The organism is Pandoraea commovens (genome assembly GCF_024704525.1).
GTDB lineage: Bacteria > Pseudomonadota > Gammaproteobacteria > Burkholderiales > Burkholderiaceae > Pandoraea > Pandoraea commovens.
This window is the reverse complement of sequence record NZ_CP102780.1, coordinates 2,987,652-3,102,994: the sequence shown is the minus strand read 5'-3', so window position 1 is coordinate 3,102,994 and position 115,343 is coordinate 2,987,652. Positions and strand designations below refer to the sequence as shown.

At 62.6% G+C, this 115,343-nt stretch carries 96 protein-coding genes and 1 pseudogene (2 of these 97 cut by a window edge); 64 read left to right on the top strand and 33 right to left on the bottom strand.

What is annotated here, in order from left to right; translation table 11 throughout:
- Window positions 1–1,081, top strand: the 3' portion of a protein-coding gene (locus tag NTU39_RS26915; protein WP_174984213.1) for a methyl-accepting chemotaxis protein. Its footprint begins 458 nt before the window's first position; the window shows 1,081 of its 1,539 coding nt (coding positions 459–1,539); the start codon falls outside the window, past its left edge; it ends in the stop codon at window positions 1,079–1,081.
- Window positions 1,082–1,087: 6 nt separating this feature from the next.
- Here the strand turns inward: NTU39_RS26915 and NTU39_RS14230 are convergent, their stop codons facing one another.
- On the bottom strand, window positions 1,088–1,705 hold the full coding sequence (locus tag NTU39_RS14230) for a nitroreductase family protein (protein ID WP_150662716.1): 618 nt from the start codon (window positions 1,703–1,705) through the stop codon (window positions 1,088–1,090).
- A gap of 266 nt (window positions 1,706–1,971) precedes the next feature.
- On the opposite strand from NTU39_RS14230, the gene NTU39_RS14225 reads away from it, so the two are divergent.
- From NTU39_RS14225 to NTU39_RS14215, 3 genes are all read left to right on the top strand, one after another.
- Window positions 1,972–2,139 carry a hypothetical protein gene (locus NTU39_RS14225; RefSeq protein ID WP_174984112.1) on the top strand — a complete coding sequence of 56 codons (168 nt, stop codon included), beginning with the start codon at window positions 1,972–1,974 and terminating at the stop codon, window positions 2,137–2,139.
- 18 nt (window positions 2,140–2,157) lie between these two features.
- Window positions 2,158–2,757, top strand: coding sequence for a hypothetical protein (locus NTU39_RS14220; RefSeq protein WP_257957894.1), 600 nt, complete (start codon window positions 2,158–2,160; stop codon window positions 2,755–2,757).
- 128 nt (window positions 2,758–2,885) lie between these two features.
- Window positions 2,886–3,278: a carboxymuconolactone decarboxylase family protein gene (locus NTU39_RS14215; protein WP_150662714.1), complete on the top strand. Its 393-nt coding sequence runs from the start codon at window positions 2,886–2,888 to the stop codon at window positions 3,276–3,278.
- Between the two features lie 46 nt (window positions 3,279–3,324).
- Here the strand turns inward: NTU39_RS14215 and NTU39_RS14210 are convergent, their stop codons facing one another.
- Window positions 3,325–4,572, bottom strand: a complete 1,248-nt coding sequence (locus tag NTU39_RS14210) for an NADH:flavin oxidoreductase/NADH oxidase family protein (protein WP_257960087.1) — start codon at window positions 4,570–4,572, stop codon at window positions 3,325–3,327.
- A gap of 92 nt (window positions 4,573–4,664) precedes the next feature.
- Here NTU39_RS14210 and NTU39_RS14205 point away from each other — a divergent pair, with 92 nt between their 5' ends.
- The gene (locus NTU39_RS14205) at window positions 4,665–5,120 is read left to right on the top strand and encodes a MerR family transcriptional regulator (protein ID WP_257957893.1); all 456 of its coding nucleotides are present in this window, start codon (window positions 4,665–4,667) and stop codon (window positions 5,118–5,120) included.
- Between the two features lie 22 nt (window positions 5,121–5,142).
- Here the strand turns inward: NTU39_RS14205 and NTU39_RS14200 are convergent, their stop codons facing one another.
- The 3 genes from NTU39_RS14200 to NTU39_RS14190 are packed head-to-tail and all read right to left on the bottom strand — an operon-like array spanning window position 5,143 to window position 8,606.
- Entirely contained in the window at window positions 5,143–5,967 is an 825-nt protein-coding gene (locus NTU39_RS14200; RefSeq protein WP_150662712.1) for an HpcH/HpaI aldolase/citrate lyase family protein, read from the bottom strand.
- 3 nt (window positions 5,968–5,970) lie between these two features.
- The gene (locus tag NTU39_RS14195) at window positions 5,971–7,158 is read right to left on the bottom strand and encodes a CaiB/BaiF CoA transferase family protein (protein WP_150662711.1); all 1,188 of its coding nucleotides are present in this window, start codon (window positions 7,156–7,158) and stop codon (window positions 5,971–5,973) included.
- Window positions 7,159–7,208: 50 nt separating this feature from the next.
- Window positions 7,209–8,606 carry a 2-hydroxycarboxylate transporter family protein gene (locus NTU39_RS14190; protein ID WP_246184389.1) on the bottom strand — a complete coding sequence of 466 codons (1,398 nt, stop codon included), beginning with the start codon at window positions 8,604–8,606 and terminating at the stop codon, window positions 7,209–7,211.
- A 248-nt stretch (window positions 8,607–8,854) separates the two neighbouring features.
- Between NTU39_RS14190 and NTU39_RS14185 the strand changes: the two genes are divergently transcribed.
- Window positions 8,855–9,832, top strand: a complete 978-nt coding sequence (locus tag NTU39_RS14185) for a LysR substrate-binding domain-containing protein (protein ID WP_257957892.1) — start codon at window positions 8,855–8,857, stop codon at window positions 9,830–9,832.
- 31 nt (window positions 9,833–9,863) lie between these two features.
- On the opposite strand, the gene NTU39_RS14180 is transcribed toward NTU39_RS14185, so the two are convergent.
- Window positions 9,864–10,295 (bottom strand): carboxymuconolactone decarboxylase family protein, encoded by a 432-nt coding sequence (locus tag NTU39_RS14180; RefSeq protein ID WP_150662709.1) that lies wholly within the window; start codon window positions 10,293–10,295, stop codon window positions 9,864–9,866.
- Window positions 10,296–10,443: 148 nt separating this feature from the next.
- Here NTU39_RS14180 and pdxR point away from each other — a divergent pair, with 148 nt between their 5' ends.
- Complete coding sequence (gene pdxR / locus NTU39_RS14175; RefSeq protein WP_150662708.1) at window positions 10,444–11,889, top strand: MocR-like pyridoxine biosynthesis transcription factor PdxR; 1,446 nt, start codon at window positions 10,444–10,446, stop codon at window positions 11,887–11,889.
- A 192-nt stretch (window positions 11,890–12,081) separates the two neighbouring features.
- Window positions 12,082–13,023: a serine O-acetyltransferase EpsC gene (gene epsC / locus NTU39_RS14170; RefSeq protein ID WP_150662707.1), complete on the top strand. Its 942-nt coding sequence runs from the start codon at window positions 12,082–12,084 to the stop codon at window positions 13,021–13,023.
- Window positions 13,024–13,041: 18 nt separating this feature from the next.
- Here the strand turns inward: epsC and NTU39_RS14165 are convergent, their stop codons facing one another.
- Window positions 13,042–14,064, bottom strand: a complete 1,023-nt coding sequence (locus NTU39_RS14165; RefSeq protein WP_257957891.1) for a MerR family transcriptional regulator — start codon at window positions 14,062–14,064, stop codon at window positions 13,042–13,044.
- A 218-nt stretch (window positions 14,065–14,282) separates the two neighbouring features.
- On the opposite strand from NTU39_RS14165, the gene NTU39_RS14160 reads away from it, so the two are divergent.
- A complete protein-coding gene (locus tag NTU39_RS14160) occupies window positions 14,283–16,958 on the top strand; it encodes a penicillin acylase family protein (protein WP_150662705.1) in 2,676 nt (891 codons plus the stop codon).
- A 14-nt stretch (window positions 16,959–16,972) separates the two neighbouring features.
- Here NTU39_RS14160 and chrA read toward each other — a convergent pair whose 3' ends face one another.
- On the bottom strand, window positions 16,973–18,247 hold the full coding sequence (gene chrA / locus NTU39_RS14155; protein ID WP_373275405.1) for a chromate efflux transporter: 1,275 nt from the start codon (window positions 18,245–18,247) through the stop codon (window positions 16,973–16,975).
- A gap of 368 nt (window positions 18,248–18,615) precedes the next feature.
- Here chrA and NTU39_RS14150 point away from each other — a divergent pair, with 368 nt between their 5' ends.
- The 8 genes and pseudogenes from NTU39_RS14150 to NTU39_RS14115 all read left to right on the top strand — a co-directional run bounded on the left by NTU39_RS14150 (window position 18,616) and on the right by NTU39_RS14115 (window position 32,967).
- Complete coding sequence (locus tag NTU39_RS14150; RefSeq protein ID WP_257957889.1) at window positions 18,616–21,786, top strand: deaminase domain-containing protein; 3,171 nt, start codon at window positions 18,616–18,618, stop codon at window positions 21,784–21,786.
- A 96-nt stretch (window positions 21,787–21,882) separates the two neighbouring features.
- Entirely contained in the window at window positions 21,883–23,622 is a 1,740-nt protein-coding gene (locus NTU39_RS14145) for an ABC transporter ATP-binding protein (RefSeq protein WP_150662703.1), read from the top strand.
- Window positions 23,623–24,112: 490 nt separating this feature from the next.
- Window positions 24,113–27,874 (top strand): annotated as a pseudogene (locus NTU39_RS14140) (nitrate reductase subunit alpha).
- Entirely contained in the window at window positions 27,871–29,397 is a 1,527-nt protein-coding gene (gene narH, locus NTU39_RS14135) for a nitrate reductase subunit beta (protein WP_257957887.1), read from the top strand. The pseudogene NTU39_RS14140 and the gene narH overlap by 4 nt, the downstream one beginning before the upstream one ends.
- Window position 29,398: 1 nt before the next feature.
- Window positions 29,399–30,139 (top strand): nitrate reductase molybdenum cofactor assembly chaperone, encoded by a 741-nt coding sequence (narJ, locus tag NTU39_RS14130; protein WP_257957885.1) that lies wholly within the window; start codon window positions 29,399–29,401, stop codon window positions 30,137–30,139.
- Window positions 30,140–30,163: 24 nt separating this feature from the next.
- Window positions 30,164–30,847, top strand: a complete 684-nt coding sequence (gene narI, locus NTU39_RS14125) for a respiratory nitrate reductase subunit gamma (RefSeq protein WP_257957884.1) — start codon at window positions 30,164–30,166, stop codon at window positions 30,845–30,847.
- Window positions 30,848–30,884: 37 nt separating this feature from the next.
- Entirely contained in the window at window positions 30,885–31,688 is an 804-nt protein-coding gene (locus NTU39_RS14120) for a peptidylprolyl isomerase (RefSeq protein WP_150662698.1), read from the top strand.
- 10 nt (window positions 31,689–31,698) lie between these two features.
- Complete coding sequence (locus NTU39_RS14115) at window positions 31,699–32,967, top strand: MFS transporter (RefSeq protein ID WP_150662697.1); 1,269 nt, start codon at window positions 31,699–31,701, stop codon at window positions 32,965–32,967.
- On the opposite strand, the gene NTU39_RS14110 is transcribed toward NTU39_RS14115, so the two are convergent.
- A complete protein-coding gene (locus NTU39_RS14110) occupies window positions 32,945–33,649 on the bottom strand; it encodes a cupin domain-containing protein (protein ID WP_257957883.1) in 705 nt (234 codons plus the stop codon). The genes NTU39_RS14115 and NTU39_RS14110 overlap by 23 nt on opposite strands.
- A gap of 2 nt (window positions 33,650–33,651) precedes the next feature.
- Complete coding sequence (locus NTU39_RS14105; RefSeq protein ID WP_150662695.1) at window positions 33,652–34,860, bottom strand: MFS transporter; 1,209 nt, start codon at window positions 34,858–34,860, stop codon at window positions 33,652–33,654.
- Between the two features lie 553 nt (window positions 34,861–35,413).
- Here NTU39_RS14105 and NTU39_RS14100 point away from each other — a divergent pair.
- The 19 genes from NTU39_RS14100 to NTU39_RS14010 all read left to right on the top strand — a co-directional run bounded on the left by NTU39_RS14100 (window position 35,414) and on the right by NTU39_RS14010 (window position 62,092).
- A complete protein-coding gene (locus NTU39_RS14100) occupies window positions 35,414–35,989 on the top strand; it encodes a Pvc16 family protein (RefSeq protein WP_257957881.1) in 576 nt (191 codons plus the stop codon).
- Between the two features lie 14 nt (window positions 35,990–36,003).
- Window positions 36,004–36,945: a hypothetical protein gene (locus NTU39_RS14095; protein WP_257957880.1), complete on the top strand. Its 942-nt coding sequence runs from the start codon at window positions 36,004–36,006 to the stop codon at window positions 36,943–36,945.
- A gap of 22 nt (window positions 36,946–36,967) precedes the next feature.
- On the top strand, window positions 36,968–38,728 hold the full coding sequence (locus NTU39_RS14090; RefSeq protein WP_150662692.1) for a phage tail sheath family protein: 1,761 nt from the start codon (window positions 36,968–36,970) through the stop codon (window positions 38,726–38,728).
- A gap of 134 nt (window positions 38,729–38,862) precedes the next feature.
- Window positions 38,863–39,321: a phage tail protein gene (locus NTU39_RS14085; protein ID WP_039398341.1), complete on the top strand. Its 459-nt coding sequence runs from the start codon at window positions 38,863–38,865 to the stop codon at window positions 39,319–39,321.
- A gap of 116 nt (window positions 39,322–39,437) precedes the next feature.
- The gene (locus NTU39_RS14080) at window positions 39,438–39,902 is read left to right on the top strand and encodes a phage tail protein (RefSeq protein WP_150662691.1); all 465 of its coding nucleotides are present in this window, start codon (window positions 39,438–39,440) and stop codon (window positions 39,900–39,902) included.
- Window positions 39,903–39,933: 31 nt separating this feature from the next.
- The gene (locus NTU39_RS14075) at window positions 39,934–40,128 is read left to right on the top strand and encodes a DUF5908 family protein (RefSeq protein WP_150662690.1); all 195 of its coding nucleotides are present in this window, start codon (window positions 39,934–39,936) and stop codon (window positions 40,126–40,128) included.
- 3 nt (window positions 40,129–40,131) lie between these two features.
- Window positions 40,132–40,815 (top strand): CIS tube protein, encoded by a 684-nt coding sequence (locus tag NTU39_RS14070; protein WP_150574167.1) that lies wholly within the window; start codon window positions 40,132–40,134, stop codon window positions 40,813–40,815.
- A gap of 4 nt (window positions 40,816–40,819) precedes the next feature.
- Entirely contained in the window at window positions 40,820–42,610 is a 1,791-nt protein-coding gene (gene vgrG / locus NTU39_RS14065) for a type VI secretion system tip protein VgrG (RefSeq protein WP_150662689.1), read from the top strand.
- A gap of 48 nt (window positions 42,611–42,658) precedes the next feature.
- A complete protein-coding gene (locus NTU39_RS14060) occupies window positions 42,659–42,955 on the top strand; it encodes a PAAR domain-containing protein (RefSeq protein ID WP_246184387.1) in 297 nt (98 codons plus the stop codon).
- A 15-nt stretch (window positions 42,956–42,970) separates the two neighbouring features.
- Window positions 42,971–43,414 carry a GPW/gp25 family protein gene (locus tag NTU39_RS14055; RefSeq protein ID WP_150662688.1) on the top strand — a complete coding sequence of 148 codons (444 nt, stop codon included), beginning with the start codon at window positions 42,971–42,973 and terminating at the stop codon, window positions 43,412–43,414.
- A gap of 60 nt (window positions 43,415–43,474) precedes the next feature.
- Window positions 43,475–47,326: a baseplate J/gp47 family protein gene (locus tag NTU39_RS14050; protein ID WP_257957879.1), complete on the top strand. Its 3,852-nt coding sequence runs from the start codon at window positions 43,475–43,477 to the stop codon at window positions 47,324–47,326.
- The gene (locus NTU39_RS14045) at window positions 47,298–48,146 is read left to right on the top strand and encodes a hypothetical protein (protein ID WP_257957878.1); all 849 of its coding nucleotides are present in this window, start codon (window positions 47,298–47,300) and stop codon (window positions 48,144–48,146) included. The genes NTU39_RS14050 and NTU39_RS14045 overlap by 29 nt, the downstream gene beginning before the upstream one ends.
- Window positions 48,143–48,493 carry a hypothetical protein gene (locus NTU39_RS14040; protein ID WP_150662685.1) on the top strand — a complete coding sequence of 117 codons (351 nt, stop codon included), beginning with the start codon at window positions 48,143–48,145 and terminating at the stop codon, window positions 48,491–48,493. Before NTU39_RS14045 ends, NTU39_RS14040 begins: the two co-directional genes overlap by 4 nt.
- On the top strand, window positions 48,490–51,078 hold the full coding sequence (locus NTU39_RS14035; protein ID WP_257957877.1) for a baseplate wedge protein: 2,589 nt from the start codon (window positions 48,490–48,492) through the stop codon (window positions 51,076–51,078). The genes NTU39_RS14040 and NTU39_RS14035 overlap by 4 nt, the downstream gene beginning before the upstream one ends.
- 2 nt (window positions 51,079–51,080) lie before the next feature.
- Complete coding sequence (locus NTU39_RS14030; protein WP_257957876.1) at window positions 51,081–55,277, top strand: contractile injection system tape measure protein; 4,197 nt, start codon at window positions 51,081–51,083, stop codon at window positions 55,275–55,277.
- Window positions 55,274–56,647 (top strand): ATP-binding protein, encoded by a 1,374-nt coding sequence (locus tag NTU39_RS14025; protein ID WP_257957875.1) that lies wholly within the window; start codon window positions 55,274–55,276, stop codon window positions 56,645–56,647. Before NTU39_RS14030 ends, NTU39_RS14025 begins: the two co-directional genes overlap by 4 nt.
- 76 nt (window positions 56,648–56,723) lie before the next feature.
- A complete protein-coding gene (locus NTU39_RS14020) occupies window positions 56,724–59,828 on the top strand; it encodes a hypothetical protein (RefSeq protein ID WP_257957874.1) in 3,105 nt (1,034 codons plus the stop codon).
- A 221-nt stretch (window positions 59,829–60,049) separates the two neighbouring features.
- Window positions 60,050–61,255, top strand: a complete 1,206-nt coding sequence (locus NTU39_RS14015; RefSeq protein ID WP_150662681.1) for a GGDEF domain-containing protein — start codon at window positions 60,050–60,052, stop codon at window positions 61,253–61,255.
- A 150-nt stretch (window positions 61,256–61,405) separates the two neighbouring features.
- Window positions 61,406–62,092, top strand: a complete 687-nt coding sequence (locus NTU39_RS14010) for a hydrolase (RefSeq protein ID WP_257957873.1) — start codon at window positions 61,406–61,408, stop codon at window positions 62,090–62,092.
- Window positions 62,093–62,175: 83 nt separating this feature from the next.
- Here the strand turns inward: NTU39_RS14010 and NTU39_RS14005 are convergent, their stop codons facing one another.
- Window positions 62,176–63,519, bottom strand: a complete 1,344-nt coding sequence (locus NTU39_RS14005; protein ID WP_257957872.1) for an MFS transporter — start codon at window positions 63,517–63,519, stop codon at window positions 62,176–62,178.
- A gap of 175 nt (window positions 63,520–63,694) precedes the next feature.
- Window positions 63,695–64,633, bottom strand: coding sequence for a LysR family transcriptional regulator (locus NTU39_RS14000; RefSeq protein ID WP_150663446.1), 939 nt, complete (start codon window positions 64,631–64,633; stop codon window positions 63,695–63,697).
- A gap of 122 nt (window positions 64,634–64,755) precedes the next feature.
- On the opposite strand from NTU39_RS14000, the gene gbd reads away from it, so the two are divergent.
- A complete protein-coding gene (gene gbd / locus NTU39_RS13995; protein ID WP_257957871.1) occupies window positions 64,756–65,895 on the top strand; it encodes a 4-hydroxybutyrate dehydrogenase in 1,140 nt (379 codons plus the stop codon).
- A gap of 79 nt (window positions 65,896–65,974) precedes the next feature.
- On the top strand, window positions 65,975–67,420 hold the full coding sequence (locus NTU39_RS13990; RefSeq protein ID WP_150662678.1) for an NAD-dependent succinate-semialdehyde dehydrogenase: 1,446 nt from the start codon (window positions 65,975–65,977) through the stop codon (window positions 67,418–67,420).
- Between the two features lie 76 nt (window positions 67,421–67,496).
- Here the strand turns inward: NTU39_RS13990 and phnF are convergent, their stop codons facing one another.
- The gene (gene phnF / locus NTU39_RS13985) at window positions 67,497–68,249 is read right to left on the bottom strand and encodes a phosphonate metabolism transcriptional regulator PhnF (RefSeq protein ID WP_150662677.1); all 753 of its coding nucleotides are present in this window, start codon (window positions 68,247–68,249) and stop codon (window positions 67,497–67,499) included.
- Window positions 68,250–68,513: 264 nt separating this feature from the next.
- Between phnF and NTU39_RS13980 the strand changes: the two genes are divergently transcribed.
- The 4 genes from NTU39_RS13980 to NTU39_RS13965 are packed head-to-tail and all read left to right on the top strand — an operon-like array spanning window position 68,514 to window position 71,760.
- A complete protein-coding gene (locus tag NTU39_RS13980) occupies window positions 68,514–69,413 on the top strand; it encodes a phosphate/phosphite/phosphonate ABC transporter substrate-binding protein (RefSeq protein ID WP_039398374.1) in 900 nt (299 codons plus the stop codon).
- A 5-nt stretch (window positions 69,414–69,418) separates the two neighbouring features.
- Window positions 69,419–70,279 (top strand): phosphonate ABC transporter ATP-binding protein, encoded by an 861-nt coding sequence (locus NTU39_RS13975; protein ID WP_373275308.1) that lies wholly within the window; start codon window positions 69,419–69,421, stop codon window positions 70,277–70,279.
- Entirely contained in the window at window positions 70,276–71,088 is an 813-nt protein-coding gene (gene phnE / locus NTU39_RS13970) for a phosphonate ABC transporter, permease protein PhnE (RefSeq protein WP_150662676.1), read from the top strand. The genes NTU39_RS13975 and phnE overlap by 4 nt, the downstream gene beginning before the upstream one ends.
- A 12-nt stretch (window positions 71,089–71,100) precedes the next feature.
- Window positions 71,101–71,760: a DapH/DapD/GlmU-related protein gene (locus NTU39_RS13965; protein ID WP_150662675.1), complete on the top strand. Its 660-nt coding sequence runs from the start codon at window positions 71,101–71,103 to the stop codon at window positions 71,758–71,760.
- A gap of 100 nt (window positions 71,761–71,860) precedes the next feature.
- Here NTU39_RS13965 and NTU39_RS13960 read toward each other — a convergent pair whose 3' ends face one another.
- The gene (locus NTU39_RS13960; protein WP_150662674.1) at window positions 71,861–72,202 is read right to left on the bottom strand and encodes a hypothetical protein; all 342 of its coding nucleotides are present in this window, start codon (window positions 72,200–72,202) and stop codon (window positions 71,861–71,863) included.
- Window positions 72,203–72,247: 45 nt separating this feature from the next.
- Between NTU39_RS13960 and NTU39_RS13955 the strand changes: the two genes are divergently transcribed.
- Entirely contained in the window at window positions 72,248–73,714 is a 1,467-nt protein-coding gene (locus NTU39_RS13955) for a hypothetical protein (RefSeq protein WP_150662673.1), read from the top strand.
- Window positions 73,715–73,840: 126 nt separating this feature from the next.
- On the opposite strand, the gene NTU39_RS13950 is transcribed toward NTU39_RS13955, so the two are convergent.
- The 3 genes from NTU39_RS13950 to NTU39_RS13940 form a co-directional block, all read right to left on the bottom strand.
- A complete protein-coding gene (locus tag NTU39_RS13950) occupies window positions 73,841–74,779 on the bottom strand; it encodes an SDR family oxidoreductase (protein ID WP_150662672.1) in 939 nt (312 codons plus the stop codon).
- 93 nt (window positions 74,780–74,872) lie between these two features.
- Entirely contained in the window at window positions 74,873–75,409 is a 537-nt protein-coding gene (locus NTU39_RS13945; RefSeq protein WP_150662671.1) for a hypothetical protein, read from the bottom strand.
- Between the two features lie 11 nt (window positions 75,410–75,420).
- On the bottom strand, window positions 75,421–76,155 hold the full coding sequence (locus tag NTU39_RS13940; RefSeq protein WP_150662670.1) for an SDR family oxidoreductase: 735 nt from the start codon (window positions 76,153–76,155) through the stop codon (window positions 75,421–75,423).
- A gap of 164 nt (window positions 76,156–76,319) precedes the next feature.
- On the opposite strand from NTU39_RS13940, the gene NTU39_RS13935 reads away from it, so the two are divergent.
- On the top strand, window positions 76,320–77,222 hold the full coding sequence (locus tag NTU39_RS13935) for a LysR family transcriptional regulator (RefSeq protein ID WP_150663444.1): 903 nt from the start codon (window positions 76,320–76,322) through the stop codon (window positions 77,220–77,222).
- A 27-nt stretch (window positions 77,223–77,249) separates the two neighbouring features.
- Here NTU39_RS13935 and NTU39_RS13930 read toward each other — a convergent pair whose 3' ends face one another.
- Window positions 77,250–78,104 (bottom strand): helix-turn-helix transcriptional regulator, encoded by an 855-nt coding sequence (locus NTU39_RS13930; protein ID WP_150662669.1) that lies wholly within the window; start codon window positions 78,102–78,104, stop codon window positions 77,250–77,252.
- A 208-nt stretch (window positions 78,105–78,312) separates the two neighbouring features.
- Between NTU39_RS13930 and NTU39_RS13925 the strand changes: the two genes are divergently transcribed.
- Complete coding sequence (locus NTU39_RS13925; RefSeq protein ID WP_257957870.1) at window positions 78,313–79,236, top strand: PhzF family phenazine biosynthesis protein; 924 nt, start codon at window positions 78,313–78,315, stop codon at window positions 79,234–79,236.
- A gap of 162 nt (window positions 79,237–79,398) precedes the next feature.
- Window positions 79,399–80,499, top strand: coding sequence for an asparaginase (locus NTU39_RS13920; protein WP_246184385.1), 1,101 nt, complete (start codon window positions 79,399–79,401; stop codon window positions 80,497–80,499).
- 55 nt (window positions 80,500–80,554) lie between these two features.
- Here the strand turns inward: NTU39_RS13920 and NTU39_RS13915 are convergent, their stop codons facing one another.
- Entirely contained in the window at window positions 80,555–80,887 is a 333-nt protein-coding gene (locus tag NTU39_RS13915; protein ID WP_257957869.1) for a hypothetical protein, read from the bottom strand.
- 98 nt (window positions 80,888–80,985) lie between these two features.
- On the opposite strand from NTU39_RS13915, the gene NTU39_RS13910 reads away from it, so the two are divergent.
- The gene (locus NTU39_RS13910; protein WP_257957868.1) at window positions 80,986–81,825 is read left to right on the top strand and encodes an inositol monophosphatase family protein; all 840 of its coding nucleotides are present in this window, start codon (window positions 80,986–80,988) and stop codon (window positions 81,823–81,825) included.
- Here the strand turns inward: NTU39_RS13910 and NTU39_RS13905 are convergent.
- Entirely contained in the window at window positions 81,822–82,193 is a 372-nt protein-coding gene (locus NTU39_RS13905; protein WP_257957867.1) for a VOC family protein, read from the bottom strand. The two genes, NTU39_RS13910 and NTU39_RS13905, sit on opposite strands and share 4 nt — an antisense overlap.
- A gap of 451 nt (window positions 82,194–82,644) precedes the next feature.
- Here NTU39_RS13905 and mqo point away from each other — a divergent pair, with 451 nt between their 5' ends.
- The gene (mqo, locus tag NTU39_RS13900) at window positions 82,645–84,360 is read left to right on the top strand and encodes a malate dehydrogenase (quinone) (protein ID WP_257957866.1); all 1,716 of its coding nucleotides are present in this window, start codon (window positions 82,645–82,647) and stop codon (window positions 84,358–84,360) included.
- 89 nt (window positions 84,361–84,449) lie between these two features.
- On the opposite strand, the gene NTU39_RS13895 is transcribed toward mqo, so the two are convergent.
- The 5 genes from NTU39_RS13895 to NTU39_RS13875 all read right to left on the bottom strand — a co-directional run bounded on the left by NTU39_RS13895 (window position 84,450) and on the right by NTU39_RS13875 (window position 90,385).
- On the bottom strand, window positions 84,450–85,439 hold the full coding sequence (locus tag NTU39_RS13895) for a hydroxymethylglutaryl-CoA lyase (protein WP_257957865.1): 990 nt from the start codon (window positions 85,437–85,439) through the stop codon (window positions 84,450–84,452).
- A complete protein-coding gene (locus tag NTU39_RS13890; RefSeq protein WP_257957864.1) occupies window positions 85,436–86,650 on the bottom strand; it encodes a CaiB/BaiF CoA transferase family protein in 1,215 nt (404 codons plus the stop codon). Before NTU39_RS13890 ends, NTU39_RS13895 begins: the two co-directional genes overlap by 4 nt.
- Window positions 86,651–86,676: 26 nt before the next feature.
- Window positions 86,677–87,999 carry an MFS transporter gene (locus tag NTU39_RS13885; RefSeq protein WP_257957863.1) on the bottom strand — a complete coding sequence of 441 codons (1,323 nt, stop codon included), beginning with the start codon at window positions 87,997–87,999 and terminating at the stop codon, window positions 86,677–86,679.
- A 233-nt stretch (window positions 88,000–88,232) separates the two neighbouring features.
- Window positions 88,233–89,135 carry a LysR substrate-binding domain-containing protein gene (locus NTU39_RS13880; protein WP_257957862.1) on the bottom strand — a complete coding sequence of 301 codons (903 nt, stop codon included), beginning with the start codon at window positions 89,133–89,135 and terminating at the stop codon, window positions 88,233–88,235.
- Window positions 89,132–90,385, bottom strand: a complete 1,254-nt coding sequence (locus tag NTU39_RS13875; protein WP_246184384.1) for a citrate synthase — start codon at window positions 90,383–90,385, stop codon at window positions 89,132–89,134. The genes NTU39_RS13880 and NTU39_RS13875 overlap by 4 nt, the downstream gene beginning before the upstream one ends.
- A 155-nt stretch (window positions 90,386–90,540) precedes the next feature.
- Between NTU39_RS13875 and NTU39_RS13870 the strand changes: the two genes are divergently transcribed.
- Complete coding sequence (locus NTU39_RS13870; protein ID WP_246184383.1) at window positions 90,541–91,314, top strand: cupin domain-containing protein; 774 nt, start codon at window positions 90,541–90,543, stop codon at window positions 91,312–91,314.
- Between the two features lie 113 nt (window positions 91,315–91,427).
- Here NTU39_RS13870 and NTU39_RS13865 read toward each other — a convergent pair whose 3' ends face one another.
- The 6 genes from NTU39_RS13865 to NTU39_RS13840 form a co-directional block, all read right to left on the bottom strand.
- Window positions 91,428–92,402, bottom strand: a complete 975-nt coding sequence (locus tag NTU39_RS13865; RefSeq protein ID WP_150662660.1) for a zinc-dependent alcohol dehydrogenase family protein — start codon at window positions 92,400–92,402, stop codon at window positions 91,428–91,430.
- Between the two features lie 73 nt (window positions 92,403–92,475).
- On the bottom strand, window positions 92,476–92,778 hold the full coding sequence (locus tag NTU39_RS13860) for an ArsR/SmtB family transcription factor (RefSeq protein ID WP_150662659.1): 303 nt from the start codon (window positions 92,776–92,778) through the stop codon (window positions 92,476–92,478).
- A 107-nt stretch (window positions 92,779–92,885) separates the two neighbouring features.
- Window positions 92,886–94,238, bottom strand: coding sequence for an acetyl-CoA carboxylase biotin carboxylase subunit (locus NTU39_RS13855; RefSeq protein ID WP_150662658.1), 1,353 nt, complete (start codon window positions 94,236–94,238; stop codon window positions 92,886–92,888).
- A gap of 80 nt (window positions 94,239–94,318) precedes the next feature.
- Window positions 94,319–95,260 (bottom strand): IclR family transcriptional regulator, encoded by a 942-nt coding sequence (locus NTU39_RS13850; protein WP_150662657.1) that lies wholly within the window; start codon window positions 95,258–95,260, stop codon window positions 94,319–94,321.
- Between the two features lie 145 nt (window positions 95,261–95,405).
- Entirely contained in the window at window positions 95,406–96,194 is a 789-nt protein-coding gene (locus NTU39_RS13845) for an enoyl-CoA hydratase/isomerase family protein (protein ID WP_150662656.1), read from the bottom strand.
- Between the two features lie 56 nt (window positions 96,195–96,250).
- Entirely contained in the window at window positions 96,251–97,789 is a 1,539-nt protein-coding gene (locus tag NTU39_RS13840) for an acyl-CoA carboxylase subunit beta (protein ID WP_257957860.1), read from the bottom strand.
- Window positions 97,790–98,050: 261 nt separating this feature from the next.
- Between NTU39_RS13840 and NTU39_RS13835 the strand changes: the two genes are divergently transcribed.
- Window positions 98,051–99,640, top strand: coding sequence for an ABC transporter substrate-binding protein (locus NTU39_RS13835; protein WP_257957859.1), 1,590 nt, complete (start codon window positions 98,051–98,053; stop codon window positions 99,638–99,640).
- 72 nt (window positions 99,641–99,712) lie between these two features.
- Here the strand turns inward: NTU39_RS13835 and NTU39_RS13830 are convergent, their stop codons facing one another.
- Window positions 99,713–99,934, bottom strand: coding sequence for an acyl-CoA carboxylase biotin carboxyl carrier protein subunit (locus NTU39_RS13830; protein ID WP_150574115.1), 222 nt, complete (start codon window positions 99,932–99,934; stop codon window positions 99,713–99,715).
- Between the two features lie 72 nt (window positions 99,935–100,006).
- Between NTU39_RS13830 and NTU39_RS13825 the strand changes: the two genes are divergently transcribed.
- From NTU39_RS13825 to NTU39_RS13760, 14 genes are all read left to right on the top strand, one after another.
- Window positions 100,007–101,617, top strand: a complete 1,611-nt coding sequence (locus NTU39_RS13825) for an FAD-dependent oxidoreductase (RefSeq protein ID WP_257957857.1) — start codon at window positions 100,007–100,009, stop codon at window positions 101,615–101,617.
- A gap of 359 nt (window positions 101,618–101,976) precedes the next feature.
- Entirely contained in the window at window positions 101,977–102,750 is a 774-nt protein-coding gene (locus tag NTU39_RS13820) for an SDR family NAD(P)-dependent oxidoreductase (RefSeq protein WP_150662653.1), read from the top strand.
- A gap of 61 nt (window positions 102,751–102,811) precedes the next feature.
- Complete coding sequence (locus NTU39_RS13815) at window positions 102,812–104,377, top strand: ABC transporter substrate-binding protein (RefSeq protein ID WP_150662652.1); 1,566 nt, start codon at window positions 102,812–102,814, stop codon at window positions 104,375–104,377.
- Window positions 104,378–104,435: 58 nt separating this feature from the next.
- The gene (locus tag NTU39_RS13810; protein ID WP_174984195.1) at window positions 104,436–106,196 is read left to right on the top strand and encodes an AMP-binding protein; all 1,761 of its coding nucleotides are present in this window, start codon (window positions 104,436–104,438) and stop codon (window positions 106,194–106,196) included.
- Window positions 106,193–107,110, top strand: coding sequence for an ABC transporter permease (locus NTU39_RS13805; RefSeq protein WP_150662650.1), 918 nt, complete (start codon window positions 106,193–106,195; stop codon window positions 107,108–107,110). Before NTU39_RS13810 ends, NTU39_RS13805 begins: the two co-directional genes overlap by 4 nt.
- A complete protein-coding gene (locus NTU39_RS13800; protein ID WP_150662649.1) occupies window positions 107,103–108,002 on the top strand; it encodes an ABC transporter permease in 900 nt (299 codons plus the stop codon). The genes NTU39_RS13805 and NTU39_RS13800 overlap by 8 nt, the downstream gene beginning before the upstream one ends.
- A complete protein-coding gene (locus NTU39_RS13795) occupies window positions 108,002–109,072 on the top strand; it encodes an ABC transporter ATP-binding protein (RefSeq protein ID WP_257957854.1) in 1,071 nt (356 codons plus the stop codon). The genes NTU39_RS13800 and NTU39_RS13795 overlap by 1 nt, the downstream gene beginning before the upstream one ends.
- Window positions 109,072–110,142 (top strand): ABC transporter ATP-binding protein, encoded by a 1,071-nt coding sequence (locus NTU39_RS13790; protein ID WP_150662647.1) that lies wholly within the window; start codon window positions 109,072–109,074, stop codon window positions 110,140–110,142. Before NTU39_RS13795 ends, NTU39_RS13790 begins: the two co-directional genes overlap by 1 nt.
- The gene (locus tag NTU39_RS13785; protein ID WP_150662646.1) at window positions 110,139–111,317 is read left to right on the top strand and encodes an acyl-CoA dehydrogenase family protein; all 1,179 of its coding nucleotides are present in this window, start codon (window positions 110,139–110,141) and stop codon (window positions 111,315–111,317) included. Before NTU39_RS13790 ends, NTU39_RS13785 begins: the two co-directional genes overlap by 4 nt.
- Before the next feature lie 63 nt (window positions 111,318–111,380).
- On the top strand, window positions 111,381–112,568 hold the full coding sequence (locus tag NTU39_RS13780; protein WP_257957853.1) for an acyl-CoA dehydrogenase family protein: 1,188 nt from the start codon (window positions 111,381–111,383) through the stop codon (window positions 112,566–112,568).
- Complete coding sequence (locus NTU39_RS13775) at window positions 112,565–113,731, top strand: thiolase family protein (RefSeq protein ID WP_257957852.1); 1,167 nt, start codon at window positions 112,565–112,567, stop codon at window positions 113,729–113,731. The genes NTU39_RS13780 and NTU39_RS13775 overlap by 4 nt, the downstream gene beginning before the upstream one ends.
- Window positions 113,732–113,765: 34 nt before the next feature.
- Window positions 113,766–114,251, top strand: coding sequence for an FAS1-like dehydratase domain-containing protein (locus NTU39_RS13770; protein WP_150662643.1), 486 nt, complete (start codon window positions 113,766–113,768; stop codon window positions 114,249–114,251).
- On the top strand, window positions 114,248–114,676 hold the full coding sequence (locus tag NTU39_RS13765; protein ID WP_257957851.1) for a MaoC/PaaZ C-terminal domain-containing protein: 429 nt from the start codon (window positions 114,248–114,250) through the stop codon (window positions 114,674–114,676). The genes NTU39_RS13770 and NTU39_RS13765 overlap by 4 nt, the downstream gene beginning before the upstream one ends.
- Window positions 114,677–114,758: 82 nt before the next feature.
- On the top strand, window positions 114,759–115,262 hold the full coding sequence (locus tag NTU39_RS13760) for a flavin reductase family protein (protein WP_046293714.1): 504 nt from the start codon (window positions 114,759–114,761) through the stop codon (window positions 115,260–115,262).
- Window positions 115,263–115,294: 32 nt separating this feature from the next.
- On the opposite strand, the gene NTU39_RS13755 is transcribed toward NTU39_RS13760, so the two are convergent.
- A protein-coding gene (locus NTU39_RS13755) for an IclR family transcriptional regulator (protein WP_246184381.1) crosses the window boundary here: on the bottom strand, window positions 115,295–115,343 show its 3' portion. It continues 773 nt past the right edge of the window; only the last 49 of its 822 coding nucleotides appear in the window; the start codon falls outside the window, past its right edge; its stop codon occupies window positions 115,295–115,297.

Below are 115,343 nucleotides of genomic sequence, written 5' to 3'. Positions count from 1 at the left end.
CTACACGTCATACGTCAACGCTAACGAAGCGCTCAAGAAGCTCTACGACGAGCGGGCGAAGTCCAGCTTCGATTCGGCGGTGTCAACCTACGATCGCTTGTTTGTCGTGACCTTCGGCGCGATTGCGTTTGCGATTATCGCGGCCTTCCTGACGGCGCGCTCGCTGAACCGCGCGATCACGCGACCGCTCGACGATGTCCTTGAACACTTCCAGGAAATCGCCGACGGGAATCTGCAACGTGCCGTCCATGCAACGTCGACCGACGAGATGGGCCGGTTGCTGGGCGCGCTCGCCAATATGAAGACGCAGCTCAACGATACGGTCTCCCGCGTGCGCAAGAGCGGCGAAGCGATTGCGGCCAGCGCGCGTGAGATTGCCGCGGGCAATCTGGATCTGTCGGCGCGCACGGAGCAACAAGCGGCCTCGTTGGAGGAGACGGCGGCCAGCATGGAGCAACTGACAAGTACGGTGCGTCAGAACATGGAGCATGCGCGTCAGGCGAACCAACTCGCGCGGCAGGCAAGCGATCAGACGGGGGCGGGCGACACCGCAATGACCGAGGTCACCGACACCATGCGTGCCATCGATGCCGGGTCTGCGCGGATTCGGGACATCATTGCGCTGATCGACGGCATCGCTTTCCAGACCAACATCCTCGCCTTGAATGCGGCGGTCGAAGCGGCGCGTGCGGGCGAGCAGGGGCGTGGGTTTGCGGTCGTCGCCGGTGAAGTGCGGACGCTGGCACAGCGCTCGGCGAGTGCGGCGCGCGACATCAAAACGCTGATCGAGACGTCGGCCGAGCGCTCGGCGGCGGGCAGCCGTATCGTCGGTGAGGCGGGTGCGGCGATGAGCAGCATTGCGAACAGCGTGCAACGCGTGACGGACATCATGGCGGAGATTTCGGCGGCGTCGGAAGAGCAGACGGCGGGCATCGATCAGGTGGCACGTGCCGTGACGCAAATGGACGAGGTTACGCAGCAGAACGCGGCGCTGGTCGAGCAGGCGTCGGCGGCAGCGCAGTCGCTGGCCGAACAGGCCGAATCGCTGAAGTCCGCCGTCGCGGTGTTTCGTCTGGCGTAAGCCCCGTCAGATCGAGGAACGCCCCCACCATTCGCGCACGAAGTCGCCACGATCCGGGCGGGGCGTGACTTCCGGGTTCTCAGGCGACGTACCGACGAAGAGGAAGCCGAGCACTCGTTCGTTCGGTTCGAAATCGAGAATGCTATGGATGTCGGGGTCGTAGGCGTCGACGCCGGTGGCCCAGAAACCGCCATAACCCAGCATATGAATGGCGTTCAGCAGATTCATGCTGGCCGCGCCCACGCTGAGGAGTTGTTCGATTTCCGGTACTTTCGTCGCCGTCGAAATAGACGCCGCAATCACGATGATCATGGGGGCCGCAAAGGCTTTGCGACGGCGCTGCTCGTGCGCTTCGGCAGGCGCTTCGGGGTCGCGTCTGGCGGCGGCTTCGACGAGGGCTTGTCCGAGATCGTGACGAGCCTCGTCGCGCACGACCACGAAACGCCACGGACGCAGACGTCCGTGGTCAGGTGCACGCAACGCGGCGTCGAAGATCAGGTTCAGTTCGGTATCGCTCGGCGCTGGCGCCGCGAGCGGCCATTGGGACTGTCTCGAGAGCAGTGCTTCGAGGGCCAATTGGCGCGAAGCCACGTCCGGCGGTGAGAATTCAGGGGTCGTACCCATCGGGGGGGATTCTCCAGAAACGGAACCCCCATCATCCGCCATCTACGTATAAATTGCAAAATGATTCTCATTTGCAATATTGCGATCGACTTTTCGACGACACCGTTGTCGAGCGAACTCCGACGGGCGCAGAAAACGTGGTCCTACTATCGCGTGCTAGCATCGATTTCGCATTTGCAGCCCGGTATCAAAAGGAGGAACACCTTATGGCGAAGCGCTCGACAGCAAGTCAATCCAGGAAGAGTTCATATCCACTGTTCGGCGAAATGACTTCTCCGGCGAAGAACATCCGACTCTCCGACCCGGAAGCCAGGGAAGCCATGGCCGCCGCGAAGGCGGTGGTGACGGCCAGCAAGGAGAACGCGTTACGGTTCCTCCAAAGCGTCGGCATCGTTACGGCGTCGGGACGGTTGGCGAAGCGCTACGGTGGGTGAATGACGCGTCGGTGGGATATGTACAAGCGGCAACCCGGTTTCGTTCTTGGCTTTCACGGTTGCGACCAACGTGTTGGGGAGTCGGTGCTTGCCGGGGAGCGGCACCTGACGCCGAGCACAAACCCATATGACTGGCTCGGCTCAGGAATTTACTTCTGGGAAAGCAGCCCGGCTCGCGCACTTCAGTTCGCGGAAGCCGCCGCGAGCACGGCGAAAATGACAACGAAGGGCAATATAAAAACGCCGTTTGTGCTCGGTGCAATTATTGATCTGGGAAATTGCTTCAATTTGATCGATGCATCGGCGCTGAAGGAGTTACGAGAGGCGTACGACTTCGTTTCCAGTGCGTTGGCAGCGACCGAACTGCCCAAAAATGTCGGTGGCCCTGACAAGTTGATGCGGAATCTGGATCGTGCAGTACTCGAGACGATGCACCAACTGCGAGCCGGGTTTCACGAGGCTTCGCGGGCAACCCCGCCTTATGACACGGTACGTAGTCCCTTCGGGGAGGGCGGTGAACTCTATCCGGGTTCGGGCTTTTCGAGTAAGGCGCATATTCAAATTGCGGTACGCAATTCAGATTGCATCCGCGGTTACTTCCGACCCATTCAACGATGATTCAGCGCCTCGTCTTCGGACGAGGCGCAGTCGTTTGATGCGCTGAATCCGGTGACGGAGCGCCCTTTCGCGAAAGCTTGTAACCTACGCGTTCACTTCCTCGCACGCCTGTCCGGCGCACGTCATCCATGAGCCAGCAAAAACCTGTCGAATACGTTTGCGCGACGCCCGAAGTCAAAGCCGTCTTCGACGACATCAAAGCCACGCGGGGTGTCCCCGACGTCAACAACTTCTGGAAGTACATCGCACAGCATCCGCCGACCCTTGAGCGCACCTGGAGCAGTCTCAAGGGCATCATGGCGGACGGTGCGCTCGATCCGCTGGTCAAGGAGCTGATTTACGTCGCCGTCAGCGTCACGAACAATTGCGGATATTGCGTTGCGAGTCACACCGCAGGCGCGCGTCGTGCGGGGATGACCGACGAGATGTTCGGCGAGCTGCTGGCCGTCGTGGGCATGGCCAACGAAACCAACCGGCTCGCCGTCGGCTATCGGGTGCCGATCGATCCGGCCTTCGAGTAAGCGGCTCGGCTGCGACGTCGATATTCAGTCGACACTCAGCCGACAATCAGCGCGCCAAGTTACGTGTCGTGTCCCGCGCCATCCAACGGCGATATCGGCGCGTCTGACATGCCGCCCCAAGTTGCTGGGCAATCAGCGCTCGCATCGGTGAGACGGTCGGGTTCGTCGCCCGGCCGGTACTCAGGCGCATGAGCTGAAACTTGACGACGGCCATGTTCGCCATCGACCCCAGCATCTTGTTCTTCCAGCGAATCGGATTGAGTTGCGGCTCCGACGTCTGACCCAGACGCCAGCGATTCGGCAATTCGGGATCGATGGAGAGTGCCGTCGCCATGCCCACCATCGCGACACCGCTCGCGATCACCTGGTCTGCGACCGTCCGACGGCGAATGCCGCCCGTCACCATCAGCGGCATCGTCGCCACGCCAATCATTTCACGCGCGAACTCCAAAAAATAGGCCTCGCGTGCCAACGTCCGTCCGTCGCGCGACTCGCCCTGCATCGCCGGGGCTTCATAGCTGCCGCCGGAGAGCTCCACAAGGTCCACGCCAAGAGAGCCGAGCATCTGAATGACGCGACGCGCGTCGTCCGGACCGAACCCGCCACGTTGAAAATCGGCCGAATTCAGTTTGACGGCGACGGCGAAGTCGGTCGCGACAGCCGCACGTACGGACCGCACGATGTCGAGCAGCAAGCGTGCGCGATGCTCGAGACTCCCGCCCCAGCGATCCTGACGCTTGTTCGTCAGCGGTGAAAGGAACTGACTGAGCAGATACCCATGCGCCGCGTGAATCTCTACGCCGCTAAAACCGCCGCGCTCGGCGAGCAGCGCGCTTTGGGTGAAACGTGCAATGACGTCCGCAATGTCCGTCTCCGTCAATTCTCTGGGCATCGCGAAGCGCTTCGAGAAACTGCCGAGTTCAAGGGCCACCGCAGACGGTGCGACAGTGGCCTGACCCAGCGCGGACTGCATTTGGCGACCCGGGTGATTGAGCTGCATCCAGATCTGCGCGCCATGCTGCCGCGCCGCCTGAGCCCATTGCTGGAAGCGTTCGAGGTGCGCGTCGTCCTCCAGCACCACGCCGCCCGGACCGGTCATCGCCCGCGCGTCGATCATGACGTTGCCAGTAATGATCAGGCCAGCGCCCCCTCGACCCCATGCGTCGTACAGGCGCAGCAGCTCGTCAGACGGCGCGTGATCGGCATCCGCCATGTTTTCTTCCATCGCGGCCTTGGCGATGCGGTTGGGGATCGACGTGCCATTCGGCAGGGCAAGCGGAGCAAAGAGGGACATGGTTGACATGACCGTACCTCGAATCTTCAGTTGACGATGGCACGACCATAACCTTAAAGTTCACTTCAAGGTCAAGTGCTTGGAGCGTGAAAATGAAAATCGGAGAGTTGGCGCAGGTGAGTGGCGTGGCGGCGTCGCGAATCCGCTTTTACGAAGCGCAGGGCTTGCTGCCCAATGCGCTGCGACAGACCAATGGCTACCGCGAGTACGACGAAGACGCGCTGACGCGTCTCGATTTGATTCGGCGCGCACAAAACGCAGGGTTTTCGTTGGACGAAATCCGCGCTATTTTGCCGCCGGATCTCAACGACTGGCCACACGACAAATTGCTCGAAGTGCTGCGCCGCAAGGTGGACGAGATTGAGGCGCTGGAGCGTAATCTGGCGCTATCGAAGCACAATCTGAAGGCCTTGATCGATGCCATCGAGCATCGCGAGGAAGGGGAAGACTGCCGGGCCGCGTCGCAACGTGTGCTGACGTCGGTGCGTCGTGCCGACGACAGCCCCGAGCCTGCGTCCCGGCGCGCCCCGATTAAAAAGCGCACCTGACGCGGGTGACATCGCGGCATAGTCAGCGACTGGCAAGAATCTCGTGTGCCTTCGCGATGACAGGCGCGTCGATCATCTTGCCATCCAGTGCGACGGCGGCCCCTGCGCTGGCATTGGCGGTGGCGACAACGCGTTCGGCCCACGCGATTTCATCGTCCCGCCACGCGAATGCGGCGTGAACCGCCGCCACCTGACGCGGGTGGATGCACAGCTTCCCCCGGAACCCGAGCGCACGGGCACGGCGGGCGGCGGCTTCGATCAGTGCCGGATCGTCGAGCACCGTAGTCACGCCATCGACCGGCGCAGCGATGCCCGCGATACGTGAGGCCAGCGTGAGCTGCGAGCGGAAGTACAGCAGTTCGTCGGCGTCGCCTTCGATGCCGATGTCCAACTGGAAGTCGATGGTGCCGAACATCAACCGGTCGACGCGTGGCGCAGTGGCGATCTCTCCCAGCACGGCAAATGCCTGCGCCGTCTCGATCAGCGGTACGAGTCGCAGCGATGGTGCTGCACCTTGCGCAACGCGGGCGAGGGTGATGGCATCTTCCGTCTTCGGTACGACGAGACCGCTCAGCTGCGACAGGCCAGCGAGTGCATCGACATCCTCGTCAAACCAGGGTGTCGATGCAGCATTGATGCGCACATAGACCGGGACCGACGTTGCGGGACTTTGCTCAGCTAGCCATTGCACAACCTGTTCCCGGGCAGTCAGTTTGTCGGCGGGCGGCACGGCGTCTTCCAGATCGAGAATGACGGCGTCAGCGCCCGAAGCACATGCCTTGTCAAAACGCTCCGGACGGTTGCCCGGCACGAAAAGCCAGCTACGAATGACGGGATGTTTTTGCATCGCTCACACCGCCTGCGCTGCGTGCAGCGCTTCGATCTGCGCCGACGTGCGGCCAAGCTCGGTGAGGATCGCGTCGGTGTGCTGCCCCAACGCGGGGATCGGATCCATGCGCGGCGTGAATGCTGCGCTGGCCGACGGCATGCCCGGCGGAATCGGTGCCTTGATCGTGCCGTTGGGCGTTGCGACGTCTGCCCAGCGCTCACGCGCGGCGAGCTGGGCGTGCTGCCACACGTCGTGCATCTCGTTGAGGTTGGCGTTGGCGATACCCACGGCATCGAGTCGGCTCACCAGTTGCGGTGCCGAGAGTCGCATGAAGACCTCGCGGATGATGGCACGCAGGGCATCGCGATTCTCAAGACGCTTAGGGTTGGAGGCAAAGCGTCCGTCTTCGGCGAGCGTCGGCTGTTCGAGCACCTTGTCGCAGAAAATCTTCCACTCGCGCTCGTTCTGCAAGCCCAGCATGACGGTCTTCCCGTCACCCGTTTCGAACGGGCCGTACGGGAAGATCGTTGCGTGCGCCGCACCCGCACGGGGCGGGGGCGTCTGATCGTCGACGGCGTAATACAGCGGAAAGCCCATCCATTCGACCATGCATTCGAGCATCGAGATGTCGATGCGCGAGCCTTTGCCGGTCTTGCCGCGCTGGATCAGCGCGGAGAGGATGTTCGTGTAGGCGTACATGCCTGCCGCAATGTCGGCAATCGAGCAGCCAGCCTTGGCTGAGGCGTCGGGCGAACCCGTCACCGACAGAAAGCCCGATTCGCTTTGGATGAGCAGGTCGTAAGCCTTCTTGTCGCGATAGGGGCCGTCCGGACCGTAACCCGAAATGCCGCAAACGATGATGCGCGGATAGCGCGCCGACAGCGCTTCGTAGCTCAGGCCAAGGCGGTCGGCCGCGCCGGGGGCGAGATTTTGCACGAGGACGTCGGCGTCGGCGAGCAGGTCGTGAAGGACCGACTGAGCAGCGTCCTGTTTCAGGTCGAGCGTCAGACTTTCCTTCGAGCGGTTCGTCCACACGAAGTGCGACGACATGCCGTTCACGCGCCCGTCGTAAGCGCGGGCGAAGTCGCCTGCGCCGGGACGCTCGATCTTGATGACGCGCGCGCCGAGATCGGCCAGTTGACGGGTGCAGAACGGTGCCGCAATGGCGTGTTCGAGCGCAATGACCTTGATGCCGTCCAAGGGCCTCATGACAGAAATCTCCGAGAAAACCAGTTGAGTTGAGCGAGGCGGTGGCCGGGTCAGACGATCTTCGCGAGCACGATAAGGCTCAGCGTGATCGTGATGGCACCGCCGATGCGTGTGGCGATTTGTGCAAAAGGCATGAGTCGCATGCGGTTCGCTGCGGTGAGGATGGCGACGTCACCCGTGCCGCCCATACCGCTGTGCGTGCCGACGACGATGGCCGCATCGATGGGATGCATGTTCATGCGACGCGCCACGACGAAGGCGGTGGCCATCAGCGTGAGGACCGTTGCGACGATGGTCACGAGCGTCGGCACGTTGAACGAGGCGACGACTTTCTGCCACGGCGTGATCACGACACCGATGGCGAACAGCAGCGGGTACGTGACCGCCGTCGCGAAGAATTTGTAGACGACGCCGGCACCGGCTTCGAGTTTCGGCGAGAAGATGAAACCGATCTTCGCGGCGACGGCCAGCACCAGCATCATCACCGGGCCGGGCAAGCCGAGCGTGTTTTGCGCGAGCATGCCGACGAAGTACAGGCACACGGCGATCATGCCAGCCGCAGCGATGTCCGTCGCATCGACCGCCTTCGCAGGCTCGGCGTGAACGTCGTGCGCGCCGATGTCGTCGCTTCCCGTTCGCATGAGCTGCCCGTTACCGGTCAACGAGGGGTAACGTTTGCCGAGCGCGTTGAGCACACCTGAGAACACGATGGCGCAAACGTTGCCGAGCATGACGGCGGGCAGTGCCTGCGCGAGGAGGTCGCCCGCGCCCTGATGCATGACTTCCGAGTAGCCGATGGTCAGTGGAATAACGCCTTCGCCCAGGCCACCGGACATGACCGGGATCACGACGAAGAACACGGTGTGGAACAAACCCATGCCGAGCATTGTGCCGACGGCTGTGCCGACAATGCCCGCGAGCACCGAGCCGATGGCGAGCGGGACGAAGATGCGCACAAAACCACCGATCAGCACCTTGCGGTCCATGCTCAGAATGCTGCCGACGATAATCCCGGGAATGAACAGGTACAGGAAGTTGCTTTGCTTCCAGAACGCCACGATGGGTGTGACGACAGACGGGGGCAGCACGTTCGCGAATACCAGCCACGAGGGCAGGAACGTCACGAGAATCACCGGGCCGCCGATGCTGCGAAAGATGGGGATTCGCTGACCGACTTCCATGCAGGTAAAGCTGCACACGGCCAGCAGCGCGATGATCGGCGAGAGTTCGGCGGAGAGCTTGCCGGTGGTGAGGACCGTCGTCGCGATAGCGGCGATGAGCACCAGATGGACGGGCAACGGGACGATGCCCACGCGCATGTCCATGATTCGCCACCACAAGTCGCGCAGTGGATGGTGCTGTGCTGCCTGAGAAGTTGCCTGACCGCTTTGATTGCTTTGGCCGCCCTGACCGCGTTGTGCGGCAGTGGCCGAGAGTCCGTCTCGCATCCTGCTGTCTCCGTCCATTTGGAATTGGTTTGTTGACCGGACTATAGGCGCGTAGCCAGCGTCGAAGGAAATACCGATTTTGGATGCGGGTATAGGGTGAGGCTATGGCTTGTGCTTCTCGTTGAGCGGGAATGACGTGGCGATGCCTTTCAATGTCACGAAAACCTGAGTTTCACGATGCGTTGTATAGCAGTACGCTATGGCTTTTCATTGCTTCCAACCGACCCGTCTCGGAGGCCGATGCCGTTATGGACGTGAGACAACTCAGGAATTTCGTGGCTATCGTCGATAGCGGCAGCTTGTCGAAGGCGGCGGAGCGGTTACATATCGCGCAGCCATCGCTGAGCGCGCAATTGCGTGGGCTGGAGGACGAATTGCAAACGCAACTGCTGGTACGCAGTGCGCAGGGCGTGACGCCGACCGAAGCGGGCAAGGCGTTGTATCGCCATGCACGCGTGGTGTTACGCCAAATGGAGCAGATACGTCAGGAAGTGAGAGAGGGCGGCGGCAGCGAGGCGGGGCCAGTGGCGGTGGGGTTTCCGACGACGATTGCATCGATTCTCGCCGTGCCGTTGTTTGCGCGCGTGAGGGAACAGTATCCGGGGATTCGATTGCAGATATTCGAGAGCATGAGCGGGTACATCGGCGAGTTGCTGGCCAACGGACGGCTCGACCTCGCGATGCTCTTTCGCGACTCCGAAACGCGGGGCATCTCGGTGATGCCGTTGTTCGACGAGGAGCTGTATGTGCTGGGCGGACACCGGGTGTGTCCATCGATCTATGAGGATGCCGAGGACAACGCGCACGGGACTTGCGCACTGGGGAAGCTGGGCAACGTCCCGATTGTGGCACCGAGCGCGTCGAACGGCTTGCGGCTGCTGATCGAGCGGAGTTTTGCGCAGGCAAACGCGGAGTTGAACATCGTCGCGGATATTGACTCGCTGCCGACGCTCATCGACATTGCCCGCTCGGGCGACGCGTGCTCGATCCTGCCGGTGTCGGCATTGGCGTCGCGCGACCCGGCCTTGCGCCCGCCCTCGCGTCGCATCGTCGCACCGCACCTGCAACGCCCGGCCAGCGTGTGCTGGTCCAACTCACTCCCGGTCGGCTCGGCGACGGTCGCCGTGCGTCAGTGCATCGCAGACCTCATCCGCGAGTTGCAGGCGGATGGACATTGGACGGGGATTACGTTGCGTGCGGTCGACAAAGACGCCGTGATCGTGTGATGCGACGATCACGGCCTTCCGTCCGAGCGACTTACTGACGCATCCCGATCGCCAGACGGTTGAACGCGCTCATCAAAGCGATGGCGAAGGTCAGGTCGGCGATTTCCGCGTCGGTGAAGTGTTCGCGCAGCGGGTTGAAGTCTTCGTCCGGGGCGTTGGTGCGATCGATGGCGCCGACAGAGTCGGCCCAGGCGAGGGCGGCACGCTCACGGTCGTTGAACTGCGAACTCACGCGCCAGCCGCCGACACTGTCGATCTTGGCGTCGGCCATGCCACCGGCGCGCAGCGCCTTGCTGTGCATCTCCAGACAAAAGGCGCATCCATTGATCTGCGACACGCGCAAATAAACCAGCTCGATCAGCGGTTTGCCGAGGCTGCTTTTCTCCAGCGCCTTTTTCGTCGCGACGAACCCTTGATAGGCGTCGTTCGACAGCGTGAAATAGGACAGGCGAAGCGTACTCATCGAAATTCTCCAGAAATGAACTGAGCAAGGGGCATTGGTTAAGCTTGATGCGAACTGCAGGCGGGGCTTGTCGCAACGTCACCAATTTACGAGAATCATGGCCTAGTGATCAGATGCAAGAATTGACGAAATCAATGGGACATCGCGAATGGATTTTCCGCTTTTAAGCCCGCACCTGAAACCCGGACCGGGTGACGACGCGCCGCTCTACCTCCAGCTCTATCGGCGCTTTCGCGACGCCATCGCCTCCGGAAAACTCCGGGCGGGAGACCGCGTGCCGTCCGTGCGTAGTCTTGCCAGCGAACTCAATCTCGCACGCGGCACCGTAGAGCTGGCCTATCAGATGCTCACCAGCGAAGGCTATTTCACGCCGCGCGGCGCAGCCGGAACGTTTGTGTCGCCACGTCTGGAGCATCTCAGCGAGACTGCCGCGCCGGTCACCGCCGCAGTGACGTCGATCCCCCCGCCACGGGATGCACTCGCGGCCGTCGGTGCGCCGCGTCCGTTTCAACTGGGCCTTCCTGCTCTGGATGCGTTCCCCCGCAAGACCTGGGTGCGTCTGGCCGGACGGAGTCTGCGCGTCATGGACCTTGCGTCGATGGCTTATCCGGACCCTGCCGGGTACGCGCCGCTGCGCCATGCCATTGCCACCTATCTCGGTATCTCTCGCGGCATCGTATGCTCCGCGCAGCAGGTCTTTGTGACGGCGGGCTATCGTGCTGCCCTCGATCTCGTGTGCCGGACATTGATCGAGCCCGGCGCGCAAGGATGGTTCGAAGATCCCGGATACCCCTACGCTCGACATTTCCTGACGAGCGTCGGCATGCGCCTTGCATCGATCCCGGTGGACGAGGAGGGGCTTAACGTCGACGAGGGCGTGCGCCTTGCACCGAAAGCCCGCTTCGCCGTCGTGACCCCGACGCATCAAAGTCCCACCGGGGCGACGATGTCCTTGCCCCGGCGGTTCGCACTGCTCGAATGGGCGAATCAACAGCAGTCGTGGATCGTGGAAGACGACTATGACAGCGAGTTTCGCTATCACGGACGTCCGTTACCCGCGCTCAAGAGTCTCGATCACGACGGGCGGGTACTGTACACGGGCACGTTCAGTAAAGTGCTGTTCCCCGGACTTCGTCTTGCGTACCTCGTGGTGCCCGACGCCCATATCGAGCGCTTTACGCAGGCCGCGAATCAACTGGGCGGACCGGGAGCGGTCCACGTGCAGACGACGGTGGCGGACTTCATGGAGCAGGGACATTTCGCACGGCACTTGCGCAAAATGCGTGCGTTGTACGCCGAACGGCGCGGCTATCTCGTCGATGCGCTGGCCGACGTGTTTGGTGAAGACCTGTACGTGCAACCACAGGCTGGCGGCATCCAAACGCTGGCGTATCTGCGTCATGCGTTCGCCGAACAGAATGACGAAACCATCGCACTTGCCGCCCACGCGCAAGGGCTGGCGGTGCATGGGCTGCGCCACTGGTACGGCAACGCGCCCTCGCGATCGGCCTTGCTCCTGGGCTTCACCAACATCCCGGATAGGGCGACGGCACAGGCGCTGAGCCTGCGTTTGCGCGCATCGATAGCGGGCTGAACGAGACCGGATCGCGCAGTTCGTCAGCGCCCATAGGGGTTTCGGTGCGCGGCGCCCGATAAGACCACGTCAGGACAGGTGCTTTCGAAACCCGCTATGCTTCGTTGACTGGCGCACGCGCGTCCCAAAAAAGACCATGTCGGTGGCGACTCAGGCTCGCCCCGCATCCCATGCTTCTCAGGAGTCCCCCTCGTGGCAGCGTTCGACATCGACGATATCGTTTCTTCATTGCATTCGGCCCGCCTGCGCTGGCGCGACGGGCAGCGACGCCTGCTCGAACCCGGTGGCCGCGATCTGCCTTCGCGCGAACGTCTCGCAGACATCGTCGTGCAACTCAAGGGGGCGCTGTTCCCCATGCGTCTCGGCCCGCTGGACTTGCACCAGCAAGGCGAGAACTATTACGTCGGTCACACGCTGACGAGCGCACTGAACGGTCTGGCCGAGCAAGCGCGCCTCGAATGGCGCTACAAGGCGCGTCACGACGCCGCCATCACGGCTACGCTCATCGAAGAGCGTGCGCATTCCGCCATTCAGCAATTCGCAGGCAAGCTGCCTGAGATTCGCGAATTGCTCGATCAGGATGTGCTCGCCGCGTACCAGGGCGATCCGGCGGCGGGTAGCGTCGACGAAGTGCTGATCTGCTATCCGGGCATCCACGCGATGATTCATCACCGCATTGCCCACGAGCTGTACCGGCTCGAACTGCCGCTGCTCGCCCGCATCATCGCCGAGCAGGCGCACTCTGAAACCGGGATCGATATCCACCCCGGCGCGCGTATCGGTGCAGGCTTCTTCATCGATCACGGGACCGGCGTCGTCATTGGCGAGACGGCCATTCTTGGCCAGCGTGTGCGCGTGTATCAGGCGGTCACGCTGGGAGCCAAACGTTTTCCGGCCGACGACGATGGCAACCCGCGCAAGGGCCTTGCGCGTCACCCGATCGTCGAGGACAACGTCGTCATCTATGCCGGTGCGACGATTCTGGGCCGCGTCACCATCGGCGAAGGCTCCGTCATTGGCGGCAATGTGTGGCTCACGCAAGACGTGCCGCCGTTCAGCAACATCACGCAGGCACGCTCCCGCACCGAAGCTGGCTCGCCGCCGGTCTCCGGCTGCGATAACGATCGTTCCTGATGTGAGCGACGCGCGTCGTCAGAGCCGTGTCGGCGGCGCAGCGATGCGCGCGCGCACCTCGGGCGACGCAAGGCACGTCGCCACCGCTTCGAAGCCCGGCGCGCCCGCATACGGCGCGACGCGCACCGGCGGGCTGTGATTCGCCGGACAAAGGACGATGGCTTCACCGCTGCCGACAGCGCTCAGGTCGAGAATCGACGACGAGCGCGTCATCATGAAGAGCGGATGTGCACGTGTTCGCGCCCGCAAGCGAAGATAGCGAATCAGCGCCTCCTGCGTCGGCTGCGCCAGATCCTGTTCGATCATGTCGACAACAAGCGCACCTGCATGATCAGCTTCCAACGCCGTCAGCAAAGTCGTCAGGGCAGCGGAGGCTTCGGCCCCGTCATCCTTTAGCCAGATGAGCGCCCGATCGACACGTTGTTGCAGCGCATCGTCGTTCGAAGCCGATGGAGAAGCTGCCGAGCGCGGCGCGTCCAATCGGTCCAGTCCAAGAAACGCTCCGTTCGGCAAGGCTTGCGCCAGACGCATCGCCAGTCGTGTCTTCCCGCTACCCAGCGAGCCGATGATGTAGTTCAACGGACGAATGTCGCGCATTTCGAACCACTCGCCGCCCCAAGGCCAGGGGAGTTCGAAGGCGACACTCGGTGCCGCTTGTTCGACAAGACTTGGTAGTTCGCCGTGAGCGGGCATTCTGCCGCTGGCGAGCCCGGCGCGAAGGCTTCGCACCGTCTCCAGTCGACCCAGTCGCTCCCGGATCTCGACATCGAGCGCGTGTTCGTGCACTTCAAGCGCTGTCGACAACGTTTGCACATTGCCCTTCAAGACACCCGCGACCTGCGCGAGGCTCAAGCCCAGTGCCCGCAGTGCGACAACTTCGGACGCGCGCGCCATCTCTGCACTGCCATAAGTGCGATAACCGGCCGAGGATCGTTTCGGCGACAGCAGACCGTGCTGCTCGTACAGTCGAAGCGCCTTGTTCGAGACGCCAAGCCGCCGCGCTGCCTCGGAGGCATTCAGGCGCATCACAGAATCCTTCATCGTTCACCTCTTGGTGTTTGTCGGGGTGACGCCATCGTCAAGCCGTCCCCAAGGGGCAGGTCAAGTCTTTGCGATCTGTCGGGACGATTCACGACCGCTCCATACGCTACGCAAGCCACAGATAACTGTCGAGTTATCTTGGGAATAATTAACCGACCGGTCGGTTTTTGTCATGTTAGGCTTCAATGCGCTTTCTCAAAAAAACTACGGAGACATTGATGACTTTGATTTTCCGCTCGCCTGTTTCAGTGAATGCAACATCCACTGGCATTCGACGTCAAGCTGCGCGTCCCGGCCGTAGTCGGGTTTCGCTGGTGTCTGCAAGCGTCTCGGCGGCGCTGCTGAGTCTGGCGCTGGTCGCGCCGAGCGTTGTGACTGCCGCGCCGGGCGCACCGACGGCCACCGCCGTCGACAAAGTGCCGGGACGTACCGACGTCACCATCAAGCGCGACGAATTCGGTGTGCCGCACATCTACGCGTCGACGACATACGCGCTGTTCTACGGCTACGGCTATGCCATTGCGCAGGACCGTCTGTTCCAGATGGAGATGGCGCGACGCAGCACGCAGGGCACGGTGGCGGAAGTGCTGGGCGAGAAGTTCGTGGACTTCGACAAGTCGATTCGCGGCAATTACTGGCCCGCGTCGATCCGTCGCCAACTGGCCGATCTGCCGCAACGCGAGCGGGATATTCTCGACGGCTATGCCGCTGGCATGAACGCATGGATCGCGCAGATCCGCGCGCAGCCAGGCCAGCGCATGCCCAAGCAATTCAACGACTTCGGTTTCCAGCCGACGAACTGGGACGCGTTCGACGTCGCAATGGTCTTCGTCGGCACGATGGCGAATCGCTTCTCAGATGCGACGAGCGAGATCGACAACCTGGCGCTGCTCACCGCACTCAAGGACAAGTACGGCGCGCAGAAGGGCATGGCGCTGTTCAACGAGCTGAAGTGGATCGTCAATCCGGATGCGCCGTCGACGGTCCCCGCGTCGGAAGGCACCTATCCGGTGAAGGTCGGCCCGGCTACCGGCGCGCCCATGCAACCGCTCGCACGCTACGACGGGCCGGCACCGATGTTCGCGCGACTGGCACGTGGTAACGACGGCGCGCTCCTGCATCAGGACACCGAGACCAATGCCGCGACGATGCTCGCGCAATTTGCCGAGTCGGGGCAGCCGGGTCTCGCCGGTTTCCCCACGACGAGCAATATGTGGATCGTCGGCAAGGGCAAAGCCCGCGACGCCCGCGCAATCATGCTCAACGGCCCGCAGTTCGGCTGGTTTGCACCGGCCTACACCTACGGCATCGGTCTGCATGGCGCGGGCTTCGACCTCGTCGGCAATACGCCGTTTGGCTACCCCTGCATTCTGTTCGGTCATAACGGCAAGGTGTCCTGGGGCTCGACGGCTGGCTTCGGCGACGACATCGATATCTATGCCGAGAAGCTCGACCCGGCCAATCCGAACCGCTACTTCCACAACGGTCAGTGGCACGACATGGAAAAGCGCGTCGAGATCATCAAGGTGAAGGGCGGAGAGCCGGTCGTGCAGGAGGTGTACCGCACCGTGCACGGCATCGTCATGCAACGCGACGCAAAGCAGCCGATCGCCTACGCCAAGGCGCGTGCGTGGGATGGCCTCGAAGTGCAGTCGCTGCTTGCATGGACGCATCAGGCGCAGGCGCAGGACTGGAAGTCGTGGACGGCGCAGGCCGCACGTCACGCGCTGACCATCAACTGGTACTACGCCGACGTGTCCGGCAATATCGGCTACGTCCACACGGGGGCATATCCGGCACGTCAACCCGGCCACGATCCGCGTTTGCCGGTGCCCGGCACGGGCGAGTGGGACTGGAAGGGACTGCTGCCGTTTTCCACCAATCCGAAGGTCTACAACCCGAAGCAGGGGTGGATCGCCAATTGGAACAATTCGCCACAGAAGGGTTACCCGGCGAGCGATCTGTTCGCGTTCCTGTGGGGCGGCGCTGACCGCGTGGTCGAGATCGACAAACGCATCGAAGCGCACGACAAACTCGGTGTCGACGAGATGTGGCAGATCCTCAAGGATACGAGCGCGGTGGATGTCAATCGTCGTCACTTCCTGCCGTTCATCGAACGCGCGACGGCGAACCTCCCGGCCAGCGACGCACGCCGTCAACTCGCTATCCAACTGACCGCATGGAATGGGCTGAGTCGCGATGAGAAGCACACGGGCCATTACGACACGGCAGGTCCGGCTGTCATGGACGCCTGGCTGAGCGCCATGCTCAAGCGTACGCTGGGTCAGGTCGTGCCCGCACCGTACGACAAATGGTTCCTCGCGAGCGGTTACGCCGCCCCGCAGGACGGCCCGACGGGTTCGCTCAATATCGGCAACGGCAGTAAGGTGCTGTACGAGGCGTTGCGCGGTGACAAGGCTGGCGTGCCGCAGACGTTCGACATCTTCGACGGCAAGCGTCAGGACGACGTCATTCTGGCGGCGCTGGACGACACCATCGCGTCCCTCAAGACGAAACTTGGCCCCGACATGGCGGCATGGCGTGCGCCCACGGTGCCGCTGACGTTCCGAGCGAACAACTTCTTCGGCGTGCCGCAGGCCAATGCGGCGGAAGCGGTGCGTACGCCCGTCTACATGAACCGGGGCACGGAGAACGACCTGATCGTGTTCGGGCCGAAGGGTAGCGCTGCAAAGGTCGAGGCGTTCGACATCGTCGCGCCGGGGCAGAGCGGTTTCATCGCGCCGGACGGCACCCGCTCGCCGCACTACGCGGATCAGGTAGAGATGTACACGTCGTTCGGCCGTAAGCCGCTGTGGCACGACACGGCGGACGTGAACCGGGCAGCGAAGTCGGTGGAGCGACTGCGTATCGAGCGCACGTCGGACGGTCAGTAAGTCGCACCAAGGCGTCAGACAAGCCCCGTCGCACCGGCGATCACGCACAACGCGACGACCGCCAGCGGCGGGGTTTTCCATCGGATCAGCAGCACGAAGGCAACGACGGCGAGCACGACGTCGGCAGCGCTGTGAACGGCGCTGGTCCACACCGGCGAATACAACGCCGATGCCAGAATCCCCACGACCGCAGCATTAACCCCCGCGAGCATGGCCGCTGTCGACGGCCGTGTCCGAAGCGTCTGCCAATGCGGGAGCGCCGCGATCACCAGCAGAAGTCCCGGCAAGAAGATGCCGAGCGTGGCGAGTGTCGCGCCCAGCCATGCGTGAGACGGTGCGCCCGACATCCACCCGAGATAAGACGCGAACGTGAACAGCGGGCCGGGCACGGCCTGCGCCGCGCCGTAGCCTGCAAGAAAGTCGTTCGCGGACACCCATCCTGTCGTGACTGTCTGCGCCTGAAGCAGCGGTAACACGACATGGCCGCCACCGAAGACCAGCGCGCCCGAGCGGTAGAAGCCATCGAAGATGGCGATGGCGCGTCCGCTCGTCCACTGATGCAAGAGGGGCAGGCCAGCCAGCAATGCGACAAAGAGCGCGAGAGACAACACACTCGCCGTGTGCGAAATGTGGAATCGCAGTGTCGGTATGGCCGGAGACGCCGGGGTGGCGTTCGATGTGCGGAGCAGCAAATAGCCGAGCGCTGCGCCGAAAGCGATCACGATGAGCTGCGCAAAGACCGTCGTCGTCAAGGCAAGGATGGCAATCGCCGCCAGCGCAATACCCGCCCGCCGTACGTCGGCGCATAGCCGACGCGCCATGTCCCAGACGGCTTGCGCTACGACGGCGACTGCCACCAGCTTCAGCCCGTGCACGACGCCATCGCCGACCGTGCCGCCGAGATGTGGCGCGAGTATGGCGAACAAGAGCAGCACGCACACCGACGGCAACGTGAAACCGCACCACGCAGCAAGACCGCCCAGCCATCCTGCGCGCAGCAGCCCGATGGAAAAGCCGACCTGACTGCTCGCCGGGCCGGGCAGGAACTGACACAGGCCGACCAGATCGACAAAGCTTGCGTCGTCAAGCCACTGGCGTCGCGTGACGAATTCGCGGCGAAAGTAGCCGATGTGCGCGATGGGACCGCCGAAGCTGGTCAGCCCCAGCACGAGGAACGCGCGTAGCACGTCGAGTGCGGCGCGCGGACCCGCAGCGGTGGCGGAGGACGGTGTGAGGTTGGACGAAGACCGGTCGGGCACGGCGCGTTCAAGAGAGGGTGTCGATGTCATGACGGTAGCACGTCCGGATGTCACGCCGTTGCGCGGCGATGCGTCCCGCCACGCGCTGCGCGTCGTCATGAGTTTCCCAATCTCGCGACGAGATTGGGGCAATCGGCTATTCCGGCACAGTTGCCGGTTCGTTTCAGCAATCGTGTGGCGTGTCGGCGCGATAGCGTTGGCTCCCGTGCCGCCTGCGGCGATCTGCCATGCCTTCGCATGGCGGCCGCTGGCGGCCCGACACTCAGGAGAGACGCTTCATGACTCGTATGCATCCATCGATGCCACACCATGCCCATCGTCCAACCGCTCACGTGCGCGATGCGCCACCGCGCAGGCGCTGCCATGCCCTTGCGGACGACTGGCGCGCGGGGTGCGCATTGCCCCGCAGACAGGTGCGCAACAGCGCACGGGTACAACGCGGCAACGTCGAGTCGTCGCGTGCGACGCGTGCTGACGCGTGCAATCAGGCGGCCGCTGCCGCGTTCGCGGTGACGCTGCTGGCGGTCGCGAGTGTCGCAAGCGTCGCCAATCTGGCTGCGGCGGGCGTGCCGAGAGGGCCTTTCACCGGTTTGCGGGCGATGGGGAGGAGCCGGGCGGCGTCGCCCGTCGTCAGCACCGAACCCCCAGCGACGTTGGCGCACTCTCAGGCCATCACCGGCATTCACACGCTGCTCAAGTTGCGTCCGGCTCGTGAGGATAACGGCGGTGTCGCACCTCAATGCCTGCCGTCGCGGAGCGCATTGGCGATTGGCATGTCGCCGCCCGCAGCCGACAGCGACGCGGCGCTTCGCATGGGGCTGTCCGCCTATCGGGAGGACTTGCAGCGGGTGGTCGTCGCCATGATCCGCGACGCCGTGGCCAACGCCGATCACGACACGCGCGAAGCGTTCGCGAACGCCGAGGTGCTGCGTCCCCGGTACATGACGCTACGTGTAAGCCACAAGGGAACGAAGGGCTGGCCACCGCCCAGCATTTACTTCGCATCGTCCGGCATCACGCTCAATTTGCGCGACGAACAGGGCCGCTGGCGACCGTTCGCGCTCACGCTCGCCGAGCAGGCGTCTGCACTCGTCGTGCCGCTCTCGGCTTGTCGGGTGCGGAGCCCGTCCGACGTGGACTGTATCAAGCGGACACTGGGTCCGTTGTTCTGGGGGGACCGATGGGCCTCGATTGCTGAGAAGATCGATGACACCGACACGATACGGTTCGTATCGATGCGGGCCGGTGCAACGGTGTCGCCGGGATGGCCGTCGCCCGACACCCCGGTGCTTGAATCGCCCGACATGGAGGAGGTCGCCGAAATCCTGCTGGAGACGGTGATTCGCGGTGAACCGTCGAATGAAAGGCTCGGGTCACGTTCCCGGCGAAGTGCGATGGACGACGCTGGCGGCGCACGGGCGTTGGCAACACGTTTGAGTGCGTCCGGGCTCGAGTGCCTCGCCGCCGTAGTCGGAACCGGCGGGTTCCACGACGATGCCATCACATTGCTGCGGCACCTCTGGCCTGCAAGTCCCGTCAAGGTTGCCGATGTCGTCGCTTCGCCGCCGCTCCCCGCGCTGGCGACGTTCCCGCACGAGTCGTTCAGTGGCCCGCTCGGACGCGGCGTGCAGTGGGTCTTGCCCGCAAACGTCTATGTCGAGTATCGGCCTGACCTCACGCAGAACGGCGTGAAGGTCTTCGATGTCGACGGGACGCTATATGGCACAACCGTCGCCCGCACGCGCAAGCACGCTTCCGACCTGCGTCCGTTAGACCAAATGCGCAACGAACTCGGACCGCTCGCGTTATGCCGCATTTCGCGCGGCGTCGGTATCGATGTCGATGGCATGTGTCTGGAGTGCCATACCGAACGGGACGGTGAGGTATCTGTCACCGAGCAGGGCGCAACAGTCACGCAGCACCAGGTGCTTGAGGCATCGCCGCTGGCGCGTCTGCGGGTCGCGGTGTATTCGCAGCCGTTCGAAGCCGGGGACGGACGACGGCAGTTCTTCGCTTTTGGACGTCTGGGCGAATTCGACGCGCAGGGCGTCCCACAGGTGACGTCGAATTCCCCACTGGTGGCGGGTGACGTCTACGCAAGAGCGCTGGAGGGCGAACTCGGCTACTTCGAGCAGGCGACGACTGCCGGACCGGTGGGCGGACGCCGCGTTCGTCTCACGCTCGGGAACATGCATGTCGCGGCGCCCTTCGGCACGTATCGCGACCGTCACGAGGTATTGCACGGCGTGGTGCAGTTGTCCCGTGAGGTCTATTACCGCTTCACGTTGCCCGGCGCGAATGTGGGAGAGGCGGGCGGTGCGCCGGGGCGAGTGCGTTTGCAGTATCGCCACGTCGGGCATCGAGATATCCGCGAATACTGGATCGCACAGCATCACCGTGCGGCGGCTGAGAGCGCGAGCGTTCTGCCAACGATCTCGTACGGTGAGACGCGCACGCTGTTGCAACTGTATCTGCGCATGTGGGAGCAGGCGCCTTCACCGTCCGACGTGTGGCAGGGGCTGGAGGATGTTCCGCTGTCGGTCGCCGAAGCCCGCGAAGCTGTGGGGCAGCTCACGCATGCCATCGAGTGGCATGTAGCTTCAGCGCGAGGCGCTGATAGCGGGGAGGGCGCGGGCGGCGATGAACTCGATGGTTCCCGCGCGCGCTCATCTCCCGATGTCGATCCGGCATTGCTTCCGATGTTCAACCGTCTCTGGTCGCATTGGCAGCGCTATCCCGGTCAGGCGGACGCGTTCATCGGAGCCATGGCACGCAACTTCATATCGCGTCCGTCGCCACTGGCCGTATGGTCGCAACTGCCCTTCACCGGCGACGTGCAAACGACCCGTGATGTGCTCGCGCTGTTCGAGGAGGTCTTTCCCGGCATGCCGGACCTTCAATCGTTGGTGTCAGGCGAGGCCCGAGCCGCGCGCGACGTCGACGATGATATGCGCCTCGTGTCGCTGAACGCCAACATCGCACTTGCGGAAGTCACGCTCGCGGACGGCACACGGACGATCTACTACTGCCTCTCGGGGCTCCAGCGGCGTGTACTACCGACGAACTCCCCCACGGTGAGATTCGTCGACGCCGGGCGCGCCTATCTCGAACGGGAGAACAATGTCATCACGCAGCAAGGCGAGGGTCCACGCGCTCGCGCGCAGGCGTATCCCACTGAGCCACCCGAATTGCGCTTTGTCGTCGCCGACGCCAATCTGCCGACATACCACGCCGCGTCCGGCACTGCGAAGTCCCGTACGCTCGATACCGAGCGCCTGATTCTGGCGCAGATCTACGCGGATCATCCGGCTGGCGAAAACGTCGTTCGCTCGATCGTGCTGTGTTCGCGTCTGCCGTTCTGCGACTCCTGCGCGGTCAATCTGGCGATGGTGCCGTATCACTATCCGGATGCGGCATTGCGCTTCTACTACGTCGCAGGGTCTTCCGCCCGCACGCCGCCGGAGGCCGTGCCAGTGCCCATCGCCGTTACGGCGACGGCGATGCCACCGGACGCTGTGGGCAGCGCAGGTGCTCACGCGCCCGACAGTCACGTGCATTCGACCCTGTAAGCGGGACTTCCACAGATTTTTCCCCTATATTGACCGGTCGCGCCTGCACCGCACGGCGATATCTCAGCTATTTCCAAATTTAGGAGCGAAGAACGCATGACGGCGCCAGAGGCTTCCCCGCGCAAACCTGCCATCGGACTCGGCAGTGCCGCTCGTGACCTGTATCGCGCGCTGTGGCGACATGCGCAGGGCGTACGCATGCATCTGCTGGGCGCAGCGGGGTTGCTCTCAGTGGCACAGTTGCTCCGGCTGACCATGCCGTGGCTCGCCGCGCAGGCCATCAATGCGCTTCAACAGGGCGATATGACGGTCGCGGGACGCTGGATCGTCTACCTCGTCGGCATTTATCTCCTGTCATGGTTACTGCACGGACCGGGGCGAATTCTTGAGCGTAACGTCGGCGTTCGGGTGCGCTTGCGTCTGGCCGATCAGTTGTATGCACGCATTGCGGCCGCGCCGCTGGCATGGCGAGACGGTCGACATTCGGGCGAGTTGCAGCATCGCGTCGTGCAGTCCAGCCGCGCACTGTCGGACTTCGCGCAGAACCAGTTCGGTTATCTGCAAAGCGTATTCAACTTCGTCGGCCCGCTGGTCGCACTGGCGCTGTTGTCGCGCACCAGCGGTGCGATTGCCGTGACCGGGTATGTCGTCATCGCCATCATCATCCTTCGATTCGACCGCGTACTGATGCAGCTCGCGCGTGCGGAGAACGATGCCGAGCGGCGCTATGCAGCGGCATTGCTCGATTTCGTCGGTAACGCGGGCACGGTGATCGGTCTGCGCTTGCAGGCGGCATCGCGCAAGCTGCTCGGACACCGGATGGACGCTGTGATGGTGCCGCTACGCCGCACGGTGACGGTCAACGAAGGCAAGTGGTTTGCCGTCGACATTCTGGGCATGGGGCTGACCTGGATTCTCGTCGTGGTCTACGTGTTGCAGTCGCGCGAACCGGGACAGGCCGTGATGCTCGGCACGGTATTCATGATCTACCAGTACGCGCAACAGGCGGCGACGGTGGTCGGTGCGATGGCGTCTAACTTTCAGAGCTTCGCGCGGATGCACACGGACTACGGCAGCGCCGAGCCGATATGGGACGCCCCGAGCGATCCGGATGCCGTCGTCCCGGCGGTCATCGCGGACGCGCCGTGGCAAACGCTGACGCTACGCAACGTCTCGTGGAACTATTCCGACGATGCGCGCGGCGGGTTGCGTGGCGTCGATCTCACGCTTCGACGCGGATCGCGCGTAGCGCTCATCGGCCCGAGTGGCGGTGGAAAAAGCACCTTGCTGCGAACGCTTGCCGGTCTTTACCTTCCCCAACATGGCGAACTGCTACGCGATGGCGACGTCGCCGATTGGTCGGACCTGCGCACATTGGCGACGCTGATTCCCCAGGAAGCCGAAGTGTTCGAGGCGAGCGTCGAAGAGAACCTGACGTTCGGTGAACCCGCCGATGCACAGGCGCTCCACACTGCCGTGCATGCAGGCGTGTTCGACGACGTGCTGCAACATCTCCCGGACGGCCTGTCGAGTACGCTCAACGAGCGCGGTAGCAATCTCTCCGGTGGGCAGCGCCAACGGCTTGCGCTGTCGCGCGGTGCGTTGGCGGCGCGGGGGAGCTCGCTGTTGCTGCTGGACGAGCCGACGAGCGCACTCGACCCATTGGCCGAAGGGCGCGTGTTCGACCGCATGTACGACGCGTTTCCGACGGCGTGCATTGTGGCGTCCGTGCACCGGCCGAGTTTGCTTAGCCGTTTCGACACCGTCGTGGTCATGGAAAGCGGTCGTGTCGTAGACGCGGGACCGAGAGACGAAGTGCTCGCCCGGCGCACGTGATCGTTTCGTTGTGCAATGCGACTATCAGACCCTGATAGTGCCTCGGGCGCGGCTGCGACGCGGGTGGAAATTCAACGCGACGATCATCGCTTTTCATGGTTCCGGAGATTCGCTGTGTCGCCGAAAGATATGACCTGCTAGATATAGCGGCCCGCGTTAAAAGCTGTAGAGCGTGGACAAGGTAACAATTCGATCCATCTTCGATCACCACTAAACGGCTGGCGCAAACCTACCGGAAATCCGGTTTCGCCGTTGCTGCATGGCGAAAAAAATCGCGTCCCGTTGAGCCAGCGCAAGACTTCAGTTCGACGTGCTTTACATGACGTCCGCAACGAGGCAATAATCGCCCCGTAACTGAAGACCCGACTGCGCAGTCGTTACCATAATGCCGGCGGGACCGCCCCCCAGAACACTCGGAATCGCGTGGCGTTCCTGCTTTCGCTCGCCTGTCGGTGCAGGTCTCTGCACCGGCTCAAGCAAGGGAAACGCCATGAGTCACTTCGTTGACCGTCTTCGTTTCTTTACGTCGTCCCGGCCGCAGTTCTCCGACGGGCACGGTGCGACGACAGACGAAGACCGCCGCTGGGAAGACGCTTACCGCCAACGCTGGCAATTCGACAAGATCGTGCGCTCCACGCACGGCGTGAATTGCACCGGATCCTGCTCCTGGAAGGTCTATGTCAAAGGTGGCATCGTCACCTGGGAAACACAGCAGACCGATTATCCTCGCACCCGTCCCGACATGCCGAACCACGAGCCACGCGGCTGCTCGCGCGGGGCCTCGTACTCGTGGTATCTCTACAGCGCCAACCGCCTGAAGTATCCGCTCGTGCGCAGCGCGCTCGTCTCCCGATGGCGCGAGGCGCGCAAGACGTTGCCACCGGTCGAGGCGTGGGCGTCCATCGTCGGCGACGAGACCTCGCGTCGCGCGTATCAGTCGCGTCGCGGACTCGGCGGCTTCGTGCGCGCCTCATGGGATGAGGTCAACGAAATCATCGCGGCGGCCAACGTGTACACGGTCAAGCGTTATGGTCCGGACCGTGTGACCGGTTTCTCGCCGATTCCCGCAATGTCGATGGTGTCGTACGCGGCCGGCGCGCGCTACCTGTCGCTGATCGGCGGGGTGTGTCTGAGCTTCTACGACTGGTATTGCGATCTGCCGCCGGCATCGCCACAAACGTGGGGCGAACAGACGGACGTGCCCGAATCCGCCGACTGGTACAACTCGACGTTCATCGTAATGTGGGGCTCGAACGTGCCGCAAACGCGCACGCCGGACGCGCATTTCATGACCGAGGTGCGATACAAGGGCACGAAGATCGTGTCGATCTTCCCCGATTACGCGGAAGGCGCAAAGTTTGGCGATCTGTGGTTGCATCCGAAGCAGGGGACCGACGCAGCGTTGGCGCTCGCGATGGGCCATGTGATCCTCAATGAGTTCCATCTCGCAGGCAAGAGCGATTACTTCATCGACTATTGCCGTCGCCTCACAGACATGCCGTGTCTTGTCCGTCTGGTGAAACAGGGCGATGGATATGTGCCGGAGCGTCAACTGCGTGCGGCAGATTTCGACGGCGCGCTGGGTCAGCCGCACAACGCCGACTGGAAGACCGTCGTCATTGACGAGCTGAGCGGTGACTTCGTCGCCCCGGTCGGTTCGATCGGCTATCGCTGGTCGCAGGCTGACGAAGCGAACAAGGGCAAGTGGAATCTACGCGAGGAAGGACCCGAGGGTCAGCCGATCAAGGCGCGACTCAGTCTGGTCGAAGGGCACGACGAGGTTGTCGCGGTGCAGTTTCCGTACTTCGGCAATCAGCCGCATGCGCATTTCACCTGCACGTCGCATGCGTCGATTCAGCGCCGTAACGTCGGTGTTCGACGAATTCAGACGACCGAAGGCGAAGTACTTGTCGCCACCGTCTACGATCTGTTCGTCGCCAACTATGGCCTCGATCAGGGTCTCGGCGGAGAACACATCGCACACACCTACGACGACGATGTGCCGTACACGCCTGCATGGCAGGAGAAGATCACCGGAGTGAAGCGTGAGGACGTGATTTCGGTGGCGCGTCAGTTCGCCGAGAACGCGCACAAGACGCAAGGCAAGTCGATGGTCATCATCGGCGCTGGGATCAACCACTGGTTCCACATGGATATGTCGTATCGCGCCATCATCAATATGTTGGTGATGTGCGGATGTATCGGCAAGTCCGGTGGCGGCTGGTCGCATTACGTCGGTCAGGAGAAGCTGCGACCGCAAACAGGCTGGACGCCGCTCGCCTTTGGTCTGGACTGGCACCGTCCGCCGCGTCAGATGAATGCGACGTCGTATTTTTACGCGCATACCGATCAGTGGCGATACGACAACAGCGACCCGTCCGGCCTGCTGTCGCCGCTGGCTGACAAGACGCCGTTCCACGGCCGTCCCATCGACTACAACGTACGAGCGGAGCGCATGGGATGGCTGCCGACGGCCCCCCAGTTACAAACCAATCCGCTGGAGGTCGGACGCTCCCTGCCCGATCCCGCCAGGGCAGGTGAGTTTGTCGCGAACGCCCTGAAAGACGGCACGCTGCGCATGTCGTGTACCGACCCCGATCATCCGGACAATTTCCCTCGCAACCTGTTCGTCTGGCGGTCGAACTTGCTGGGGTCGTCCGGCAAGGGGCATGAGTATTTCCTGAAACATTTGCTCGGCACGACCAACGGCGTGCAGGGCGAAGACATCGGCAAGCGTCATGGGGCGCGTCCGGAGGAAGTCAAATGGCGCGATGAAGCGCCCAAGGGCAAGCTCGATCTGCTCGTGACGCTGGACTTCCGTATGTCGACCACGTGTATGTATTCCGACATCGTGCTGCCGACGGCCACATGGTACGAGAAGGACGATCTGAACACGTCCGACATGCATCCATTCATCCACCCGCTGTCAGCTGCCGTTGACCCCGCGTGGCAAGCGCGCAGCGACTGGGACATTTTCAAGGGCCTCGCAAAGCGCTTCTCGGAACTCTGCGACGGTCATCTCGGCGACGAGACGGACGTGGTGCTCGCCCCTATTGCTCACGACGCACCCGGCGAACTCGCGCAGCCGTACGAGGTAAAGGATTGGGGCGCGGGGCAGTGCGATCCTGTGCCGGGCAAGACTGCGCAGGGCGTGGTCGTCGTCAAGCGAGACTATCCGAACACGTATCGCAAGTTCACGTCGCTCGGCCCGCTGATGGACAAGCTGGGCAACGGTGGCAAGGGCATCCAGTGGGAGACGCACGAGGAAATCGACCTGCTCGGCAAGCTGAATTACAAAGTGACGGACGAGGGGGTGTCGCACGGCCGCCCGCGCATCGATTCTGCACTCGATGCGGCCGAAGTCATCTTGTCGCTGGCACCGGAAACCAATGGCGAAGTTGCCGTACGCGCATGGCAGGCGTTGTCCAGGGTCACCGGTCTCTCGCATCAGCATCTGGCCTAAACCCGCGCCGATGAAAAGATTCGCTTTCGCGACATTCAGGCGCAGCCGCGCAAGATCATCTCGTCGCCTACGTGGAGCGGGATAGAGTCGGAGCACGTGTCGTATAACGCGGGCTACGTCAACGTCCATGAACTCGTGCCCTGGCGCACCCTGAGCGGACGTCAGCAGCTCTATCAGGACCATCCGTGGATGCGGGCGTTCGGCGAGTCGCTGTGTGTGTACAAGCCGCCCATCGACACGGGCAGCTATGCCCATATGCTCGGTCAGCGCACCAACGGCAATCCGGAAAAGGTGCTCAACTTCCTCACGCCGCACCAGAAGTGGGGTATTCACAGCACCTATACCGATAACTTGCTGATGCTGACGATGTCGCGCGGCGGCCCGATCGTATGGATGTCGGAAGACGATGCGCGCTCGCTCGATATTGTGGACAACGACTGGATCGAGTGCTTCAACGCGAACGGTGCGCTGTGCGCGCGTGCGGTGGTCAGTCAGCGCATTCCGAGCGGCGCGGTGATGATGTATCACGCGCAGGAGAAGATCGTGAACACGCCGGGCTCTGAAATTACCGGCACGCGTGGCGGCATCCACAACTCGGTCACACGCATCAGCGTCAAGCCCACGCACATGATCGGTGGTTACGTGCAGCTTTCGTATGGCTTCAACTACTACGGCACCGTCGGCTCGAATCGCGACGAGTTTCTGGTGGTGCGCAAGATGAATCGAATCGACTGGCTCGACGATACCGCCGACCAGGTTCTCGTGCCCCCGACCGGAGAACGCCAATGAAAGTGCGCGCTCAGATTGCAATGGTGCTCAATCTGGACAAGTGCATCGGCTGCCATACCTGCTCGATCACTTGCAAAAACGTATGGACGAGCCGCGAAGGCATGGAGTACGCGTGGTTCAACAACGTCGAGACCAAACCGGGCATCGGTTACCCGAAGGACTGGGAGAACCAGAAGCGCTGGCGCGGCGGTTGGACGCGCAAACCCAACGGCAAACTCGAACCCTTGCAAGGGGGCAAGCTGAAGCTGCTTGCGAGCATTTTTGCGAACCCCCATCTCCCGGAGATCGACGACTATTACGAGCCGTTTACGTACGACTACGGTCATTTGCAAACGGCCTCGGATGCGAAGGCCATGCCGGTGGCGCGCCCGCGCTCGCTGGTCACTGGCGAGCGCATGGAGAAGATCGAGTGGGGGCCGAACTGGGAAGAGATTCTCGGCGGCGAATTCGCCAAGCGCTCGCAGGACTACAACTTCGAAGCGGTGCAGAAGGATATCTACGGACAGTTTGAAAACACGTTCATGATGTACCTCCCGCGCCTTTGCGAACATTGCCTGAATCCGGCGTGCGTGGCGTCGTGTCCGTCGGGTTCGATCTACAAGCGCGAGGAAGACGGCATCGTGCTGGTCGATCAGGACAAGTGCCGCGGCTGGCGCATGTGTGTCTCGGGGTGTCCGTACAAGAAGATCTATTACAACTGGCATAGCGGCAAGGCGGAGAAGTGCATCTTCTGTTATCCGCGCATTGAAGTCGGCCAGCCGACCGTGTGTTCCGAGACGTGCGTCGGACGCATCCGTTATCTCGGCGTCTTGCTTTACGACGCCGACCGCATTAGCGAAGCGGCCAGCGTGGCCGATGAAAAAGACCTGTACGAAGCCCAGTTGTCAGTGTTCCTCGATCCGAACGATCCTGCCGTCATTGCGCAGGCAAAGCTCGACGGCGTACCTGATGCGTGGATCGAAGGCGCGAAGGCGTCGCCCGTCTACAAGATGGCGATCGACTGGCGCATTGCCTTCCCGTTGCATCCGGAGTACCGCACGTTGCCGATGGTGTGGTACGTGCCGCCGCTCTCCCCGATTAACGCGGCAGCCAATAGCGGCGATCTCGGTATGAATGGCGCGCTGCCCGACGTGGCGTCTTTGCGCATTCCGCTGCGCTACCTCGCGAATCTACTGACGGCCGGCGACGAAGCGCCGGTGAAGCTCGCACTCGAACGGTTGCTGGCGATGCGGGCGTTCATGCGTGCGCGGCATGTGGACGGCGTGCAGGCGGATGACGTCTTGCAGCAAGCCGGGCTGACAGTGGCGCAGATCGAGTCGATGTATCGCTATCTGGCGATTGCCAACTACGAGGATCGTTTCGTCATTCCGACGGCGCACCGTGAGTATGCGGAGAACGCCTTCGAGCTACATGCCGAATGCGGCTTCTCGTTTGGCAATGGTTGCTCGACCGGCAACGACACCGGCAATCTGTTCAATCCGGTCAAGAAGAACAAGCGGACCATTCCGATTCAGGAGATTTGAGATGGCCGTGCCCCATGCTCAAAATCACGTCAGCCCCCTTAGCCTGCCGTGCCGTCTGCTCGGCGCACTGTTGCATTACCCGGGCGAAGACGTCACCGATGCAATGACCGACATCCGGCAAGCGTTGTTGAATACGCCGCGTCTTAGCGGTGTTGCCCGTCGCGAGCTGATGTCCTTCTTTGACTATTGGCAGACGCGGGAGCTGCTGACGTTGCAAGAGAATTACGTTGCGCAATTCGACCGGGGGCGTGAAACGTCGCTCTATTTGTTCGAGCATGTCTATGGCGAATCCCGCGATCGCGGGCAGGCCATGGTCGATCTCATGCAGACCTATGAGCGCAGTGGCATTTATCTCGCGCCCGGTGAGTTGCCGGACTATCTGCCAGCGTTCCTGGAGTACGTGTCGGTCTTGCCCGAGTCGGACGGCATGGCCCGTCTTCAGGATATCGAGCACCTTGTGCAAACCATTGACGCGGGACTGGCCAAACGCGGCTCGCCTTACGCAGGACTGACGCGCGTATTGCTGTGGTTGGGCGGCGCGTCGACAGCACTGCGCGACCCGCAAGCCCCACCCGAGCATGTCGACGACGCGTCGGTCGTACCGCAAGCGCAGGACTTCGAGGCTATCGACGCGAGCTATCAGGACGCCCCCGTGCGCTTCATGGGCGCGGGCCATCCCGGTGGGCAGGGCAATACCGTCGGCGAACCGATTCAGTTTTACGCGCGCCGTCCCGGGCGCTGAATGCGAACAGCAAGGAGTTTGACCATGGACGCTTTCATTCATCAGTTCCTGTTCGGCATTTATCCGTACATTTGCCTCACCGTGTTGCTCGTCGGTAGTCTGATTCGCTTCGACCGAGAGCAGTACTCGTGGAAGAGCGATTCGTCGCAGTTGCTCAAGCATGGCATGTTGCGTCTGGGCAGCAACATGTTCCACTGGGGCATTCTGGTGGTCGTGGCCGGGCACTTCGTCGGCTTCCTGGCGCCGCACTGGCTTGTCGCGCCGTTTCTGTCGGCCTCGCAGCACCAGATGCTCGCGATGGTGGGGGGCGGCGTGGCCGGCGTGGTGGCGATTATCGGCCTCACGGTCCTCATCATCCGCCGGATCGGCACACCGCGTGTACGCGCTACGAGCCGCACGTGGGATATCGTCATCGTCTTCATGCTCTGGTTCCAGCTGGCGCTCGGCCTCGGCACCGTGTTGTTATCGATGCGCCATATGGACGGTGCCATGTTCGAGCAGTTGACCGACTACGTGAAGGGTGTGGTGACGTTCCAGCCGGGCGTGGCCGCATTGCTCGAAGGCGTGCCACTGACGTACCGCGTGCATATCGCGCTTGGATTCACGATCTTCCTCGTATCACCGTTCACCCGAATGGTTCACATCTGGAGCGGTTTGGCCTCCATTGTGTATCTGATCCGTCCGTATCAACTGGTGCGCAAGCGCTGAGTGAGTGCCGTTCGGCAATCTTCTGAAGGTCATCGACATGGAAAATCTGTTGACGGATGCGCACGCGCCGCTGCGCGTGAACGGTATCGAAATATCGGCGAGCGATATCGATGCTGCAGTGGCCGAACTGGCCGACGCCCCGGGGCCGGGCGAAGCGCCCGCAGCGGACGTGGCGCAAACGGCCCGTTACGCGCTGGCCATTCGCGAATTGGTGCGTCAGCGTGCCGTCGAGCTTGGGGTGCCGATCGACACCGACCGGCCCGACACGATGGCCGACGCGGTCTTCGCCAAAGAGGTCGTGACACCGGTCGCGACGCCCGAAGAGTCCCGTCGCTATTACGAACAGCATCGCGAGCGTTTCACCAGCGGAGAACTTGTGCACGCGAGCCACATCCTGTTCGGTGTGACAGGGCGCGCGCCGCTCGCGCTCGTGCGCGCCAAGGCCGAAGAGACGCTGAACGCCATTCTGCAAGCGCCGGACCAGTTCGAGAGCCTGGCGCGGGAGCGTTCGAATTGCCCGTCGGCACAGGTCGGCGGCAGTCTCGGTCAATTGGATCGTGACAGTTGTGTGCCGGAGTTCGCGCAAGGCATCTTCGGCTCGCAGGAGACGGGGGTATTGCCTCGGCTTATCAAGACTCGCTTCGGCTTCCATCTCGTTCGCATCGATCACCGCGTTCCCGGTACGTTGATTCCGTTCGACGCGGTGAAGGACGACGTGGCCACGATGCTCACCGAGCAGGTTCGCTTGCGCGCAACGCGTCAGTACGTGCTGCTGCTTGCCGCTCAGGCGGAATTGGAGGGCGTGAGCTTCGCACCCGCCGATGGTCCGCTCGTTCAATGAGGGAGAGGGCATGGAAAACGCACTCGTTACCGTATCGAAGTCATCTGCCGACGGCACGCCTGCACCGGGTGGCAAGGCGTATTCGGTGCTGTTTGCCAGTACGCTCGCGTTTCTCGTGTGCTTCGTTGTATGGATGATGTTCGGCGTGTTAGGCATCCAGTTGCGCGAGGACCTGGGGCTGAACAGCACCGAATTCGGTCTGCTCACAGCAACGCCGGTGCTGACCGGTGCGGTGATGCGCTTGCCGCTCGGGATCTGGACGGACCGCTTCGGCGGCCGCATCGTGATGACCGTGCTGCTCGTCGCCTGCGCGATTCCGGTGTACATCGTGAGCTACGCCACACAGCTTTGGCAGTTCTTGCTGATCGGGTTGTTTCTGGGGTGCGTCGGGGCGTCGTTTGCTGTCGGGACGCCGTACGTAGCGCGATTCTTCCCGCCCGAGAAGCGGGGTTTTGCGATGGGTTTTTTTGGCGCGGGGACAGCGGGCGCTGCTGTCAATCTGTTCATTACGCCGAGTCTTCAAGCCGCGTACGGATGGCGGGAAGTGCCGCGCATTTATGCGATTGCGCTGCTCGTCACGGCGGTGATCTTCTGGGTTGCCTCGGCACCAGACCCGGGCGCGGGAAAGAAGGGCGGCTCGATCCTGCAATCCTTCAAGGTGCTGGGCAACGTGCGCGTCTGGCGGCTGTGCCAGTACTACTCGATCACGTTCGGGGGCTTCACGGCGCTCTCGTTGTGGATTCCGCAGTACCTCAAGGCGGAGTACGGCATGACGGTGGTGATGGCTGCGGCGGTGGCTGCGGGCTTTTCGCTGCCGGGGTCGGTGCTGCGCGCCGTCGGCGGCGTGCTTTCCGATAAGTTCGGCGCGCATGCGGTGACGTGGTGGTGCCTGTGGGTGGCGTGGATTTGTCTGTTCCTGCTGTCCTACCCGAAGACGGATTTCGTCATCTACACGATCGAGGGGCCGCAGACGTTCCACATTAGCGTGTCGGTGGTGGCGTTCGTACTGCTTGCGTTCATCCTCGGTGCGGTGTTCGCGTTCGGCATGGCGTCGACATTCAAGTACGTCTCGGACGAATTTCCGGAAAATCTTGGCGTGGTGACCGGTATCGTGGGGCTTGCCGGCGGACTCGGCGGTTTCCTGCTGCCGATCATGTTCGGCGCACTGCTCGACATCCTCAAGATCCGGTCGAGCTGCTTCATGCTCATGTACGGCATCGTGTGGGTGTCACTGATCGTGATCTATCTATCTGAAGTCAGGCGTACGCGGGTGATGTAGCCGATGCCGGGGGCAGCGGTCTCGGGGACGCATAGGCCTTGTAGTAGACCGTCACGCCGGTGTTGCCAGCGGCCAACGAGGCGATATCGTCCGCAGGCAAGCGTATCCAGCTTCCTGCCGCGTGAGCATCGCCATTGACCAGCAACGTCCCATCGAGAACGAGCAGTTCGACGATGCGTGGCTGAGTGATGAGACGCGGCGAGCGCAACGGCGCATTTGCCGCGAGACGGATCAACACAACGCGCTCCTGTTCATCGCTGAACAGTGGACAGACATCCTGTCCGGGGAGCGTACGCCAGTTGGCCGCGTCGCTCGTGTCGATGCGCACTACGGTGTCTTGTGAAGCAGGCATCTGCATGAGCTTGACGAAAATCGTCGCACCGTCCCGGCTCGACGGACGATGTGAAGAGCCAGGTGGATTACGCAGATACCATCCGGCCGGATAGTCGTGTCCGTCGGCGGAGAACGTGCCGGACAGGACGAGAATCTCTTCGCCGCCCGGATGGCTATGCGCGGGAAAGTCGGACGCCGCGTCGTAACGAACGATACTCGTCGCACGCGCCTTTTCTGTGCCGATGCGGTCGAGCATCACGCGCTCGACCCCAGCTTGCGGTGACGGTACCCATACGTACTGCGTGGGCGTGACAACGGCTCGTTGCGAGAAATCGGCGTTCACGCGCATGGTCAGACAGCCTGATGCTTTCGCGAGCGGCTCCATTGAAGCCACACGACGCCGATCACACCAATGGCCAGCGGCGGCAGCATGAGACCGGCCACGGCCGTCCAGCCCAATGACGTTAGCAGACTGCCCGAGGCGAACGAACCGATGACCATTGCGCCGAAGACGACGAAGTCGTTGACCGACTGCACGCGCGGACCTTCCTCAGGGGAGTGACACGTCAGCACCATCGCTGAGGCACCGAGGAAACCGAAGTTCCAGCCCAGTCCGAGCAGCACGAGTGCGACCCAGAAGTGGCCGACCGTGAGCCCGGCCATACCGGCGAACGCCGCACACGCGGTCAGCACCAGCCCCAGCAGCACGATGCGATGCGCGCCGAAGCGTGTGATCAGGCGTCCGGTGAAGAAGCTGGGGGCGTACATCGCAATCACGTGCAGTTCGATGCCGAAGTTTGCATGCTCGCGCGCAATGCCGCACAGCTCCATCGCCAGCGGTGCGGACGTCATCATGAAATTCATCAGCATGTACGTGACGACACCGCAGAGCATGGCGACGAGCAATCTCGGGTCGCGCAGGAAGACAGCAACGGGACGGCCTTCCTGCGCGGTTTGCGATGCCCCCGGCTGAGCGGGCTTGCGCGGCATGTCGAACTTGCCGCCGGCCAGCACGATGGCAGACAGCAGGGCGACGACAGCGGCGCTCAGATACGTCACGGCGTAAGCGTGCGGTGGCCACGCGTTCATCGTGCCGGTCACGAGTTGCGGGCCGAGCACACCTGCGGCCACACCGCCCGCCAGCACAGTCGATAGCGCTCTGGGCCGTTCTTCAGCGGACACGCACTCTGCCGCCGCGAACCGGAACGTCAGCACGACGGCCGCATACGCGCCGCCGAAAATCATGGCGAAAGTGAAGAGCGCGAACGAATGGAAGATGAGCGCGACGGCCGCCAGAAGACCCATCGCCACGCCGCAGGCATTGCCCGCGATGAACGCAGCGACGCGTCCGTAGCGCTTGGTGATGGATCCGACGGGCAGTGTGGAGATGGCCATGCCCAGGACAAAGACAGAGATCGGTAGCGTCGCCAGCGTCGGATCGGGCGAGAGCATGTGGCCGATGATCGCTGCCGTCGCGTAGACGACCGTCGAGTTGGCACCGGCAAGGGCTTGCGCGAAGGACAACCGCAGCACGTTGCGGTTGGTGATCAGGCCGAACATCGTTGGCGTCCTCTTGAGGCATGGCGAAGCGGAGAAGTCTGACGTGTTCCGGCCGACGTCGCAAATCAGTTTATCTGTGCCAGTGCGAAAGAAATTCTTTGTCGCAACCGTCGATCTTCGAGATGCGAACGCCCGGTCCGGATCGCGGGGCAGGGCGAGAAGGTCTACCCGGCCTTTGGGGCGCGTCTGAGCGAAGCGGAACGCTTTGCGCTGCGTCAGGACAAGTATTCGGGACGAGCGCCAGGGCATCTCTACTCGCTCGAAATGCACAGCCCGCCGGTCCGATTACCGGTGGACTGTTTCCATTGGAAGACTGCGCAATTCATTACGAATTTTCACGAGCGCGCTATTCGCCACGCGCTTGTGCTACAGTTCCGCAGCAAAAAATCAAAAGCCAACATTCCGGGCGGCGCAAGAACGCTCAGGAATCCAGATCGTCGTGTTTCGCCATACGACACGATGTAAGAAATTTTGCGACACGCAAGTTCCGGTAGTTGAAAGTGTTGTACCGAATCAGATTTTGCAACCGCATTGCGAAAGGGTATCGGGGACCATGATTAACGCTGCTGTGGGGCACCTTGCGGGGCGGCTCAACGAACACTTAAAACAAACGTATACGCTCGACGGCGACATCGTGACGATGTCCGGTCTGGTCGACGTCAACGGTCAAGCTGTCGCCAACACCAGCAACCGTCTGGTCGTGATGCTCACGCACATTGAGCGCGACTCCGGTCCTGTGCGCAAGGGCATTCCGGGTGATGCAGGCGCATCGAGCCTGTCGCTCGGCGTGGCCCCGTTGTATCTCAATCTCTACGTGATGGTGGCGGCCAATTTCACCGGCGGCCATTACGAGGATTCGCTTAAGCTGATCTCGGCGGCCATCGCCTTCTTCCAACGCAATCCCGTGTTCGATCATCGCTCGTCGCCGTCGCTCGATCCGCGTATCGACCGGCTGATGCTCGAGATCGAGAATCTGGATATCCGCGAACTCAGCAACCTCTGGACGATGCTCGGCGGCAAGTATTTGCCGTCTGTGTTGTACAAGGTTCGCCTGATGGCACCGGATACCGGCGACATTACCGGCACTGTGCCGACCGTGCGTGCGCCGGTTCCGGCGATCAGTCACTGAGCGGACCTAAGGGGATGCCCACGTCTGCTTCCACGCCGGTGGTGCCGGGCTATACGCGCCTGTTTTCCATCGACGTTACCCACGCCTACTGGACGGTGCCGCATCTGTGGCTTCGCCATGAAGCCACGCCGGACACTGCCGAGTGGGTGCGCCGCCGCGACCTGCTCGTGCGTGCGCATCGTCAGGGTGTGGCGGTTTTCTGCGCCACTGAGCGTCGCGACGTTCTGCTCCACGGCCTCCGACGCGGTGATGCAATGGCGACCTTCAAGTGGTACGCGCAGGACACCGCATTTTCCCTTTACACGTCACCGACACGCCCGGCCGCGCAGCTTGGCCCGTCAGTGTGCTTCGTCACCAGCGAAGTGAGTGTGCCCGTCGATGGACTGCCGTCGTCACGTCGGCTGCATGCGCAACCCTACGTCGATGCTAGCGATGTCGTTCCCGTCGATACGCCATCGCTCTCGCCGTATCTCGAACGCGCCGATCGTGTGAATCCGCCTGTGCTGGTGGTGCAGATCGATCTCGCCGATCAGGTGACGGGCGGCGAACCGGGCGGCGTCGACTACGTGGCGAATTTTGGCGCGCGTGAGAGTTGCTGGCGTTATTACTACGTGTGCGCGGATGGAGCAGAAGCCGCGGATAGCGCGGACGCGCTCAATATCGTCGATCTGGACGAGAAGGTGAGCTTTGTCACGGCAGGCCGCGAGGCGCGGCCGGGTGGACGTCACGCCGTGATCTTCGAGAGTGAGCAAGCGATTGCAATGCAGCAGCAATACCCGCAGCGATTTCAGTTGCGGGAACGGGGCCGGTCGGGTGAACGCGTGTTGATCCGGAGACTGCCCAATGCCGACATCGGCAGCCTGACGCAGAAGACGCCGAAGGTGCACAAACCGCAGGACGCTGAACTAGCGGCGCAAAGCCGGGCAGTACTGGTATCCGAGATCTACATCAATTGACATCGATGACCGAGGTGAACACATGGCGCAATACAAAACACCAGGCGTATACGTAGTCGAGCAAAACGCGTTTCCCAATTCCGTGGTCGAAGTCGCCACGGCCGTGCCTGCCTTCATCGGCTACACGCAGTTCGCCGATAACAAGGGCACGCCGCTGGCCGGTACGCCGTGGCGTATCAGCTCGATGGCCGAATTCCTGATGTACTTCGGTGGCCCGCCGCCGACGACTTACTCGCTCGACGCGGTGGCCGCAGCGACGGCACCGACCAAGCCAGCGACCGATGCTGCGGCCGGTGATGCCGCCGGGGGCGACGCTGCCGCCACGCCGCCCGCACGTCCCGTCGTTACCGACCTCTTCATCGGTGCACAGGGCGCACGCAAGCCGTTCAAGTTCACGCCGCAAGGCATCGAGTACTTGCTGTACTACAGCATGCTGTTCTTCTTCCAGAACGGCGGCGGCCCGTGCTATATCGTGTCGGTCGGCACGTACGATGGCGGCAGCGTCAGCTCAGACGACCTGATCAAGGGCATTCAGTCGCTCGTGAAGGAGCAGGAACCGACAATGGTGCTCGTGCCCGACGCGGTGCGTCTGTCGCGTCAGGACTGTGCCTCGGTGCAGAAGGAAATGCTCATGCACTGCGGTTACACCATGCGTAATCGGTTTGCGATTCTCGACGTGTTCGGTGGCGCGTGGGACCGTCAGACGCCTGGCGGCGATTGCATCACCGACTTCCGCGACGACGTCGGTTCCTCCTTCCTCGACTTCGGCGCGGGGTACTACCCGTGGGTCAACACGTCGATCGTGACGGAGAAGGATCTCGACTTCACGAAGCTCGCCAACCTGAGCCAGCTCCAGACGCTGATCACCGCCGAACTCGATTCGGTGCTCAATCCTCCGGCACCCGTGTCACCGGCCGCACAAGCGAAGGCCGCACAGGTCAAGGCTGTCCTGGCGAAGCTCACGGGCGGCGACGCAGCGAAGACGGATGCCGCACCGGCAGGTGCAGCCGATGCCGCCGCCACGCCAGCAGCCGCACCGGCCGCCGAGGGTGACGCAGCCGCAGCCGTCCCCGCCAAGGCGGACGCCACGGCCGCAGCCAAGCCTCCGGTCATGACGAAGGCTGCCATCGCCGATCTGCACAAGACGTTGAGCGTCATCAGCGCTGTCTATGTGCAGGTGCTCCAGTCGCTTCAGAAAAAGATCAACCTGATGCCGCCCGCCGCTGGCATGGCGGGTCTTTACACGCTGGTCGACAACACGCGCGGCGTGTGGAAGGCCCCGGCCAATATCAGCCTGAACGGCGTAGTGTCGCCGTGCGTGAACATCTCGAATGCCGATCAGGAAGACCTGAACGTGCCGACCACGGGCAAGTCCGTCAACGCCATTCGCAGTTTCATCGGCGAAGGCGTGATGGTGTGGGGCGCACGTACGCTCGACGGTAACAGTCTCGACTGGCGCTACCTGAGCGTGCGCCGCACGATGATCATGATCGAAGAGTCGCTGCGCCTCGCGTGCAAGGCCTATGTGTTCGAGCCGAACACGGCCAATACGTGGGTGACGATCAAGAGCATGGTGCGCAACTTCCTCACCAGCGTGTGGAAGCGCGGCGGTCTGGCGGGTGCGAGCCCGGACGATGCCTTCCAGGTCTTCGTGGGGCTGGGCGAGACGATGACCGGCGAGGACATTCTCGAAGGCATGCTCAAGGTGACGGTGCTGGTGGCGGTGAGCCGTCCGGCCGAATTCATCGAGCTGACGTTCCAGCAACAGATGCAGAAGTCCTGAGCGCGCTCGGGCGCGATCCGCTAGGCCGGACGATAGCCGCTGCGCGCTGAGGAGATCGACAGATGTCGACGCGAAGCGCGAAACGTGGGCACGGTCCGGCATTTTCCGCATGCAATCAATAGACGAGGTGTGTGATGGCAGACGATGGTTCGAAACAATCCACCACGGTTTGGCCCCTTCCCAAGTTTTACTTTCAGGTCAAGTGGGACTCGCAGGTCATGTCGTTCCAGGAAGTGAGCGGCCTGGACGTGCAGTCCGAAGAAATCAAATACCGTCATGGCGATAGCCCCGAGTTCTCCGTGATCAAGATGCCGGGCATGAAGAAGTACGGCAACGTGACCATGAAGAAGGGCGTGTTCAAGTCCGATAACAAGTTCTGGGACTGGTTCAACCAGATCAAGATGAACACGATCAAGCGGGTGCCGGTGACGATCAGCCTGCTCGACGAAGCGGGCAAGCCGACGATGGTCTGGACGCTCGCCAACGCGTGGCCGACCAAGATCACGGGCACCGATCTGAAGTCCGAAGGCAACGAAGTCGCCATCGAGACCATCGAGATCGTGCACGAAGGGCTGACCATCGCCAATAGCTGACGTGTGCATGCCGCACTGGTGTGCCCGCCTCGCGGGCCACCAGCGTCGGCCGCCGTCGTGCATGTCCGGGGGATGCGTTCGATTCCCTGCTGTTCCGATTACCACGCTTGTGCGCTATGCCGTCATCGCCGTTCGATCCCTATCCACCGTCAGCCTTTCATTTCCGCGTGATGTTCGCGTCCACCGCCGGTGCAATGGATGCTTCGTTTCGCGATGTGTCGGGTATCGCGACGGAACTCGATACGGAAGCAGTGCCCGAGGGCGGGGAGAACCGCTTTGTGCATACGCTGCCGAAGGGCGTCAAGCATCCGCATCTGGAGCTCAAGCGGGGCATCGCTTCAATGACTTCGCCCTTGGTGATGTGGTGCCGTTCGGTGTTCGAGGGCGAGTTCACCGTGCCGATCCGGCCACAGTCGCTGATGGTGCAGTTGCTCGACGAATTGCATCTGCCGATTCGCATCTGGACGTTTGCGAACGCTTTTCCGGTGAAGTGGGAAATCGAGAGTTTCGGTTCGACGAAAAACGAAGTGGCCATCGAGAAGATCGTACTGAGCTACACCTACTCGAACCGCATGGCGTGAAGACAAGCAAAGCGCACAAGGGGATTCGCCGATGCCAATCGAAATCGGTCATCTGAGCATCAAATCTACGGTCGTGCAGCGTGCCTCCGACACCGTCGGTGCACTGACGACGCCGATCGACGAGCCGGGCGTGTCGCGCAGCTTCGACGAACAGGCGCGAGCCGATTTGCTCGCCGAATGCCGTTCGTTGGTGCTCGACCTGCTCGAACGGGCGAAGGAGCGTTAAGCCGTGGCGACCAGTCTTACCCGTCGCAAGTTCAGCATTGCGCCGTGCACGGTGTCGAGCGGCCAGATTGCCGTTGACAACAGCCGCACGCCGTTCGAAGCGCTGATCAACCCGGTCGGCTATAAGCGCAAGCTGAGCATCGAGTACAACAAGAAGCAGACGCTCGGGCAGCCGAGCGCTACGCCGCGCTTTAGCGCCGTGCGGCCCGAAACCATCAGCATCGACAATCTCGTGCTCGACGGAACCGGCGTGGTGGATGGCACCGACTCGCGCAGCGTCAAGGACATGATCGACGCCATGCTGGCGGTGATCTACAAGTACGACGGCAAGAAGCACGAGCCGAATTACGTGCGTCTGTTGTGGGGCACGTTCATCTTCTTTGGCCGTGTCGAGTCCATCGGGCTCGACTACACGATGTTCAAACCCACCGGCGAGCCGCTGCGTGCCCGTGTGTCGCTGGGCATTGTCGGCTGGGTGAGCGCGACCGAGAGTTCGCTGCGTGCAAATCTCAGCTCGCCGGACCTGAGTCACCTCGTCGAAGTCACGGCGGGCGACACGCTGCCGCTGCTGTGCAACCGCATCTATAACGATCCCTCGTATTACCGCGAAGTCGCGCGCATCAACAATCTGACCGGTTTCCGCAAGCTGGAGCCGGGCATGATGCTGCGCTTCCCGCCGCTTGTCTGACGCTATGGCCGATTCTCCCGCACTCAATTCCAGCGGCGTGCTCAAGCTGACGATCACCAGCAACGGCTCGCCCCTTGCCGACACGATCCGCGTGATTTCGGTAGATATCGAGCGCGCCGTCGGGCGCATATGTCAGGCGCGCATCGAGATCCTCGACGGCGATATGCCCGACAACGACTTTCCGGTCAGCGACATGGACACGTTCGCGCCCGGCGCGGCCATCGTGATCAGCGCGGGCTATGGATCGAATGCCACACAGATTTTCGACGGCGTGCTGATCCGCCACAGCATTCGCATTACAGGCGGTAACGAAGCACGGCTGGTGCTGGAATGCCGTCACAAGGCCGTGAAGATGACGATTGGCAGTTGCAACGCCAACTACATCGACATGAAGGACAGCGACATCATCGGCCAGTTGATCGGCAAGGCGGGTGCGACGTCCGATGTCGCCGCGACCACCACCCAGCACAAGGAAATCGTCCAGTTCTACAGCACGGACTGGGACTTCATGCTGCTGCGCGCAGAGGCGAACGGTGCGCTGGTCATTGCCGACGACGACGGCAAGATCACGGTGAAAGCGCCGCAAACCAGTGCAGCCGCCGTGTTGAAAGTGACCTACGGCATGGATCTCATGTCGTTCTCGGCCGACATCGATGCGCGCACGCAGTTGCAGAGCGTCGTGGCTGCTGCGTGGGATCCGTCCACGCAGGCGATGGTGCAGCAAACGGCGGGGTCCGCGTCGCTCTACGAGCAGGGCAATCTGAGCGCATCGACACTGGCGAGCGTCGCAGGGCCAGCCACGTTCCGTCTGCAATCGACGGTGCCGGTGCCGTCCGACGATCTCAAGTCCTGGAGCGACGCCACGCAAATGCGCGCGGCACTGGCTCGCATTCGCGGACATATGTCGTTTCAGGGCAGCGCATTGGCTAAGCCGGGCACGATGATCGAAGTTGAGGGCGTGGGCAAACGCTTCAGCGGCAGCGTGTTCGTGAGCGCCGTGCAGCATCGCATTGCCGACGGCAACTGGATCTCCGAGGTGGATTTCGGCATGTCGCCCGAACGCTTCTCCGAGCGCCGGGGCGCGGGGGATGTCATGGCGTCGGGCCTTGTGCCGGGTGTCGGCGGCTTGCAGATCGGCGTCGTCACGAAGCTCGATGCCGACCCCGAGAGTCAATACCGGATTCAGGTCGCGGTGCAGGTGTTGCAGGCGGAGACGGTCGGTGTCTGGGCACGGCTCGCGAGCTTCTACGGTTCGTCAGGCGTTGGAGCATTCTTCATCCCCGAGATCGGCGACGAGGTCATTCTGGGATATCTCAACGGAGACCCGTCCTATCCCGTGGTGCTGGGCAGCGTCTACAGCAGCCAGCACAAGATGCCTTACGAGCTGACCGCCGAGAACTTCACCAAAGCACTCTGGACGAAGGGGCTGCTCAAGGTCATCTTCGACGACGACAAGAAGGTCATCACGCTCATCACGCCGCAGAAGAACACGATCGAGATGAGCGACGATGCCAAGTCGATCTGCCTGACCGATCAGAACGACAACAAGATCCAGATGACGCCGGACGGCATCACGCTCGACAGCCCCAAGGACATCGTCATCAACGCGAAGGGCAAGGTGAGCATCAGCGCGGTGGGGAATATCGAGCAGACCGCGCAGGCCGACCTCAAGAGTCAGGCGCTCAACATCACCAGTACCGCGAACGTCGGCTTCACGGCCAAGGGATCGGCCACGGCCGAGCTTTCGGCCAGCGGCCAGACGACGGTCAAGGGCGCGCTGGTGATGATCAACTGACGCGCACGCCACGCGTCGGAAAAAGACAAAGGAGATAACGACATGCCGATGGCCGCCAGATTGACCGACATGCACACCTGCCCGATGCAGACACCCGCCGTGCCTGCGCCGATCCCGCACGTCGGCGGTCCGATCATCGGTCCGTGCGTGCCCACGGTGCTGGTCGGCAAGCTGCCTGCCGCCGTGGTGACGGACAACTGCGTCTGCGTCGGTCCGCCGGACAGCATCGTGATGGGCTCGACGACGGTGATGATCGGGGGGAAGCCGGCGGCACGCGTGGGAGACACGTGCGCGCACGGCGGCGCGATCGTGATGGGATGTCCGACCGTGATGATCGGCGGCTGAGCGCGGGAGGCGCGTTTGAGCACAGATAAATCCTTTCTCGGCACTGGCTGGGCGTTTCCGCCGCGCTTCGGCGACAGCGCGGGCAGCGGCCGCACGCAGATGGTCGAAGCCGAGGCCGATATTCGCGAAAGCCTCGGCATCATCCTCTCCACGGTGCCGGGCGAGCGCATCATGCAGCCCACGTTCGGTTGCGGGATCAAGGCGTACGTCTTCGAGGAAATCAGCGAGAGCGTGATGACCGAGATGCGCGACGCCATCGATCGGGCGATTCTGTTCTTCGAGCCCCGCGTCACGGTGGAGCGTATCGAGATCGACGCGTCGAACGCGATGGAAGGGCGCGTCGACGTGCTGATCGATTACACGGTGCGCGGCACGAACACCCGCAGCAACATGGTCTACCCGTTCTATTTCCTCGAAGGCACCAACGTGCCGACGGTGCAGATCGAGCCGCAACGGTAACCCGGCCCGGTGTCCCGATAACAAGAATCGTCACGATCAGCGCAACGACAACACGAACCGATGCACAACCTCATCATTCGAGATGGCACCAGTCAGGCGATGCGGGCGCTGCCCGCGTTGCAGGATGGGTATTTCCATCTCGACGAGATGACGTTTCACGAGCTGCTCGATGTCGTTGTCGAGTTCGCGGCGCTGGTGCGCTTTCACAACGCCGACGACAAGCCTGAGGGCGACTGGTCGCCATTCTTTCGCGCCGACGAAACCGTCGTCATGAGTCGCATTCTGGCGTTCGATTTGTCGCGCGAGACGGAGCGGTTCGCGCAATGGTGGCGGGACACCCCGGAATATGACGGCGTGCGCGGCCACGGCGCAGGCGTTCGCGCGATGATCGGCGCATCCCCGGTCCCGGAACTTGTCGTCACGCTCAACGGCTGGTATGTGGCGCTCTCGCAAGCGCAGACGGACAACGGACTGGCACTGCGCACGGTGCTGCGGGCCGTCATCATGCAACTGAGTCGGCGGGCTTCCGGCGTGCCGCGCGTGATCGAATCGATGTCGCTGCGCGAGCCGCTCGACGCCGTCTGGACCGAGGCGGAGCGCTCGCCGCATGCGCCTGTGACCAACACGGCTACGCCTGAACCTGACGCCGTGCCGGGCAAGGCCGACGTGCGCGCGGATTTTCATGCGTACATGAAGGCCATTGAGATGGTGCGCAAAGAGGCGCTGGCCCGCCTGCCTGCGTCGCTCCAAAGCGGCAATCACGATCCGGCCATCGGCTTGCTGATCGCGTTCGTCAAACAGTTCGAAAAGCTTCAGAACAAGCTCAACGGGTACACGCAGAAGTTCATCGATTTCTACTACGAACGTATGCTCGGCAGTGCGCCGCGTGGCGTGGTACCCGATCGGACGTGGTTGGTATTGCGTCGCAATCCCGATGCCAGGGATGTTGTGGTCCCCGCAGGGACGGCATTCCCCGCCGGGGTCGACGCACACGGTCACGACATCGTCTACGAATCGGAAGACGAACTGCGTGTGAGCGGTGCACGTGTGACGCGCGTGCAGACGCTGTATCTCGACCACAACGGCTACAGCATGCCGGAGAACCTGCTACCGGAGGATCCGGACAACGGTGCGACGGGGCGCAAGTGGCCCACGGCGGCGTGGTTCGAAGACGTGCCATGCGGGGCACCCGGCGTGGAGCATCCGCAAGCCTGGCCGGTGCTTGGCGCGCCGAAGCCCGGCGCGGGTATCAGCCCGCATAGTGCCGCGCGGGTCGGCTTTGCGCTGGCCAGCAAGGTGCTGTTGCTCAAGGAGGGCGAGCGCGTCATCCGGCTGACGATTACGTTTGCCGACGAACGGCTGGTCACGCAACTGGGGCACATCGCCGACGCCGTATTCAATACGCCGGTAGAAAGCACTGCCATATCCGTTGACGGCAGCGAGGCGCTGGACGGGAGGCAATCGTCGGATGAAACCCATCTGCGTCGTCAGGACCTCTACCTGAAAATTCTACGCAGCTTGTTCTCCGTCTCACTGACGGGCGAGAAGGGTTGGATCGATATTGCCGGTTACGTGCCCGGACTGTTCGGCAACGAACTGACGCTCAGCTTCGCGCTCGCTCCGGAGGCGCCGTCGGTGGTGCGCTATTCGCCCACGCTGCACGGTGAGAATTTCGACGTCGACACGCCGCTCGTGCGCTGCGTCATCAATCCCGGCGCGTATCTGTTCCCGTATGGCCTGCTGCGCAATCTGCCCGTGACCGGCGCGCAAATCGATGTCGACGCGCATGGCTGTCGCGATCTGGTGCTTTATAACAACATCGGTCAGCTCAGCGCGGCAACACCGTTTGCACCGTTCGGGCCGCTGCCGCGACTGGGTAGCTATCTGGTGGCGGGCAGTACGGAAATGGCGGCCAAGCGCATCACACGGTTCGGTCTTCGCATCGAGTGGGCAGACCTGCCGCGTGTGACCGGCGGCTTCGGCACGTGGTACGACGGCTACGACGTGCGTCTCACGAACGAAGATTATGTGGCGTCGGTCGAGGTGCTCGCCAAGGGTGGATGGTTGCCCGCTGGGGACGCGCCGCGTCCCGTCGTGCCGCTCTTTCACACGCGGGTCACGCCCGGCAAGGGCGAGCGCATCGACAACGTCATCGTGTGGGAGGCGGGTTCGCTCGCGCATCTCTTCGAGCCGGACGAGGGTGTTAGCGCCGCGCATCCGCTCACGTGGGGGCCGGGGGCGAAGAATGGATTCTTCAAGTTCACATTTGCCGCGCCCGCATTCGCTTTCGGGCATGAGGCGTACCCGCAGGTGCTGTCGTCGACGATGCTCGCCAACTCACGCAAGCGTATGTGGCGCAAACAGCGCCCGATGCCGCGTGCCCCATACACGCCCATCGTCAACACCATCTCGTTCGATTACAGCGCGACGGGGGCGATCAGCGTCGAGCGGATTGCGAATCGAGACGAAGACGGGCGCTTCCTGCATCTGTTCCCGTCCGGCTGGGAATCGCTCGACATGACGAGCTATCCAGCCCCCGAGCTACTCCCACGCTTCGAAGATGCGGGCAACCTGTACATCGGCATCGATGCGAACGACCTCGGCGACACATTGACCTTGCTGTTCCAGCTTCGCGAAGACTCCCGGCCGGTGACGGGAGCCGCGGACGACGCCAGCGGTGACGGACGACCGGCAGGCTTGCGCTGGAGCTATCTCGGCAACAACGTTTGGAAGCCGCTCGCGCTTCGCGACGTCCTCACGGACGGCACGCACAAGCTCATGACTTCGGGAATTGTGACGTTGCGGGTGCCGGACGATATCGGCCATCGCAACACCGTCATGCCCGACGGGCTGTACTGGCTGCGCGTGAGCGCCAACCGCGATATGGAGAAATATTGCAGTTTGTACGCGGTGCATGCGCAAGCCGTGCAGGTCCGTCGCGGGGCAGACGTGCCGCCGGAAGTGCCGATGGTCCTGCCAGCAGGCACCATTGCGCGCAGTCGACGTCCGCTCCCGGGCATCGTGTCCGTCGTGCAACCGCTGCCATCGTGCGGCGGCCGGGCACAGGAGACGCGAGAACAGATGCGTACGCGTGTGAGCGAACGGTTGCGCCACAAGCAGCGCGCGGTCACGCCCGCCGACTTCGAATCGATGATTCTCGAGGCGTTTGCCGAAGTCTACAAAGTGAAGTGCTTCGCGAACCTGTCGACCCGGCACGGTCCGGTCGATTGTGTTCGCCCAGGGCAGGCGCTCGTAGTGCCGCTACCGTACTGGCCTGCCACGAAAGACGGTGAGCAGATGCCCATGCTCGACGGCAACGTCGTCCAGCAGATCGCCGAGTTTGCGAATGCGTTGTCGTCGCCCTGGGCGAGTGTTTCCGTCGAGAACCCGGTCTACGAACGCATTCAGGTGCGCTGCAAGGTGCGCTTCACCGATCGCGCGGGCAACGGTCACTACCTCGCGCTGCTCAACGCGGCGATCTCGCGCTATCTCACGCCGTGGCAGGACGATGTGGGCTACCGAACGCACTTCGGATGGTGTATCCGGCAACACGATCTCGAGGCGTATATCGGCTCGTTGCCGTATGTGCAGTACGTCTCGGGCTTTTCGATGCTGCGCATCGCGACGGTTGTCACGGACCCCTACGCGACCGCAGCAGCGGGCACCGACATGCAGACCTTCACGCTGTTCGACACCGCCCGGCGCTCGGGCGCTGCCACGGCCCCGCAGACGGACATCGTTCCGCTGTATCCGTGGAGCATTGCGATCCCGGTAGCGAATCACGCCATCGAAGCGGTGGACGACGACAAGGATTACGCGGGCGTGCCGACCACGCTCAGTCAGTTGGAAATCGGCACCACCTTCATCATTTCGGATGACGACCATGAACGGAAAACCGATCGCCCGGCGTAACCGGGACACTTTGCGGCGTAAGTTCGGCAACGGCGAGATGCCGTCGGCCACGGCATTCTCCGAACTGATCGACTCCATGCTCAACATCGTGGACGAGGGGTTCGACAAGACCCCGGTCGATGGTCTGAAGGTCTCCCAGCTCAATCAGGGCAAGTTGCTGAGCTTCTATCAGAACATCGACCTGAAGAGCCCCATCTGGACGATCCAGCTTGACAGCGAGGCGGGCGGACTGGCTTTCGGCAACCCCGACAACCCCAACGCGCTCACCTTGCGACAGTTGGGCAAGAAGCCTGCGCGCGACGCGGTATCGGGGCCGCCTCAGGGGCAGGGCGCGCAGGGAGCGCCTGCGACCATACCCACGTTCGAACTGGACGTGGCCGGGCGCGTGGTTGCCGACGGACGTCGCGGCCGTCCGGGCGCGCGCAGCGTGCAGGCCGATGGCAAGTGGCACGACATCACGGACCCGCTCACGGGATGTCAGGCGTTCGAGATCACCGCCGGTGTCGGCAAGCGCGGCAGCGGCAAGTTCGCGCTGATGCATGCGTACGCGGTGATGGCGTACAACGGCAAAGGGGACATCGACTACCGTCAGTCCCATTTCGGCAGCAAATGCAATCGTCTTCAACTGCAATGGGTCGATGCCCCCGACGGCGCGAAGCATAGCTATGTGCTGCAAATGCGCGTCGGCTGTCCGTACGACTCGACGCGGGATGCCGCCGGTGCGCCCAAGACATGGGTGACGTATTACCTCACCACGCTGTGGTTCGATCCCGACATGACGGGCAGTGCTACCGACCCGGAACCCAAGGGGGCGCAATGACCCACGAGAACGAGCGCGCCACGCCCGCGACGGTGGACATCGTCATCGGCACCGACGACGCGCAGCTGCTGATGGCCGCGCTGGGCGAGTTGCCGTTCAAACGGGTCTTCGAGCTGATCGGCGCGTTGAACCGCCAGGCCAACGCCGTCGCGGCGGGCGCGCCGGTCGTCTGTGCGCTCGACGCGTCGGCTTTCGCACTGATCGTCGAAGCGCTGGGGCATCTGCCGTATCACCGCGTGCACGGGCTGATCGACGACCTGAAGGCACAACTGCATGCGGCGAGGCATGCGTTCGGCAACGCGGCGATAGATAGTTCTGGCCGTATGCCCGGGGCGAGGGTGCAATGAACGCCCCCGAGTCCATTGCCCGCTTTGCGCCCGATCCTCAGGGGCTCGATTTCGATGCGCTGCGTCGCGCCGGGATCGCGACTTTGCAGGCGCTGTGCGGCGATCGCTGGACCGATTACAACCTGCACGACCCCGGCGTCACGATCCTCGAACAGCTGTGCTACGCGATCACCGAACTCGGTTACCGCTCGGACTTTCCACCCGAGGACTATCTGACCGATGCCGACGGACAGATCGATTACCGGCATCACGCGTTGCATCCGGCGGACGAGATTTTCCCGAGCGAAGTCCTGACGTTCGAGGACTATCGCAAGGTGCTTTACGACACGATCCCGGAGCTGGAAGACGTCTGGCTGACGCGGGACGAACGCCCGACGAGCACCGGCCAGCCCGCGCACGGGTTGTGTCGCATCGCCATCAAACTGAACGATGCATTGCACGACAGTGCCGACGAGGCGTCGCTTTCCCAGATCGAAGCCGACGTGTGTCTGCGGGTGCGGGAAGTCTTTCACGCGCACCGGAATCTGGGTGAAGACCTGTCGGACGTAACCGTCGTGCCGGTTCAGCCGGTGTATCTGAGTGGCGATATTCAGATTCACAGCGAGCGCGACCCGGCGTCCATCTTTGCGGATGTTTTCTTCCAATGTGCGCGTGCCGTGCATTCGGGATTTCGCATCGAGCGGTACGTGAAAGCGTTCGAGGCCGGATTGACGCTCGACACGTTGTTCGCCGGGCCCCGGACGGTGCACGGATACGTCGCCAGCACGGGTGCGCAGGCGCAAGGCGCACCGGTTGCGGTGGCGCGCCTCGTCGGACTGGTGCAAGCGGTGGACGGCGTGGCGCACGTGCAACGTCTGGCGCTGTGTACCGCCGATGGAACGCCCGTGAGCGGCGACAGTTTGACGGGTGCGTCCGGTACGGTATTGCGCCTGCGGTTTCCCGGCGACGCGCAGAGCAACTTCCTGCGACTGCATTTCGCCAGCGGGGCGCTCGGGAGTGGCGCGCATGCGGCGACGTCGGCCAGCGATCATCGACGTGAGGAGAAGTCGCGGGTCGTACTCGACGACGCTCGCGTGGCGCTCGCCAAAGCACGCTTCGAGTTCGATACGCTGCGAAATACGAAGCAGTCGCTGGCGACTGTGGTGCCTGCACCGACGGGCGCGTCGCGCGAATTGCGCGAATACTTCTCGATTCAGCATCAGTTTCCGGCAATCTACGGCATCAATCGCTTCGGCGTGCCGCCCACGGCACCGCTGGAGAACCGTGTCAGTGCGCACCAGTTGAAGGCTTATCTCTATCTGGCCGAGCAACTGATGGCGAACTATCTGGAGAATCTGCAATCGGTCGGCCGCATGTTCTCGGTCGACACGCTGTACGAGACCTATTTTTCGCAGCGTATCGACAACGAGGCGTTGCCGGACATCGAAGCGTTCTATACGGATGCACCGGACGCCATCCGCAGTCAATTGGCCGGGATCGTCTCGCGCAAGGACCGCGCGGAGGACCGTCGCAGCCGGTTGCTCGACGTGCTGCTGGCCATGTACGGCGAGACGTACTCACAGAAGTCCCTGCGACGATTCGACGATTATCAGGACGTGCACGGCGCGCGCTGGCTGATCGACAACAAGCTGGATTTTCTACGTCACATTGCGACGCTCTCTCGCGACCGGGCGTCGGCGTTCGATATCACGGCGGTGGACGTGCGGGTGGACGGACGGCCCAACGTGGCGGGCGTGCACGCGAAGATCTCGATCCTGCTGGGCTTGCCTGCCGAGCCACCCGGTGCACCGCTGAGCGATGCGCTGAAGCGTTGGCATTTGCGGTTGCAGGGAGATCACACGGCGACGAAGGAAAGTTACGAATTCGCGGCGGCGCGTCTGATTGTGCTTAAGTCTCAGGGCGAGCCTGAGGAGCGTCCGGCCGGGGCACACGCTCAGCCCGGCGACACGTTGCCCGGTGGCCTGCTCGTGCATGGCGTGCGTCTGGAGAACTTCATTCTCCGACAACACGACGACGCGGTGCACGTCCATTTCCGCACGCACGACGCGCGCCTTGGCAGCGACTCACCCGGCGAAGTGCCGCTCGCGCGATTTCATGGCGACGACGCGGTGACTTATGCCGGACGCTATGTCGAAATTCTGCGCGAATTTCTCTGCACGCTGAACCAGGCATCCGAGGGCTTCTATCTGGTCGAGCATGTGCTGTTGCGGCCAAGGCGTGCCGGTGCGACGCAAGACGGAACGACGGCAGACGCCGACGCGCAGGCGCGTGAGGCCGAGTCGTTTTTCAACGCACGGGTCAGCGTAGTCTTCCCCGCGTGGACGTCGCGCTTTAGCGATCCCGACTTCCGCCAGTTGGCGCAGGAGACGGTATGCCGCAATCTGCCCGCGCATCTGCTGCCGGAGTTTCACTGGATGGATTACGTCTCCATGCGCGACTTCGAGCATCGATACGGACTCTGGCGCGCACGGCTGCGCGAGCGGGAAACGGCAACCTCACCGGACCGGCTTGACGCCGCGAGTGCCAGCTTGCGCGCGCTCCTGATGCGACGCCGTCGCGCGCACAACCTGACGTTGTGGGTGTAGCGATGGATACGCGACATCGGATCCGCTCGCTCGATTTCGATCTGACCTTTGCGTCGGGCGGCATGGCCATGTCGCAAGGCGACCCGCTACGAGCGCTGGTCGTCGACCAGTTGCTGCCGGTGGTGGCGTCTGTGTTCGATGAGGCGACGGGCGATGGCGCAGCGGCCGACATCTACCGTATCGATCGGCTCGATGTCGACCTTGGCGAGGTGTACGCAGAGGATCTGCCCGAGACGCTGGCCGAGCGGCTGGCGGAAGCGCTGGCGAGTGTGTTGGTCATGTGGCGGGGCGAAGGTTCGGCAGTGGATGGCGCTGCGGAGCATAGCGGAGCAGGTGAGGGTATTGGTGGCGTCGGCATTGGTAGTCGTGCTGTTGGAAGCGGTCATCGTGGTTCGGCGGTCGGGCAACGGCAACCGGACGGTGCCGATGCTTCCGTGCAGTCTCAGGCGGCGTCGCGACCTCATGTCAGCAAGTTTGCGACCGCCGCGACGGCTGATGCGACGGATCTGATGGCGTTTCTGGCGTCCGGCCAATGGGTGAGGCCGGGTTCGATGCCAGGGTCCGTGCAGACAGAACCTAACCATGTGTTACGCCGCGACGAAGGTCCGCATCGAGATACCGACGCAGCGGCAGCCGACGGTATCGAAGCGCTTCTGGCCCGGGTGCTGGCGGGCGACGTTCAGACCGTGCGGCAACGAATTCGGGCAAACGCTTCGTCGGACACGCTGATCCAGCGGCTGACGAAGCAGTTTCCGGCGGACGGGGTCGAAGCACTCATTCGGGCATTGCGTCCGGCAGAGGCGTCCGGGTGGTTGCGACAGCTGGGTGGGCTGGATCGCTTGCTGGAGAGCGTCGGTTGGAATTCGAGCCAGCGCGCCGAGGCGCAAACGGCCGCACGTGCTCGGCTGCTCACGATGGGCCTGCTTCCGCCGGGCGTCGACCTGCGAGAAATGCCGTGGCATGGTGTCTGGCAAGCGGTGCTGTCGATCGCGTCGGTGCGGGGGCTGGTGCACGACGAGTTAGATTTCGTCGCGAAGGTGCGAGAACACACGCGGGCTGATGAGGGACGCGCGGGTGCGGAAGACGCTGCGAGGACGGGCCAGGTATCTCAAGCGGGTTCGGCACGTTCACCGATGATCGATGCCCTGCACCGCGTTGCCGAAGCGAAAGCGAATGGGGCGGTGAGGGAAGGCGGTATGGCTGGATTTCTTTCACCCGACGCCACACCCAGCGCGATTCACGACGCGAGATCCGGTGGACTGCCTCATGCGCCGGTACTCACCTCCAACGCATCGCCGAGATCGCTCACACGGTCTGGCCTGAAGGCACTACTCGCTACGGCCCTGATGCGTGCACAGGCGAAGGCGCTTTACGGCGTCTGGCCGACGCTTGTGGCCAACGAGGCAGACACTTTGCGCGAAGCGCTGCGTCGCTATCTGTCTGTCTCCGATCTGCGCGAGCACATCGCACTGACGTTCCCGGTGTCGATGCTTGAGGACATGTTGACGCTTCTGGTGGCGGTGCGTCTTGATGTGACGCAAGGATCGGCGCGGGGGTATGGCAAAGAAACCGATGCCACTGTCGTTGCGACAAGTTCACAGAGTACCGGCCATGACGTCAATCGAACGTGGGGGTGGCGAAACGCGTGGTCTAACGACATCGCAGCGGTATTGGGCATCTACGATTCTGACGCGATGCCCGCAGCCGTAGGCGCACCGGCAGATCGATCGCAAGCCTCAACGCGCGGCGGGAATCGTCTCACTGACGGCGATCGGCGTGACGACGATGGTTTGCCACTGGCAAGCAGCGATACCAGTAGTACCGGACTCGCTCATCGAAGTATTGGCGGCGAGCCGACATCGGCCGAACCCGCAGTGCCACCATCTGTAGCAGACGCGCAGCCAACCTCAGACGACTTCGACCCGCATGTGCAGGCGAAGAGCCGCCGTGACACGCTGATCCAGGCGCTGTTGAGCGGTTCAGCTGTGGCACTTCATGACGATTGGGCGGAATGGACCGGCGCAGAGCGCGCCGCGCTTGCGTCCATCTGGCGTCATTATGCGACGTACGACACGGTGTTGATGCGCGTCGTGGAGGGCTTTCCGGAAACGATGCTTGTGGATCTGGCAACGGTGACGGTGCCGTCTGCAGCGGCCATTTGGGAGGCGTTCGCCGAGGTTTCGGTCGGTCAACTGGTTGATGCAGTTCAGGTGTCGGCGAGTTCCATTGAGCGGCCGCCCGGCGACACTTCCCGTGTGCTCGACGGATTTCTCAGCCTTGCCCATACCGGCGGACGTGAGACGCACGCCGAGCCGATCACACGGAACGTGCCGTCGCAGACCGAGTTCGACCGATGGAAGCGGGAAGTCTGGCATGAAATCTTCATGCGGTTACGTGCCATTGCGCCGGTCACGTCCACGTCGTCAATCCCATCCGTTTCGTTCGCTGCGCTAGAAGCCGTCGCTCTGAGTCGCGGGACGACAGCATGGACACGTCAGGCGCTTGATCTGTGGCGAGCCACCGTCACAACTGCTACCGCTACCACCACTTCGCCGGGCACGGTTGCGCATTCCCGGAGAACGGCCAACAGGATCGACACGGATGACAGTGACCGCCGACGGCTGGAGTCATCGACGGCCGATGCAGTACCTCCAGCGCCGGTGCCAGTCCCAATGGGCCTTCACACCGCTACCGCAACGATCCAGCGTCTCATTCAGTTTCGCCAGCAGGTGAACCCGCAAGGCGGGGATCTGATCGCCCGCGCCTCGTCGTTGTCCGACACTCAGCGACTCGACCTCCGGCAAATGGTCGCGGAGATAGCTTCGACGCGCGAGTCCGCTCTTGCCGGGATCGACGCTCACCACTGGCAAGCCATCATCGACACGATGATCGCCGTCAGCGTGTCGATTCCCGATGCGCACAGAGAAGTGCTTTATCGCTCGATTCTCGACAATGCGCCCGACATCGACATCGATGCTGAGAACGGTGTTTTACCTGCCGACGCGACCGGGCGCTATTACGCGAGCGTGGCTACCGCGCTTGCCAGCGATACGGTACTTGATCTTGATCTGTTAGCGGAGTCTGCGATTGCGCGAGCCGCTTCGTCATCCCCGGACGATCTGGATCTCAATGCACTCGGCCCATTTCCCCCGACATCCCCAAACCGTCCGCCCGCCATGCCGGAAGACTTCATCGCCTACCTTACCTCCACGAACTTCGGCCAGGGCAGGACTCCGCCCGCAGGCTTCGACATCTGGCTTCGACAGTCGGTCTACTCGGGCGCGTACGTACTGAGACCGGTCATCGCGACGGCCGCTGAAGACGAGGCGCTGGCCGAGCGTTGGCTGGATCTGATTCCGCAGCCGCTGTGGCCGGGTATCGCGCGGCTGTCGTCCCGCGATACGCCGCAAGTGGCGCAAATGCTGCGCGTCTCCAGCGACATCACGGATCTGTTCGCGACGACCGTCGAGACGGTCGCACCGGCGAGTCTGCAACGTGCGCGCTGGCGTTTCCTGTTCCCGTGGCTATTCCTGCCGCAGCGTCGGTTCGACGCCGCAACGTTCGCAATATCACTTGTGGCGCAACTTGCCCGTCACGCGAACGTCGCCGTGCCACCCGCGCTCGCCTCGCGCGTTCAACAGCAAACCGGTATCGATATGCGCACTGCCGACGTCACCGATGATGCCCACCTCTTGCAAACCCCGTTGATGGTGCCGTACGCCGGGATGGTCCTGACCTGGCCGTTCACGACTCACCTCTGGGACAAACTCGGCCTGACAAAGGAGCACCGATTCGTCAGCGACGAAGCCGCAGAGCGCGCCGTGCTGCTGCTGCATTACGTCGGCTCGGGCCTTACCGAAGCCCCTGAGCCGCATCTGACGATGCACAAGCTGCTTTGCGGACTGCGCTTCGACACGCCAGTGGCACGCCATCTCGACATCACGGAAGACGAGTCGATGATGTGCGAGCAGATGCTCGACGTGATCATTCAGTATTGGTCCGCCCTCGGTAACACCTCTCGCGACGGGCTCCGCGGAAGCTTTTTGCAACGTGAGGGCCGGTTGTCGCTGGAGGAGGATGGCTGGCATTTGAAAGTGAGACGAGCGCCATACGACATGCTGCTGGATCGTCTGCCGTGGAGCATCGCGACAATTCGTCTGTCCTGGATGGAGCAGACGCTATGGGTGGAGTGGGCATGACCGATCCATCAGACCCCCTCGACCCGTTGGGTGCGAACGCCGCGAGCCTGTCGCGCGAGATCGACTGGTTCGGCGCAGTGCTGGAGACGCGGCTGCACGCATATTTCATGCATGAGGGCGTGCCGCATGACATCTATGCGCATACGCCGCCGGATCTGACGGACGATCCCTCGCCGTTCGCCCGTGCCTTGCTCGAACACGCGCTGGCGGATGATTTCGACGCACGTATCGTGCTCATGCTCGCGATGCTGCCGCACGTCCGCCCGCAAGCCCTGGATCTACTTTTTACGCAGAACAAGAACACCGAGCGCCAGTTCACCGAGTTCGGGGGATGGCGCGCCCAGCATCACAACGGTCTGCTGCCGACCGGGGAGACCGCTGCGTTCGTCCTTGCAGGGGACGATCTGAGCCGCCGCTTCGACGTCATGGCGCTGTTCGATGCGGACCACGTCTTCGCCCGCGCCTCGATTCTGCGACTCGAACGCCGGGCGGACGGCGAACCTGCCCTCGCCGCCGCGTTGCATATCGAGCGCGACTTCCTTGAGCGCAGCACATCGGGCCGCGAGCATAAGCCGGACTACAGTGCCGGATTTCCTGCCAAGCGCATCACGACGCAGCACGACTGGAAAGACCTCGTGCTCACGCCGGACGTCATCGAGGAGATCGACCAGATCCGGCAATGGCTCGACGACGGCGAGGGCATCATGCAACGCTGGCAACTCGATCGCATCGTCAAACCCGGCTTCCGGGCATTGTTCTACGGTCCGCCGGGCACGGGCAAGACGCTTACGGCAACGTTGCTCGGCAAGGCGGCTGGCGTGGATGTGTATCGCATCGACCTGTCGAAGATCGTCTCGAAGTACATCGGTGAGACGGAGAAGAACATGGCGAACGTCTTCGATCAGGCGCAGAACAAACACTGGATTCTGTTCTTCGACGAAGCCGATGCGCTGTTCGGCAAGCGCACCGAGGGCAGTACCGCCAACGACCGTCATGCCAATCAGGAGGTCGCTTATCTGCTTCAGCGCATCGAAGACTATCCCGGTGTGGTGCTGCTCGCGAGCAACCTGAAGGACAACATCGACGAAGCTTTTGCTCGGCGCTTCCAGAGTGCGATCCATTTCCCCATGCCGGATGAAATCCAGCGACTGCAACTGTGGCGCAATCTCTTCCCGGCACGCCGGGGGCTGTCGGATGACGTCGATCTGCCCGCGCTCGCAGCGGAACACGTGCTCTCGGGTGGTGCGCTGCTCAACGTGGCGCGGCATGCCGTCATGTGGGCGGAGCGCGACGGCCGTCAGGTCGTGAAGCAAGGCGACTTGCTGCGCGCGATCCGACGCGAACACATCAAAGAAGGACGCACGATCTGATATGAGCCCTGTCGACTTTCTGAGATGTGCCCGCAGGTGGATGCCGTTACTCGGCGCGGCGGTGCTCGGATTTTTCATGCTCACAGCGGCCGTCGACGCAGAGCCGATATTGGCGAGCGCGGCGGTGGCGTCAGCACCGCAAGCGACTTCTGGCACGGTCGCGCCGGTCGCGTCGCGCGCGTCGGCCGCTGTCGCGAAGCCTTCGTCTGCCGTCACGACACCAGCGGCGCCGGTGGCGACTCCTGCGTCATCTCCCGGAGTCCCCTCCGACCCTGTCGAAGCGACTGCACCAGCCTCGCAACCCGTCGGCGTCAAAGGTGCGCCCACGCAAGCCGTCGCGGCACCCGCCGAAGCGTCCACGGGGAAGTTCTCACGCATGGCGCCGCCCATCGGCAGCGATGGCAAGCCGATGACGCCCGAGCAGGCATGGCACATCGTGAACACCGTTCAGGTGAAGCCCGAACCGACATCCGGCCCCGCCACCGTGCTGATTTCAGCGGATGTCGTGCGGCATCTTGCCCCTGCCACGCGTCGTGCCATCCAGCAAGCGTTGCTCATCATCTACTCGGAAGATCCGGCCTATCTTCAGGCGTACCGCGAGAGCACGCGGCCCCTGTCCGACAACCTCGTCGGCCCGATCACCTTGTCGTGGCTGAACCGATTCTGGCTCGACTTCAAAATGCAGCCAGTGGGTAATCTGACGAGCGCGTCGGTGCAGGCGCTGCTGAAGTTCGCATCGATTGTGCGCGCGCATCCGCAATGGAAGGCCGATCTGGTCGGCGCAGACCTCGGGAAGTGGATCGACGGCTTCGAGCCGAAAGAGCAGGCGCGCTACTACCAGATCCGTCTCGCGGGCACGGACGACGAGATCGCCGCCATGTTGTGGCTGTATCACCTCGACACCGACGGTAGCCGCAACGCGGGTCCCGATCCCGACCGCGCGCTGCTCACGATCTACAACTACACGCTCGACGCCGCCGACTTCACATTGCTGGCGTCGAAGTCGAAGGTCATCGATCACCTTTCCGCGTTGCAGGACAAGGTATATCTGAACCAACCACTGTTCGACGCCGCGGTGCTCGATGCGCTCAAGGACCTGGGCAAGCAGGCGGACGCCTATCTGCCGGAAGCGCGTGCGGTCGCGATCACAACGACCTATCAGCTGACGGATGCCTCGCTTGCGCAACTTCGCAACGACGCCCGTGTGCCCACGACGATCATCGATGCCGTCTCCGGGCTGACGGAAGAGTATGCGAGTCAGGCGGACTTCAACGAAGCCATTCTCGACGCCACTGCCGACATCAAAACCCCGGTCGACCCATATGTCCCCGAGATCGTACGGGCGGCCCAATCGCAAACCACCTATGTGCTGACGGCGCAGGCGCTCGCGGAGCTGGCATCAAGCCGGAGGAACGAGTCGGTGCCACCGGTCATCCTCGACATGCTCAAGGGCCTGCAAGGGTTGCAGTATCCCCAATTGTGGCTGTTCGACCGGGCCGTGATGGCGCGTTTGCGCGAGGGCGTGGGCGCGTGCCCCACAGGCATTCCGGGCAGCGTGGCCGACGCACGCAAGGTCTCCGCCGAACAGATGCAGCAACTGTCGGCGGTCCTGCGCGATCCCGCGCTGTTTGCGCAACTCGAAGCGCTGTGGCGCAAGGGCGCATGCAGCAACGTCGACACGTTGTCGCTGCCGCAACTGATGCAGGCGCTGTACGACCGATTCCGCCCGTCGCTGGTTGCCACCGCGCGCAAGAAGCCCGCGTTCGACCCGAACAAACAGGTGAGTTGGGACGGCAACGGCTGCGGGTGTGTACTGGACCGTCTGGACGGGGAGGTGTACGGCTTCTTCCCGTTCTGGATGGCCGGGCCGAAGCAGAACGTCGACTTCAGCACGCTCTCGCGCATTGGCTACTACGGGGCGACCTTCGACGATACCGGACGGCTGGTGCAAGCCAACTACGGCAGTAGCTTCGTGGATCTGGCACAGACGTCGGCGTCATTGCCCGCAGACTTCGTGTCCGTCGCTCAGCGCCATCAGAGCAACGTGCAGTGGGTCATTCAGCGCAACGACTGGCGCTCCTGGACCCGGCTCGACAAGGACCGTAAGGTGGCCGTCCTCAATCGTCTGAGCGACGACATCGTGCGGCTGCTTTCGACCGGGCTGAAAAACTGGACCGCCACCGTCTCGAATCATCTTCCATTCGGCGCGCGCTTTGCACCGACCAACGGCAGTGGCGTGGTGCTGTTCTTCGACGGCTATCCGGAAGACCCGGTGTCGGTGCAGGCCTTCAACCAGTTCGTGGATCAGTTGCGCAGCCGTTTGCGCAAGGCAAGGGCGGGGGATCGTATCGACGTCATGCTACGGCACGACCGCGTCGGGCATGGCGTCTACAGTTACGCGAACCTCATGCAACTGGTGACGGACAGCGACAAGAACGCCGTGACGGACCTGCTTGCCCGCGTCGACCGCGACCAGAAGCATCGGCCGAACTTTCTGGTGCTGCTCGACGAGCCGACAACCGATTCGAAGAAGGCGCTGCGCGAATCTGTCGAAGCCGGGCTACACGGTGAGGAGCGCATGACCGTGCTGCGCCAGATCGTGCCCGTCATCACGTTCGACAACGACAACTGGCAGCAACTGCAAGACGATATCGTCTATGCGCAGGACAATTTCGGCGGGATCGGTTTCTGGCCAATGCCGCTGAGCGCCGCCGACGCAGCGCAGAAGACCGATCCGACGATGCCGACAATCGACTCGCTGGTCCCCAAGGCGATGGAGGGCGTGCAGGCCTGTACGCTGACGCGCAGCATCAGTGAGTGCATAGCGGATCACTATCAGGATCCGCCCGGCGCGCAATCGTCCGCCGTGTGCAAGACGGTCTGTGAGAACCTCTACGCGTTCCGGCTGGCGACAAAGCTCGTGCTGCTGTTGCTGATCGGGTGCGGCGTGGCGTACTACGCGTCGTGCCGCTGGCGGGAATGGATGGCGCGTTACCATCACGCACCTGCGGTGGTCATGGCTGCCGTGTGGATTCTGCTGGGACTGGCGTTGCTGTTCTGCGATCCGTTCCTGCGATGGCTCGCGCGCGGTTACATGATCCCGATTTTCCTGGTGCTGTTCATCATCGCGGTGATTGCCTGGTACCAGTACCAGCTCAAAGCGCGCGACGATCAGCCTTAATCGGACAAGATTCCTCAACCTTGGCGGTAAGAGAGCGAAACAGGACGGGCCACGCCGTTTGTAAAACGACGTGGGCCCGTCACCGATTTCAGCTATGCTGGCGACTAAACAAGCCGAGAGACGGGGTCATCGCGGGGATGACCATCGAGGGGGCCGCGCAACACTCATAGCCCATAGCCCGTCCCGGCGATATACGAAACAAAATACTTCGCCAGGCCTACATGTCTATCCCGGCAGTCTTCATCAGCATCGCGATCCTCTCGTGCGTCATGAGCGTGGCGGTTCTCGGCTCGCTGTATCAGGCGCACGTGCCGGGGGTTCGCTTGTGGAGCGTGGCGAGCGGACTGCTGGCGGTGACGTCTGCGCTGTTGCTCTCCGGCACGTCGGATATCGTCGTCGCAACGTCGAGCAGCCTGCTGATGATTGCCTCCCTGCTCGGAGTACAGGGTTTCCGCCAGTTTCTGAACACACGACCCGACTACGCGTGGGAATACGTGGCGATTGCCGCGGTCCTCGGTTTGCTGATGTACTGGACGTTCGTGTCCCCGCACGTCGATGCCCGCAGCGCAATGATCTCGGGCGTCATTGCCTATGTACGCTTTAACATCGGCTGGATGGTGCTGAGGCACCGTCCGCCCGGACGGCCCAAGTACGCGTATTACTTCGTATCGGTGGCCGCAACGCTCGGGGCGGTTGTGCACGGGGTTCGCTCGATTGCCTATGCCGTGGGCCTCGTCCATGAAACGGTATTTCTTGAGCCGACACCCCTGAACGTGCTCTTCCTCGGCATGGCGACGCTCACACTTCCATGTCTGTCGGTCGGCATGGTGCTGCTGGCGCACGACCGGCTCGCGGACCGGATGGAGCGGCTCGCCACCTACGACGACCTGACCGGCGTGCTGGCGCGCCGCGCCTTCATTGCACGCGCCGAAACGGTTGCCATGCAAAGCGGGATGGGGCGCGTGCCATTGTCCGTCGCCATTCTCGATATCGATAACTTCAAGAGCGTGAACGACCGGTATGGGCACGCTGCCGGGGACTGTGCATTGGCGCATGTGGCGTCAATGATCTCGCGCTCTGTCCGAGCCGAGGATGTCGTCGGGCGCATCGGCGGGGAAGAGTTTGCCTTGCTGCTGCCGCACGTCACGAAAGAAGAAGCGGGCCGCCTCGTCGATCGGTTGCGTGACATTGTGGCAACCTCCGGCTCATGCGTCCCGAACCGGGATGTGGTGCCCACGCTCAGTGCCGGTGTGGACGCTTTCGGCGCGGACGACACCCTGGCGACTGTGATGGCCCGAGCCGACGCTGCGCTCTATGCCGCAAAGGCACACGGTCGGAACTGCGTCGTGGTCGTGCCGGACACGATAGTGCGTCCAGCCGAGGGCTGGGACCGGCGCGCGGGCGCTGGCAAGGCGGCTGCGGGCTGACGGCCGCGCGCTTGCCGCGCCACCGTTTTGAGGACTAATACCATCAGGTGATATTCCGGCATCCCCTGGGTCGACTAGTCTTTCGTCGGGTTGCACTGTGCACCCGCGCGCGTAATGTAACGTCAAAGGTAAAGTCAAAGGACCCTGACCATGTCGAATCCCAAGCTCGAAGTCTTGACCCCTCAGAACAGCCAGCTCATCATCATCGACCACCAGCCGCAAATGGCGTTCGGTGTTCAGTCGATGGACCGTCAGGCACTGAAGAACAATGTGGTCGGTCTGGCCAAGGCCGCAAAGATCTTCAATATCCCGACGACGATCACGACCGTCGAGAGCGAATCGTTCTCCGGTTACACCTATCCGGAAGTCCTCGATGTGTTCCCCGGCACGAAGACGCTTGAGCGTACCTCGATGAATTCGTGGGACGACCAGAAGGTGCGCGACGCGCTCAAGGCCAACGGCCGCAAGAAGGTGATCGTGGCGGGTCTGTGGACCGAAGTCTGCAACACGACGTTCGCCCTGTGCGCCATGCTCGAAGGCGACTACGAAATCTACATGGTCGGCGACGCCTCGGGCGGCACCAGCAAGGAAGCCCACGATTTCGCCATGCAGCGCATGGTGCAGGCGGGTGCGGTGCCGGTCACGTGGTTGCAGGTGCTGCTCGAATGGCAGCGCGACTGGGCACACCGTGATACCTACGACGCCGTGATGAAGCTCGTCAAGGAACACGCCGGTGCTTACGGCATGGGTGTCGACTACGCCTATACGATGGTGCACAAGGCTGCGCAGCGCACGTCGGGCACGCACGAATCGCTGCCCCCGGTCCCGGCCCGCTGATCGTTCTGAGCCGTTCGACGCAATAAGAAAGGCCGCCAGTTTGACGCTGGCGGCCATTTTTTTGCGAGTTGCGAGCGAGACGGTTAGTCGTCCAGCGGCAATCCGCTACGATCCTTCACCAGCGCGACGGCAACGACCGACACGAGCGCACACGCGATCATGAAGAAGACCACCGACACGTAGCTGCCGCCGAAGTAGGCGACGAGCGCGGTGGCAATCAGCGGCATCGGACCGCCCACGAGCGCAGCACCGATCTGATAGCCGAGCGACATCCCGGTATAGCGAATCGACGGTGGGAACGCCTCAGCGAGCAATGTGCCGATCATTGAGCCATAGGTCGTCCAGATCACGCTCAGGCCCACGCCCACGGCCACCGACGCCAGCACAATCGACTTCTGATTCAGTAGCCAGAAGTACGGCCCGATCCACACGATGAATGCGACTGTGCCCCACAGAAAGACCTTCTTGCGCCCGATCTTGTCCGACAGATGCCCGAAATAGAGCATGAACGGAAAGGCGATCAGCGCGCAGACCAGCACGATGTTCAGAATGTCCGAGCGCTGGAAGCCGTGGCCGATCATGTACGAGATCGTGAACGTGGCGTACAGGAAGAACGTAGACGTCTCCACGACCTTCGCGCCAATGGCGATCAGCACCGAGCGCCAGTGATCCTGCAACGTTTCCTTGAGCGGAATGCGCGTCTCGGTTCGCGTGGCCATGATCTTCTTGAACGACGGCGTCTCGCCCACGGCGTTACGAATCCACATGCCGATCAGCACGAGCACGATCGAGCCGACGAACGGAATGCGCCATCCCCAGCTTTGGAAGTCGGCGTCGCTGATCGAGTTGCTCAGCAGCGACGTGATGATGTTGCCCAGCGCCAGCCCAAGCACCGCGCCAGTCTGCGGTACCGCACCGTAGAATCCACGACGATGGCGGGGCGAATATTCGACCGCCAGCAACACCCCGCCGCCCCATTCGCCGCCCAGCGCCAGCCCTTGCATCAGGCGCAGCAGGGAGAGCAGGATCGGTGCCCATACGCCAATCTGGTCGTAATTGGGCAGCAAGCCCATGAGTACCGTCGACATGCCCATCATCGTCAGTGTGATGGCCAGCGTCTTCTTGCGCCCGACACGGTCGCCGATGTGCGCGAAGATCACGCCGCCCAGCGGACGAATGACGAATGCCAGCGCGAACGTCGCCAGCGCCAGCAGATTGCTGACCAGCGGGTCGGTGCTCGGGAAGAATTGCTTCGCGAAGATGATGGACGCCATCGTTCCGTAGAGGAAGTAGTCGTACCACTCGATGGTGCTGCCCACGGCACTGCCAAGGAGTGCGCGCCGACGCTCGGCGTCGGGCACCATCGATTCTTTCATTGCTGACGTCAGGCCGGGGGTGCCTGCGCTGTTGGGCGCTATTCCGCTCATTGTCTCCACCTTGTTTTTTAATGACCGGACGAAGTCTACAAAGGCGGAGGGCGGCAGTACACTGAACGTTTGCGTTAGCGCTATAACTTTTACTCAGAGCAGACGGCCGTTTTGCGTCCCTTAGCCATGCGAGAGACGCATACCTGCAACTCCGTGGGCGAGAAGGGCGTGCGGCTTATTCGCCCGGGGCGGCGCCGTTCGCGACGATGGCATCCATTAGCATCTGTGCGCCGTGCGACAGCGGGGCACCGCGTCGCGTGACCAGTTCGTATGGCTCGCTGAGCGACGACAGCGTCAAGGGCAGCGTGCAGGCGATGCCGTGTCCGGTATGGAAGCGCGCCACGTCGATCGACACCAGCGCGACCAGCGACGGGTTCTTCTGGAGCAACGACACAGTCGCAAAGGCGGACGTCGTTTCCAGTAAATGCGCGGGAAACCGCAGCCCTGCGTCATGAAACTCCCGCTCCAGCAGCCGTCGCATCGGCATGTTGGCCCGGTAGACGACCCAGCGATAGTGTGCGAGATCTTCCAGCGACACATGGGCGGCGTCGGCCAGCGGGTGCGCGGTATTGGCGATGACGGCGAGCGTTTCGTCCTGAACGAAGGTGCTGTCGTAGAGGTAGGGCGTCTGGCTGACGCTTGTGCGGCACACGGCGAGATCGAGCCGACCGGCATCGATTTGGCTGAGCAGGGCGGCGCTCGTGTCTTCCACGATTTCAATCGACATCTCGGGCTGCGCTTCACTGACCGCCGTGATGGCGTCGGTGAGCAACGGCACGGCCCCCATGATCACGCCCACCGACACGCGCCCACCATGTCCGCGCATGATCCCGACCATCTCTTCGCGCAGGTGCGCCAGATCCGACTGGATCAGGCGCGCGTAGCGAATCACACAGTGCCCGACGGCGTTTGGCTCGAGGCCGCGGTTCGAGCGTTCGAACAGCGCGGTGCCGAAGGTCGTCTCGATCTCATGCAACGCCTTGCTCGCCCCAGGTTGCGTCATCGCGAGCTGCTTGGCCGCGCCCAGCAACGAACCGTGTTCCTCGATGGCGATGAGCAATCGGAGTTGCTTGACGTGCAGCCGGGAAATGATCGAATTGAGCGAGGGAGGCATCATTGTCTTGATGAAAAGTTATATCGCTATCAAATGCTGTCAATATCGCCGCAGCGCGATGGGCCATACACTGCGAAATCTCTGCGTGAGCATAGCTTTCCTATAACTTTTCGTCATCCACTATGTCCCTCATCAACTACATCACCCAGATCCAGTTCGGCTTCGACTCGATCCGGCTTCTCGCGAGTGAATGCGAACGCATCGGTATCCGCCGCCCGTTGATCGTGACGGACGCGGGCATTCGGGCCGCCGGTTTGCTCAACACCGTATTGAGCGCGCTGGGGCAGAGCGAGTCGGTGCCGGTCTTCGATGGGACGCCGCCGAACCCGAACGAATCGGTCGTGCGCGAGGCGGTCGCTATGTACCGGTCGAACGAATGCGACGGTGTGATCGCGCTGGGCGGCGGCTCGTCCATCGATCTGGCCAAAGGGGTTGCGGTGTGTGCAACGCACGATGGACCGTTACAGAGTTTCGCCGTGATTGAAGGGGGCGCGGCGCGCATCACGTCGGCGACAGCCCCGGTCATCGCCATTCCGACGACCGCCGGTACCGGCAGCGAAGTCGGCCGGGGCGCCATCCTGATCCTCGACGACGGCCGCAAGGTCGGGGTGATCTCTCCGTACGTCGTGCCGCGCGTGGCCATCTGCGACCCAGCACTGACGCTGGGTTTGCCTGCCGGAATGACGGCAGCGACCGGCATGGACGCCATCGCGCACTGCATGGAAACGTTCATGGCCCCGGCGTTCAACCCGCCCGCCGACGGTATCGCGCTCGACGGCCTGTGGCGCGCCTGGCGGCACATCGAGCGCGCGACACGCGAGCCGTCCGATCGTGAGGCTCGCCTGAACATGATGAGTGCATCGATGCAAGGGGCGCTCGCCTTCCAGAAGGGCCTTGGCTGTGTGCACAGCCTGAGCCACTCGCTGGGCGGCATCAATCCTCGCCTGCACCACGGCACGCTCAACGCTATCCTGTTGCCTGCCGTGATCGCGTTCAACCGCACGGCACCTTCGATGCAGGACGATGCAAAGCTCGACCGGCTGGCGCAGGCGATGGGGCTAGCCTCGGGCGACGACGTCGGTCCGGCGATTGCCGCGATGACCGCAAAACTCGGCCTGCCGGGCGGACTTGCGGAACTGGGGGTGACTCGCGAGCAGTTCCCGCGCATCATCGAGGGTGCGCTGAAAGATCACAGCCACAAGACCAACCCGCGAGATGCCTCGGCTGAGGATTATCGCGAGATGCTGGAAGCGTCGATGTAATGCGCAGCGAGGCGTACGGAGGGCCGATGACGGTCGGTTCGTGCACCTTTCATTGCCCAATCATTCTCAGGAAATACATATGGTTACGTCAGGTTATACAGACACCAAACTTCTGATTAACGGCGAGTGGTGCGATGCCGCCAGCGGCAAGACGCTCGATGTCGTCAACCCGGCGACGGGCAACGCCATCGGCAAAGTCGCACACGCGGGCATCGCCGACCTCGACCGCGCGCTCGAAGCCGCCCAGCGTGGTTTCGCCACGTGGCGCAAGATTCCGGCCGCCGAGCGTGCCGTGACGATGCGCAAGGCTGCTGTCCTCGTGCGCGAGCGTGCCGATTCGATTGCGCGCCTCATGACGCAAGAGCAGGGCAAGCCGTTCGCCGAAGCGCGTGTCGAAGTGCTCTCCGCCGCAGGCATCATCGAATGGTTCGCCGACGAAGGCATGCGCGTGTATGGCCGTGTCGTGCCGTCGCGCAATCTGAATGCGCAGCAGACGGTGCTCAAGGAGCCGATCGGTCCGGTCGCCGCCTTCACGCCGTGGAACTTCCCCGTCAACCAAGTCGTGCGCAAGCTGAGCGCTGCGCTGGCCTGCGGCTGTTCGTTCCTGGTCAAGGCGCCGGAAGAAACCCCGGCGTCGCCTGCCGCGCTGCTCCAGGCCTTTGTCGATGCGGGTGTTCCGGCAGGTGTGGTGGGTCTGGTCTTCGGCGATCCGGCCGAGATTTCCAGCTATCTGATTCCGCACCCGATCATTCGCAAGATCACGTTCACCGGCTCGACGCCGGTCGGCAAGCAACTGGCCTCGCTGGCCGGTCTGCATATGAAACGCGCGACGATGGAGCTGGGCGGTCATGCGCCGGTGATCGTGGCCGAAGACGCGGACCTCGCACTGGCCATCAAGGCAGCAGGCGGCGCGAAGTTCCGTAACGCCGGTCAGGTGTGCATCTCGCCGACGCGTTTTCTCGTGCACAACAGCATCAAGGACGAATTTGCGAAAGCGCTCGTCAAACACGCCGAATCGCTGAAGCTGGGCGACGGTCTTGCCGAAGGCACGACGCTCGGCCCGCTCGCCAACGCACGTCGTGTCACGGCCATGAGCCGCGTGATCGAAGATGCTCGCAAGACGGGCGCGACGATTGCAACCGGTGGCGAGCGCGTCGGCACGTCCGGCAACTTCTTCGCACCGACCGTGCTGACCGACGTGTCGCTCGAAGCCGATGTGTTCAACAACGAGCCGTTCGGACCGGTGGCCGCCATCCGTGGCTTCGATAAGCTCGAAGACGCGATTGCAGAAGCGAACCGTCTGCCGTTCGGCCTGGCCGGTTACGCGTTCACGCAATCGTTCCGCAACGTGCACCTGCTCTCGCAGCAGTTGGAAGTGGGCATGCTGTGGGTCAACCAGCCGGCCGCGCCGTCCCCCGAAATGCCGTTCGGCGGCGTGAAGGATTCGGGTTACGGTTCGGAAGGCGGACCGGAAGCGATGGAAGCCTATCTCGTGACGAAGGCCGTCTCGGTTATGGCGAACTGATGTCAATGAAGTGATTGCGGGACCGGTGGCACGGCATCGATATCGATCAATGCCGCCGTTGCCGGTCCCGCGCTGCTTAGGTCGAAGTATCGACCATCAGCTGAACGCGGTCCGCAGCGAAGTGCGTGATGCCGTATTTGATCGGCACACCGTCGAGATCGACGTCGACATTCTCGACCCACAGCACTGGTTGCTGCCGATTGACGCCGAGCCGCCACGCGATCTCGGTGTCCGGCAGGACGCTGCCGATACGACTCCACTTGCGCAGATAGTCGGGCACGCCCATCGAGGCGAGGGCGTGCGTGATGCTGCTGTCTTCTTCGAGCAGGCTAGGCAGATCCGGGAAGCGCGCAGCAGGGTACCAGTTGCAGGCGTAGGTCAGCGCCACGCCGTCGGCCGCATGCAGCGACTCGATGCGCCACACCGGGGCGCGCACACGCAATTCCAATTCCTTAGCGACGGCCGCATCGGCCTGAAGACGCACCGCTGAGAGCATCCGTCCCTCGGCTGCGTGATGTTGCTGACGCAGATTCTCGGTGAAGCGCGTGCGTCGTCCGATCAGATAGTCGATGGCGCCGCGCTGTACGAAGGTGCCGCGTCCTTGTTCGATGCTCACCAGACCGTTCGCGGCCAGCCCCAGTACCGCGCGTCGCACCGTGTGACGGTTCACGTCGAAGCGTTTCGCGAGTTCCCCTTCGCTCGGGAGGCGGCCTTCGTCACCGAAGCCGTTGGCGGCAATCTCCCTGGCGAGAATCTGCTCGATCTGACGCCAGACGGCTACGCCTGCGCCGCGCTCCACACGCGCCCCATTGCCTGCATTTGTACTCAATACTGCATTCCCGCTCGCTGTCATAGCGACGTCATCCTCTGGACTTCATATGTTCATCGATCAGGGCGCATTGTAGTGCGCGCGACGTGATGGATGTGTGACGTTGGCGTGTCCGTATGCAGAATCGTCACGAATTCAGGGCGTAATTTTTAGTAACAAAATCGTCTAGACGTTCAGATAAATGCATCACGGTTCTGTCATATCCGATTCCTAGAATCCGCAGCAGAGTTTTCGCACGCCCGTAGTACAACCCAGAGGGAATTCATGAAAGCTATCAAACGCTTCGCCGCGCTCGCCTTCTTTGCCGCTGTCGCCAGCGGTGCAGCACACGCCGCAGGCGAGTGCCCGAACAATGGAGTCGTGCGCTTCGGCGTCGAGCCGTACGAATCGTCGGCACGCATGCTGCCGGTCTACACCGATCTCGCCAAGCTGATCGGCGACAAGCTTGGCTGCAAGGTCGAGTTGTACATCGCGACGAGCTACAACGCCGAGATCGAAGCGATGCGCAACAACAAGCTCGAATTCGCACAGTTCGGCCCGCTCGGCTACGTGCTCGCGCATCAGGTCGCGCACGCCGAAGCCGTCGCCACGTTCGCCAACGAAAACGGCTCGCCGCAGAACTACTACGCATCGATCGTCACATGGCCGGGTTCGGGGGTGACGACGCTTGCCGACACGGCGGGCAAGTCGTTCGCGTACGCCGATCCGGCATCGACCTCGGGTCACCTGTTCCCGGCCTACGGTCTGCGCAAGAACGGCATCGACCCGGACAAGGGGGTGAAGGCCATCTATGCGGGTAGCCACACGGCGTCGTTCGAAGCCCTGCGTAACCACAAGGTCGTCGCTGGCGAGCTGAACAGCGAAGAAATCTCCAGCGCACGTCTGCACGGCGAATACGACGACAAGGCTTACGTCACGCTGTGGAAGTCGGACCCGATCCCGGTGGACCCGATGGCCGTTCGTGGCGATCTGCCTGCTGAGTTCAAGTCGCGTCTGGCGAAGATCCTGTCCAACCTCGACCTGAAGGAACTGCCCGAAGCCGACCAGAAGTTCATGGCCGCCAACGCGACCCCGGCGCTCAAGACCGTGCCGCAGAACGACGCGGCTTACAACCAGATTCGCGATCTCGTCTCCACCCTCCATATCGATCTGTCGAAACTGTGAACACCTTGTCCAAATCAACGGACGGATTGGCATTGACCCCGGCTGGCGCGTTCGCGGCCACCGGGGCTGCCCATGCCAGCACGCCGGGAGCGTTTCGCCGCACCAAACTCGCCCCCGGTGTGAAGCTCGCCGTTCAGAATCTGACGATGTGCTACGCGAACGGTCATACCGCGTTGCGCGATTTCAATCTGTCGGTCGAGGCCGGCGAAATGGTCGTGGTACTCGGCAGCAATGGCTCCGGTAAATCGACCTTCATGAAGTGCGTGGTCGGCATCAACCGGCCGACGCAGGGCAGCGTGAATCTGGCCGGACGCGATCTGGTCAAGCTGTCCGGCGAGCCGCTGCGCGAAGCGCGTCTGCCGCTCGCACTGATCTCGCAGAACGCCAATCTGGTCAAGCGCCGCAGCGTGATCGCCAATGTGTGCTGTGGCGCGCTCGGACGTCATCGCACGCTCGCGACCGCACTCGGACGTGTGCCGCGCGAAACTGTCGAACCGGCGCGGGCTTATCTCGACGAAGTCGGTTTGTTGCATCTCGAAAAGCAACGTGCTGGAACGCTGTCGGGCGGTCAGGCGCAACGTGTCGCCGTCGCCCGTGCCCTCGCGCAGGAGCCGCATGTGTTGCTGGCCGATGAACCCGTCGCGAGTCTCGATCCCGAGGCCGCCGACGAAGTCATGCGCCTGTTGCGCCGTCTTGCGACCGAGGACGGACTGGCTGTGGTCGTGGTGCTGCATCAGCCGGATCTCGCCATGCGCTATGCCGACCGTATGGTCGGACTGCGTCGCGGTGTGATGGAGTTCGACCAGCCGGCGAGTGAAGTGTCCGCCCGTCAAATCGCCAATCTTTATGTCGCCGAGGCTTCATGAGTACAGTGCTTGAAATGCGGGGCGGTCGTGGCCCGGGAGAGATGCCTGCGGGCGTGCGCCACGCGCTGACGCTGATCGGTGTGTTGATCGCCATCGCGTTGTTCGTGCAGGCGTGGATCGTCGTGCAGGCGCGTCCGCAGGATCTGATCACCGGTGCACACGGTATGGCCGACATCATCTCGCGTGCCATGCCGCCGGATTTTGCTCAGTTCATTCCGAACCTGCGCCCGGTACTCGAAACCATCGACCTGGCGATCTTCGGCACGGTATTCGGCATTCTGCTGGCGTTCCCGCTGGCGATTCTCGCGGCGAAGAACGTCACGCCGGGATTGCCGCTGTACTACGGTGCACGCGCAGTGATCGGTGTGACGCGCGCGGTGCCCGATCTGGTGTGGGCGTTGCTGTTCGTGACGGCGGTCGGTCTCGGTCCGTTCCCTGGCGCACTGGCGCTCGCCGTGCACTCGGTCGGCATGCTCGGCCGTCTGTTCGCTGAAGTCATCGAAGACATGGACATGGGGCCGGTGGAAGCGCTGACGCTCACCGGCGCGGGACGCATCGCGGTGCTCACTCATGCGGTCATTCCTGGCGTGTTGCCTTCGTTGTTGGGGATCGGGCTGTTCCGTTTCGACGAGAACCTGCGGTCGTCGCTGGTACTCGGCTTCGTGGGTGCGGGCGGCATCGGTTTCCAGTTGCTCACGGCGATGAACCTGTTCGACTACCAGACGGTGTCGTACCTGCTGATCGTCACGTTCGTTTTGGTTGCTTGTGCGGAGCGCGCTTCGGCGTACCTGCGCAGTCTGGTGCATTGAGGGCAGGGCGGTATGCAACGTATCAATTGCGGGGAGGGCGTCGATCCGTGGACCGGCGCGCGAGTGTTGAGCGAGGTGCCGGAGATCGATCCCACGTCACTTGTGCGCGATAGCGATTTCGGGCGCTTTACCTATCTCGGACCGAATTCGGCGGTGCGGGCGTCGACAATTGGCGACTACGGCTACGCGATGGGCAGCAACCAGATCGCGCACGCGCACATCGGCAAGTTCGTGAATATCGCGACGGGCGTTCGCATCAATCCGTCGAATCATCCGATGTGGCGCGCGACGCTGCATCACTTCACGTATCGTTCGCGCTCATACGGTATGTCGCTCGACGACGATGCCGAGATTTTCGACTGGCGGGCGCAGGACGCGATCACGATCGGCCCGGACGTCTGGATCGGGCACAACGCGATCATCATGCCGGGTGTGAGCATCGGCACGGGGGCTGCCATTGGCTCCGGTGCCGTGGTGACGAAGGACGTGCCGCCGTACGCCATTGTCGTCGGTGTACCCGCCCGGGTGCTGCGCTATCGCATGGACGACCGCACCGCCGAGCGTATGCAGGCGATTGCGTGGTGGGACTGGAATCCAGCGCAACTGGACGCGGCGCTCGCCGATTTCAGAAACCTGAGTTCGGCGGCGTTCGTGGAGAAGTACGAGCGGTAGGACTCGCGGTTTGGGGCTGACGCGCCGCAGTTTCAGGTGCGTCAGCCCCACGCTTCCGTAGTAGAATCCGCCGGAATTGCCGGGACAACCGACGGGAGCGTCACCGACCATGCAATTCCATGCGAAGCCGCATCAGGATAACGACAATCGGACCCCGGTCGCGCCGGAGATGTCCCGCGCTGAAGCGGCCACACAGCGTTATCAATTTGTCGATAACCGGCCGGCCACCGCGCAGTTGCACAGTCTGCAAAGCGCCATGAACGACAGCCCTCGAGTCATCGCACAGCGCAAACGCATCGGCAGTCTTTTTCCCTCGGAGGCCACGCCCGCGCAACTGCGTGTCACCGACGATCTCTACACGCGCGGTCTCGCAGGTGCACTCAACGACGGCGAAGTTACGTTGAGTCGGCGGCCCGACGTCGGTGCCGTCGATCTCCACCATCTGGCGCAATCGCTCAAACCCGTCATCCAGCCCAACGCGACGCCAGTGGCCGATGCACTGAACGGCAACACTGCCGCGGTCACGTCCGGCCAGGTGCAGATGAAAGGCATCGACGCGAGCTCCGATCCGATTTCGATTGCGCGTCAGGTGGGCCAACTTCGTCCGAAGGACGCACGTATCCGACAGTTTGCCGGTGGACGTTTCGAGCTTCAGGCGCGTCTGAATCCCTGGGTTTCCGTGGTGACGGGTACCGTCGTTGAGGGTCTCGCCAGTGGTTCGGAGAAACCGAAGAACGGGGAGCGACATTCCGACCGGCCGGACGTCGTTTGGCGCGATGAAGCGCCTGAAGATGACGATGCAGATGCCTACGCAGCGTTCATGCAGTGCCTTGCGGAAATCGATGACGACGAATCGCTGAAGCCGAAAGTCAAACAAGCGCTTAAGAGCGAGATGCTGCTCGCGTTCCACGGCCACCTGCAAACGCTACCGGCTGCCGCCATACTGAAGTTTGGCACTGACCTCAAGGGCGCGATCGACGCGCATGAGGAAGCGGATTCGCTCGACACGGCATTTGGCGAGAACCGGGCGATTTACCGCACATGGCACGAGCCTAAGCGCATCGCAGAGTCGACCACATTGGGGGAAAGCGAGGAGGGCGGGAAGGAACTGGTGGGCGCCGACAGTCTGAACGTTGCCCTCGATCCGGTGCGATTCAGGGCGCACAAGGAGCAAACGAAAAGGGCCGAGTCAGGACTCGCGCCACTCGGCGCCGCACCGTCGTCGTTGCTCTACGGCGACCTCAAAGGCAATCTGAGAAATACCGTCTTCTTGCGAGATCGCGCCACCGCCGCCGCGCTCCTGCCCGAAAATCTGAACGCGGGTTTCAGTCTGTTCAACGAGACCGCCAAATCGATCTTCCGATCCAAAGCGCCTGATGACGAGCTGGACCCTGTCGAGCAAGAGTTGCACCAGCACGCAAAATTGATGCGGTCTTCGGTTACCCGGCCGGTTTTCTTCGACAACGGAGACATTCAATCGTCCGTGGGAGCCTATCGGCATGACGAAAAGGGCGAGGGTCTCCACGTCAGGAAGACGCATTCTGCCTTGGGTGAAGATCACAACCCCTTGCGCGAATCCCTCGAAGAAAAGCTACAAGACCCGCTGCGTCGTAATGCCATCTTCTACCAGACGTTCTCCCAACACTCGCGGGCCAATGTTCATGGTGGCGCGTGGAACGAGATGGTCGTCAAGTATCGGGGGACGGGGAAAACTGCGGCACTCGATGACAACGTGGCGCAATGGGTGCCGGGCATCCCTACGAACGACACCATCGCCCCGCAACTGCTCGACAGCGGCAAATTCAGCAAAGAGTATGCGGCCGCCACGAAGGCAGAGGCAGACACGGCGCTGGACGGGAAAGCGTTCGACCCCGACGCAGAACAACTTGACGTCGAACAGGCCGTATCGGCAGTCGGCAAGCGTCGGGGAAAGAAGAAAAAGGGCGGGCAATAACGGCGCATGCACTGAGGCACTAAGCCGCTTCATGCAGATGGCGCTTTGCGTAAGGCTGAGGGCGTCCGCCGCGCGCGTAAAACTGAGCAGCTTCGCCGCCACGGGCGGCGTGCCGGGCCTCTTTGCTTACCGCGATACGTTGTCGCAGACTGCGGCGGCCACCTGACGTGGCGTCAGCAAATCGCCAAGCCCGATGGCGTTGTGGATTTCACGGCGCATGCGGTCGGCCACCGCATTGACGACTTCCGCGCCATCCTGCGACGGGTCGACGTGCACGCGGAACGGCCGACGGCCGTGCGGCAGATCGACGACACGCACGATCTCTCGCGCGACTTCCGCAGGGTCGGCGTCGCTTGGCTCCAGACTGGCGAGCCCTTTGAGCGCAGCTTCGGCCACCCCCGCGTACGGCCCTTGCTCGTACTCGGCGGCGATATGTGCATCGGCAGGCTTACCCGAGTGGGCGAAGTGATTCGTCCCCTTGGTGAATGCGCCCGGCACCATGATGGTGGTCTCAATGCCCCAACGCGAAAGCTCTGTCGAATACGACACGGCCAGCGCATCCATGGCGGCCTTCGCAGCGAAGTACGGTGCGAGGAACGGCGGCGTACCGCCCCGCGTCGACGACGAGCCCACCCACAACATCAGCGCGCGACCCTGCTTACGCAGGTGCGGCAAGGCGGCCCGATTGACGCGTTGTGCACCGAGCACATTGACGTCGTACTGCTGAATCATTTGTTCGGGCGTGAAGGCTTCGGCGGGACCGAAGACCATATGTCCCGCGTTGTGGATGAGGACATCCAGACGGTCCACGTCGGCGAGCACGCTCTGAATGGCAGCAGCAGCCGACGCCTCCGACTGTACGTCCAGCTCGACGGTGCGCAGGTCCACGGCATTGTCCGACGCCCATTGCGCCACTTCCTCTACGCGCGGCGCATTCCTGCCCAAGGTGTCGCGCATGGAGGCGTAGACGGTGTGGCCAGCCTTGGCGAGCGCCTTGGCGGTCATAAGGCCGAAGCCCGACGAGGCACCGGTGATAAGAATGGTTCGAGGCACGGCTTGAGACATGACGATGGCTCCCTATGAAGAGAAAATCACGAGAAAACGCAGATTGAATTCGATGGAATCGGATGGAATCGGATGGAATCGACACCGCCTGCGCTACTGCGCGGCAGGCAATCCGTTGCTTGCATTCAAACCGCCGTAGAACCGCTTTCCTGCGGCGAGGTGACGATCGAACCTGAAACCTCGCGCCAGCATGTCGTCCATATCGGCGGCGGCGATATGCATGACGTAACTGTGGTCGTTGGCAACGAGCCGGAAATCGTGGTTGCTAACGAGACCACGGTTGAACCATTTCCCCGGATCCGCGTGTCCGCTCGGGTAGCGTTGACCGCCCACGACCAGATCCCATCCACCATCCAGCAAGATCCAGTACCCGTCGAAATCGTTCTGGCTTTCCGGTGTGACGATGGGTTGCCCCTTGGTCACCTCCCACTCCTGCGAGTGTCCGATGACCCACCGCAACTGCTCGGTCGTCAGCTCGGTGAAAAACGGGGTATGGCGCAGCAAGTGCAAGTAGGTCACGCTGGGTTTCATGGACGGTGTCTCCTGCGGGTCGGGGCGCGCACATGCGGCCATCGCTCCGATCAGCGCCGTGAGCGACAGCAGCACGGCGGCTTGGCGAAAGCGCTTCATGGCTGTGACGTTCAGACCACGCCGCCGTTGGCGCGCAGCACCTGACCATTGACCCAGGCGCTGTCCGGACCGGCGAGAAACGCCACGACGTTGGCAATATCGTCGGGCTGCCCGAGGCGTTCGAGCGGTGGCATCTTGGCAAAGGTCTGAATCTGCTCGTCGGTCTTGCCGTTCAGAAACAATTCAGTCGCCACCGGCCCCGGCGCAACGGCGTTGACGGTGATGCGACGTCCGCGCAACTCCTTGGCGAACACACGCGTGAAGGACTCCACCGCCGCTTTGGTGCCGTTGTAGATGGCGTAGCCGGGCATGTTCAGACCGAGCGTAGTGCTGGACACATTGACGATATGACCGCCTTCGTTCATGCGCGTCGCCGCTTCGCGCAGCGTATTGAACACGCCACGTGTGTTGATCGCGAAATTCTGTTCGTACAGTTCGTCGCTGGTCTGCGCGAGGGGCGCCGTCTTGAGAATCCCGGCGTTGTTCACGAGCACGTCGATCTTGCCGAGCTGCTGCTCGACCGTGTCGAACATCGCTTTCACCTCGGCCGACTTCGAGACGTCGGCCTTCACGGCGATGGCCGCGGTCCCTGCCTCGATCAGTTCGGCCACCAGTGCGTCGGCCTCGGCGGCGTTCGAGGCGTAGTTGATGGCGACGGAGAAGCCGTCACGTGCGAGACGTCGCGCGATGGTGGCGCCAATGCCGCGCGAAGCACCGGTGATCAGAGCGATTTGAGACGTTTTCATGGTGGTTTCCAGTTCAGGTGGTTGGTGAAGACATTCTGGTTCATTCCATTTGAAAGATAATTGGTGTCGATTTGTTTTCAGAATTCCATTTGCTTTAACAAATCGATGGCACTATGACGGGCAACGGCGCGGATGACCGACAACACCCGGGGGGGCGGAACACCATGGACAGATTTCAGGAAATGCAGGTTTTCGTGCGCATCGCCGACCGGCACAGCTTCTCGCTCGCGGCCGACGACCTGCAGATCCCGCGTGCGACTGTCACCAATCTGATCAAGCGGCTGGAGGCACGCATCGGCGTACGGTTGCTGGAGCGCACGACGCGCCAGGTGCGGTTGACGCTGGAGGGGGAGGAGTACTACCGCCGCTGCGTGCGACTGCTGGCCGATCTGGAGGAGACCGACGGGGCATTTCGCAATGCGCCGCCCAAAGGGTTGTTACGGGTGAATCTTCAGGGGACGCTCGCCAAACACTTCATCATGCCCACGCTCGGCACTTTCCTTGACGCCTATCCGGGCATCGCCTTGCATGTCGGGGAGGACGACCGGCTGATCGACATGGTTAGGGAAGGGGTGGACTGCGTGCTGCGCGCGGGGGTGCTACAAGACTCGTCGCTGGTCGGAAGGCAGGTCGCGACGATGGAGCAGGTCACGGTCGCCAGTCCGGCGTATTTGCAGCGTTATGGTCTGCCGGCCGACATTGAGGATTTAGATGCGCACCTTGCCGTCGACTATGTATCCAGCGCGACCGGGCGGCCCGTACCGCTGGACTTTCGCCTTGACGACGAATACGTCACCCGGCGGTTGAAATCGAACATTTCCGTGAACGGCGCGGATTTATATACCGGTGCGGCCCTCGCCGGTCTTGGGCTCGTTCAGGTGCCGCGATATCGCATCGAAAGCGAGTTGGCGGCGGGGCGGTTGCAGATCGTTCTGGCGGACAATCCGCCGCCGCCGATGCCGGTCTCGGTGCTTTATCCGCACAGCCGTCAGTTGTCGCGTCGCGTGAAGGTCTTCACCGAGTGGCTCTCGGAGCAATTCGCGCGCGCTCAGGACAATAATCGCTGAAGGTGTGAACTCGCAAGCCCGCGAAGATTAGTCGATATCCGGTGCGCCCTGCTTGAAGGCGTTTGGCGGTGCGTAGCCGTGTTGTCTGAACAGGCGCGCGAGATAAGACGGAGAGTCCAGTCCGACAGCCGCTGCGACGGCCAGCACCGTCATGCCGGGCGCGCGCAGCAATGTTGCCGCGACTTCCACGCGGCGTCGCGACTGGTAATCGACGACGGACTCGCCTGTGGCGTCCCGAAAGATCCGCGTCAATGTGCGCCGTGACAGGCCGAATTCATAGGCGACGCGATCGAGCGTAACTGGCTGATCGAGCGTTGCATTCAGAAACGTCTGGATGTCGCGCACGATCTCGGCATGGGCATCGCTAGGACTTTGCGGGATCGGAGCGGACGTCAAACCGGCTTCGACGCAACTCACAGCCACCGTGCGCACCGCGAGATCCGCGCGGAAAGCAGCCAGCTCAGGGAGGGGGACGTCGTTTGTCGTGCGCGTGTCGCCTGCGACACGAACCGCATCGAGCAGGGCCAGCGGTGCCGACCAGATCGAGATGCGGCTGCACGCGAGCTTGCGTCGTGCCTTGCGTTCGCAAAAGGCGACGAAATCGCTCGCGACATACACGGCGACATGCTCCTGCCCGGGTCGGTAGCCCCGCGTATCGTGAACACGCTGCGGCGGCACCACCACGAACGACTTTGGCGCTACACGTACCGGCGCGACATTCGACTCGACGTTGAGCACGAGTTGCCCGGTCCTGGGGAGCAGGAACATGTACTCGTCGTCATGCGCGTGAGGGTGGGTGCGGTATTCACCGACGCTCACGTGCCGGACATCGGCAATGCGATCTCCGTACAAATGACGCGATGCGGTGGGATAGGGCTTCACTCTCGATTCCTTAGCTGGACAGGCCGGATGACACGTTTGCCAGAGCATATTCCGGCGTGCAGGCGACCAGTATAGTCTTTGTCCAAAACGTCGGTGGTACCGCCCTGAGCGAGGTTTGGCCCGATCGGACGCATGGACTGGCCCGATTGACGGCGACTGTCGTTCCGACGTTGGGCATGCTTGCGTCACTTGCCATCAGGAGTGTCCGATGACCACCCCAACCCTCGTTCCCCACAGCATTCCCTCGCCCGGGGTAGCCGCACCGGATTTGCGCTTCGTCAACGTGTTCTCCGCCGGTGCCGGTGGCGGCAACCCGGCCCCGGTCGTGTTCGACGCGGATAGCCTCTCGTCGGATGACATGATGGCAATTGCGGCCCGCTACGGTCACGAAAGCGCATTCGTCTGCCGGGCCAGCGATCCGCGCAACACGGTTCGTCTGCGCTTTTTCGTCCCCGCACATGAGATGGAGATGTGTGGGCATGCCACGCTCGGCGCGATGTGGCTGTTGCGTGAAGCGGGGCGCTGGACGACGGCAAGTGCGACAGTGGAGACGCTGAGCGGTCTGGTCGATGTCCGTTTCGACGAAGCGACGCAGCGCATCGACGTCGGCCAGCCGCGCGGCATCGTCGAACCGGTGGACGACCCGACGCGGGTAGCCGCCATTTGCGAAGTGCTTGGCATCGGTGTGGACGATCTGGCGCCGATGGGCGTTGTCAACGCCCGCACGAGCCGCACCAAGACGCTGGTGCCCATTCGCACCGTGGAAAAGCTGAACACGCTCACGCCGAACCTCGGTGCAGTCGCTGCATTGTGCGACGCCCTCAATTCGACCGGACTGTATCCGTTCGCCGTCGAGCGTACACGCCCCCTGGAGTTGCATGCGCGACAGTTCCCGCGTTCGTCGGGCTATCCGGAGGACGCCGCCACGGGCATCGCCGCCGCCGCCACGCTTTACGGCGTGCTGCATTACGGGCTGCTGGCAAACGGGGAGTCGACCATGCGCGTCTATCAGGGCTTTGCCATGGGACGTCCATCGTGCATTCGCGTGGCGCTACGCGAACCCGGCAATCGCGAATCCGGCTGCTGGATCAGCGGCGCAGTCGAGTTTGCCATGCTTGAGCCTCATGGGTGAACCCCACGCATGAGCGCGCCGACGTCACTCGACGACACCTGAAACGTCGACCTCGCGGGAATCTTCGGCCTCTTCCTTCGCAGTCCAAAAATTGTCAATATGTCGGACATCACGCCAGCTCTCGGCGCGATGCTCGATAAACGACATAACAGGAGCGAATTCATGACATCGTCGAAGACCCCTTGCCAGGTTCTGATGCACTCGATCGCGATTGCTGCACTGACGTTGAGCGCTGGCAGTTACGCCTTGACGGCCAACGCCGCCGGTTCGGACCAACCCAAGCCGCGCATTCTCGTGCTCGCGACCGGCGGTACTATCGCCAGCACAGGCGACGCGCGCTCGGCCATCGGCTACAACGCCGGCGGCGTAACGGGCGAGCAACTGACGGCCAGCGTGCCGGGTCTGGACAAGCTGGCCACGATCAAAGCGGAGCAGATTTCGAACATCGGCTCGCAGGATATGAACAGCAAGGTCTGGTATCAGCTGGCCGCGCGCATCAAGCAGGCGTTCGAGCGCAACGAGGCCGACGGCATCGTGATCACGCACGGCACCGACACCATGGAGGAAACCGCGTTCTTCCTCGATAACGTGCTCGCCACGAGCCAGCCGGTCGTGCTGGTCGGCTCGATGCGCCCGAGTACGGCGGTGAGTGCCGACGGTCCGGGCAATCTTTACGAAGCTGTCGAAGTGGCCGCCAGTGCGCAGTCCCGCAACCGGGGTGTGCTCGTCGTTCTGAACGACACGATTCACTCGCCGCGCTGGGTCACCAAGACGAATACAACATCAGTGCAGACGTTTCAAAACCCGAACGGCGGGCCACTCGGATACGTCGATCCTGCATCGATCCGGTATCTGGCCGCAGCACCGGCGGGTCGAAAAGGTTCGCTGGCCGTGCCCAATGCCGGTTTGCCGCGCGTCGACATCGTCTACGCGCACGCCGACATGGATGCTACCCAGATCGACGATGCCGTGCGACGCGACGCCAAGGGCATCGTGCTCGCGGGCGTAGGCGATGGCAATGCCTCCAAAGCGGCACTCGATGCACTCGAAGCCGCTGCGCGCAAGGGCATTGTCGTGGTCAGGTCGTCGCGCGTGGGTGCCGGGTTCGTCAACCGCAACGTCGAAGTCTCCGACGACAAGACGGGGTTCGTCGTCTCGTACGATCTGAATCCGCAGAAGGCCCGGGTACTGACGCAACTCCTCATCGGCAACGGCGTGAGCGCCGCAGACAAAGTGCAAAAGGCGTTCGACGCCACCTATTGACAGGCGTTTTCCGTGCGACTGGCGCTGACGCGACGCTGGTGTTTCGCCGTCCGCGTCAGTCCAGCGCAGGCTCTTCTGCGACCTTTCGTTCGTGCAGTTGGCGGAAGAATCGGGCGTTGTGGTGATCGGCGACGGTGAAGACGTCGTCCGAGGCACGGGCTAGCGCGGCGAAGAGCCGTTCGAGTTCGTCGTACGCCGGGCCGGACATGCCGCAGCGAACGACCAGTGATTGCCGTATCTCGTCCATTGCGGCCTGCCGGAAGCAATCGAAGGCAGGGGCGGGTGTGGCATCGAGATGATTGATGTGCGCAAGTAGCATGCCGAGCACCTGCGCGTGCACGAGCGCCGTTGCTCGCTGTTCGATAGCCAGTACGTCGGTTTCCGTCATGATGACCTCCGTCGGACGCGGGTGGGAATGCGAACGAATGCACTTGCAGCATAGCATCGCCGCTCGGGACAGGCCGGCGCAGAGAAGCGCTGTCGGTAATGACGCAAAAGTGTCGCGTCAAAAAGCCAGAATGTCGTGAGCCGATTCCGGCCAGCCATCGAACCTCATTTATGCCTGACATTGACCACCGATTGGCCGTCGCAGTGCGCATCGTCCACGAGGCCGCGCGCTCGGCGCTTGAATTGTTTGACGCACGCGGGCGCTTCGCGCTCGAGGAGAAGGGGGCGCGCGAATATGTGTCCGAAGCCGACCGGATGATCGAACGCCGCATTCGCGAAGCGCTGGCGATCGACTTGTCAGAAGACGATGTGATGGGGGAAGAGATGGGCGGAGAAGGCTCGAACGCCTTCTGGGCCATTGATCCCATCGACGGCACCGCCAATTTTCTGCGCGGATCGCCGCTGTGGGGCGTGTCGTTGGGTTTTGTCGAGGACGATGAGCCGGTCGTCGGTGTCATCGCCTATCCCTCGCTGGGCGTGACGCTAAGCGCTGCGCGCGGGCGCGGCGTATCACGCAACGGGCAGTCGTTTGAACGAAATATCGACTTTCCGTCCGTTCATCTTGCAGCCGTAGGCGACAACGCCCGTTGGCCAGCCACCGAAATCGCTCAGGTCGAATACGCGTTGCGGACATCGGGTTGGGGCCTGGCCGAGTATCGGTGCGCCACCATTGGCCTTGGCTTCGCTGCGCTCGGGTTCGTCGACGGCTATCTGGAAAAACACACAAGCATCTGGGATATCGCCGCCGGATCGGTGATTTGCCGTGAAGCCGGGTTAGGCGTCCACGCGCACGGGACGTATGACGGCGGCGGCCAGACGATCTTCGCCGGGACCGACGCGTTGCACGCCGTCGTCGACCGCCATCTCAGCCGAAGCTAGTCGCGCTGTGAAAGCTGGAAGACGTTGCCCTCCGGATCCTCCCCATCGCACATCGATTGTGGGAAGCCATCGTAGCGCTTCATTTCACGCATCTTGACGCCCGCGTTAAGCAGCGCCTCCCGCAAATCCTCCAGCCCTGATTCCACCGAGAAGACGAGTTTTGCGTTCGACGTCTCGCCGCTCGACGGACGGTCTCGATAGGCCGCGCCGACGCGGTGCAGTGCAATCTCCACTTCACCGGCTTTGAGCACCGCCCATTCGTTCTCGATTTCTTCGATCACAGGGAAGGCGAAATGCGTCCGGTAAAACGCTTTCAACAACTCAACATCACGGACGTAGAGGATCAATCTGGACATGAAAACCGGCATTGCGCGCTCCGAAATGACTGGATCGTATTAAGAGGATCGATGTTGCCGGATTCACGTCATTTCGAAAACAAAGTCCCGCTTTGGGACGGCATTCGAACGTCAACCCGCACGCGTTTAGCATCAAGACGATTCGGCTTTGCGGATATTCAAGCAGACGCTCGATTAAGGCCGAAATAGGGTCGAAATAGGGTCAGAAAGCGGGTGAAAAGCCGTTGTTTCTCGGGAAATTTCATCTGACCCCCACTTCAATATTAGGGTTTCCACCCATGTTTTAGACGGTTTCAGCTACAATCCGGCGTTTTCGATGCTCGGCTTGTGCTATCTGCCGAAACACCGGCTGGATGACGTCTGTCGGTCCGAATCCCGCCAGCACGCCCGCCAAGCGTGCGCTTTCCCCCCGGCGTGTGGAAGATGGCGACGCCACACGTAATTGATAAGGTGACTGATTCCCATGACTCAAACCGATAAGAAGCCGGTGCCAGGTAGCGGCCGCAAGCGCTTTACCCGCCGCAAATTCCTGGGCACCGCCGTTGGCGCCGCTGCGGTGTGGGCCGGATATTCGTACTTCTTCGGCAGTCAGTACCGCGCCGCCAAGGCGGACCGTAAGGTCGACGTGCTGCTGATCGGCGGCGGCATCATGAGCGCGACGCTCGGCGTTTATCTGTCCGAACTGGAGCCGAACTGGACTTACGAAGTCTTCGAACGTCTGGACAAGGTCGCAGAAGAAAGCTCGAACGGCTGGAATAACGCCGGTACCGGTCACTCGGCCCTGTGCGAACTGAATTACACGCCGATGGACGATAAGGGCAACGTCCATATCACGCAGGCCATCAACATCAACGAGAACTTCCAGATCTCGCGCCAGTTCTGGTCGCATCAGGTGCGCCAGGGCGTGCTGGGCAATCCGCGTGAGTTCATCAATTCCACGCCGCACATGAACCTTGTGTTCGGCGAAGAGAACCGCGAGTTCATCAAGAAGCGCGTGGAAGCACTGAAGGCTTCGCCGCTGTTCGCAGGCATGGAAATGACGACCGACCCGGCGAAGATCGCCGAGTGGATTCCGATCATGATGGAAGGCCGCAAGCCTGACGAGGTGGTCACCGCCACGCGCTCGCCGCTCGGCACGGACGTCAATCTGGGCGAGATCACCCGTCAGTTCTACAAGCACCTGACCGAGAAGTCCGGCGTGAAGGTCTCGACCGGTTACGAAGTCCGTTCGATCACCCGTAACGAAGACGGTAGCTGGCGCGTATCCGCGTTCGATATGAACGACAGCTCGAAGATCCAGACGGTGGATGCACGCAATGTGTTCATCGGCGCGGGCGGCGCTGCACTCCCGCTGCTGCAACTGTCAGGCATTCCGGAAGCCAAGCAATACGGCGGTTTCCCGGTGGGCGGCGAGTTCCTCGTCACCGAAAAGCCCGAGATTGCTTCGCGCCATCTGGCCAAGGTCTACGGTCTCGCGGATACCGGTTCGCCCCCCATGTCGGTGCCCCACCTGGACACCCGCGTGCTCGACGGCAAGAAGGTCATCCTGTTCGGGCCGTTCGCGACGTGGTCGAGCAAGTTCCTCAAGAACGGCTCGTACTTCGACCTCGCGAAGGCAGCAACGCCGTCGAACGTCATTCCCCAGTTGCAGGTGGGCGTGCATGAGTTCGCGCTCGTGAAGTACCTCGCGCAGCAACTGCGACTGTCGATGGACGAGAAGATGGCGGCGCTTCGTCACTACATGCCGGAAGCGAAGAACGAAGACTGGCGTCTGTGGGAAGCCGGTCAGCGCGTGCAGATCATCAAGAACGATCCGGAGAAGGGCGGCGTACTGAAGCTCGGTACGGAAGTCGTGGTGTCGAGCGACCGCACGGTGTCGGCCCTGCTCGGCGCATCGCCGGGCGGCTCGACTTCGCCTGCGATCATGCTGTCGTTGCTCGAGCGCGTTTTCCCGGAGCAGATGAAGACGCCCGCGTGGCAACAGAAGATTCGCGAGATCGTGCCGAGCTACGGCAAGAAGCTCCACGACAATCCGCAGATGCTCGCCACCGAGTGGGCGACGACGGCCGAAACGCTGCAACTGGCCATCGCACCGCCGAGTCTGAATGGCGTTGTGCCCGACAATGCGCCGATGGCGAATCCGGGTGTCGTGAAGAAGACGCCGGATATGGCGCTGTAATGACCTTTATGTAGCGCGAAGCATCAAAGGGTTCCGGGATCTCCCGGAACCCTTTTTTCGTTGGAAGACGCAAAGCAGAGGGCCGCGTTTCAGACTGTGGCGCGTGGCGTCACGCCCAGCGCACGTTCCCGAATGGCGTCCATATCCTTGGGCAGCGGATGGAGGTCAAGTCGACGACCCGCTTTCACGATCTGACTGGGTGTATCGTGTCCGATCAGCGCCGGAAGGCGATTCGACGCATGGATCAACTTCGCCAGATCGACGCCGGTGTCGTACCCCATCAGCTCCAGCGCATGCACAATTTCCTCGGTGCACACATTGCCGGTCGCGCCCGGTGCGTAAGGACACCCGCCGATGCCGCCCAGCGACGCGTCGAAGCGATCCGCCCCCGCGTCGATGGCCGCCAGCACGTTCGATAAGCCCATGCCGCGCGTGTTGTGGAAGTGCAGCGTCAATTCGGTCTGAGGCCACCGCGCCCTGAATTCGCTGACCAGCGTGCGTACCTGACCGGGGTAGGCCATGCCGGTGGTGTCGCACAGCGTCACGCCCGCAACGCCCATGCCGCCCACGAAGCGCTCGCACAGTGCGAAGACGTCCGACTCCGGCACATCGCCTTCCATGGGGCAGCCGAAGACGCATGAGAGCGAGATATTCACCGGAACCGAAGCCCCCTTGGCCGCGTCGACGACCTGGCTCAATGCGTCGATGGACTGATCACGGGTCATGCGCAGGTTGGCCAGATTGTGGCTCTCGCTGGCCGACATCACCAGATTCAGTTCGCCCACGCCGCAGGCCATCGCGCGCTCAGCGCCCTTGAGGTTCGGCACCAGCGCGCTGTAGACGACGCCCGGCATGCGCTCGATCCTTTGCATCACCGCCTCGGCATCGCGCAACGCGGGAATGACTTTCGGCGACACGAACGCGGTCACTTCGACCTTATTCATACCCGCGCGCGAAAGCGCGTTCACCATCGCGATCTTGTCGTCGGTTGGAATGAACGCCGACTCCGCCTGAAAACCATCGCGGGTTCCCACTTCGTTCATGTAAATGCGTCGGCCGCCGCCATGCCACACGGTCATACAATCACTCCTTTGCTTCTTAAGACGTCGACGTCCTTTGCCGAGAGTCCGAGTTGTGCCAATACATCGTCGGTATCGTCGCCAAGTCCCGGGGCGGACGACCGGATCGTGCCCGGTGTGCCCATCAACTTCGGTATGACACCGGGCACTTCCAGCGCATAGCCGTCGCGCGTGGTCTGCGAAACGATCATGTCGCGAGCGCGGTAATGCGGATCGGCGACGATGTCCGCGACGGTGTACACCTTGCCTGCGGGCACACGCGCCTCACCCAGTGCGTCCAGCACTTCGACGACGGTCTTCGTCGCCGTCCAGACGCCAATGGCGGCGTCCAGTTCTACAACACGCTTCGTGCGACCGGCGTTGTCCGCGAGACTGGGATCCTCGGCGAGATCGTCACGTCCGATGGTCTGCATCAGGCGCTTGAAGATGCTGTCGCCGTTGCCAGCGATCAGCACATAGCCGTCGGTGCACCGATAGGCATTTGAGGGCGAGATGCCGGGCAGGGCGCTGCCAGCGGCTTCGCGCACGGCGCCAAACGCGCTGTACTCGGGAATCAGACTTTCCATCACGTTGAGTACGGCTTCGTTGAGCGCCACGTCGATGACCTGTCCCTTGCCACCATTCACCTTGCGGTGATGCAGCGCGGTCAGGACACCGATGGTCCCGTGCAAGGCAGCCAGCGTGTCGCCGATCGAAATGCCGCAGCGCACCGGCACGCGCCCCGGTTCGCCCGTCAGGTGACGCAATCCGCCCATGGCTTCGCCGATGGCGCCGAACCCCGGCAGATCGCGGTAGGGGCCGGTCTGACCGTAACCCGAAATGCGCAGCATGATCAGCCCGGGATTGAGTTCGGACAGGACATCCCAGCCCATGCCCCAGCTCTCCAGCGTTCCCGGGCGAAAGTTCTCGATCAAAACGTCGGCCGAAGCGATCAACTGACGGGCGATGTCCTGACCTTCGGGGCTGCGCAGATCGAGCGCAATCGAGCGCTTGTTGCGCGATTGCACTTGCCACCAGACTGACGTGCCTTCCTTGAGCATGCGCCAGTTGCGCAGTGGGTCGCCCGCACCCGGCGGCTCGATCTTGATCACGTCTGCGCCAAACTCGCCCAGCGTCTTCCCGGCGAACGGCCCGGCAATCAGTTGCCCCATTTCGATGACCCGAATGCCGCGCAGCGCAACATCGGGACGGTCTTGTTCATCGGTCTTCATACGTCGTCTCTCAAAAAGCGGATCTTTCAGTCACGCGCTCGCAGCTTCTCCGGCATCGCAATCGTCAGGATCACCACACAGACCAGCCCGAGGCCACCGATCAGATACAGCGCCGGTGTAGTGCTACCCGTCATGTCCTTGATCCTGCCGACCACGACCGGGCTGACGATCCCGCCCAGTTGCCCCAGCGTATTGATGAGCGCGATGCCACCGGCGGCGCCTGCGCCGGTCACGAGCTTCGGAGGCAACGCCCAGAACGCGGGAATCGCAGCCACGACGCCTGCACCGATGGCGGCGAGCGAGATCACCAGCACGGCGGTCTGCTTGTCGAACATCCCCGCGCTGAAGAAGCCCAGCGCAGCCAGCAGCATCAGTCCGATCACGTACTTGCGGCGCTCGCCGGACCGGTCGGACAACTGCCCGACGATCACCATCGCAATCGCACCGCAGAGGTAGGGCACCGCCGTCAGAAGACCGATGGTCGTCGAGTTGCTGATACCGGACGCGCGGATCATGTGGGGTGCCCAGAAGTTCAGGCCGTAAGAGCTGACCTGAATCAGGAAGTAGACGAGACCCAGCGTCAGGAAGCCCGGCGTCTTTACGGCATCGAGCAACGAATGCCCGCCGATATGTCGGTTCTGATGCGTGATGTTGGCGAGCAGCACAGACTTCTCCGCAGGCTTGAGCCAGCGCGCATCTTCGATTCGGTCGTTAAGCACTTTGTAGACGACGAAGCCGAGCAGCACGCAAGGGATACCGCCCACAAGAAAGAGCCAGTGCCAGCCACGGATGGCGAATACGCCGTCGAGATGCGATAGGACAAGACCCGACGCGGGTGCGCCCAGCAAGCCTGCAAAGGCCGACGCGAGAAAAAGCAGGGAGGTCATGCGTCCCCGATAGGCCGTAGGAAACCACAGCGTCAGATAGAACAGCACGCCGGGCGCGAAGCCCGCTTCCATCGCGCCGATCAGAAAGCGCAGGAAGTAAAACTGCCACTCGGTCTGAACGAAGACCATCAGCGCCGTAGCGATGCCCCACGAGACCATAATGCGGGCGATCCAGCGTCGTGCCCCCACTTTGTAAAGCATGAGATTGCTCGGCACCTCGAACAGCACGTAGCCCACGACGAACAGGCCAGCGCCCAGCCCGTAAGCCGTGTCGCTCAGCCCTAGATCCGTCTGCAATGAGAATTTGGCAAAACTGATGTTGATGCGATCGAAGAACGCAAACAGGTAGCACACCATGATCAACGGCATGATGCGCCAGGCGATCTTGCGAACGATTTGCGATATTTCGGTGTCCGCCAGCGTACCGGTGGATGGAACGGGAATCGACTCGGTGCGAGCCATGACTGTCTCCTGATGAATTGGATGGCAGCGGAGGCCGCAAGCGCGAGGACTTGCCGGACGACTCGCACTGCATCGCCAGAACGGCGCTCTGTGTGGCGCGTACCGGAATTCTGGTCGCAGGCAAGTCAGGACTGAAGCCCAAAGGCGCGAACCGAGCTTTCGCGAAATGCGAAAGCTGGTGATGCAGGAGGGACAGTGGGTGGGATCTTGGGGGATCGTGAGCGTCGAGGGAATCAGGCGTCGCGACTCGAGCGAAGGTGCTCGATCAGCGTGCGGACGTGGCGCGGCACGGCGTTCACGTCGCGCAATCCGATCAGCAACCGCCGCTCGGCCCATGCGTCTTTCAACGAGATCTGACGCAGATTCAGCGAGCGCGCCAGCGCCCGCACGGCGTCGGAAGGCAGTACGGCAATGCCCATGCCCGCCGCCACCATCTGACACATCGCGTCGAAGCTGCGCACCTGAATGTGCAACTTCAGACGGCGTCCAAGCGCTTCCGTCTCCATCTGAAGCCGATTGGCGAGCGATGTCCCCTCCGACAGGCTGACGAAATCGTAGTCCAGCACTTCATTGAAATACACCTCGCGACGACGTGACAGCGCATGCCCCTTAGGCACCACGAGGCACAGATGATCCTCGCGATAGTCGAGGCATTGCAGGCCCAGCGCCGGTGTTCGATCCGCAAAGATGCCGATGTCGGCGCGCCCGTCGAGTACCGCCAGCACGATCTCGTTACTGTTCTTCTCTTCAAGCTCGATCCGTATACCGGGATTGGCTTTCGTGAAGCTCGCCAACTGACGTGGCAGGAACTGCGTCACGGCCGATGTGTTGGCCCAAAGGCGCACCACGCCGACGATACCGGAGGTGAAGTCGGAGAGCTCGGCGGCCAGCACATCGACATCGGTCAGGATGCGTTGCGCGTGCCGGTACAACGCCTGACCGGCGACCGTCAGCGTCACGCCGCGCGAATGACGTTCCAGCAACGCCGTGCCGACCGCGTGCTCCAGGTCTGAGATCCGTTTGCTGGCCGCGCCGACCGCGAGGTGCGCCAACGCCGCGCCCTTGCTGATGCTGCCCGTGCGCGCGATCAGATTGAAAAGGGACAACGAAGCGAAATCGATACGGTGAGGGTTCATGACACGGAGGAAATGTAGGTGGCGCGCGGACGCAACATGAACGCCTGCGCGTATTGCTCGACCACGTGGGCGCACCATCCGGCGGTGCGTGCGAGTATCCAGACGGCCGCAGCGCTGCCGCGCGGCATGTCCAGCGCACGGGCGAGGGCGACGAGCGCGACAGCGAGGCCCGGCGTCATCTTCGTCTCGTCTTTCACGCGCTCGATGAAACCCAGGATGTGCTTAACATCAGGACGGTCGGCACCGCATCGGGCGGCGAGCGAAAGAATCAACGTTGCACGCGGATCGCCTTCGGGGTAGAGCGGATGATTGAAGCCGAACAGCGCGACGCCGTGATCGCGCACGCGTTTGATTTTCCCCGATAAGGCCTTCGGCGTGCACGTCTCGAACAGTTGGGTCTCGACGCGTGCCGTCCCCGCCCCCGTCGCGTAGCCGACATGCGTGCTGATCGCCGATGCGATGCAGTTGTACAAACCGGCATCGCTCGATGCGGCCACGCGTGCCGCAAACGTCGCCGGAGCAAGCTCGTGGTCGGCGAGGATGATCAGCGTGGCGTCGATAGCGGCAACCGCTTCGGGCGTGACCGGCGCACCGCTGGCACGCAGCGCATGGACGGCCAGCCGCTCGCCGGGCCTGCGCGCAACATGGCGACCCGTCGGCGACAGGTAGCCGAAGCCCCCGGCAAAGACCTCCAGCATCGTGCGTAGCGCAGGCATCGCCGCCTCGCTGGAGACGTCATGCAAATCGCGCCCCCGTGTGCTCATTGCGAGCGCGAGCATCGCCATGAAGTGACCGATGTCGGCGGGCGCGACCTCACCGGCACGCATGTCCAGCAGCGATTGCACATCAGGAGGGACGTGGGTCGCCGGCCAGTCGGCCTCGGCGTCGTGCCACTGTCCCGTCACGAGGAACTTGGCCACGACCTCGAACGCATATCCGGCCATGGCGAGGTCTGCCGCCGGACGATTGCGATAGGCCGGGCCGCGTGCGTCGATCGCCGTAATGGACGACATCACCACAGGCTCGCCCCAGCGCATCGACGTCGCGGCGGCGACGGCACGCGGCAGACGTCCGCGGCCACGAGCGGCAAAGCGCTCGACATCGTCGCGCGCATATAGATGCCGGTTCGTCCCCTGCGCGGGCGTGCTGCGAATCAGACCCCGGCTCACATAGGTGTAGAGCGTCGCGGTCTTGACGCCCAACGTCGCCAGCGCCTCCTCACGCGTCAGGAAATCCTTCTTCGATGTCATGGTCGATTTTCAGAATCAATCTTGTTCGCCTTGTGGCGATTTCCTAGTATCAGTGCCGGGATCGACAAATCGATGGATCGAGTATAGCCGCGCACTTCGACCGCTGTGCCTCTGCGCATACGAAGCGTTCCGGCGAGAACAGAATGGAGACAACCATGAACGCCGTTGCAAGCGAACTTTCCGGGTCGGCCAACGAGGCCACCACGACCGACGAAGGCAAACCCGTCACCTGGCACGTCGACGACGCTCCCTGGATTCCCCTGACTGGCCTGTTCATCAATCGGTCTGGCTACAAGACGGTGACCGATGCCGCCTATACCGGCAATGCGTACAGCATCGAGTTGACGTCCGTCGGCGCGGGCGGGTCGTCGCCCACGCACGTCGAACCGCACGCGCATTTGTTCTACGTGCTCTCAGGTCACGGTGAGGTGAGCGTCGGGGAAGAGGTGACGGAAGTCCGCGCCGGTTCCGTCAGCCCGATTTCAGCGGGGATGCCGCATTCGTTCCGCAATCTCGGCGACGACGCACTCGAAATGCTCGTCGTCTACCATCCGCCGCGCGTGCGCAAACCCGTTACGGGTGATCAGGCGGATGCCGAACCGAGTGGCGAGCGCGCATCCGTCGAGCGAGTTGCCCCGCGTGAGGCACCGGCCGAGCGGCCAACGGACTACGAAGTCGAGCTGCGACGCTCGGGCCGCACGCTGGAAGTGAAGTCGTCGGAATCGTTGTTACAGACACTGCTCGATGCGGGCGTCGAGGTCTCATACGGGTGCATGCAAGGCATGTGCGGCGAATGCAAGACGCGTGTGCTCGAAGGCGAGCCCGATCACCGGGACTCTGTGCTGACGCGTGACGAGCAGGCGAGCGGCGAGGTAATGACGATCTGCGTTTCCGGCTGCAAATCGGGAAAGCTGGTACTTGACCTGTAGCTGCTAGTCGGCGGCGTCGAGCAGGCGTGCCAACGTCAGCACGCCTTTTTCGATGTTTTCCGTCGAGATGGCGGAAAAGCCCATCACGAAGCCAGACGGCGCACGCCGACGAATTACGCTTCGGACGAGGGAACGACCGCAATCGCAATCTTTCCCCGCAGACCGTTGTTGCGCCGCTCCAGCAGGGCGTGAGCCGCCGGAATGTCGGCCAACGAGTAAATGGCGCCGACATGTGGCCGCAGCTGGCCGCGCTCGACCAACGCGCTCAGTTCGTCGAGCTTGCCCCGGTTTTGCCGTGTGAAGACGAAGTGATAGCTGGCGTTCTTGCCCCAGGCCTGTACGAGGTTCTGCGGCTGCGCAATATCCACGATCGTGACGACGCAGCCAAGTTGTGCGAGCACATCCGGGCTGCGCGACAAGGTGTCGCCGCCGATGGTGTCGAAAACGACGTCGACGCCGCGGCCGCTCGTCTCTCGCAGGATGACGTCGACGTAGTCCTCCTTCTCGTAGTCGATCACAACGTCGGCCCCCATTTCCCGGACGAAAGGGACGTTTGCTTCACGCGCGGTCGTCAACACGCGAGCGCCCATGGCTTTGGCGAGCTGAATCGCCACGTGTCCGACACCACCGGCACCGCCGTGAACGAGAACGCTCTCGCCGACGCGCAGCGCCGCGCGTTCGACCAGCGCTTCCCACGCCGTGCCACCCACCAGAGGCAGACTGGCCGCTTCGAGATGAGTCAGGGAAGGGGGCTTCTTGCCGACGATGTGCTCGTTGGCGACGTGATACTCGGCATAGCTGCCGGGACCGTCGAAGATCTGCGGGGTGTACCAGACCTCATCGCCCACGGAAAAGCCCGTGACGCCCGGCCCGAAAGCTTCCACAACGCCGGAAACGTCATGTCCTGTAATCGACGGCAACGGGACGAGGTCCGGATAGTCGCCACGTCGCACCTGATAATCCAGTGGATTGATGGACGTGGCATGGACCCGAACCAGCACCTGTCCGGCCCGAGGTACGGGCGTCGGCACTTCCTCAAGCGCGAACGATTCCGGACCGCCAAACGACTTCAGCACGACTGCTTTCATTGAGAGCTCCTGATTCGATAAAAAGGGATATCGGGATTTATCGATATTTAGGGATAAAAAAATTGAACTTCGATTACAGCTCCTTCCCGATCATGCGGGCAAGGGCACTGATGGTGGCTTCATTGCGCTTGTAGTAGGTCCACTGACCGATGCGTCGCACTTCGACGAGGCCAGCGCGTTGCAGCGTTGCCAGGTAGTCGGACACGGTCGACTGCGACAGTCCGACCCCTTCCTGAATGCTGCTGACGCAAACACCCACCGTATGAACGTCGCCTTCGTCCTGAGGCGGAAAGTTCTTCACGGGATCCTTCAGACCCTTCAGGATCTCAAGGCGGGTGCGGTTCGAGAGCGCTTTGAAGATTTCGAGCAAATCCATGAGCGGGATTGTATCGAGATTTTCCGATATGTCAATGCGCTGCGGAAGTCAGAGGAACGAGGGCGAGTCGCTGTCCAGCCCAGAATATGCATGACGGCGAGGCCAGCTCAATGACGTGCGGCAGCGAGAATATCGGTCCCGAGTCCGGTGTGGATGTGTCCGAGCTGAAAGAGCTCGTCGTCGAGCACCTGGAGCGCGAACGGGATATTCGTTTTTACCCCGCGGATCTGCGTCGCACTTAGGGCTTCGCGCATCCGGCGAATCGCCGCGGCGCGGTCTGTCGCGTGCACGATGACCTTCGCCAGCAGCGGATCGTAATACGGCGTGACCGTATTGCCCTGCCCATATCCAGTCTCCACGCGGATGCCATCCCCCTTAGGGAGTTCGAAAGTGTCCAGCTTTCCGGGCGACGGGAAGAAGCGCACCGGATCCTCGGCGTACACACGCACCTCGATAGCGTGGCCGGTCACGCGTGGCGAATCGGGTATGACCGTCGCCAGCGCTTCCCCCGCCGCCAGCCGGATCTGCGACGTCACCAGATCGATACCCGTGATCGCCTCCGTCACCGCGTGTTCGACCTGCAAACGCGTATTCATCTCCAGGAAGTTGCAGGTGCCATCGGCGCCGAACAGCGTTTCGGCAGTGCCGATGACGTCGTAACCGATCTCCTGAAGCAATCCGGCAATCTTCTCCGCAGTGGTCTCCATGTCGCGACGCGGCAATAGCGGGGCAGGCGACTCCTCAATGACCTTCTGATGTCGGCGCTGCACCGAACAATCGCGCTCGAACAGGTGACATGCGTTACCTGCCTTGTCCGCCAGTATCTGAAACTCGATGTGGCGCGGGCGCTCGATGAGCTTTTCCAGATAAAGCTCGCCGTTACCAAAGCTCTTTTGCGAGACGGAGCGGGCCTGAGCGATCGCCGCAAGCAGCGAAACTTCGTCGCGCGCAGGCACCATGCCGATGCCACCGCCGCCGGCCGCTGGCTTGATCAGCACCGGGTATCCGATGGCGCGTGCGGCGGCACTGATCGAATCGGCATGGTCGTCGAGCAGTCCCGAGCTGGGTGACATTGGCATGCCGTAGCGAGCCATCAGCTCTCGTGCGCGGGTCTTGTGCCCCATCGCTTCGATCCAGCGCGGCGACGGTCCGATGAACGTTGCCCCGGTTTCCATCACGCGGCGCGCGAAGGTCGCGTTTTCCGAAAGGAAGCCGTACCCCGGGTGCACGGCATCCGCCTTCGAGCGTGCCAGCACGTCGATCAGGCGATCCTGATCGAGGTAGCTCGACATCGCGGGTGCGGGACCGATGGCGTACACCTCGTCGGCCTGCGCCAGATAGGGGAGTGTGGCATCCGCTTCGGAACAGACCGCCACGGAACGAATGTTCATCTGGCGCAACGCACGGATGATGCGTGCTGCGACCGCGCCGCGATTCGCTACGAGAACCTTCGCAAACATGTCTTCTCCTTCGTCGTTTTCATTCTCCACCGCAACGGGTGCGCAAAGGCGCTACGGTTAAGTCGCGGCACAGGCAGGCGTCAGGCGCAAAGGCTGTCGGCCAATCCTCCCCAGGCGATCCGTGCGTCGTCCAGGTGACGACCGAGCGCATCGGATTCGAGACGCAGCGCGTGCAGCGCCTCCTCAAGGTGCTCACCAGTCATTCGCGACGCAATGGATGCAACGCTGATTGAGACGAACGCAGGACCTTCCTTGCGCGGCAACGTCATGCCGATGGCGCTTACGTCGGCGATCACCGTTTGCACGTTCGTCGCGTAGCCATCAGCGCGCGTTCGTGCGACCAGCTCGCGCAGGCGCGCTGGCGAGATGTCGCGATAGCGGGGCAAATGCACGGCGTTCGCTGCGATTGCGGCTTCTACGGCGTTGTCAGGCAACGCAGCGAGCAACGCCATCGCGCCGGCACCCGCGCCGAGTGCCCGGCGCGCACCGATCTTCAGGCTATGGGTGCGAATCGGGTAGCTGCCCTGCAAATGATCGAAGCACACGGCGTCATGCCCGCTTCGCACCATCAGAAAGACAGAGTCGCCCGTCAGGTCGGCCAGCCGTCGCAGCGTTGGCTGGCAGCGTTCACGAAGATCGAATGCCGGCGACGCATTGAGGCCGAGCAGATACGCGGTATGACCGAGCGTGTAACGGCGCGCCTGCGGGTCGAGTTGCAGCATGTTGCTGAACGCCAGCCCTTTGACGATGCGATGCGCAGTGATGCGCTCCAACGCCAGGCCCTCGGCGATCTCATGAAGACGCAAGCCTTGGGGGCCGCACATGGCAACAAGGCGCAGCACGGCGATTGCGCGCTGGATGCTCTGCGTGCCTTCGCTGGCCCGGCGTCCGGCAGCGGCGTTTGCATGGTTGCCGTTCGTCGTGAGGTCGGGCATGAAGTCTGCGGCGTCGGCGATGCCATCGGCGATATCCTCGGACGAGGTGTCGTCAATATCGCTGGCGTGTCGTGGAGGCAGGCTCATGAAAATCTATCCGTTTCGGCGTCTGCTGCGGGCAGACAAAGTGGAGCTGACAAACAAGGGAAGTGGCATGGCATCGTCGATGGTGTGGCGCCGCAGTGTTCGGAGGACGAAGGAAACCGGTATTGTCTCGCAAACCGGGATTGCGTCAGCGGCCTCGAAACACCGCTGCGCGCTTCGCAGCGAAAGCCTCACGTCCCTCCTTGCGATCTTCGGTGTCGCGCAACAGCCCCCACAGATGACGCTCGTAGGTCAGCGCAGGCGACAGTGGCATATCCAGACCATTGCGTGCCGCCTGTTTGATCGCCCGCACCGCAAGTGGCGCCGCGTTGGCAATGCGGCGTGCGATCGACGTCGCCACCTCCATCAGTTCGTTCTGCGCGACCACGTGACTCACCAGGCCGATGCGTAGCGCCGTCTGCGCGTCGATGGCATCGCCGGTCAGCAGCATCCACATGGCATTCGCGTTACCAATCAGACGCGGCAACCGCTGCGTTCCACCCGAGCCAGGCATGGAGCCGACGGTCACTTCCGGCAATGCAAAGCGAGCCGTGTCGGCGGCGATGCGGATGTCGCATGCCAGTCCGATTTCAAGTCCGCCACCGTACGCCAGCCCGTTGAATGCGCAAATCACAGGGGTGTCGAAGTCCATGCCCAGCGTGAGCGATCCTGCTTCGGGCTCGGCACCTTCGCCGCGAAACGTCTGTGCTGCGAATGAGCTCGTCGGTGGCGGTGTGAGCCGAAGATCTGCGCCGCTGCTGAATGCACGATCCCCGGCCCCCGTGATGACGACCACGCGAATCTCCGGCGTGCCGCCGATGTGCCGCCAAAGCGCCTGCAGTCGAGTACGCATCGGATAGTCGATCGCATTGAGCGCTTCGGGGCGGTTTAACCGCACCGTCGCGACGCCGTCGCTCACACTGAAGTCGATAGTCATGGTCGCAATGCCGCGCTTCGCAAATAGGTAGATATGTAGAGACGCAGTGCGTTGTCTCAGGGATCGATACGGTGCTTGAATCCGGGCTGACGTGAGTCTGCTGCTGCCGCAAGCGCCTGACGGATCGCGTCGCGCGTTTCGGCAGGGTCGATCACGTCGTCGATCCAGCCCTGTGCCGCAGCTTCGTAGGCGCTCGATTGCTCGTCAAGACGCGCCATAATCTCCGCCTTGCGTGCGGCCGGATCCGGTGCGGCGGCAATCTCCCGGCCGAACACCAGTTCAACGCCAGCTTCAGGCCCCATCACGTCGAAATGCGCCCCCGGCCAGGCCGCAAGATAGTCGGGCCGCATGGCGCGGCCGCACATCGCCAGATACGCCAGACCAATGGCTTTGCGGGCGACGAACGTAATCTTGGGGACCGACGCCGCGCACACGGTGTTGAGCAGCCGGGCAGCGAGCGACACCATGCGATGTTTCTCGATGTCGGGGCCGACGAGAAATCCCGGTGCGTCGCAAATGAAGACCAGCGGGACGTGAAACGCGTCGCAAACATCGACGAACTTACGCGCCTTCTGTGCGGTTTTCTCGTCCATCACACCGCCGCGCGCCATCGGATTCGACGCGACGAAGCCGACCGGCTGCCCATCGATCCGGCCGAACGCCGTAATCAGATTGGGACCATAGCGCGGCCGATAATGGAAGAGGTCCCCTGCGTCGACGATCAGACTCAGCACTCGCTTCATGTCGTACGCCTGACGCCCGACATCCGGAATGAGCGTGCGCAGCTTTTCGCGTCCTTCCTCCGTATCGAGCGCCGCAGGCTTCGCCTCGACGACCGGCGGCAGCTCGCCGCTGTGGCTCGGGAGAAACGACAGGAACGTTCGCAGACTGCGCAGCGTGTCGGCTTCCGTGTCACCGACGTAGTCGACCTGACCGGTAACGGTCTCGCTGACATCCGCGCCACCAATGGCGTCGGGGGTGACCATCTCGCCGGTGCCAACCTTCACGACGAGCGGTCCCGACATCCCCATCACGCCCGTGCCGCGCGCGAGTGCGGTGAAATCGGACTGTGCGGCAGTGAAGGACGGACCGCCAAATGCCGGTCCAAGAATCGCGGCGAGCTGCGGAATCTGTCCGGACATCCGGAAGTGATCCGCAAACCGCGCGCCCATGTTTGCAGCCATCGCGCCAAAGCTTTCTTGCACACGCGCCGCACCGGCTTCCATCAGTGCAATAAACGGTTTCCTGTGACGCAACGCAGCATCGCGCACACGCGCGATCTTGATTTCCCCCACACGTCCTCGCGTGCCGCCCAGCACGGTCGCATCGTCCGCTGCGACATAGACAATGCGCCCGTCGACGGTGCCGTGCCCGGTCACGATGCCGTCGGCCGGCGTTCGCTCGCGCAGCGACGGGTGTGCACTGTGCGCGTGTACGCCCATCTCGACAAAGCTGCCGTCGTCGAGCAGCAACGCGATGCGCTCGCGCGCCGTGAGCTTGCCTTGCTCTCGCAGTTTGTCGATTGCAGCCGCCGATGTCGATGACCGGATGGCGTCGCGGCGGTTTTGCAGTTCTTCGATCTTGCGTTTGTCCATGAGCGTCCTGGCGGTGCGATGGGCACGGAAAGCAGGTGGGTCTTTCCGTATATCCATATATTGAAATAGATAACGATTATATGGTGCGCTACGTGAGCATCGATGTCGTGTCGGTATGATCGCTTATTGACATCGTTAATCATGTTTCCTAGCTTTTATAGCGGATATTTCAACAAGGCGCCAGATAAATTGGTGCAAATCCGGGTGGGGTTTTCGATGCTTCTGTAATTCCAATATGTGTACAAATTAAGAGAGGTCGAAATGAATCGATTGACGGGACGGCGCGTCGTGACGCGCATGACATCGGGGTTGCGGGCAAGGGCGGCAGTGGCAGCACTGGCCGCGGGAGTGCTGGGCGCAATGGGCGCGTCGGGTGCGATGGCAGCCGACAAGACGGGGCCTGCTGTAGATCGGAACACGCTCGTCGTGGCGCTCGACAAGGAAATCCAGAGCCTCGATGCACTGGTTACGGCGAGCGGCGATTCCCAGCGTTATGCGATGTCGATCTTCGACACGCTCTACGGCTTCGATGCCAAGGGCAACATCGTGCCTCGCATGGCGACCAGCTACACCATGTCCTCCGACGGCCTGACGTATACGTTCAAGCTACGGCCGAATATCAAGTTTCATAACGGCGACCCGTTCACATCGGGCGACGTGAAGTACTCCATTGAGCGCGTGATCGATCCGGCCTCTAAAAGTACGCGACGCCCTTATTTCGCCCCCGTCATCGATGGCATCGACACGCCGGATCCGCTGACGGTCCGCATTCGCCTGAAGCAGCCGGACGGTGTCTTCCTCAACAAGATCGCAGGCTTCCTGTTCATCGTTCCGCAGAAGTACACATCGTCGTTACCGAGTGTCGAGGCTTTTGCGGCCGCACCCATCGGCTCGGGGCCGTATCGCGTAAAGACGAACAAAGTCGGGCAGTACCTTGAGCTCGAACGCTTCGATGACTTTTACGGCGACAAACCAGCGATCAAAACGTTGGTATTCAAGTACATCCCCGAGCCGTCGAGTCGCGTGAATGCGATCGTCTCCGGCGAAGTGGATATCGCCGCCATGATCCCCCTTGCCGAAGTTGCGCGACTGCGCCAGGACGCAGCCCTGGATGTCATCACAAATCCGGTGTCGTCGCCTATGCACGTGCGCCTGTACTCGAACGTACCGGACTCGCCGCTAGCCAAGCGAGACGTTCGACTCGCACTGAACTACGCTGTCGACGCCAACGCCATCATCAAGGGCGTTTTCCACGGCGTTGGCGCGCCGATGGGCACTTTCATCTCGAAATACTTCCCCTACGGCGGCGACCCGAGCGTCGCGCCGTACCCATATGACCCGGCAAAAGCGCGCGCATTGCTCAAGCAGGCCGGCTACCCGAACGGCTTCTCGATCAAGCTCTACGACGCTGTCGGGACGCCCAAAGAGTTTGCCGAAGCACTGGCCGCCTATTGGGGGCAGGTTGGCGTCAAGGTGGACATCAATCGCATCGACTACGCCGCGTGGAGTCGACTGAACAACACGCACAAAACCGGGCCGATGACGACCACCCAATTCACCAATGCGATCTACGACCCGATCCATCCGGTCGCGGGATCGTTCTCAAAGGACGGCGCCTGGTCCGACTACTACAACCCGGAAGTCGAAGCACTGCTCAAACAACTCGATACGACAACCGGCGCCGAAGCGCGCGGCGCGCTCTTCCGCAAGATCGGCAAGATCCTGCACGACGACGCCTCAGCCGTGCTCGTGACAGAGCTGTTCAACGTCTTTGCGAAGAAGAAAACGCTGACATGGGAAGTGCAGCAAGGCTCGGGCTTCCTGAACTTCCGCAAGGTGGCCTGGCATTGAGATGCGTTTTGCCGTGCGTCACGCGAAGCGACGCACGGCGACTCGATCTGACGGGCGGGCGAGGGCGCAGCCTCAGCCGTCGAGACTGACGGCGGCGTCGCCCTCGCCAATCGGATCGCCCACATTGAAGTGCACTTTCGTCACGCGCCCGGCGCGCGGCGCAATGACGGGAATCTCCATCTTCATCGATTCGACCATGAGCAGCGCCTGATCTTCGGACACCGTGTCGCCCTCGGCGACAAGCACCTGACAAACGGTGCCGGTGATTTCAGAGCGAATGGCTTGGTGGGACATCTCGGTTTCCTCCGGGTGGTGATGAATGGCTCAACAGATGATGGTCAGTGAACAACAAGGAGTCGTCGACACATGGTTGCATTCTTGGAAGCTTCGGAACATCGGGGTGCGCACGCGCAGTGGCACGCGACGTACGACGTCATCGTCGCGGGCTACGGCGCAGCCGGGGCGGTTGCCGCCATCGAGGCCGCGGATGCGGGTGCGCGAGTGCTGCTGATTGAAAAGATGCCCGACCCCGGCGGCATTTCGATCTTGTCTGCTGGCGGCGTGCGCGTCTCCGACGATGCCGAGGCAGCGTTTGCCTACTTGCAGCACACGTGCGGTGGCCGCACGCCGGACGATGTGTTGCGCGCGCTCGCCGTCGGCATGACGGAAGTGCCCGGCTATCTGCGCGAACTGGCACGCACGAACGACGCCGTCGTGCGCGTCGACGCAGCACTCGGCAACTATCCATTCCCCGGTTGCGATTCGCTGGCTTACGCCGACATCGAATCGATTCCCGGCTTCGGTGATCCGGCCGGTTATCTTGCGGCGCGCCCATTCCGCCCGGGCTGCCTGCTCTTCAAGTTGCTGCTCGATAACGTCGAGGCGCGTCGCGCTCAGGGGCGCATCGACGTTTGGCTCTCGGCCAGCGTCGAACGACTGGAGCAGGGAGAGCGGCGCGAAATACTGGGTGTGCGACTGCGACGCGGCAGCGAATCGCTGCGTGTTCGCGCGCAGCGTGCCGTCGTGCTCGCATGCGGGGGATTCGAAGCGGACGAAGAAATGAAGCGTCAGTTCTTTGTCTCGACGCCCGTTCTGCCGGGCAGCTTTCGCGGCAACACCGGCGACGGCATCCGCATGGCGCAAGCCGCAGGCGCGGCGCTCTGGCATATGTGGCACCACCACGGGCCGTACGGCATCCGACACCCCGATCCATCGTATCCGTTTGGCATCTACGCGAAGATCCTGCCGATGTGGACGCCTGAGCGCGAGTCGAAGCCGCTGCCGAAGATGGCGTGGATCGTTGTAGATCAGCGCGGACGCCGCTACGTCAATGAGTATCCGCCGTACATATCGGACACCGGCGTACGCCAGTTCGATCACTACGACCCGTCGGCTTACCGACACGACCGCCTGCCGTCGTATTTGATCTTCGATGAGGCCGGACGTCGCATGTATCCGATGGGGCGCTCGATCACGAATGATCGCGAGGCCTGGTACGAGTGGAGTAGCGACAACCTGAAGGAGGTAGAGAACGGTTTGCTGCAAAAGGCCGACACCCTCGAAGCGCTGGCGCAAAAGCTTGGCATCGACGCAGCAGGACTTACGCGCACAGTGAGTGAATGGAATGCCAGTTGCGAGGCCGGGCGCGACGACGCATTCGGCCGCCGCCCCGAGACGATGACGCCACTCACCGAGGGGCCGTTCTATGCCGCATCGCTGTGGCCGGTCGTCATCAACACGCAGGGTGGCCCCGTACACGACGCCGCCCAACGGGTGCTGGACCCCTTCGGCGAGCCGATTGCTGGCCTCTATGCGGCGGGTGAGCTCGGCAGTGTGTTCGGGCACATCTATATGGCGGGCGGCAATCTGGCGGAATGCATTGTCGGCGGGCGAATTGCCGGCCGGAATGCGGCCCGCGCTCGCGACGCCGCCGCGACGCGTGACGAAGCGAATTCCGCCGATGTGCGGCGCGCTTGATGCGCCCCGGGCATCCGGGTGCATCAAGCGACTGACATGAACCGCACTTCGGATGCCCATGCTTCAAATCCCGTATAAATGTTCAAATAGTGGAATAAATGACGTGTTAATTTTCGCAGAAAAACGTGAATGAAGCACTGTGATTTGCTAAGCAAAAATCCATATAAAGACTGGCTCACGCTTGCGTTATAAAGATAACCGATGGTGTATCGATTGAACTGAGAGTTATCCCTGATGAAAATTAAGCAAAGTTATTTGTTTCAAATATTGACCATCGCGTCATGCGTGACTAGACTGGTTTCCATTACGACGACTGCCGACACAGATCAGGCAGCGCCACAACCAGGAGACGCAAGCGCATGAGCAATCGCTTCCAGGGAAAGGTGGTTCTAGTGACGGGCGGCGCGCGTGGCATCGGCTACGCAACAGCCGAACGGTTCGCGCAGGAGGGTGCGCGCGTAGCGATCTGCGATATCTCGGCAGATGCAGCGCAATCCGCGGCCGAAGCGCTGAAGCGCGACGGCGGGCATGACGCCGCAGGCTTTGGTTGCGACGTCACGGATGAGGCGCAAGTCGAAACGCTCTTCACGCAAGTGATCGCGCAACTCGGCGGACTCGACGTCCTCGTGAACAACGCAGGCGTCACACGAGACAATCTGCTGTTCAAGATGTCGGTGGACGACTGGGATCGCGTCATGAACGTCCATTTGCGCGGCACTTTTTTGTGCACGCGCGCCGCGCAACGACACATGGTCGAACAACGCAGCGGCAAGATCGTCAATCTTTCCTCAACATCGGCACTCGGCAATCGTGGGCAGGCGAATTACTCGTCGGCCAAGGCGGGGTTGCAAGCCTTCACGCGCACCGCTGCCATCGAGCTGGGCCCCTTCAATATCAACGTCAACGCGGTAGCGCCGGGGTTCGTCGACACCGAAATGACGCGCCAGACGGCGGAGCGTCGCGGCATCGATCCCGAGGAATACAAACGGCAGCGCGCCAAGAGCATTCCGCTCGGCCGCGTCGGCGTTCCCCGTGACATCGCCAATGTCGTCGCTTTCCTTTGCAGCGAAGACGCGTCGTTCGTTTCGGGGCAGATCATCTATGTCAAGGGCGGGCCGGAGACGTTGCGCTAACGTCGGTTGATCTTTGTCAGCCGGGTATCGCTTCGTTCATCGCTCTTCTTCGGAGAATTCAATGCACACACGGGCATTGCATGCATGGTCACGCCAGGTAGCGTGGATCGGTTCGGGTATCGCGCTGTGCGCGGCGCTCCTGACGTCGACGGCCGCATACGCCATTGGCGGAAAGCCCGCCGTCGACCGCGACACAGTGGTCTTCGCCGTCGGCAAAGATATCAATAACCTCGATGCTCAGGTCGCCGCCACGGGCGATTCTCAGCGCTACGGCTGGCAGTTGTTCGACTCGCTGTACGCGTTCGACATCGACGGCAACCTGAAGCCCAGCGTCGCCACAGGCGTGAAAATCGCGCCCGACGGCCTTCAATACACGTTCACGCTGCGCAACGACGTCAAGTTCCACAACGGCGCGAAGCTCACAGCCAGGGACGTGAAGTATTCGCTTGAGCGCATCGTCGCGCCCGAGACGAAGAGCACACGGCGACCATACTTCGCGAACCTCGTCGACCACGTGGATGCGCCGAACGACACGACCGTCGTGTTTCATCTGAAACGACAGGACGGGGCGTTCCTCAACAAGATCGCAGGTTACCTGCTGCTGGTGCCGAAGGCGTACACCGAAGGACTCGCGTCGCCCGAGGCATTCGCCCGCGCGCCGATCGGGTCCGGACCGTACAAGTTCGTCGAACAGAAGATCGGGCAGTCCGTGACGCTCGACCGTTTCGATGGCTACTGGGGCGCGAAGCCGGGCATCAAGCGGCTTGTCTTCAAGGTCATTCCCGAGGCGAGTAGCCGCATCAATGCGCTGCTCAACGGTGAGGTCGATGTCATCGACTATGTCCCGAGCGTCGACGTGGCGCGCCTGAAGGCTAACGCTGGCCTCACCGTCAAGTCGGTGCCGGTGGGCAGCCCGCTCGCCGTGCGACTGTACTCGAACGTGCCGGGCACGCCGCTCTCGAAGCGAGAGGTGCGCCTCGCGCTGAACTACGCGCTCGATACCAAGGCGATCATCGGGCAGGCGTTGCATGGCGTGGGCGCACAGATGTCCTCCTATGTTTCGTCCAGCTATCCGTACGGTGTCGATCGCACGCTCAAGCCGTATCCGTACGATCCCGCGCAGGCGAAGAAACTGCTGGCGCAAGGCGGCTACCCGAACGGCTTTACGACCGACTTGCTGTGCCCGACAGACAACCCGAAGGAACTCTGCGAGGTGATCGCGGCGTACTGGTCGGCCATCGGAGTGAAGACGAATGTGAAGGTCATCGATTACGCCGCGTGGAGTCGCCTGAATAACACACACAAGGGCGGGCCGATGACGATGATGCAGTTCTCCAACGCCATCTACGACCCGGTCCATCCGATCAGCGGCGCGGCAACGAAGGACGGCACCTGGTCGGATTACTTCAACCCGGAAGTGGAAAAGCTCGTGGCACAGGGTGATGCCGCGACCTCGCGCGAACAACGCGACGAGATCTTCAAGAAGATTGGTCGCCTGTTGCATGACGATGGCCACGCCGTGCTGATTACCGAGCTCTATTACACGTTCGCGCAGGACGTGAAGCTGAACTGGGAACCACAGCATGGCAGCGGGTATTACAACCTGCGCAGCCTGAGCTGGAAGTGATCTTCGAGATGTCGAGAACTCAGGCCACCAGAGCAGCCCCGAACCGATGAATCCGAACATGAACCGACACGACGACAGTGTTCCGCCCCCGGCCCACACCGCCTCGGCGGTGGTGGCCGCGCGGGTTGACGCGATCGACTGGACGCACGAGACGTTCGCGAGCGCGCTGACATGGATCGCCCAGGCACATGGCGAGCGCGAGGCGGTGGTCCATGGCGACACGCGCCTGACCTTCAGCCAGCTCGTGCAGCGCATTCATGCGTTCGCCCGTGGCCTGATGTCGCTGGGTGTGGGGCCCGGCGAGAACGTAGCACTGTGGATGTCCGACAGCACGGAGTGGCTAATCGCCCGCTGGGCCGTGCCCCTCATTGGCGCGGTGCTTGTGCCCGTGAACACCCGGTTTCGCGACAGCGACGTGGCGTATGTACTCAGCCAATCGGAAGCCACCACGCTTATCGTTCAGGAGCGAGGCGGTTCGTCGGGGCGGGGCGTGCGCTACTTCGACATTCTCGCGCAGCTCGTACCCGACTGGACCACGCAGCGGCGCGGCGCGTGGCAGTGCGAGCGCATGCCGGCCCTGCGCCGTGTCATCGGTCTGCCGGATGAACGCACGCTGCACGCTGGCATGGAAAGCTTTCACGCTGTCGAAGCACACGGAAAGAGCCGGTTGGACGACGGGACACTGGAGCGCCGTTTCGCAAAGGTGAAGGCCGACGACGTCGCCCAGATTCTCTACACGTCAGGGACGACATCGTTCCCGAAGGGCGCGATGGTCCGCCACGGCGCATTGCTCGCCAATAACCACTACGCGGCGCAGTGTCTGCGGCTGACATCGCAAGACCGCTACCTCTCGTGTGTGCCCCTTTTTACCGCGACGGGCACGTTCTACACGCTGGCCATGGCGCTCTCCGGCGCGGCCATGGTCATTGCCGACCAGTTCTCGCCGAAGGGCTTCTGTGAACTTGTCGAGCGTGAGCACATCACCGTCAGCTTCTTCGTCGACACCATCGTGCAGGACCTCAAGGCGTTCCCCGATATCGGGAATTACGACCTGTCGAGCCTGCGCACCGGCACCGGCGCGCCGCTACCCACGGCGTCGTTCGAATGGGTCAGCCGCACGCTGGACGTGCCTGAACTGGTCAGCGCGTACGGTATGTCGGAGACGTCCAACGCGGTCGTGCGCACGCGCTGGGATGATCCGTACGAAAAGCGCTCGCGCACGAACGGCCGCCCCGTGCGTGGGGTGAAAGTACGCATTACCGACATCGAGACCGGTAAGGAGCTGCCCGCCGGATCTATCGGCCAGATCTGCATTTCCGGTTACGTGGTCATGAAGGGCTACTACCGCATGCCGGACGAAGATCGCAAAGCCATCGACGCCGGTGGCTGGCTGCTCACCGGCGACCTCGGCGAACTCGACAGCGATGGCTATCTGACATATCGGGGCCGCGTGAAGGAGATGATCAAGCCCGGCGGCTTCAACGTTGCGACGCAGGAAATCGAAGTCTTCCTTAAGACCTATCCGGGTGTGCGCCAGGCCGTCGTGGTGGGTGTGCCCGATGCGCGTCTGGGCGAAGTCGGATATGCGTACGTCGAACGGCAGGAGGGCGCGGATATCTCGCCCTTCGCCTTGCAACAGTATTGTCGCGAGCACATCGCGAGCTACAAAGTGCCGCGCTACGTGGAGTTTATCGATGTCTGGCCGCTGACCGGCAGTCAAAAGATCCGCAAGCTGGAGCTGCGCGATCGTGCCACGCGCAATCTGAAGGGCGACGACGAGTCGACCAGCGCGACGGCCGATGGGGGAGCACACGCATGATTCGCTATCTCACGCGACGCGTGGCGCAGTCTCTGATCACGGTGTTGCTCGTCACGCTGGTCATCTTCCTGATCGTGCGGCTGATCGGCGATCCGACGCACCTGATGCTCCCGCCCGAGGCCACCGAAGCCGACCGCGCGCTGCTTCGTCACGAAATGGGGCTGGATCGTCCGGTGGCCATGCAGTACGGGAGCTACCTCTGGCATCTGCTTCAGGGGCAACTCGGCATCTCCTACCGATTCTCGCGTCCCGCCCTCGACGTGGTGCTCGGCGCGCTGGGCCCGACGTTGCTTCTCACAACGTCGGCGCTCGGATTGGGCATTCTCGTCGGAGTACCGCTCGGGGCCATCGCCGCAGTGCGTCGCGGCGGCGCGATCGATCAGTGCGCCAAGCTCTTCGCCGTCTTGGGGCAGGCCGCACCGCCATTCCTGTTCAGTCTGCTCTTCATCCGCCTGTTTTCCATTCAGTTGTCGTGGTTCCCTACGAACGGCTACGGCACGTTCTCGCATCTCGTCATGCCCGCTGTAGCGCTGGGGTGGTATTCGGCGGCGGGGATCATGAGACTGACGCGTTCGAGCATGTCGGAAGTGCTCGACACGGAGTACATCAAGTTCGCGCGCATCAAGGGCGTGCCCGAGCGCACGATTGTCTTTCGACACGCGTTGCGTAATGCGCTGCTGCCGATGATTACGTTCACGGCGTTGCAGTTCGGCATTCTGATGGGCGGCGCGGTGTCGGTCGAATTCATCTTCTCGTGGCCGGGCATCGGCCGCCTGATACTCGATTCGATCTCCAATCTCGACTACACGGTCGTGCAGGCCGCTGTCACTGTCGGTGCGCTGATCTTCACCTTGCTCAACCTGGCGGTGGACGTGCTCTACGCCTACGTCGATCCGAGGATTCGTTATGCATGAGATCACTCCCCAGGACTTGCAGCAACGCCCGGCCGAGGTCAGTGTGCCGGTGCCGCAGATGCGTGCGCGCCGCCAACTCTGGCGCGACGTACAGCTGTGGGTATGCCTGGCGCTTGCCGTGGCGCTGATCGTCGTCGCGCTGGCCCCGCAATGGCTCGCGCCCTACGACCCGAACGCAATCTCGTTGAGCGACATTCTCAAGCCACCATCGGCGGCCCACTGGTTCGGCACCGATCAGTTGGGCCGCGACCTGCTGTCGCGTGTGATCTGGGGCTCGCAGATTTCGTTGTATGTGGCGTTTTGTGCAGTGCTCATCGCAGGCATCTTCGGCAGCCTGTTCGGCATTGCTGCGGGCTATCTCGGCGGGTGGGTCGACGCCGTCGCCATGCGCATCGCCGACATCCAACTGGCCCTGCCGGCGGTGATTCTCGCGCTGGTGCTCGTCGGCGCCATCGGGTTCAGCGTCTTCAATCTGGTGATCGTGCTGAGTCTGGCCAACTGGGCCCGCTTCGCCCGTGTCACCCGCGCCGAGGCGTTGTCGTTGCGCTCACGCGACTTCGTGCTGCTCGCCAAACTCGCGGGCGCGTCGCGCTTTCGCGTGATGTTTGCCCATATCGTCCCGAACGTGGTCAACACCTTCATCGTGCTTGCCACGCTCGACATCGGCACCATCATCATTCTCGAGGCAACGCTCTCGTTTCTCGGCCTGGGCGTTCAGCCGCCGACGCCGTCGTGGGGCGCCATGATCGCCGATGGCCGGGGCTATCTGGAAACCGCGTGGTGGATCTGCGGTATTCCGGGGATCGTATTGATGGTGACCGTGCTGCTGGCGAACCAGCTCGGCGACGCGCTACGTGACCGGCTAAGTCCGACGATGTCGAGGGGGTGGTGATGACGATACTCCTCGAAGCGAAGAATCTTACGACGATGCTGCGCGGCAAGCAGGGTATCGTCACGGCGGTGGACAACGTGAGCCTGCGCGTCGAAGCAGGGCGCTCGCTGGCACTGGTCGGCGAGTCCGGCTCGGGCAAGAGCATGACGTGCAATACGCTGCTCGGCCTGCTACCGTCGAACGGTCGGGTCGTACAGGGGGAAGTGCGCTACAAGGGGCGCGATCTCACTCGGCTCTCGCATGCGGAAATGGCAAAGATTCGCGGCCGCGAGATCGGCATGATTTTGCAGGATGCCATGACGTCGCTCAACCCGCTGCTGACCATCGGCGACCAGGTCGCCGAGATCTTTCGTGTGCATCGGGGCATTCGCGACAAGGCCGAACTGCGCCGTCTGTGTGTCGATGTGCTCGAGCGCGTGAAGATTCCGGCTGCGCTGGAGCGTCTGGACAGCTACCCGTTTCAGTTCAGCGGTGGCATGCGTCAGCGCGTATCGATCGCCATCAACATTGCGCTCTCGCCGGAATTGCTCATTTGCGACGAGCCGACGACCGCGCTCGATGTCACCGTGCAGCTCCAGATTCTCAAGCTCCTGCGTGAGCTTCAGCAGCAACGCAACATGGCGTTGATCTTCGTCACACACGACCTGCACCTGGCATCGCAGTTCTGTGACGACGTCGCGATCATGTACGGCGGTCGCATTGTCGAATCGGGGCCGATTGCCGATGTGTTCGCGCGCCCGGCGCATCCGTACACAGCAGGATTGCTGCGTGCCGTGCCGTCGCTGGGACGCTACGAGAAGCGTCTCGAAGCGATTCCGGGGCAGCAGCCGGGCCTCACCGAGTGGCCTCAGGGTTGCCGGTTCGCGCCGCGCTGTCCGCTCGCGACGCAGCAATGCCGCGACGAGTATCCGGATTGGTTCGAGTGGCAGGGCGGGGCGCGCCGCAGCGCGTGCTGGCAGACCATGCAGATGTGGACGCAACCGTCTGCACCGCGCGGTCATGAGACTGGCGACGCCAATGCCGACGCCGCAGTGAATGGTGCAGCGCGCGTGCGCAGGGAGGTGGCGTGATGTCTCAACCGTATCTTTCCGTGCGCAATCTCCGAAAAACCTACGATGTGCGCCGCGGCTTGCTGGGTCGCGCCCGGCCGCTGCATGCCGTGGCCGGCGTCACGTTTGACGTGGAACCCGGTGCGACCTTCGGCCTGGTGGGAGAGTCAGGCTCAGGCAAGAGCACCATCGCCAAGATGCTGATGCTGGCCGAACCGGCAACGAGCGGCGAAGTCAAGGTCGACGGGCAGGACATCCAGCAACTGAGCGCACAGGCACGCGAACACTTTCATCGTGTGTTGCAACCCGTCTTGCAAGACCCGTACAGCGCGCTGAATCCGCGCATGCGCGTGGGCCGGATTATCGACGAGCCGTTGCGCATCCATCGCACGCTCGACGATGCCGGTCGCGTCCAGCGCGTCGACGAACTCCTGCGACTCGTCGGGCTGCCGAGCGGTGCAGGGCGCAAGTTCCCGCATGAGTTGTCCGGCGGACAACGTCAGCGCGTAGCGATTGCACGCGCGCTCAGTCTTAGCCCGCGCTGCATGATCCTCGACGAGCCGGTTTCCGCACTCGATGTGTCGATTCAGGCGCAGATCCTGAACCTGCTCAAGGACCTGCAGGGCACGCTCGATCTGACCTATCTGCTGATCTCTCACGACCTGGCGGTCGTGGCGTACATGAGCCAGCGCATCGGAGTGCTGTACCTCGGAGAGTTCATGGAGGTCGCGGATACCGCGACGCTGATGCGAGGCGCGCGTCATCCGTATACGCAGGCGCTGATTGCGTCCGTCGACGCGCGCGGCGGCAGCGGCGAACAGGCGGTGGCCGGCGAAATTCCGTCGCCGATGAATCCCCCGTCGGGATGCCCGTTTCATCCGCGTTGCCCGCATGCGGCAGCGCGGTGTCGTGAGGAGAAGCCGGTCGCGCGGGAGATTGCGCCGCGCCACTGGGTGACGTGTCATTTCGCGGAGACGATTCCCGTCGCGACAGCGAACACCGCTGCGCGCGCCATCGGCCCGAAAGCGATAGAAACCGCCAAGACCTCCGCTCCGGAAGCTCAGGCGGTCCCCTTTCAGGAGGCAACATGAATTTTGCGGAAACCCCTTCATTGTCCCGGCAGGGCAACCCCGAGGTGCTCGCCGCACTGGAATCGGTCGTGCAAAGCCGCTTTCCGGCACGTGAGCGCGCGTATCACGACGCGGCTGGCATGCCGTTCGAGAACTTGCAGGACCTGTTCGAACTCGGCCTGCTCACCGCCACAGTGCGTAAGGAGCACGGTGGTCTTGGCAGCAACGTCATGTCGTCCGATCCGGCCACATTCCTGCAAGCGATGCGGCGCGTGGCTCGTGTGTCGCCGGGTACAGCGCACTGCATGCAGGTACAGAACCACGTGGCGTGGGCACTCGACGAACTGGGGACCGACGCGCAGCGCGAGCGCTTCGTGAAGCCTATGACACAGGGGATGAGCGTGTCTTCGTTCGTCGGCAGCGAGGCCGGGCGCAAGCACATGTACGTGCTTAAGACCACGGCAAAGAAGGTCGACGGCGGCTACATCGTCAACGGCAACAAGAACTATGCGACGAATGGCTATGAGAACGGCGTCGCCATCGTGTTCGCGACCATCGAAGGGGAAACCGAGTACTTCAAGTCGCATCTGATGGTCATCGTCGAGCCGGGAATGGAGGGACTCAGCGTCAATCACGACTGGTATCGCCCGACCGGCATGCGCGTGTGTCCGAGCCCGGAGATCTACCTGAACGACGTCTTCATCGACGAACTCCACGTGCTCGGCGAGCCAGGCGTCTACCCGCGCGGACGCTGGCAGGGACGCTTCCACCTCGGATTCACGGCGAACTACCTCGGCATGATCGAAGGCGCTTACGAGTGGGTGCGTCAGAGTCTGGTCGAGCGCGGCCGGGGCAAAGATCCGTTCGTGCAGTTGCGCATGGGCGAGGCGAAGACCCAGTTGCATGGGGCACAAGTCGTCTTCGAGAACGCCATCGACGCCTGGCGCACGGGCGATGTGCAACGCGCGGAACTGATCTCGATGCAAGCGAAATCGATCTGCGCGCATGCGGCACTGGAGATGTCGCACACGCTGATCATGCTGGCCGGCTCGACGGCACTGTTCGACGAGTTCCCGCTGGCGCGTCTGATTCGCGATCTGAACACGCACATCCTGCACGTCGGGCACGACAAGACGGCACAGATCGTAGGTGCAGCCGAACTGGGCGAGTCCTTCGATTCGACGCTGCAGCGCTGAGTCCCGCGCTTATACGTTGGATACACCGGACCTATCCCGTCAACCAAGACTTCGAGAGTTTTCATGGATTTTCAGCTCACCGAATCGCAGCGCGAACTGATTGATGCCACCGAGAAGTTGTGTCGTCAGTTGCTCCCGTTCGCCAAGGAGGCGCATGAGGCCGAGACCAAGGGCGACTTCGCGCCATTGCAACGGCTACGCCGACAGATGGCCGAAGCCGGACTGCTGGCGTTGAACATGCCGCAGGAGTATGGCGGCATGGGCCTGCCGCTGCTGGAGACCCTGCTGCTGATCCAGACCATTCAGCGTGTCGACTCCACGCTGGGCGGTCTGGCGCACCGCACCTCCACCGGCGCCATCGGCGCCGTGCTGGAGCTGGGCACGCAGGCGCAGAAGACGCGTTTCGTAGGCGGTGTCGCACGCGGCGAGATCGGCGTGTCGATCGGCATCACCGAGCCGGATGCGGGATCGGCCGCCACGGCAATGAAGACGCGCGCGCGCATCGAGGGCGACGACGTCATCATCAATGGCCAGAAGATCTTCATCAGCGCGGCAAAAGGGCATCACTACACGATGCTCTATTGCCGCTTCGGCAACACCGGCCGTGCGAGCGACATCGGCGCGATCATGGTGCCGCACGATGCACCCGGATTCTCGTGCAGCGGCGGGACGTTGAACATGGCTGGCGAACGGCAGTATGAGCTGTACTTCGACGACTGCCGCGTGCCGAAGGCGAACATCCTAGCGGAGAGTCGTGCATTTGCGAAGCTGATCAGCGTGTACAACGTGGAGCGGCTGGGCAGCATCTCGCGCATGCTCGGCTCCGCGCAGGCGGCGTTCGAGTTCGCGTTGCAGTATGTGCAGGAGCGTAAGCAGTTCGGCCGCGAACTGGCCGACTTCCAGGGTTTGCAATGGATGCTGGCCGACATGAAGGTCAAGCTCGAAGCAGCCCAGATGCTGACCTACCGTGCGGCATCGAACACCGCAAGCGGACTGCCGTCGCCGCTGGAGACGTCGGTGGCAAAAGTCTACGTCGCACAGGCCGCGAAGGAAATCTGCGACGACGCTATTCAGCTTCTCGGCGGCTACGGCTACATGGCGGAGTATCCCGTCGAAGGGTTGTATCGCGAGGTGCGCGGCGGATCGATTTACGGCGGCACCCTGCAGATTCACAAAAACATGATCGCCGGGCACCTGCTTGGTCGCAAGAACAGCCAGTGGGCACCGACGTCCGGGGAGTCAGGCGAATGAAAGCCAGTGCGCTTGCCGACCGGGAGCCGGTCATCGTCGACGTCGTGCGCACGCCTGTCGGGCGTCGCAATGGCGCGCTCAGAGAATGGCATGCTGCGGCGCTGCTTGCTCAGGTCCTGAGTGCAGTGCTGGTGCGCAACGGCGTGCCAGCAGGCGATGTCGACGACGTGGTCGCCGGATGTGCGACGCAGGTGGGCGAACAGGCTGGCAACATTGCCCGCACCGCGTTGCTGATGGCCGACTTCCCGGTGACGGTGCCGGGAACGACCGTGCAGCGTGCCTGCGGATCGTCGCAGCAGGCCATTCACTTCGCCGACAACCTGATTCGTAGTGGCACGTGCGACGTGGTCATCGCGGGTGGCGTAGAGCTCATGTCCACAACGCAAGGCGGGAACGACGACACACGTTACGGACGCCGTTATCCCGAGTCGCTGGTGGAGCGGTTTTCGATGCCCTCTATGGGCATAGCAGCCGAGCGCATCGCCGCGCACTGGAAGCTGGGACGTTCCTATCTGGACGAACTGGCGCTGCGCAGTCATGCACTGAGCGCAGCGGCGCACGACGCCGGCAGGTTTTCGCGCCAGCTTCTGCCCATAGCCGGGGCCGATGGCCAGCCCCTCACGCGGGACGAAGGAGTACGACGCGATACCTCGTTGGAAAAGCTGGCCTCGCTGAAACCGTCATTCCGTGAAGACGGCAGGGTAACCGCAGGCAACGCCAGCCAGGTGTCCGACGGCGCAGCAGCCGTGCTGCTGATGACGGCCGCGAAGGCGCGTGAGTACGGCTTGCGTCCGCGTGCCGTATTGCGTGCGCAGCTCGTTGTCGGCGTCGATCCGGCAATGATGCTCACCGGCCCGATTCCGGCGACACAGCAGATTCTCGCGCGTACCGGGCTGGCGCTCGAGGACATCGATCTGTTCGAGATCAACGAGGCCTTCGCATCGGTGTTGGGCGCATGGCTTGCCGAGATCAAGCCCGATCTCTCGAGAGTGAATGTGAATGGCGGCGCCATCGCAGTGGGGCATCCGCTCGGGTCGACGGGGGCACGCCTGATGGCCGGTTTGGTCGACGAGCTGGAGTTGCGCGGTGGTCTGTACGGATTGCAGTCGATGTGCTGCGGCGGCGGACTCGGTACGGCGACCATTGTCGAACGTGTCGAGTGAGGCGGCCCGCAAGCGACGAATGAGGAGTGTGACGATGACAGAGATCGACCATTCTCTGATTGGCACGAGCGCACCGCCGTTTCTGGTGGAAGTCGAACGCGGGGCGATTCGCAAGTTCGCAGACGCGATCGGAGACGACAACCCGCTGTATCGCGACGAAGGATTCGCGCGTCGACACGGCTACGACGGCATCGTGGCACCGCCCACGTTTCCGACCTGCTTTCGCGCCCCGAAGGATCCCCCCTGGATGGCGACGCTGGACCGGCGTCGCATCGTCGCCGGAGAGATGGGGTTTCACTACGCTCAGCCCATCGTGGCGGGCATGCGTTTCGAATGCCGCCTCCAGCTCGTCGGCGTCGACGAAAAGACAGGCGCGCGCGGTGCAATGTCGCTGATGCGCCAGGTGATGTCCGGCTACCGGATAGGCGACGACGGCGTGGCTCGGGAATGCGTGTTCACGGTGCGCCGCACAACCGTCTATCGATCGGCGCAGCAAGTCGCGTCGGGGAGTCTGGCATGAACGAGAAGCCGCTGTTGCAGGCGCGCGTAGGCGACACCTTCGCGCTTTCGATTCCGGCGGTGACGACCACGCAGCTCGTGAGATATGCGGGTGCGTCGGATGACTACAACCGTATCCACTACGACCAGCACTATGCGCAAGAGGCTGGTCTGGGCGGCGTGATCGCCCACGGCATGCTCACGATGGGATTCATGGGGCGCGCGGTATCGGACTGGGCGGGTCCGGCGGCGGCCATCGTCGACATCGAGGCGCGCTTCAATGCGCCGGTGAGACCGGGTGACGTGGTCGTCGTGACGGGCACCGTGGCAGACAGCGCCCCCGGCGGCGACGGACGTCAGCGTCTGCGGTGCGAGATCGTGGCACGCGTCGGCGAAAAGACGGTCGCCAGTGGTGCTGCCGTGGTGGCCGCGACGTTGGCGCACTGAAGAGGTTGCAAGCGCTGTCGTGCGTCGGCGACGCCGGGCACGACAAACAGAGATCGTTTTGACGTCTTTCGAGGAGGCTTCCGTGACTACCACGTTCGATGCCAGCCACTTTCGTCACGCGTTGGGGCGCTTCGCCACCGGCGTGACCATCGTCACGACCACCATGCCCGACGGCACGCCGGTGGGGCTGACGGCAAACTCATTCAATTCCGTGTCGCTCTCGCCGCCACTCGTGCTCTGGAGCATCAATAAGCGCTCGCGCAGTCTGGAGGTATTCGAGACCTCGGGACGCTTTGCTATCAATGTATTGTGTGCAGATCAAATGCCGCTCGCAGCGCGGTTCGCGTCTCCGGTGCCGGATCGCTTCGAAGGCGTGGAGTGGCGCAGCGGCCGTGGCGGCATGCCGCTCTTCGACGGGTGTGTGGCGTGGTTCGAATGCGATCTCGCCTTCAAGTACGAGGGCGGCGACCATTTCATCTTTGTCGGCGAGGTGATGGATCTGCATCACTGTGACCGGGTGCCGCTGCTGTATGCAGGCGGGGCGTATGGGGTGCCCACGCCACACCCGGATATCGCGCTAGGCTAATGGAGGGGCGGCGAGCTATTTGCCTCGCCGCGTTATTCCCAGAGGAGCGATTCCGCGTCCAGCTTCTTTTCCAGCGCGCGC

Excerpts from the sequence above, each read along its gene's own strand:
- NTU39_RS13785 (WP_150662646.1), top strand. The coding sequence starts at position 110,139 with ATGAATTTTGCGGAAACCCCTTCATTGTCCCGGCAGGGCAACCCCGAG.
- NTU39_RS14015 (WP_150662681.1), top strand. The coding sequence starts at position 60,050 with ATGTCTATCCCGGCAGTCTTCATCAGCATCGCGATCCTCTCGTGCGTC.
- NTU39_RS14005 (WP_257957872.1), bottom strand. The coding sequence starts at position 63,519 with ATGAGCGGAATAGCGCCCAACAGCGCAGGCACCCCCGGCCTGACGTCA.
- NTU39_RS13980 (WP_039398374.1), top strand. The coding sequence starts at position 68,514 with ATGAAAGCTATCAAACGCTTCGCCGCGCTCGCCTTCTTTGCCGCTGTC.
- NTU39_RS14225 (WP_174984112.1), top strand. The coding sequence starts at position 1,972 with ATGACTTCTCCGGCGAAGAACATCCGACTCTCCGACCCGGAAGCCAGG.
- NTU39_RS13790 (WP_150662647.1), top strand. The coding sequence starts at position 109,072 with ATGTCTCAACCGTATCTTTCCGTGCGCAATCTCCGAAAAACCTACGAT.
- NTU39_RS14200 (WP_150662712.1), bottom strand. The coding sequence starts at position 5,967 with ATGCAAAAACATCCCGTCATTCGTAGCTGGCTTTTCGTGCCGGGCAAC.
- NTU39_RS14090 (WP_150662692.1), top strand. The coding sequence starts at position 36,968 with ATGGCGCAATACAAAACACCAGGCGTATACGTAGTCGAGCAAAACGCG.
- narH (WP_257957887.1), top strand. The coding sequence starts at position 27,871 with ATGAAAGTGCGCGCTCAGATTGCAATGGTGCTCAATCTGGACAAGTGC.
- NTU39_RS13825 (WP_257957857.1), top strand. The coding sequence starts at position 100,007 with ATGGTTGCATTCTTGGAAGCTTCGGAACATCGGGGTGCGCACGCGCAG.
- NTU39_RS13940 (WP_150662670.1), bottom strand. The coding sequence starts at position 76,155 with ATGAAAACGTCTCAAATCGCTCTGATCACCGGTGCTTCGCGCGGCATT.
- NTU39_RS14165 (WP_257957891.1), bottom strand. The coding sequence starts at position 14,064 with ATGAAGGATTCTGTGATGCGCCTGAATGCCTCCGAGGCAGCGCGGCGG.
- NTU39_RS13945 (WP_150662671.1), bottom strand. The coding sequence starts at position 75,409 with ATGAAGCGCTTTCGCCAAGCCGCCGTGCTGCTGTCGCTCACGGCGCTG.
- NTU39_RS13795 (WP_257957854.1), top strand. The coding sequence starts at position 108,002 with ATGACGATACTCCTCGAAGCGAAGAATCTTACGACGATGCTGCGCGGC.
- NTU39_RS14120 (WP_150662698.1), top strand. The coding sequence starts at position 30,885 with ATGGAAAATCTGTTGACGGATGCGCACGCGCCGCTGCGCGTGAACGGT.
- NTU39_RS14060 (WP_246184387.1), top strand. The coding sequence starts at position 42,659 with ATGGCCGCCAGATTGACCGACATGCACACCTGCCCGATGCAGACACCC.
- NTU39_RS13905 (WP_257957867.1), bottom strand. The coding sequence starts at position 82,193 with ATGCCGGTTTTCATGTCCAGATTGATCCTCTACGTCCGTGATGTTGAG.
- NTU39_RS13910 (WP_257957868.1), top strand. The coding sequence starts at position 80,986 with ATGACGCAAAAGTGTCGCGTCAAAAAGCCAGAATGTCGTGAGCCGATT.
- NTU39_RS14145 (WP_150662703.1), top strand. The coding sequence starts at position 21,883 with ATGACGGCGCCAGAGGCTTCCCCGCGCAAACCTGCCATCGGACTCGGC.
- NTU39_RS13800 (WP_150662649.1), top strand. The coding sequence starts at position 107,103 with ATGCATGAGATCACTCCCCAGGACTTGCAGCAACGCCCGGCCGAGGTC.
- NTU39_RS13865 (WP_150662660.1), bottom strand. The coding sequence starts at position 92,402 with ATGAAAGCAGTCGTGCTGAAGTCGTTTGGCGGTCCGGAATCGTTCGCG.
- NTU39_RS14105 (WP_150662695.1), bottom strand. The coding sequence starts at position 34,860 with ATGTTCGGCCTGATCACCAACCGCAACGTGCTGCGGTTGTCCTTCGCG.
- NTU39_RS14160 (WP_150662705.1), top strand. The coding sequence starts at position 14,283 with ATGACTTTGATTTTCCGCTCGCCTGTTTCAGTGAATGCAACATCCACT.
- NTU39_RS13830 (WP_150574115.1), bottom strand. The coding sequence starts at position 99,934 with ATGTCCCACCAAGCCATTCGCTCTGAAATCACCGGCACCGTTTGTCAG.
- NTU39_RS13885 (WP_257957863.1), bottom strand. The coding sequence starts at position 87,999 with ATGGCTCGCACCGAGTCGATTCCCGTTCCATCCACCGGTACGCTGGCG.
- NTU39_RS14085 (WP_039398341.1), top strand. The coding sequence starts at position 38,863 with ATGGCAGACGATGGTTCGAAACAATCCACCACGGTTTGGCCCCTTCCC.
- NTU39_RS14195 (WP_150662711.1), bottom strand. The coding sequence starts at position 7,158 with ATGAGGCCCTTGGACGGCATCAAGGTCATTGCGCTCGAACACGCCATT.
- NTU39_RS13850 (WP_150662657.1), bottom strand. The coding sequence starts at position 95,260 with ATGAGCCTGCCTCCACGACACGCCAGCGATATTGACGACACCTCGTCC.
- NTU39_RS14040 (WP_150662685.1), top strand. The coding sequence starts at position 48,143 with ATGACCCACGAGAACGAGCGCGCCACGCCCGCGACGGTGGACATCGTC.
- NTU39_RS14020 (WP_257957874.1), top strand. The coding sequence starts at position 56,724 with ATGCTCACAGCGGCCGTCGACGCAGAGCCGATATTGGCGAGCGCGGCG.
- NTU39_RS14050 (WP_257957879.1), top strand. The coding sequence starts at position 43,475 with ATGCACAACCTCATCATTCGAGATGGCACCAGTCAGGCGATGCGGGCG.
- NTU39_RS13805 (WP_150662650.1), top strand. The coding sequence starts at position 106,193 with ATGATTCGCTATCTCACGCGACGCGTGGCGCAGTCTCTGATCACGGTG.
- NTU39_RS13855 (WP_150662658.1), bottom strand. The coding sequence starts at position 94,238 with ATGTTTGCGAAGGTTCTCGTAGCGAATCGCGGCGCGGTCGCAGCACGC.
- NTU39_RS14035 (WP_257957877.1), top strand. The coding sequence starts at position 48,490 with ATGAACGCCCCCGAGTCCATTGCCCGCTTTGCGCCCGATCCTCAGGGG.
- NTU39_RS14075 (WP_150662690.1), top strand. The coding sequence starts at position 39,934 with ATGCCAATCGAAATCGGTCATCTGAGCATCAAATCTACGGTCGTGCAG.
- NTU39_RS14110 (WP_257957883.1), bottom strand. The coding sequence starts at position 33,649 with ATGCGCGTGAACGCCGATTTCTCGCAACGAGCCGTTGTCACGCCCACG.
- NTU39_RS14000 (WP_150663446.1), bottom strand. The coding sequence starts at position 64,633 with ATGCCTCCCTCGCTCAATTCGATCATTTCCCGGCTGCACGTCAAGCAA.
- NTU39_RS13815 (WP_150662652.1), top strand. The coding sequence starts at position 102,812 with ATGCACACACGGGCATTGCATGCATGGTCACGCCAGGTAGCGTGGATC.
- NTU39_RS13890 (WP_257957864.1), bottom strand. The coding sequence starts at position 86,650 with ATGAAGACCGATGAACAAGACCGTCCCGATGTTGCGCTGCGCGGCATT.
- NTU39_RS14230 (WP_150662716.1), bottom strand. The coding sequence starts at position 1,705 with ATGGGTACGACCCCTGAATTCTCACCGCCGGACGTGGCTTCGCGCCAA.
- NTU39_RS13950 (WP_150662672.1), bottom strand. The coding sequence starts at position 74,779 with ATGTCTCAAGCCGTGCCTCGAACCATTCTTATCACCGGTGCCTCGTCG.
- NTU39_RS13965 (WP_150662675.1), top strand. The coding sequence starts at position 71,101 with ATGCAACGTATCAATTGCGGGGAGGGCGTCGATCCGTGGACCGGCGCG.
- phnE (WP_150662676.1), top strand. The coding sequence starts at position 70,276 with ATGAGTACAGTGCTTGAAATGCGGGGCGGTCGTGGCCCGGGAGAGATG.
- NTU39_RS14220 (WP_257957894.1), top strand. The coding sequence starts at position 2,158 with ATGTACAAGCGGCAACCCGGTTTCGTTCTTGGCTTTCACGGTTGCGAC.
- NTU39_RS13875 (WP_246184384.1), bottom strand. The coding sequence starts at position 90,385 with ATGACATCGAAGAAGGATTTCCTGACGCGTGAGGAGGCGCTGGCGACG.
- NTU39_RS14115 (WP_150662697.1), top strand. The coding sequence starts at position 31,699 with ATGGAAAACGCACTCGTTACCGTATCGAAGTCATCTGCCGACGGCACG.
- NTU39_RS13895 (WP_257957865.1), bottom strand. The coding sequence starts at position 85,439 with ATGACCGTGTGGCATGGCGGCGGCCGACGCATTTACATGAACGAAGTG.
- NTU39_RS14045 (WP_257957878.1), top strand. The coding sequence starts at position 47,298 with ATGAACGGAAAACCGATCGCCCGGCGTAACCGGGACACTTTGCGGCGT.
- NTU39_RS14210 (WP_257960087.1), bottom strand. The coding sequence starts at position 4,572 with ATGTCCCTCTTTGCTCCGCTTGCCCTGCCGAATGGCACGTCGATCCCC.
- NTU39_RS14180 (WP_150662709.1), bottom strand. The coding sequence starts at position 10,295 with ATGAGTACGCTTCGCCTGTCCTATTTCACGCTGTCGAACGACGCCTAT.
- NTU39_RS14080 (WP_150662691.1), top strand. The coding sequence starts at position 39,438 with ATGCCGTCATCGCCGTTCGATCCCTATCCACCGTCAGCCTTTCATTTC.
- chrA (WP_373275405.1), bottom strand. The coding sequence starts at position 18,247 with ATGACATCGACACCCTCTCTTGAACGCGCCGTGCCCGACCGGTCTTCG.
- NTU39_RS13870 (WP_246184383.1), top strand. The coding sequence starts at position 90,541 with ATGAACGCCGTTGCAAGCGAACTTTCCGGGTCGGCCAACGAGGCCACC.
- NTU39_RS13775 (WP_257957852.1), top strand. The coding sequence starts at position 112,565 with ATGAAAGCCAGTGCGCTTGCCGACCGGGAGCCGGTCATCGTCGACGTC.
- NTU39_RS13845 (WP_150662656.1), bottom strand. The coding sequence starts at position 96,194 with ATGACTATCGACTTCAGTGTGAGCGACGGCGTCGCGACGGTGCGGTTA.
- NTU39_RS13920 (WP_246184385.1), top strand. The coding sequence starts at position 79,399 with ATGACATCGTCGAAGACCCCTTGCCAGGTTCTGATGCACTCGATCGCG.
- NTU39_RS14215 (WP_150662714.1), top strand. The coding sequence starts at position 2,886 with ATGAGCCAGCAAAAACCTGTCGAATACGTTTGCGCGACGCCCGAAGTC.
- gbd (WP_257957871.1), top strand. The coding sequence starts at position 64,756 with ATGTCCCTCATCAACTACATCACCCAGATCCAGTTCGGCTTCGACTCG.
- NTU39_RS14095 (WP_257957880.1), top strand. The coding sequence starts at position 36,004 with ATGCCCACGTCTGCTTCCACGCCGGTGGTGCCGGGCTATACGCGCCTG.
- NTU39_RS13765 (WP_257957851.1), top strand. The coding sequence starts at position 114,248 with ATGAACGAGAAGCCGCTGTTGCAGGCGCGCGTAGGCGACACCTTCGCG.
- NTU39_RS13915 (WP_257957869.1), bottom strand. The coding sequence starts at position 80,887 with ATGACGGAAACCGACGTACTGGCTATCGAACAGCGAGCAACGGCGCTC.
- NTU39_RS13935 (WP_150663444.1), top strand. The coding sequence starts at position 76,320 with ATGGACAGATTTCAGGAAATGCAGGTTTTCGTGCGCATCGCCGACCGG.
- NTU39_RS13840 (WP_257957860.1), bottom strand. The coding sequence starts at position 97,789 with ATGGACAAACGCAAGATCGAAGAACTGCAAAACCGCCGCGACGCCATC.
- NTU39_RS13820 (WP_150662653.1), top strand. The coding sequence starts at position 101,977 with ATGAGCAATCGCTTCCAGGGAAAGGTGGTTCTAGTGACGGGCGGCGCG.
- NTU39_RS14100 (WP_257957881.1), top strand. The coding sequence starts at position 35,414 with ATGATTAACGCTGCTGTGGGGCACCTTGCGGGGCGGCTCAACGAACAC.
- NTU39_RS13835 (WP_257957859.1), top strand. The coding sequence starts at position 98,051 with ATGAATCGATTGACGGGACGGCGCGTCGTGACGCGCATGACATCGGGG.
- NTU39_RS13780 (WP_257957853.1), top strand. The coding sequence starts at position 111,381 with ATGGATTTTCAGCTCACCGAATCGCAGCGCGAACTGATTGATGCCACC.
- NTU39_RS14010 (WP_257957873.1), top strand. The coding sequence starts at position 61,406 with ATGTCGAATCCCAAGCTCGAAGTCTTGACCCCTCAGAACAGCCAGCTC.
- NTU39_RS13770 (WP_150662643.1), top strand. The coding sequence starts at position 113,766 with ATGACAGAGATCGACCATTCTCTGATTGGCACGAGCGCACCGCCGTTT.
- NTU39_RS13880 (WP_257957862.1), bottom strand. The coding sequence starts at position 89,135 with ATGAACCCTCACCGTATCGATTTCGCTTCGTTGTCCCTTTTCAATCTG.
- NTU39_RS14030 (WP_257957876.1), top strand. The coding sequence starts at position 51,081 with ATGGATACGCGACATCGGATCCGCTCGCTCGATTTCGATCTGACCTTT.
- NTU39_RS14025 (WP_257957875.1), top strand. The coding sequence starts at position 55,274 with ATGACCGATCCATCAGACCCCCTCGACCCGTTGGGTGCGAACGCCGCG.
- NTU39_RS13810 (WP_174984195.1), top strand. The coding sequence starts at position 104,436 with ATGAACCGACACGACGACAGTGTTCCGCCCCCGGCCCACACCGCCTCG.
- NTU39_RS14185 (WP_257957892.1), top strand. The coding sequence starts at position 8,855 with ATGGACGTGAGACAACTCAGGAATTTCGTGGCTATCGTCGATAGCGGC.
- NTU39_RS13960 (WP_150662674.1), bottom strand. The coding sequence starts at position 72,202 with ATGGTGGAGATCGACGGCACCGACGTCGGGCCGCCGACTCAACGTAAC.
- NTU39_RS14205 (WP_257957893.1), top strand. The coding sequence starts at position 4,665 with ATGAAAATCGGAGAGTTGGCGCAGGTGAGTGGCGTGGCGGCGTCGCGA.
- pdxR (WP_150662708.1), top strand. The coding sequence starts at position 10,444 with ATGGATTTTCCGCTTTTAAGCCCGCACCTGAAACCCGGACCGGGTGAC.
- vgrG (WP_150662689.1), top strand. The coding sequence starts at position 40,820 with ATGGCCGATTCTCCCGCACTCAATTCCAGCGGCGTGCTCAAGCTGACG.
- NTU39_RS13860 (WP_150662659.1), bottom strand. The coding sequence starts at position 92,778 with ATGGATTTGCTCGAAATCTTCAAAGCGCTCTCGAACCGCACCCGCCTT.
- NTU39_RS14190 (WP_246184389.1), bottom strand. The coding sequence starts at position 8,606 with ATGCGAGACGGACTCTCGGCCACTGCCGCACAACGCGGTCAGGGCGGC.
- narI (WP_257957884.1), top strand. The coding sequence starts at position 30,164 with ATGGACGCTTTCATTCATCAGTTCCTGTTCGGCATTTATCCGTACATT.
- NTU39_RS13990 (WP_150662678.1), top strand. The coding sequence starts at position 65,975 with ATGGTTACGTCAGGTTATACAGACACCAAACTTCTGATTAACGGCGAG.
- narJ (WP_257957885.1), top strand. The coding sequence starts at position 29,399 with ATGGCCGTGCCCCATGCTCAAAATCACGTCAGCCCCCTTAGCCTGCCG.
- mqo (WP_257957866.1), top strand. The coding sequence starts at position 82,645 with ATGACTCAAACCGATAAGAAGCCGGTGCCAGGTAGCGGCCGCAAGCGC.
- NTU39_RS13925 (WP_257957870.1), top strand. The coding sequence starts at position 78,313 with ATGACCACCCCAACCCTCGTTCCCCACAGCATTCCCTCGCCCGGGGTA.